Origin of the sequence: Micromonospora maris AB-18-032, assembly GCF_000204155.1 — a bacterium.
In the GTDB taxonomy this organism is placed as follows: domain Bacteria; phylum Actinomycetota; class Actinomycetes; order Mycobacteriales; family Micromonosporaceae; genus Micromonospora; species Micromonospora gifhornensis.
Genome location: NC_015434.1, coordinates 5,526,991 through 5,641,815, shown reverse-complemented (window position 1 = coordinate 5,641,815; position 114,825 = coordinate 5,526,991). Strand labels below are relative to the sequence as shown.

Annotated in this window: 101 protein-coding genes, 1 tRNA gene and 1 pseudogene (1 of these 103 only partly in view); 62 read left to right on the top strand and 41 right to left on the bottom strand. The window is 71.2% G+C overall.

The features are described 5' to 3' along the window. The first annotated feature begins 63 nt into the window (after positions 1–63). The 4 genes from VAB18032_RS24905 to VAB18032_RS24890 are packed head-to-tail and all read left to right on the top strand — an operon-like array spanning position 64 to position 5,809. Entirely contained in the window at positions 64–894 is an 831-nt protein-coding gene (locus tag VAB18032_RS24905) for a patatin-like phospholipase family protein (protein WP_013735699.1), read from the top strand. Next, positions 894–1,910: a 1-acyl-sn-glycerol-3-phosphate acyltransferase gene (locus VAB18032_RS24900; RefSeq protein ID WP_013735698.1), complete on the top strand. Its 1,017-nt coding sequence runs from the start codon at positions 894–896 to the stop codon at positions 1,908–1,910. The genes VAB18032_RS24905 and VAB18032_RS24900 overlap by 1 nt, the downstream gene beginning before the upstream one ends. Positions 1,911–1,919: 9 nt before the next feature. Continuing rightward, positions 1,920–2,240 carry a divalent-cation tolerance protein CutA gene (gene cutA, locus VAB18032_RS24895; protein WP_013735697.1) on the top strand — a complete coding sequence of 107 codons (321 nt, stop codon included), beginning with the start codon at positions 1,920–1,922 and terminating at the stop codon, positions 2,238–2,240. Positions 2,241–2,287: 47 nt separating this feature from the next. Further along, entirely contained in the window at positions 2,288–5,809 is a 3,522-nt protein-coding gene (locus tag VAB18032_RS24890; RefSeq protein WP_043721808.1) for an SCO7613 C-terminal domain-containing membrane protein, read from the top strand. Positions 5,810–5,822: 13 nt separating this feature from the next. Here the strand turns inward: VAB18032_RS24890 and VAB18032_RS24885 are convergent, their stop codons facing one another. Continuing rightward, positions 5,823–6,593 (bottom strand): hypothetical protein, encoded by a 771-nt coding sequence (locus tag VAB18032_RS24885; protein ID WP_013735695.1) that lies wholly within the window; start codon positions 6,591–6,593, stop codon positions 5,823–5,825. 116 nt (positions 6,594–6,709) lie between these two features. Here VAB18032_RS24885 and VAB18032_RS24880 point away from each other — a divergent pair, with 116 nt between their 5' ends. Together VAB18032_RS24880 and VAB18032_RS24875 are read left to right on the top strand one after the other, a co-directional pair. Then, positions 6,710–7,003: a 4a-hydroxytetrahydrobiopterin dehydratase gene (locus VAB18032_RS24880; protein ID WP_013735694.1), complete on the top strand. Its 294-nt coding sequence runs from the start codon at positions 6,710–6,712 to the stop codon at positions 7,001–7,003. Next, positions 7,000–8,148, top strand: coding sequence for an FHA domain-containing protein (locus VAB18032_RS24875; RefSeq protein WP_013735693.1), 1,149 nt, complete (start codon positions 7,000–7,002; stop codon positions 8,146–8,148). The genes VAB18032_RS24880 and VAB18032_RS24875 overlap by 4 nt, the downstream gene beginning before the upstream one ends. A 63-nt stretch (positions 8,149–8,211) precedes the next feature. Here the strand turns inward: VAB18032_RS24875 and rocD are convergent, their stop codons facing one another. The 4 genes from rocD to VAB18032_RS24855 all read right to left on the bottom strand — a co-directional run bounded on the left by rocD (position 8,212) and on the right by VAB18032_RS24855 (position 12,583). Then, positions 8,212–9,426, bottom strand: a complete 1,215-nt coding sequence (gene rocD / locus VAB18032_RS24870; RefSeq protein WP_013735692.1) for an ornithine--oxo-acid transaminase — start codon at positions 9,424–9,426, stop codon at positions 8,212–8,214. After that, a complete protein-coding gene (gene ddaH, locus VAB18032_RS24865) occupies positions 9,423–10,238 on the bottom strand; it encodes a dimethylargininase (protein ID WP_013735691.1) in 816 nt (271 codons plus the stop codon). The genes rocD and ddaH overlap by 4 nt, the downstream gene beginning before the upstream one ends. A 444-nt stretch (positions 10,239–10,682) precedes the next feature. Continuing rightward, positions 10,683–11,702 carry a DUF308 domain-containing protein gene (locus tag VAB18032_RS33035; RefSeq protein WP_013735690.1) on the bottom strand — a complete coding sequence of 340 codons (1,020 nt, stop codon included), beginning with the start codon at positions 11,700–11,702 and terminating at the stop codon, positions 10,683–10,685. A gap of 188 nt (positions 11,703–11,890) precedes the next feature. Further along, complete coding sequence (locus VAB18032_RS24855; RefSeq protein WP_013735689.1) at positions 11,891–12,583, bottom strand: SDR family NAD(P)-dependent oxidoreductase; 693 nt, start codon at positions 12,581–12,583, stop codon at positions 11,891–11,893. Positions 12,584–12,772: 189 nt separating this feature from the next. Here VAB18032_RS24855 and VAB18032_RS24850 point away from each other — a divergent pair, with 189 nt between their 5' ends. After that, a complete protein-coding gene (locus VAB18032_RS24850; RefSeq protein WP_043725673.1) occupies positions 12,773–13,579 on the top strand; it encodes an Fpg/Nei family DNA glycosylase in 807 nt (268 codons plus the stop codon). A gap of 53 nt (positions 13,580–13,632) precedes the next feature. Here the strand turns inward: VAB18032_RS24850 and VAB18032_RS24845 are convergent, their stop codons facing one another. The 3 genes from VAB18032_RS24845 to VAB18032_RS24835 all read right to left on the bottom strand — a co-directional run bounded on the left by VAB18032_RS24845 (position 13,633) and on the right by VAB18032_RS24835 (position 17,132). Further along, on the bottom strand, positions 13,633–14,502 hold the full coding sequence (locus VAB18032_RS24845; RefSeq protein ID WP_013735687.1) for an aminoglycoside phosphotransferase family protein: 870 nt from the start codon (positions 14,500–14,502) through the stop codon (positions 13,633–13,635). A 91-nt stretch (positions 14,503–14,593) separates the two neighbouring features. Beyond that, entirely contained in the window at positions 14,594–15,964 is a 1,371-nt protein-coding gene (locus VAB18032_RS24840) for an FAD-dependent oxidoreductase (protein WP_043721803.1), read from the bottom strand. Positions 15,965–15,977: 13 nt separating this feature from the next. Beyond that, positions 15,978–17,132: a carboxylate-amine ligase gene (locus VAB18032_RS24835; protein ID WP_013735685.1), complete on the bottom strand. Its 1,155-nt coding sequence runs from the start codon at positions 17,130–17,132 to the stop codon at positions 15,978–15,980. A gap of 220 nt (positions 17,133–17,352) precedes the next feature. Here VAB18032_RS24835 and VAB18032_RS24830 point away from each other — a divergent pair, with 220 nt between their 5' ends. Together VAB18032_RS24830 and VAB18032_RS24825 are read left to right on the top strand one after the other, a co-directional pair. After that, complete coding sequence (locus VAB18032_RS24830) at positions 17,353–18,807, top strand: carbohydrate-binding protein (RefSeq protein ID WP_013735684.1); 1,455 nt, start codon at positions 17,353–17,355, stop codon at positions 18,805–18,807. A gap of 152 nt (positions 18,808–18,959) precedes the next feature. Continuing rightward, a complete protein-coding gene (locus VAB18032_RS24825; protein WP_013735683.1) occupies positions 18,960–20,363 on the top strand; it encodes a chitinase in 1,404 nt (467 codons plus the stop codon). Positions 20,364–20,535: 172 nt separating this feature from the next. On the opposite strand, the gene VAB18032_RS24820 is transcribed toward VAB18032_RS24825, so the two are convergent. Further along, positions 20,536–21,195, bottom strand: coding sequence for a DedA family protein (locus VAB18032_RS24820; protein WP_013735682.1), 660 nt, complete (start codon positions 21,193–21,195; stop codon positions 20,536–20,538). A 79-nt stretch (positions 21,196–21,274) separates the two neighbouring features. After that, on the bottom strand, positions 21,275–21,865 hold the full coding sequence (locus tag VAB18032_RS24815) for a DUF1349 domain-containing protein (protein ID WP_126711142.1): 591 nt from the start codon (positions 21,863–21,865) through the stop codon (positions 21,275–21,277). Positions 21,866–21,927: 62 nt separating this feature from the next. Between VAB18032_RS24815 and VAB18032_RS24810 the strand changes: the two genes are divergently transcribed. After that, a complete protein-coding gene (locus VAB18032_RS24810; RefSeq protein WP_013735680.1) occupies positions 21,928–23,580 on the top strand; it encodes an alpha-amylase family protein in 1,653 nt (550 codons plus the stop codon). A gap of 101 nt (positions 23,581–23,681) precedes the next feature. After that, a complete protein-coding gene (gene fabG, locus VAB18032_RS24805; RefSeq protein ID WP_013735679.1) occupies positions 23,682–24,440 on the top strand; it encodes a 3-oxoacyl-ACP reductase FabG in 759 nt (252 codons plus the stop codon). A 61-nt stretch (positions 24,441–24,501) separates the two neighbouring features. On the opposite strand, the gene VAB18032_RS24800 is transcribed toward fabG, so the two are convergent. Continuing rightward, positions 24,502–24,909, bottom strand: a complete 408-nt coding sequence (locus VAB18032_RS24800) for a hypothetical protein (protein ID WP_013735678.1) — start codon at positions 24,907–24,909, stop codon at positions 24,502–24,504. Then, positions 24,902–25,288, bottom strand: coding sequence for a hypothetical protein (locus VAB18032_RS24795; protein WP_013735677.1), 387 nt, complete (start codon positions 25,286–25,288; stop codon positions 24,902–24,904). The genes VAB18032_RS24800 and VAB18032_RS24795 overlap by 8 nt, the downstream gene beginning before the upstream one ends. 142 nt (positions 25,289–25,430) lie before the next feature. On the opposite strand from VAB18032_RS24795, the gene VAB18032_RS24790 reads away from it, so the two are divergent. After that, positions 25,431–26,336 (top strand): Gfo/Idh/MocA family protein, encoded by a 906-nt coding sequence (locus VAB18032_RS24790; RefSeq protein ID WP_013735676.1) that lies wholly within the window; start codon positions 25,431–25,433, stop codon positions 26,334–26,336. Here the strand turns inward: VAB18032_RS24790 and VAB18032_RS24785 are convergent, their stop codons facing one another. Then, on the bottom strand, positions 26,337–26,534 hold the full coding sequence (locus VAB18032_RS24785; RefSeq protein WP_013735675.1) for a DUF2795 domain-containing protein: 198 nt from the start codon (positions 26,532–26,534) through the stop codon (positions 26,337–26,339). Positions 26,535–26,620: 86 nt separating this feature from the next. Between VAB18032_RS24785 and VAB18032_RS24780 the strand changes: the two genes are divergently transcribed. Continuing rightward, positions 26,621–27,877, top strand: a complete 1,257-nt coding sequence (locus VAB18032_RS24780; RefSeq protein ID WP_013735674.1) for an erythromycin esterase family protein — start codon at positions 26,621–26,623, stop codon at positions 27,875–27,877. A gap of 73 nt (positions 27,878–27,950) precedes the next feature. On the opposite strand, the gene VAB18032_RS24775 is transcribed toward VAB18032_RS24780, so the two are convergent. After that, a complete protein-coding gene (locus VAB18032_RS24775; RefSeq protein ID WP_013735673.1) occupies positions 27,951–30,191 on the bottom strand; it encodes an MMPL family transporter in 2,241 nt (746 codons plus the stop codon). Between the two features lie 36 nt (positions 30,192–30,227). Next, on the bottom strand, positions 30,228–30,776 hold the full coding sequence (locus VAB18032_RS24770) for a TetR/AcrR family transcriptional regulator (protein ID WP_043725659.1): 549 nt from the start codon (positions 30,774–30,776) through the stop codon (positions 30,228–30,230). Positions 30,777–30,903: 127 nt separating this feature from the next. Between VAB18032_RS24770 and VAB18032_RS24765 the strand changes: the two genes are divergently transcribed. Together VAB18032_RS24765 and VAB18032_RS24760 are read left to right on the top strand one after the other, a co-directional pair. Continuing rightward, a complete protein-coding gene (locus VAB18032_RS24765; protein ID WP_013735671.1) occupies positions 30,904–31,674 on the top strand; it encodes an isocitrate lyase/PEP mutase family protein in 771 nt (256 codons plus the stop codon). A 69-nt stretch (positions 31,675–31,743) separates the two neighbouring features. Further along, the gene (locus tag VAB18032_RS24760; RefSeq protein ID WP_013735670.1) at positions 31,744–32,709 is read left to right on the top strand and encodes a DNA polymerase domain-containing protein; all 966 of its coding nucleotides are present in this window, start codon (positions 31,744–31,746) and stop codon (positions 32,707–32,709) included. A 137-nt stretch (positions 32,710–32,846) separates the two neighbouring features. Here the strand turns inward: VAB18032_RS24760 and VAB18032_RS24755 are convergent, their stop codons facing one another. Next, entirely contained in the window at positions 32,847–33,383 is a 537-nt protein-coding gene (locus tag VAB18032_RS24755) for a DoxX family membrane protein (RefSeq protein WP_232510911.1), read from the bottom strand. 252 nt (positions 33,384–33,635) lie between these two features. Between VAB18032_RS24755 and VAB18032_RS24750 the strand changes: the two genes are divergently transcribed. Further along, entirely contained in the window at positions 33,636–34,133 is a 498-nt protein-coding gene (locus tag VAB18032_RS24750) for a YcxB family protein (RefSeq protein WP_013735668.1), read from the top strand. A 40-nt stretch (positions 34,134–34,173) separates the two neighbouring features. Then, entirely contained in the window at positions 34,174–35,556 is a 1,383-nt protein-coding gene (locus tag VAB18032_RS24745) for a serine/threonine-protein kinase (RefSeq protein ID WP_013735667.1), read from the top strand. Between the two features lies 1 nt (position 35,557). On the opposite strand, the gene VAB18032_RS24740 is transcribed toward VAB18032_RS24745, so the two are convergent. From VAB18032_RS24740 to VAB18032_RS24715, 6 genes are all read right to left on the bottom strand, one after another. Then, entirely contained in the window at positions 35,558–36,571 is a 1,014-nt protein-coding gene (locus VAB18032_RS24740; RefSeq protein WP_013735666.1) for a hypothetical protein, read from the bottom strand. Positions 36,572–36,668: 97 nt separating this feature from the next. Continuing rightward, on the bottom strand, positions 36,669–37,232 hold the full coding sequence (locus VAB18032_RS24735) for an RNA polymerase sigma factor (RefSeq protein ID WP_013735665.1): 564 nt from the start codon (positions 37,230–37,232) through the stop codon (positions 36,669–36,671). A 156-nt stretch (positions 37,233–37,388) separates the two neighbouring features. Continuing rightward, positions 37,389–37,463: transfer RNA gene (locus tag VAB18032_RS24730), tRNA-Arg, on the bottom strand. A gap of 145 nt (positions 37,464–37,608) precedes the next feature. Beyond that, positions 37,609–38,301, bottom strand: coding sequence for a winged helix-turn-helix domain-containing protein (locus tag VAB18032_RS24725; protein ID WP_043721798.1), 693 nt, complete (start codon positions 38,299–38,301; stop codon positions 37,609–37,611). 203 nt (positions 38,302–38,504) lie between these two features. Beyond that, positions 38,505–39,161, bottom strand: a complete 657-nt coding sequence (locus VAB18032_RS24720; RefSeq protein ID WP_013735663.1) for a DUF305 domain-containing protein — start codon at positions 39,159–39,161, stop codon at positions 38,505–38,507. A gap of 1 nt (position 39,162) precedes the next feature. Then, entirely contained in the window at positions 39,163–39,969 is an 807-nt protein-coding gene (locus tag VAB18032_RS24715; RefSeq protein WP_013735662.1) for a thioredoxin-like domain-containing protein, read from the bottom strand. A gap of 100 nt (positions 39,970–40,069) precedes the next feature. Between VAB18032_RS24715 and argS the strand changes: the two genes are divergently transcribed. From argS to prfA, 10 genes are all read left to right on the top strand, one after another. Beyond that, the gene (gene argS, locus VAB18032_RS24710) at positions 40,070–41,734 is read left to right on the top strand and encodes an arginine--tRNA ligase (RefSeq protein ID WP_013735661.1); all 1,665 of its coding nucleotides are present in this window, start codon (positions 40,070–40,072) and stop codon (positions 41,732–41,734) included. A 7-nt stretch (positions 41,735–41,741) separates the two neighbouring features. After that, positions 41,742–43,127 carry a diaminopimelate decarboxylase gene (gene lysA, locus VAB18032_RS24705; RefSeq protein ID WP_013735660.1) on the top strand — a complete coding sequence of 462 codons (1,386 nt, stop codon included), beginning with the start codon at positions 41,742–41,744 and terminating at the stop codon, positions 43,125–43,127. An 8-nt stretch (positions 43,128–43,135) separates the two neighbouring features. Next, positions 43,136–44,437, top strand: coding sequence for a homoserine dehydrogenase (locus VAB18032_RS24700; RefSeq protein WP_013735659.1), 1,302 nt, complete (start codon positions 43,136–43,138; stop codon positions 44,435–44,437). 203 nt (positions 44,438–44,640) lie between these two features. Next, positions 44,641–45,690 (top strand): threonine synthase, encoded by a 1,050-nt coding sequence (thrC, locus tag VAB18032_RS24695; RefSeq protein WP_013735658.1) that lies wholly within the window; start codon positions 44,641–44,643, stop codon positions 45,688–45,690. A gap of 302 nt (positions 45,691–45,992) precedes the next feature. Continuing rightward, complete coding sequence (locus tag VAB18032_RS24685; RefSeq protein ID WP_013735656.1) at positions 45,993–49,286, top strand: efflux RND transporter permease subunit; 3,294 nt, start codon at positions 45,993–45,995, stop codon at positions 49,284–49,286. Positions 49,287–49,490: 204 nt separating this feature from the next. Beyond that, the gene (locus VAB18032_RS24680; RefSeq protein ID WP_043725652.1) at positions 49,491–50,735 is read left to right on the top strand and encodes an MFS transporter; all 1,245 of its coding nucleotides are present in this window, start codon (positions 49,491–49,493) and stop codon (positions 50,733–50,735) included. A 168-nt stretch (positions 50,736–50,903) separates the two neighbouring features. After that, complete coding sequence (gene thrB, locus VAB18032_RS24675) at positions 50,904–51,857, top strand: homoserine kinase (protein ID WP_013735654.1); 954 nt, start codon at positions 50,904–50,906, stop codon at positions 51,855–51,857. A 295-nt stretch (positions 51,858–52,152) separates the two neighbouring features. Then, positions 52,153–54,195, top strand: a complete 2,043-nt coding sequence (gene rho, locus VAB18032_RS24670; RefSeq protein ID WP_013735653.1) for a transcription termination factor Rho — start codon at positions 52,153–52,155, stop codon at positions 54,193–54,195. A 537-nt stretch (positions 54,196–54,732) separates the two neighbouring features. Next, complete coding sequence (gene rpmE, locus VAB18032_RS24665) at positions 54,733–54,957, top strand: 50S ribosomal protein L31 (RefSeq protein WP_013735652.1); 225 nt, start codon at positions 54,733–54,735, stop codon at positions 54,955–54,957. 94 nt (positions 54,958–55,051) lie between these two features. Beyond that, positions 55,052–56,140: a peptide chain release factor 1 gene (prfA, locus tag VAB18032_RS24660; protein ID WP_013735651.1), complete on the top strand. Its 1,089-nt coding sequence runs from the start codon at positions 55,052–55,054 to the stop codon at positions 56,138–56,140. 24 nt (positions 56,141–56,164) lie between these two features. Here prfA and VAB18032_RS24655 read toward each other — a convergent pair whose 3' ends face one another. Beyond that, positions 56,165–57,715 (bottom strand): GGDEF domain-containing protein, encoded by a 1,551-nt coding sequence (locus VAB18032_RS24655; RefSeq protein ID WP_013735650.1) that lies wholly within the window; start codon positions 57,713–57,715, stop codon positions 56,165–56,167. Between the two features lie 70 nt (positions 57,716–57,785). Here VAB18032_RS24655 and prmC point away from each other — a divergent pair, with 70 nt between their 5' ends. From prmC to VAB18032_RS24635, 4 genes are all read left to right on the top strand, one after another. After that, positions 57,786–58,739 (top strand): peptide chain release factor N(5)-glutamine methyltransferase, encoded by a 954-nt coding sequence (gene prmC / locus VAB18032_RS24650; RefSeq protein ID WP_169804623.1) that lies wholly within the window; start codon positions 57,786–57,788, stop codon positions 58,737–58,739. Next, positions 58,739–59,383 carry an L-threonylcarbamoyladenylate synthase gene (locus tag VAB18032_RS24645; RefSeq protein ID WP_013735648.1) on the top strand — a complete coding sequence of 215 codons (645 nt, stop codon included), beginning with the start codon at positions 58,739–58,741 and terminating at the stop codon, positions 59,381–59,383. The genes prmC and VAB18032_RS24645 overlap by 1 nt, the downstream gene beginning before the upstream one ends. Then, on the top strand, positions 59,384–59,995 hold the full coding sequence (locus VAB18032_RS24640) for an arsenate reductase/protein-tyrosine-phosphatase family protein (protein WP_013735647.1): 612 nt from the start codon (positions 59,384–59,386) through the stop codon (positions 59,993–59,995). It abuts the gene before it with no gap. Between the two features lie 95 nt (positions 59,996–60,090). Further along, entirely contained in the window at positions 60,091–62,202 is a 2,112-nt protein-coding gene (locus VAB18032_RS24635; RefSeq protein ID WP_013735646.1) for a transglycosylase domain-containing protein, read from the top strand. A 64-nt stretch (positions 62,203–62,266) separates the two neighbouring features. Here the strand turns inward: VAB18032_RS24635 and VAB18032_RS24630 are convergent, their stop codons facing one another. Beyond that, positions 62,267–63,724, bottom strand: a complete 1,458-nt coding sequence (locus tag VAB18032_RS24630) for an SDR family oxidoreductase (RefSeq protein ID WP_013735645.1) — start codon at positions 63,722–63,724, stop codon at positions 62,267–62,269. 35 nt (positions 63,725–63,759) lie between these two features. Here VAB18032_RS24630 and VAB18032_RS24625 point away from each other — a divergent pair, with 35 nt between their 5' ends. The 14 genes from VAB18032_RS24625 to VAB18032_RS24560 all read left to right on the top strand — a co-directional run bounded on the left by VAB18032_RS24625 (position 63,760) and on the right by VAB18032_RS24560 (position 76,270). Beyond that, positions 63,760–65,046, top strand: coding sequence for a serine hydroxymethyltransferase (locus VAB18032_RS24625; protein ID WP_013735644.1), 1,287 nt, complete (start codon positions 63,760–63,762; stop codon positions 65,044–65,046). Then, positions 65,043–65,513: a hypothetical protein gene (locus VAB18032_RS24620; protein WP_013735643.1), complete on the top strand. Its 471-nt coding sequence runs from the start codon at positions 65,043–65,045 to the stop codon at positions 65,511–65,513. Before VAB18032_RS24625 ends, VAB18032_RS24620 begins: the two co-directional genes overlap by 4 nt. A gap of 167 nt (positions 65,514–65,680) precedes the next feature. Then, positions 65,681–65,902 (top strand): hypothetical protein, encoded by a 222-nt coding sequence (locus VAB18032_RS24615; protein ID WP_013735642.1) that lies wholly within the window; start codon positions 65,681–65,683, stop codon positions 65,900–65,902. Then, entirely contained in the window at positions 65,903–66,724 is an 822-nt protein-coding gene (atpB, locus tag VAB18032_RS24610) for a F0F1 ATP synthase subunit A (protein WP_081476197.1), read from the top strand. 95 nt (positions 66,725–66,819) lie between these two features. Continuing rightward, positions 66,820–67,041, top strand: coding sequence for an ATP synthase F0 subunit C (gene atpE / locus VAB18032_RS24605; RefSeq protein ID WP_013735640.1), 222 nt, complete (start codon positions 66,820–66,822; stop codon positions 67,039–67,041). A 31-nt stretch (positions 67,042–67,072) separates the two neighbouring features. After that, the gene (locus VAB18032_RS24600; protein WP_013735639.1) at positions 67,073–67,603 is read left to right on the top strand and encodes a F0F1 ATP synthase subunit B; all 531 of its coding nucleotides are present in this window, start codon (positions 67,073–67,075) and stop codon (positions 67,601–67,603) included. Beyond that, positions 67,603–68,424 (top strand): F0F1 ATP synthase subunit delta, encoded by an 822-nt coding sequence (locus VAB18032_RS24595; RefSeq protein ID WP_013735638.1) that lies wholly within the window; start codon positions 67,603–67,605, stop codon positions 68,422–68,424. The genes VAB18032_RS24600 and VAB18032_RS24595 overlap by 1 nt, the downstream gene beginning before the upstream one ends. 93 nt (positions 68,425–68,517) lie before the next feature. Continuing rightward, complete coding sequence (gene atpA / locus VAB18032_RS24590; protein WP_013735637.1) at positions 68,518–70,164, top strand: F0F1 ATP synthase subunit alpha; 1,647 nt, start codon at positions 68,518–68,520, stop codon at positions 70,162–70,164. Positions 70,165–70,173: 9 nt separating this feature from the next. Next, on the top strand, positions 70,174–71,112 hold the full coding sequence (locus VAB18032_RS24585; protein ID WP_043721794.1) for a F0F1 ATP synthase subunit gamma: 939 nt from the start codon (positions 70,174–70,176) through the stop codon (positions 71,110–71,112). Beyond that, positions 71,112–72,548: a F0F1 ATP synthase subunit beta gene (atpD, locus tag VAB18032_RS24580; RefSeq protein ID WP_013735635.1), complete on the top strand. Its 1,437-nt coding sequence runs from the start codon at positions 71,112–71,114 to the stop codon at positions 72,546–72,548. The genes VAB18032_RS24585 and atpD overlap by 1 nt, the downstream gene beginning before the upstream one ends. A 228-nt stretch (positions 72,549–72,776) precedes the next feature. Next, complete coding sequence (locus tag VAB18032_RS24575) at positions 72,777–73,931, top strand: LCP family protein (RefSeq protein ID WP_013735634.1); 1,155 nt, start codon at positions 72,777–72,779, stop codon at positions 73,929–73,931. A gap of 87 nt (positions 73,932–74,018) precedes the next feature. Further along, positions 74,019–74,303: a F0F1 ATP synthase subunit epsilon gene (locus VAB18032_RS24570; RefSeq protein ID WP_013735633.1), complete on the top strand. Its 285-nt coding sequence runs from the start codon at positions 74,019–74,021 to the stop codon at positions 74,301–74,303. A gap of 12 nt (positions 74,304–74,315) precedes the next feature. Beyond that, positions 74,316–74,774 carry a DUF2550 domain-containing protein gene (locus VAB18032_RS24565; protein WP_013735632.1) on the top strand — a complete coding sequence of 153 codons (459 nt, stop codon included), beginning with the start codon at positions 74,316–74,318 and terminating at the stop codon, positions 74,772–74,774. A gap of 911 nt (positions 74,775–75,685) precedes the next feature. After that, a complete protein-coding gene (locus VAB18032_RS24560; RefSeq protein ID WP_013735631.1) occupies positions 75,686–76,270 on the top strand; it encodes a hypothetical protein in 585 nt (194 codons plus the stop codon). A gap of 361 nt (positions 76,271–76,631) precedes the next feature. Here the strand turns inward: VAB18032_RS24560 and VAB18032_RS24555 are convergent, their stop codons facing one another. Further along, on the bottom strand, positions 76,632–77,558 hold the full coding sequence (locus tag VAB18032_RS24555) for an alpha/beta hydrolase (protein ID WP_013735630.1): 927 nt from the start codon (positions 77,556–77,558) through the stop codon (positions 76,632–76,634). Continuing rightward, positions 77,555–77,896 carry a hypothetical protein gene (locus VAB18032_RS24550; protein WP_013735629.1) on the bottom strand — a complete coding sequence of 114 codons (342 nt, stop codon included), beginning with the start codon at positions 77,894–77,896 and terminating at the stop codon, positions 77,555–77,557. Before VAB18032_RS24550 ends, VAB18032_RS24555 begins: the two co-directional genes overlap by 4 nt. Positions 77,897–77,970: 74 nt before the next feature. Here VAB18032_RS24550 and VAB18032_RS24545 point away from each other — a divergent pair, with 74 nt between their 5' ends. Further along, the gene (locus VAB18032_RS24545) at positions 77,971–78,558 is read left to right on the top strand and encodes a helix-turn-helix domain-containing protein (protein ID WP_013735628.1); all 588 of its coding nucleotides are present in this window, start codon (positions 77,971–77,973) and stop codon (positions 78,556–78,558) included. Here VAB18032_RS24545 and VAB18032_RS24540 read toward each other — a convergent pair. Both VAB18032_RS24540 and VAB18032_RS24535 read right to left on the bottom strand, forming a co-directional pair. Beyond that, a complete protein-coding gene (locus VAB18032_RS24540; protein WP_043721791.1) occupies positions 78,510–78,944 on the bottom strand; it encodes a VOC family protein in 435 nt (144 codons plus the stop codon). The genes VAB18032_RS24545 and VAB18032_RS24540 overlap by 49 nt on opposite strands. Next, a complete protein-coding gene (locus tag VAB18032_RS24535) occupies positions 78,920–79,492 on the bottom strand; it encodes a cob(I)yrinic acid a,c-diamide adenosyltransferase (RefSeq protein WP_013735626.1) in 573 nt (190 codons plus the stop codon). The genes VAB18032_RS24540 and VAB18032_RS24535 overlap by 25 nt, the downstream gene beginning before the upstream one ends. Here VAB18032_RS24535 and murA point away from each other — a divergent pair. Then, positions 79,491–80,933 carry a UDP-N-acetylglucosamine 1-carboxyvinyltransferase gene (gene murA, locus VAB18032_RS24530; protein WP_013735625.1) on the top strand — a complete coding sequence of 481 codons (1,443 nt, stop codon included), beginning with the start codon at positions 79,491–79,493 and terminating at the stop codon, positions 80,931–80,933. The genes VAB18032_RS24535 and murA overlap by 2 nt on opposite strands. Positions 80,934–81,007: 74 nt before the next feature. After that, positions 81,008–81,856 (top strand): 3-hydroxyacyl-CoA dehydrogenase family protein, encoded by an 849-nt coding sequence (locus VAB18032_RS24525; protein ID WP_013735624.1) that lies wholly within the window; start codon positions 81,008–81,010, stop codon positions 81,854–81,856. Positions 81,857–81,877: 21 nt separating this feature from the next. Here the strand turns inward: VAB18032_RS24525 and VAB18032_RS24520 are convergent, their stop codons facing one another. The 5 genes from VAB18032_RS24520 to VAB18032_RS24500 form a co-directional block, all read right to left on the bottom strand. Beyond that, positions 81,878–82,726, bottom strand: a complete 849-nt coding sequence (locus tag VAB18032_RS24520) for an ABC transporter permease (RefSeq protein ID WP_013735623.1) — start codon at positions 82,724–82,726, stop codon at positions 81,878–81,880. Further along, positions 82,723–83,571, bottom strand: coding sequence for an ABC transporter ATP-binding protein (locus VAB18032_RS24515; RefSeq protein WP_013735622.1), 849 nt, complete (start codon positions 83,569–83,571; stop codon positions 82,723–82,725). The genes VAB18032_RS24520 and VAB18032_RS24515 overlap by 4 nt, the downstream gene beginning before the upstream one ends. A gap of 125 nt (positions 83,572–83,696) precedes the next feature. Further along, on the bottom strand, positions 83,697–83,996 hold the full coding sequence (locus VAB18032_RS24510; RefSeq protein WP_013735621.1) for a DUF1540 domain-containing protein: 300 nt from the start codon (positions 83,994–83,996) through the stop codon (positions 83,697–83,699). 81 nt (positions 83,997–84,077) lie between these two features. After that, positions 84,078–85,001 carry a polysaccharide deacetylase family protein gene (locus VAB18032_RS24505; RefSeq protein WP_232510856.1) on the bottom strand — a complete coding sequence of 308 codons (924 nt, stop codon included), beginning with the start codon at positions 84,999–85,001 and terminating at the stop codon, positions 84,078–84,080. Positions 85,002–85,104: 103 nt separating this feature from the next. Continuing rightward, a complete protein-coding gene (locus VAB18032_RS24500; RefSeq protein ID WP_043725642.1) occupies positions 85,105–85,725 on the bottom strand; it encodes a DUF4126 domain-containing protein in 621 nt (206 codons plus the stop codon). 71 nt (positions 85,726–85,796) lie between these two features. Between VAB18032_RS24500 and nucS the strand changes: the two genes are divergently transcribed. Further along, positions 85,797–86,456, top strand: coding sequence for an endonuclease NucS (gene nucS / locus VAB18032_RS24495; protein WP_013735618.1), 660 nt, complete (start codon positions 85,797–85,799; stop codon positions 86,454–86,456). A gap of 45 nt (positions 86,457–86,501) precedes the next feature. On the opposite strand, the gene VAB18032_RS24490 is transcribed toward nucS, so the two are convergent. Beyond that, a complete protein-coding gene (locus VAB18032_RS24490; RefSeq protein WP_013735617.1) occupies positions 86,502–88,004 on the bottom strand; it encodes an aldehyde dehydrogenase family protein in 1,503 nt (500 codons plus the stop codon). Between the two features lie 217 nt (positions 88,005–88,221). Here VAB18032_RS24490 and VAB18032_RS24485 point away from each other — a divergent pair, with 217 nt between their 5' ends. From VAB18032_RS24485 to VAB18032_RS24465, 5 genes are all read left to right on the top strand, one after another. After that, positions 88,222–88,632: an FHA domain-containing protein gene (locus tag VAB18032_RS24485; protein ID WP_013735615.1), complete on the top strand. Its 411-nt coding sequence runs from the start codon at positions 88,222–88,224 to the stop codon at positions 88,630–88,632. 32 nt (positions 88,633–88,664) lie between these two features. After that, the gene (locus tag VAB18032_RS24480; protein ID WP_013735614.1) at positions 88,665–89,723 is read left to right on the top strand and encodes an alpha/beta fold hydrolase; all 1,059 of its coding nucleotides are present in this window, start codon (positions 88,665–88,667) and stop codon (positions 89,721–89,723) included. A gap of 86 nt (positions 89,724–89,809) precedes the next feature. After that, complete coding sequence (locus tag VAB18032_RS24475; RefSeq protein WP_013735613.1) at positions 89,810–91,438, top strand: 3-hydroxyacyl-CoA dehydrogenase family protein; 1,629 nt, start codon at positions 89,810–89,812, stop codon at positions 91,436–91,438. A 107-nt stretch (positions 91,439–91,545) separates the two neighbouring features. Beyond that, entirely contained in the window at positions 91,546–91,872 is a 327-nt protein-coding gene (locus tag VAB18032_RS24470; RefSeq protein WP_013735612.1) for a hypothetical protein, read from the top strand. 65 nt (positions 91,873–91,937) lie between these two features. Next, positions 91,938–92,747: an alpha/beta hydrolase gene (locus VAB18032_RS24465; protein WP_013735611.1), complete on the top strand. Its 810-nt coding sequence runs from the start codon at positions 91,938–91,940 to the stop codon at positions 92,745–92,747. Positions 92,748–92,790: 43 nt separating this feature from the next. On the opposite strand, the gene VAB18032_RS24460 is transcribed toward VAB18032_RS24465, so the two are convergent. The 3 genes from VAB18032_RS24460 to VAB18032_RS24450 form a co-directional block, all read right to left on the bottom strand. Next, on the bottom strand, positions 92,791–94,068 hold the full coding sequence (locus VAB18032_RS24460; protein ID WP_013735610.1) for an AI-2E family transporter: 1,278 nt from the start codon (positions 94,066–94,068) through the stop codon (positions 92,791–92,793). Positions 94,069–94,169: 101 nt separating this feature from the next. After that, positions 94,170–94,352, bottom strand: a complete 183-nt coding sequence (locus tag VAB18032_RS24455) for a DUF397 domain-containing protein (protein WP_013735609.1) — start codon at positions 94,350–94,352, stop codon at positions 94,170–94,172. Next, positions 94,343–95,143 carry a helix-turn-helix domain-containing protein gene (locus tag VAB18032_RS24450; RefSeq protein ID WP_013735608.1) on the bottom strand — a complete coding sequence of 267 codons (801 nt, stop codon included), beginning with the start codon at positions 95,141–95,143 and terminating at the stop codon, positions 94,343–94,345. The genes VAB18032_RS24455 and VAB18032_RS24450 overlap by 10 nt, the downstream gene beginning before the upstream one ends. 409 nt (positions 95,144–95,552) lie before the next feature. Here VAB18032_RS24450 and VAB18032_RS24445 point away from each other — a divergent pair, with 409 nt between their 5' ends. Continuing rightward, on the top strand, positions 95,553–95,888 hold the full coding sequence (locus tag VAB18032_RS24445) for a hypothetical protein (RefSeq protein WP_043725627.1): 336 nt from the start codon (positions 95,553–95,555) through the stop codon (positions 95,886–95,888). A 52-nt stretch (positions 95,889–95,940) separates the two neighbouring features. On the opposite strand, the gene VAB18032_RS24440 is transcribed toward VAB18032_RS24445, so the two are convergent. The 3 genes from VAB18032_RS24440 to mce all read right to left on the bottom strand — a co-directional run bounded on the left by VAB18032_RS24440 (position 95,941) and on the right by mce (position 100,700). Continuing rightward, on the bottom strand, positions 95,941–98,211 hold the full coding sequence (locus tag VAB18032_RS24440; protein ID WP_013735606.1) for a hypothetical protein: 2,271 nt from the start codon (positions 98,209–98,211) through the stop codon (positions 95,941–95,943). A gap of 171 nt (positions 98,212–98,382) precedes the next feature. Beyond that, entirely contained in the window at positions 98,383–99,651 is a 1,269-nt protein-coding gene (locus tag VAB18032_RS24435) for a DivIVA domain-containing protein (RefSeq protein ID WP_013735605.1), read from the bottom strand. 566 nt (positions 99,652–100,217) lie between these two features. Beyond that, the gene (mce, locus tag VAB18032_RS24430; RefSeq protein ID WP_013735604.1) at positions 100,218–100,700 is read right to left on the bottom strand and encodes a methylmalonyl-CoA epimerase; all 483 of its coding nucleotides are present in this window, start codon (positions 100,698–100,700) and stop codon (positions 100,218–100,220) included. Positions 100,701–100,763: 63 nt separating this feature from the next. Between mce and VAB18032_RS24425 the strand changes: the two genes are divergently transcribed. From VAB18032_RS24425 to VAB18032_RS24400, 6 genes and pseudogenes are all read left to right on the top strand, one after another. Then, positions 100,764–101,963 carry an acetyl-CoA C-acetyltransferase gene (locus VAB18032_RS24425; RefSeq protein ID WP_013735603.1) on the top strand — a complete coding sequence of 400 codons (1,200 nt, stop codon included), beginning with the start codon at positions 100,764–100,766 and terminating at the stop codon, positions 101,961–101,963. A gap of 62 nt (positions 101,964–102,025) precedes the next feature. Then, positions 102,026–102,961, top strand: coding sequence for a methylmalonyl Co-A mutase-associated GTPase MeaB (gene meaB / locus VAB18032_RS24420; RefSeq protein ID WP_013735602.1), 936 nt, complete (start codon positions 102,026–102,028; stop codon positions 102,959–102,961). Positions 102,962–103,308: 347 nt separating this feature from the next. After that, the gene (locus VAB18032_RS24415; protein ID WP_086011301.1) at positions 103,309–103,713 is read left to right on the top strand and encodes an Asp23/Gls24 family envelope stress response protein; all 405 of its coding nucleotides are present in this window, start codon (positions 103,309–103,311) and stop codon (positions 103,711–103,713) included. A 99-nt stretch (positions 103,714–103,812) separates the two neighbouring features. Further along, positions 103,813–105,501, top strand: coding sequence for a coenzyme B12-dependent isobutyryl-CoA mutase large subunit (gene icmA / locus VAB18032_RS24410; protein WP_013735600.1), 1,689 nt, complete (start codon positions 103,813–103,815; stop codon positions 105,499–105,501). 100 nt (positions 105,502–105,601) lie between these two features. Continuing rightward, positions 105,602–106,507: a tetratricopeptide repeat protein gene (locus VAB18032_RS24405; RefSeq protein WP_013735599.1), complete on the top strand. Its 906-nt coding sequence runs from the start codon at positions 105,602–105,604 to the stop codon at positions 106,505–106,507. 181 nt (positions 106,508–106,688) lie between these two features. Beyond that, a pseudogene (locus tag VAB18032_RS24400) lies at positions 106,689–107,679 on the top strand (arginase family protein); the annotation flags it as partial. Between the two features lie 893 nt (positions 107,680–108,572). On the opposite strand, the gene VAB18032_RS24395 reads toward VAB18032_RS24400, so the two are convergent. Next, a complete protein-coding gene (locus VAB18032_RS24395; protein WP_013735597.1) occupies positions 108,573–110,522 on the bottom strand; it encodes a penicillin-binding transpeptidase domain-containing protein in 1,950 nt (649 codons plus the stop codon). 290 nt (positions 110,523–110,812) lie between these two features. Between VAB18032_RS24395 and VAB18032_RS24390 the strand changes: the two genes are divergently transcribed. Continuing rightward, positions 110,813–114,825: the 5' portion of an NAD-glutamate dehydrogenase gene (locus tag VAB18032_RS24390; RefSeq protein WP_013735596.1), read on the top strand. It continues 1,042 nt past the right edge of the window; only the first 4,013 of its 5,055 coding nucleotides appear in the window; its start codon is at positions 110,813–110,815; the stop codon falls past the right edge of the window.

The window sequence follows — 114,825 nt, the reverse complement described above, 5'->3', positions numbered from 1 at the left end:
ACCGGCACCGGCTTCCGTACCAGGGTGAACGGGGTGCGGTCCGGGCGTGCCAGGATGAACGGCATGGCACGGGGACCGGTGGCGTTCGTGCTCGGCGGCGGGGGTGTGCTGGGCGCGGTCGAGGTGGGCATGTTGCGGGCGCTGTTCCGGGCGCGGATTCGGCCGGACCTGGTGCTGGGTACGTCGATCGGCGCGGTCAACGGTGCCCTGGTCGCCGCCGACCCGTCCGAGGCGGTCACCGACCGGCTGGTTCGGCTCTGGGCCTCGCCGGAGGCCAGCGAGGTGTACGGCGACTCGGTCGCCCGACAGCTGCGACGCTTCGCCGCCCGTACCCATCTGCACTCGCCCCGACCGTTGCGCAAGCTGCTGGAGAACGAACTGGGCGCGGAGACCACCTTCGCCGACCTGTTGGTGCCCTTCCGCTGCTGTGCGGCGAACATCGAGCGGGCCGCCGAGCACTGGTTCGTCAGCGGCCCCGTGGTGCCCGCCGTGCTCGCGTCGGCCTCGGTGCCCGGGTTGCTGCCGCCGGCACGCATCGGGGACCAGCACTACGTCGACGGCGGGATCGTCAACTCGATCCCGATCGGCGAGGCGGTCGCGGCCGGGGCCACCCGCATCTTCGTACTCCAGGTGGGCCGGATCGAGCGGGCGCTGACCCCGCCCCGGCGGCCCTGGGAGATCGCCCAGGTCGCGTTCGAAATCGCCCGCCGGCACCGGTTCGCCCGGGAGATGGCCGCCCTGCCCGACGGGGTGGAGGTGCACGTGCTGCCGACCGGCGGCCTGGAGCCGCGCGACGACACCCCGTGGGCGTACCGGGACATGGCGGCGGTCGGCCGGCGGATCAGCCGCGCGTACGCGGCGTCCCGGCACTACCTGGCGAACCTGGAGCGCTGATGCCGCTTCCGCCCAGGTGGCTGCGCCGGCTGTTGCTGGCGCCCGGTGCGGTGCTGCTGGCCGTGCTGCTGGTGATCACGGTGCCGTTCTGGGCCCTGCTCGCGCTGGCCGTCTCGCCGTTCGTGCCCGGGCGGCTACGCCCGCTGCGACTGCTCTGGATCGGCTGCTTCTACCTGCTCTGGGACGCGGCGGCGCTGGTCTGCCTGTTCGCGCTCTGGGTGGCCAGCGGGTTCGGCGCCCGGGTGAACTCGCCCGCCTTCCAACGCGCCCACTACGTGCTGGCGGGCTGGTTCCTGCGGGTGTTCTTCTGGCAGGCCCGGTGGGCGCTGCGGCTGAGCATCGAGGTGGTCGGCACCGACCCGGACACCGCCCTGCCGGGCCGTCCCGAACTGGTCGTCAGCCGGCACGCCGGGCCAGGTGACTCGTTCATCCTGATCCACGCCCTGGTGAACTGGTTCCAGCGGGAGCCACGCATCGTCCTCAAGGACACCCTGCAGTGGGATCCGGCGATCGACGTGCTGCTCAACCGGCTGCCGAGCCGTTTCATCGCGCCCGGACAGGACGGTCGGGGGACGATCAGCGAACAGGTCGGCCATCTGGCCACCGGGCTGGATGACGACGACGCCTTCGTGATCTTTCCCGAGGGCGGCAACTTCACCCCGAGGCGTCGACTGCGGGCCATCGAACGGCTGCGGGACCGGGGACACCACCGGATGGCGGTGAAGGCGGAGGCCATGCGGCACGTGCTCGCCCCGCAGCCCGGTGGGCTGTTGGCGGCGCTGGATGCCGCGCCGGACGCGGGGGTCATCTTCGTGGCGCACACCGGGCTGGACAAGATGCTCACCGTCGCCGACGTGTGGCGGGAACTGCCGATGGACAAGCAGTTGGTGATGCGCTTCTGGTCGGTGCCGCCGGAGGAGATCCCGGCCGGGCGGCAACAGCGAATCGACTGGTTGTACGACTGGTGGAGTCGGATAGACGCGTGGATCGCCGCCAATCGCGACGGTGCCGCGTAGGGTTCGTGAATGGACCAGATCAGCGTGGTGACGACGGTGGTCGACGCGCGTTCGGTCGCGGACCTGCTGGCCGCCGCTGCGGTGGCCGGACGGCAGGCGGCCTGCGCACAGGTGGGCGGTCAGGTGGAGAGCACGTACTGGTGGCGGGGCGGGGTGGAGACCAGCACCGAATGGTCGGTGCAGTTCAAGACCGCACCGGACCGGGTCAGCGCCCTGGTGGAGCAGATTCGCGCCAGCCATCCGTACGAGGTGCCGGAGATTCTGGTCAGTCAGGTGTACTGCGGTCACCCTGAGTACGCCGCCTGGGTGTTCGAGCACACCCGTCCCTGAGTATCCGGACTCTGGTGCGGCTGGCCGCGCGGGTCAAGGATGACTGCGTGACTGGCTACCCCTGCCCGGCGTGTGGTGCGCCGGCGAACCTCGCCTCGGGCTGCTCCGGATGCGGCCGGCCGCCGTACCCGGCCGCCGCCGAGGTGATCCGACTCGACCGTGAGATCGTCGAACTCGGCGCTGCGACGCGACAGGCGCGGGCGACGTACGAAGGGTTGGCCGGTCGGCTCCTGACGGCGCAGCGACGCCGCGCCGAGTTGGCCGCCGCGATCCGCACCGAGTTCCCGACGCCGACCCCTGCGGGCAGCCTGGCCGGGGCGGTGCCGCCCGCTGCGAAACCGGTCGCGGTGCCGGCCGGGCCGGGCGGGGCGCTGCCGGCCGGGCCGGGCGGGATGCCGCCGGTCGGGCCAGGTGGGGCGGGGTCGGGCGGGTGGCCTGGCATGACGCCGGTCGACCCGGCGGCGCGGCCGGGTGGGGCGGAGGCCTCGACCCGTACCGTGCAGGGGTTGCTGTTCGTCCTGGGTGGACTGCTGCTGGGCACCGCGGCGACGGTGTTCACGGCGGTGGCCTGGGCGTCGGTGGGCGTCACCGGCCGGGCGCTGATCCTGCTGGCGCTCACCCTGCTGCTGCTCGCCGTGCCGCTTGTGGCGCGCTGGCGCGGGCTGCGGGGCACCGCCGAGACGTTCGCCGCCGTCGGGCTCTTGCTGGTGGTGCTCGACGGGTACGCCGCCTGGTCGGTGGACCTGTTCGGGGTGACCGCCTGGCCGGGCAGCCTGTACGCGGCAGTGGTCGCGGCCGTCAGCGCCGCCCTGGCCGCCGGGTACGCCCGGCTCAGCCGGCTGACCGTGCCGTGGTTCGCCGCACTGCTGGCCGGGCAGCCGGTGCTGCCGCTGGCCGTCGCCGAGGCCCGGCTCGGGCCGGGCGGGCTGGCGGTGGTCTTCGTCGGGGTGGCGCTGGCCGACCTGGCGGTGCTTGTCGCGCTGCGGCGGCCGAGGGACGTCGCGGGCGAGGGGGCCACGACGACCTCGGCGGTACGGATCGCCGGCCAGGTGACCGCCGGTGCCGGGTACGCCGTGGCGCTGCTGCTCGCCGCGGGCTGTGCGTTGGTGCCGCTGCTCGTCGGCCGGGCCGGCGGGATGGCGGTGCTGGCCGGCGTACCGATGCTGCTGGTGGCGCTGGCCCTGCTCGGTGCGGCGCTGCTGCTCGGCGGTGCGGTTGCGCGGGCGGTGACGGCCGGTGCGCTGGTGCCGGTGCTCGCCCTGGCGCTGATCCGCCCGGTCGGGGAGCTGCGCGGGTCGGTGGTGCTGGTGGCGGCGGCCCTGGTGGTGGCGCTGCTGGCCGGTGCGGTACGCCTGCTTCCCGCTGGCTGGCAGCCCGGTCCCCGGATCGGTGCCGTGCTGGTGGCCGCCGCCACGGCGACGCTCACCACGTTGTGGGCGGTGGTGCTGGCGGGCGCGACGGTGGGCCGCTCGTTGCCGCCGTGGCGGGGGGCCACGGCCGGGCCGGACTACCCCTGGGGCTGGCAGTTGCCTGTCGCGTTGGCGTTGACCGTGGCGACGCTGGCCTGGCTGCTGCCCCGGGTGGCCCAGCCGGCGATCGCGGTGATCGGCGTCGCCGCCACGACGCTCGCCCTGCCGGCGGCCTGGGCCGCACCGTGGCCGGTCGTGGTCGCTGTCGACCTGCTGGTCGCGGTGGCGCTGCTGGCGGTGTCGGTGGCCCGCCCGGTGGGCCGGGCGACGGTGCTGGCCTCGGCACTGGCCGGCGCCGTGCTGCTCGGGCACGGGCTGCTGGTCGGCCTGGCCGGCCCGGCGGGGGCCGGTGCGGCGTGCACGGTGGTGCTGGTCGCCGGCCTCGGCGTGGCCGCGGTGGGTCGCCGGGGCGGGCCCGAGCAACGTGTGGTGGCCGGGTTCGCGCTGCTCGCGGCGGTGCTCGTGGTGCCGGCCGGTGCGGCGGTCGCGCTGATCGGCGCCGGTGCACCGCCCTGGTGGCAGTCCCGGGCGGCACTGGCCGCCCTCGTACTGCCGGCGGTCGCGCTGGTCGCCCTCCGGACACACTGGACCGACCTGCGGGCGTACGCCTCGACCGGGTTCGCCGTGGCGGCGACCCTGACCGGGCTCGTGTCGGTCGCCGTACCTGGTGACGAACCGTTGACCCTCTACGCGGCCGGTACGGCGCTGCTTGTCGCGCTGGCCGGGTTCCGGTCCCGTCCCGCGGTGGCGTTGTCGGTGGCGGGTGTCGGGCTGGCCGCCGTGGCGGTGCTGGCCGCTGTCCCGGTGGCGCTGACCGCGCTGGTGACCCCGTACGGTCCACCGCCCGCCATCTGGTCCGGCGCACCGGCGGCCCGGTCGGTGGTGGGCGCGGTGCCGGTGGGAGTGGCCCTGTCGGTGCTGGCTCTGGCGGCGGTACTGGCGACCTGGCCGACCGGTCGGGCCGGCGGCAGGTGGCGTCTGGCGGCGGCGGTGCTGCCATTCGTGGCGCTGGCCGGGCCGGTGCTGCTGGTGGCCGCCCGGGCACCCTGGCCGGTGGTGCCGACCGCAGCGCTGTTCGGCGGCGTCGCCCTGCTGCTGGTCATCGCGGTGCGGCCGGTGGACGCCCCGTTCGTGGCGGTCGGCGTGCCGGTGGGGCTGGTGCTGATCGGGGCGGGACTGCTCAACCTCCAGGCCACCCGGGCCGGGACGCTCGCCGGGCTGGGTCTGCTGGTGGTGGCGGCGACCGTGGCGGGGGTGGCCGCCCGGCGGCATCTGGTGCGGCTGGCCGGCTGGCTGGTCGCGGTCGCGGCGGCGACCGGTCTCGCCATCACCGCCTCGCTGGCCGCCGGGCAGCCACTGCGGGTGGCGGCCTTCGCGGTGCTCGGCGTGGCCGCCGTCGCACTCGCCCTGGCCGCGATCGTTTCCGGTATCTCGGCGCTGTCGGGTCGGGTGCTGGACGCGGCCGCGCAGGCGGTGGCGCTGGTCGGGATCCTGCTCACCATCGGTGCGGCTCGGCACGCCGCCACGGTCTGCGTGCTCTGGGCCGTCGCGGTCGGGCTGCGGCTGCTGCGCCGGGGCGAGTCGACCGCGCGGCGGTGGGTCTTCGCCGCGATCTCCGCCGGCAACGTCCTGCTCGCAGTCTGGCTGCTGCTGGGGTCCGGTGGGGTGACGGTGCTGGAGGCGTACACCGTGCCGTTCGCGGTGTTGGCGCTCGGCGCGGGCACGGTGGTGTTGCGTACCCGACCGGGGTTGACCAGCTGGCTCGCGCTCGGCCCCGGTCTGGCCGCGGTGCTGTTGCCCAGCCTGGCCGCCGTGCTGTTCGGCGCGGACCCGCAACCGTGGCGGCGGTTGCTGCTCGGCGCGGCCGCGCTCGCCGTGACGCTGCTCGGGGCGATCCGACGCTGGCAGGCGCCGGTGGTGCTCGGTGGGTCGACGCTGGCCGTGCTCGCCGTGCACGAGCTGGTACGCAGCTGGGACCTGCTGCCCCGGTGGGCCTACCTGGGCACCGCAGGACTGGCCCTGATCGCCCTCGCCACCACCTACGAGCGCCGTCGCCGCGACCTGCTCCGCCTCCGCGCCACGGTCAGCCGCATGAGCTGAGTGGGCGGCAGGGTCAGTTGAGTTGGGAGAGGTGCTCGGTCAGGTCCTTCGGGGCGTCCATCACCTCAGCGGCGGCGGGCGGAGTGATATCCGGCGTGGCGCCGAAATCGCCGAAGGCGACCGTTACGGCGCCGAGGCTCATGTCGACGTCGCTCAGGCGCAGGGTCAGTTCGATCAGTCGCCCCTCGGCATCAATCTGCGCTTTGAAGGGCAGCGACCGGAGCGTTTCGGCCGTCGATTCCGGCAGCTCGGTCAGCGCGACGGACGAGGTGTGGGTGAGGTCGAGCGTGCCCGAAAAGTGTCCGGGCGCCTCGCGTCGTACCTCGACGATCTGTCCCACAAGCTTGCCAATCTCTCCCGGATCGCCATTCGGCATGATGTCCAGGCCGATGGTCGTCAGGACATCCGCTGAGGGCATCCGCAGCCAGCGGCCATCCCACAGGTCATCGAAGCGAAGGAACGCGCTGTCGTTCACGGCGGTCATCGCCCATCGGGTCACCTTGCCGTCGGCGGTCACCTCGGCGGTGACGGCGAAGTCGCCGGCCGCGGGGTCCACCACTGCGGTGGCGGTGAAGAGCAGCGACAGACTGGTCCTGCCCATGGTCATCGTCGAGGTGGTCTGTCTGGTCAGCTCGGCTGCGGCGACCAGTACCGCGCGTGGGTCGGGCGGCAGGCTGGTGACCGTCGCAGCCGGAGGTGCCGGCGCAGCGGGAGCACAACCGGACAGGCAGAGGGGCACCAGCGCGAGTGCCGTACACACGGTCGCCAGCGTGCGGTTGCGCATGATGTGTCTCCATGTCCGGCCGGCGACCATCGTCTGATCCGGCGGTCAGTGTAGGGGTGAGGGCCGGCGGAGTTGTTGGTCGACGCCGTGCTGGCGGTCAACGGTAGGGTCTGGCCATGGCAGAGGTGCTCACCGCTGAGGCGGTACGAGACGAGCTGGGTGGGCTGGCAGGGTGGTCACAGGACCCGGCCGGGATCACCCGTACCGTGGAGCTGGCCAGCTTTCCGGACGCCATCGGGCTGGTCGACCGGGTCGCCGCCACGGCCGAGGAGCTGGATCACCACCCGGACATCGACATCCGCTGGCGCACCGTGACCTTCCGCTGCGTGACCCACTCGGCGGGCGGCGTCACCCGGCGGGACATCGAGCTGGCTCGGCGGATCGACGAGATCGTGGGAGGCACCCGATGAGGTTCGAGATCAGCAAGGTGCTGGACGCCATCGAGGGGCGGGTCTGCACCGATCCGCAGTTGGCCCGCGCGGTGGTCGACCTGGCCGAGATCATCCGTTACCAGGACCTCGACGGCGGACGTCCGGCCAGCACGTTGCGCCTCGGCATGGTCATCGACGCGCTGGCGCGCAGCCTGGAGGAGGACAACGTCCCGGTCTACGCGGTGGTGCACCGGGGGGTGCTCTCCGACGCCGACCTGACCTCCAACGAGCGGATGGTGGTCCGCCGCTGGGCCGACGACGGCCTGGTCGAGGTGCTCGACAACCCCGGGGACCGGATGCTGGAGGTGGCCGACCTGCTCGGCCTGCCGGTGCTCAGCCGGGTGCGCTTCGACGGCCTGCGCGGGCGGTTCCCCTGGCTGGTCGAGCAGCCCGGTCGGGTGCTCGCCCCGGTGCCGGGTGCCGGCGGACCGGTGTTCATCGCCCACGTCGGTGGCGGTCACACACCGGTGGCCGGGCCGCCCTCGCCGGCTGCGGCGCAGCTGCTCGCCCGCGAATGGCGCTGCTCGGAGTCGGGCTGCAACCTGTTCGGGGGAGGTGGCGGCGGTGGCGCCTTCGCCGACCTGGCCCGGGTGGACCGGGCGCCGACCGGTCAGCCGCCACCGTCGCTGCGCAACGGCGTGCCGACCTGCCCCCGGCACGGCAGCCGGCTGCGCGACGCCGGCCCCCGGCCGCGCAGCGAGGTCCTCGCGGTGCGCGTCGGTGGCCTGATCCGGCGTCGATTCGCGCTCACCGAGGATCAGCCGGTGCTGGTCGGCCGGGCCCCGGAGGGCAGCGGCGGCATCATGCTCGGGCAGTGGCTCAACGACGAGGCCCGCCGCTGGATCAGCCGCAGCCACCTGCGGTTGGAGCTGCGTGGCAGCGACGTGATGGTCACCGACGTGAGCACCAACGGCTCCGGCATCCGGCCGGCCGGGTCGCTGGCCGACGCGGACCGCATCCCGCTGGCCCCGCAACAGTCCCGGGTGCTGGCCGGCGGCGACATGGTGGAGCTGTACCCGGGGGTGCAGATCGGCCGGCCGGCCGACCTGCCGTCGGGTGCGCCGTACAACCCCGACTCGGTGATGTCCGAGGCCCCGACGATGGCGATGCGCCTGCCCCGCTGAACCCGACGCCGTGACGCGGGTGGGCGCCCGGGACCTGGCGCCCACCCGCGTCGGTACGGCTGCTCAGCCGGCCAGTACCGCCGCCAGCTGTGCGACCGCGTGGTCGATCTCCTCGGCGGTGATCGTCAGCGGCGGGGCGAGCCGGATCGTCGAGCCGTGGGTGTCCTTGGCCAGCACGCCACGCTCCATCAGGCGCTCGCACGCCTCCCGGCCGCTCATCAGCGCCGGGTCGATGTCCAGTCCGGCCCACAGACCCCGACCGCGTACGGCGACCAGGCCCTTGCCGATCAGGGCGTGCAGCCCGGCGTGCAGCCGCTCGCCCAACTCGGTCGAGCGGCGCTGGAACTCGCCGGTGGCCAGCAACCGGACCACCTCGGTGGCCACCGCGCAGGCGAGCGGGTTGCCGCCGAAGGTGGAGCCGTGCTGGCCGGGCCGCAGCACGCCCAGCACGTCGGCGTCGGCCGCCACCGCGGAGACCGGCACGATGCCGCCGCCGAGCGCCTTGCCCAGCAGGTACATGTCCGGTACGACGCCCTCCTGCTCGCAGGCGAACGTGGCCCCGGTACGCCCCAGACCCGACTGGATCTCGTCGGCGATGAACAGCACGTTGCGCTCGGTGCAGAGCTGGCGCACCCCCGGCAGGTAGCCGGCCGGCGGCACCACCACACCCTGCTCGCCCTGGATCGGCTCCAGCAGCACCGCGACAGTGGTCTCGTCGACCGCCTCGGCCAACGCGGTCAGGTCGCCGTACGGGACGATCCTGAAGCCCGGGGTGTACGGCCCGAAGTCCGCGCGGGCGTCGTCGTCGGTGGAGAAGCTCACGATGGTGGTCGTACGCCCGTGGAAGTTGCCCTCCGCGACCACGATGGTGGCCTGACCGGCGGGTACGCCCTTGACCTGGTAGCCCCACTTGCGGGCCACCTTGATGCCGGTCTCCACCGCCTCGGCCCCGGTGTTCATCGGCAGCACCAGGTCCTTGCCGCACAACGCGGCCAGCTCCCGGCAGAAGTCGGCGAACTGGTCGTGGATGAACGCCCGGCTGGTCAACGTCAGCTTGTCGAGCTGGGCGTGCGCGGCGGCGATCAACGCCGGGTGACGGTGGCCGAAGTTCAGCGCGGAGTAGCCGGCCAGGCAGTCCAGGTAGCGCCGACCGTCCACGTCGGTGACCCAGGCACCCTCGGCGGAGGAGATCACCACCGGCAGCGGGTGGTAGTTGTGCGCGGTGTGGCGCTCCGCGTCCTGCACCGCGGCGGGGGTCCGCAGCATGTCCTCGATCATCGGCTTGCCTTTCCCTGACGGAGTCGCAACGTGCAGCACTTCGGGCCACCGCCGGCCTTACGCAGCTCGGACAGGTCGACGCCGATGGTCTGGTAGCCCCGCTCACGCAGCTTCGCGGCCAGGTCGGTGGCCTGCTCGGGCAGCACCACGTGCCGGCCGTCGCTCACCGCGTTGAGGCCGAGCACCTCGGCGTCGGCCATGGTGGCGTGCACCGCGTCCGGGAAGAGTCGACGCAGCACGGCCTGGCTGCCGGGGGAGAACGCCTCCGGCAGGTACGCCACGGTCCGCTCGTCGAGCACGGTCAACGCGGTGTCCAGGTGGTAGAAGCGTGGGTCGACCAACTGCATGGTGATCACCGGGTAGCCGAAGACCTCCTGCAACTGGGCGTGCGAGGCGTGTGCGGTACGGAATCCGGTGCCGGCGAGCAGGTGGTCGCCGGCCAGCAGGATGTCGCCCTCGCCCTCGTTGACGTGCTTCGGGTCGTACATCTCGAAGCCGGCTTGCTCGAACCAGGCACGGTAGGCGGGGGCCTCGTCGGCGCGCTGCGGGTCGCGGAACTGCACCGCCATCGCCTTACCGTCGATCACGGTGCCGCCGTTGGCGGCGAAGACCATGTCCGGCAGACCCGGCACCGGAGTGACCTCCTCAACGGTGTGCCCCAGGTCCCGGTACACCTGACGCAGCCGCTCCCACTGCCGGACGGCGAGATCGGTGTCGACGGGGGCGGTCGGGTCCATCCACGGGTTGATCGCGTAGTCGACGGCGAAGTACGTCGGCCGGCACATCAGGAAGTGCTGGCGGGTGGCGTCCATCGTCATTGTCCTGCTCCCAGGGTCTCCGCGCGCCCTGACCACCGGCGGCCCACGGGCTGGCGCGTGGCTCAACCGTATGCGCCCCCGACCCGCATAATCCACCGCAGACCCTTGCAGAAGGCAGCAGATCGTTGCGTCTGAAGACCTGACGACGGCTGATCATTGCGCCGACTACGTGATCGACTTCCCTGCCCGATGTCCGCGCGCTCGGCGGCGCCGCCGTTTCGGCGTTGTGGGGTGTCGGGTGGGTGGGAGACCGCCGTTTCGGCGAAACGGTGGCTGGGAGTGGCGGGATGGGCTGCGGACACACGTCAGGGGCGGCGAATGGCCGCCCCTGACGACATGTGTGTGCCCGGCTGGTGAACCACCAGAACTGGTCGGGCTCGCGGCCGGTTCCTCACCGGCCGGGCGCCGGTGAACCACCGGCGCGGCGAAATGTGCCCCCTAGAACCGATCCACAAACTGTGAATCAAGCCACTCACGCAGCCGGGTCACCGTGTCACCGTCGGTGTTCGGCCAGTCGTACTGCCCGGTCATCGCCAGCACGCCGAGCACCACCGCGCCGAGGCCGAAGGCGATCCCGAGCAGGGCGTCGGGCTTGCCGGCGACGTGCCGCCGCCGAGTGGCGATCAGGCCGAGCACGGCGAACACCGCGCCGAGGGCACCGATGCCGATGCCGTACCCGGCAAGTGTCCCGGTGAGTACGAACAGCAGGCCGGCGACCCCGACGATCAGGCCGAGGGTGGCCAGCAGGCTGGGCCGCGGTCGCCGACCGGCAACCACCTGCGCCTCGTCCGCCGACTCCCGGCCACCGGTGCGCTCGACGCTGCCGTCCCGCTCACCGTCGAGCGGGTCACGCTCCGGGGCACGCTCCAGATCGTCGGCGCGGGTCCGGTCGGTCACGCCGCTGCCGGCGATCACACCGGTGGCGGTCGCGCCGTTCCGGGCGGTCGCTTCGGTGGGGGTGGTCGTGCTGGTGGGGGTAGCGGCGGTGTCGTTTCGGGTGGTCGTGCTGGTGGGGCTGGTGCGGCCGGTGGGCGGTACGGGGGTGGTGGCGCGGGCTCGGCGGGAGCCGTCGACGCCGGACCGGGCCGTGGCGGCTCGGGCAGCGGCCCGCTCGGTGGCCGGCCGATCGGTGCTGTCCACGGGGGCAGCTCCAGCGACGCCGCCGGTGGCAGCTCGGTCGGACGCCCGCTCGGCGGTTCCTGACCGGTCGGCGGCGGCCGGGTTGGCTGCCCGGGTGGCGGCTGTGTCGGCTGGGCGAGCGGCGGCCGGGTTGGTTGGGCGCTCGGCGGTTGCCGGGTTGGTTGGGCGCTCGGTGGTGGGGGCCGCTGAGCTGCTGCGGTAGGCCCCATCGTTGCGGTCGGTGGGCCGGGTGTCGGTGGCGACCGTGGCACCGCGTTCGGCATCCTCGTCGAGGGTCGTCGCCGGTTCCGCCCGGCGGGACAGCGAAGGAAATCTCATGGCTTCACCTCCTGATCATGCGTGGCAGGCCCCCACCCCCCGACCACCCCACGCGCCAACACCCCCACACGTACCCAGCGACTCTTCAGGCAACACGCACTCGCGGCAGATCTTGGTACGAAACGGCCCTTCTGAGGGCGCTTTCGTACCAAGATCTGCCGCGAGAGAGGGGGTGGGGAGAGCAGCGTTCAGCGGCGGGGGCGGGTGAAGGGGGAGAGGGCGGAGGTGAGCAGGGCCATGCGGCGAGGGCGGGAGACGAGCACCGGGCGGTCGCGTACGCACCGCACGAGGACCTCGACCGCCTGGTCGACCGAGATCATCATCGGCCGTACCGGTCCCTTTGCCATTTTGGTGTCCACGAAGCCGAACCGGACGGTGGTCACGCTCACGCCCTGTCCGCGCAGCGCCGCCGACAGCCCCATCAGGTACGACGACAACCCGGCCTTCGAGCCGGCGTAGCCGGGTGCGTCCCGGGAGACCAGCCGGTCGGCGAGGCTGGACAGCCCGATGAGGTGGCCGTCGCCGGCCGCCGCCATCCGCGGTACGACCGTGGACGCCGTGCGTACCGCGCCCATCAGGTTGACCTCGAAGGTCCGGGTCTGCGCGTCCAGGTCGGCCAGGTCGACGGGCTCGCCGATGCCGGCGGCGTACACGCAGAGGTCCACCCCGCCCAGCTCGTCGATCGCCTTGCCGAGCACCCCGGGATAGTCCGGCGCGGTCACGTCGACGGTGTGATGGGTGTACGTGGGGACGGCGATGGGGTTGTCCCGGCGGGACAGCCCGGCGACCCGCCAGCCGTCAGCCAGCAGTCGACGGGTGAACGCCAACCCGATCCCGTCGCTGTTGCCGACCACCACCGCGCGCCGCACCCGATCCGTCATGACCCACCGTCCTTCTTCGCACCGGCGTGGCATCGCCGTCTCCGGCGTCCCGAGGCGCAATTGAACCAGACGTTCGGGCATGATCCTTACCGACGAGTAGCGGCAGAGCACCTCCTTCGATTGCGGCCGTCAACGACATGCCCCTCCTGTCCGGTGAGTCGGGGGAGGGGCTGGCTACGCTTGGTGGTCGTGCCAGAGGGACACACGATTCATCGCCTGGCGGCTCGGCACGCCGAGTTGTTCGTCGGGGACAAGGTGCTCGCCACCAGCCCGCAGGGCCGGTTCGCCGAGGGTGCCGCGTTGCTCTCCGGGTCCGTCCTGGAGCAGACCAAGGCGTACGGCAAGCACCTGTTGCACCACTACGCCGGTGAGCGGATCCTGCACGTGCACCTCGGCCTGTACGGCAAGGTCACCGACGGTCACGGTGAGCCGCCGGAGCCGGTGGGGCAGATCCGGCTGCGGCTGGCCACCGACCGGCACTGGCTCGACCTGCGCGGCCCGACCGCCTGCGAACTGCTCACGCCACCCGAGGCGGCGGCACTGCGGGCCCGCCTCGGCCCCGATCCGCTGCGCGCCGACGCCGACCCGCAGCGGGCGTACGCCCGGATCTCCCGCAGTTCGACGCCGCTGGCGGCGCTGTTACTGGATCAGTCGGTGGTGGCCGGCACCGGGTTGATCTTCGTGACCGAGGCGCTGTTCCGCGCCGGGCTGTCGCCGACCCTGCCCGGCCGGGAGCTGACCCGCGCCGGCTGGGACGCGCTCTGGGTCGACCTGGTGGAGCTGATGACGCTCGCCGTCGGTACCGGTCGGATCGACACCGTCCGCGCCGAGCACCTGCCCGAGGCGATGGGGCGCCCGGCCCGCGTCGACCGGCACGGCGGTGAGGTGTACGTCTACCGCCGCCCCGACCAGCCGTGCCACGTCTGCGCCACCCCGATCAGCCGAGGCACCATCGCCGCCCGCAACCTCTACTGGTGCCCCACCTGCCAGATGTAAGGAAGGGCACCTTGTTAACGCCTGCTGCATAGCAGGGGACCCCTGTTAACGCCTCATTCGAGCCAGCGGACCACCTCGACGTGGTCGGTGAAGACCTGGCCGCCGTCGATGCTCCAGGCCATCGTCTGGCCGATCGTCCAACCGCGTACCCGCTCACGGTCCAGACCCAGTTCGGCGCTGAGCCTGTCCAGTCGGCGGCGCACGGCCGCCCGCGAATGGCCCAGTTCCGTGCCGCGCACCATCGGCACCACCGAGAACTCCCGTTCGCCGACCAGCGGCTTCGGGTCGATCACCAGCCATGGTTCGCGCTCGGCCCGCAACACGTTGGCGGCGTGCAGGTCCTGGTTGACCAGTACCTGCTCGCCCTGGCTGCCAGCCAGCCCGGCGAGCAGGTCGAGACTGGCGTCGAGCAGCCGCCGCTCGTACGGCCGTCCGGCGCGCTCCCACGTGATCGGCAGCCGGGCCGTCCAGCCGGCGGCTGCCTGCGCCAACGACATGAACGGCTGACCGGCCGGCACCCAGAGGCGGGGGAGCAGCGCCACCACGGCGTCTAGCGCTTCGTCGAGCGGTAGCGCGTGCAGCGGGGTTCCGGGGTGACAGCGTTCCACCAGCAGGGCCCGCAACTCGGGGGCGTGGGCGAGCAGCCGGATGGCGCGGTCGCCGTTCCAGCGGCGTAGCGCGGTCGCCTCGTGCTCGCTCTCCGCGTCGGGAAACTGCAACTTGAGCACTGCCCGGGTGCCGTCGGGCAGGTCCACCGGCACCGCCAGCGAAGCGAAGGCGTACCCGAAGGGCGGCCCGACCCGCAGCGACCAGCGCCGGGCACAGGCGGCCAACCGGCCCGGTAGTCCGGCCAACCATTCCGGGCCGCCCGGCACGCCGTGCAACCAGGTCAACCCGTCGGGAATCCGCAGCGCGCCGGTCACTGGTCCATCCTGGCCGATCCCGACCTGCCGTCACACCCCGACCAGCCCGCGACCGGCCACCGGCGCCAGGCGGTAGCCGCACAAGAAACGCTCAGCGGGCGAGCGCGTCGACCGCCTTGCGGGCGGCGACCAGCACCGGGTCCCAGGCCGGGGAGTACGGCGGGGCGTAGCCGAGATCCAGGGCGGTCATGTCGTCCACCGTCATCCGGTTCCACAACGCCACGGCCAGTGTGTCGATCCGCTTCGCCGCCTCGGACCAGCCGACGATCTGCGCCCCGAGCAGCCGGCCACTGGGCCGTTCGGCGATCAGCTTGACCGTCATCGGGCGGGCGCCCGGGTAGTAGCCGGCCCGGTTGGTCGACTCGGCGATCACCGAGACGAACTCGAAGCCGGCGGCCAGCGCGTCCCGCTCGCGCAGCCCGGTACGCCCCACCTCCAGGTCGCAGACCTTGGTCACGGCGGTGCCGATCACCCCGGCGAAGGTGGCGTACCCGCCGCCGATGTTGATGCCGGCGACCCGGCCCTGCTTGTTCGCATGGGTGCCGAGCGGCACGTGCACCGGCATCCCGCTGACCCGGTGCAGCGTCTCCACGCAGTCCCCGCCGGCCCACACCCCGGGCACCCCGGCGACCCGCATCTGACGGTCCACCCGCAGGCCACCGGTCGGACCGATGGGCAGGCCGGCGGCCTCGGCGAGCGCGGTGTTCGGGCGTACGCCGAGCCCGAGGACGACCACGTCGGCCGGGATCGAACCCGCGTCGGTCCGTACGGCGTCGACCCGACCGTCGTGCTCGGACAGCCCGGTGACCTGCACCCCGGTACGGATGTCCACGCCCAACCCGCGCATCGCGTCGGTGACCAGCCGGGCCATGTCCGGGTCGACGGTGGACATCGGCTGTTCGGCCCGCTCGACCAGGGTGACGGACAGGCCGCGCAGCACCAACGCCTCGGCCATCTCCACCCCGATGTAGCCGCCGCCGACCACCACCGCCCGCTTCGGCGGCGGGTCGGCGTCCAACCAGCTGCGCAGCGCCGATCCGTCGTCGAGCGTCTGCACCCCGAACACCCCGGCGACGTCGGTCCGCGCCCAGTCCGGCGTGGTCGGCACGGCTCCGGTGGCGTACATCAGGATGTCGAAGGGTTCGCGGATCTCGCGGCCGCCCGTCAGGTCCACCGCGGTCACCTCGCGGCGGTCCAGGTCGATCGCGACGACCTCGTGCCGCAGGCGTACGTCGATGCCGAACTTCTCCCGGTGCGTCGTCGGATCCCGGGCGATCAGCTGATCGCGGTCGGGCACCAGACCACTGATCCAGTACGGGATCCCACACGCCGAGTACGACGTGAAGTGTCCCCGCTCGAACGCGACGATCTCCAGGTCGTCCCGACCCCGGCTGCGCCGGGCCTGCGCGGCTGCCGCCATCCCGGCGGCGTCGCCGCCGATGACGATCATTCGTTCCGCCACGGCAACCCTCCTGTCAGGCCGAGGGCTCGCCCCGGGTCTGTCGCGCCACCTGCGCCACCACATCCTGCAACCGTCCGGTACGGGCGTACGCCATTCGCTGCCGCGCCGCGCCGGTGCCGTGCTCGCGCAACCCTTCCAGCAGCCCGGTCACCTCGGCATGGTCGCCGTGCCGTTCCAGGGCCGGGCCGAGCCGCCCGATGAGTTGGTGCAGCAGGTCCCAGGCCGGTCGCAGTTCGCCGTTTGTCGGATCGACCGCCGAACCCTCCAGCCCGTCGTGGGCGGCTCGCCAGTGCGCGCCGACCAGCAGATGATGGTCGGTGGGCAGGGGCGGCCGGCCGGCGGCGATGTCGTCCAACGAGGTCGCCACCAGACCGCGGACCAGGGCGGCGACCAGCACCGCGTCGTCCACCGTCGGGCAGACGTCACCGATGCGCAGCTCCACCGTCGGGTACTTGGCCGACAGGCGGGCGTACCAGTAGAGCATCCCCTCGTCGAGCATCACGCCGCTGGAGATCAGCTGACGGATCAGCCGTCGGTAGTGCTCGTGCGAGGCCAGGTACGGCGTCGGCGCCACCGACGGCCACCGTTCCCACTCGATCGACCGCCAGCTGGCGTAGCCGGTGTCCTCGCCCCGGCTGAACGGCGAGTTGACGGTGATCGCGTGCAGGATCGGCAGCCAGGGGCGTACGTGGTTGAGCACCTGCACGCCGGTGTCGGGGTCGGGCACCCCGACGTGCACGTGCATCCCGTTGTTGCCCGGCCCGGGGACGAGCAGGCGGTACCGCTCCACCATCCGGTCGAAGCGGGGCTTGTCGACCACCGGCGGCACGGGACCGTCGACCGGTCCGGTGCCGATCGCGAGCAGCTGTGCCCCGGCCCGCTCGGCGGCGTCGGCGAGGGCGGCGCGCAGCAGGCCGAGAGAATGCCGGATCGAGGAGAGCTCCACCCCGGGTGGGCTGCCGATCTCGATCTGGCTGGTCTGGAACTCGCGCTCCACCTGCCCGCGCAACTCCGGCGGCACCTGCTCCATCACCTCGTCGACGGCGGGCACCGCCGCCCCGGTCTCCGGGTCGACGAGCAGGAACTCCTCCTCGACGCCCACCGTGAGCAGGTCGTTCTGTTCCGCCGCAGGGTGCGGAGCCACCGCAGGCTGCCTGGCCATCGCCATCACCGTCCCGCCTCAGCCGGGCGGTCGGGTCCGCACCGGGTCGCGGCGGCAATTACCCGCAGTACCGGTTGCCGGAAACGCCGTGCGCGCGTGGCGCACGACTCGTCCGGTCCTGGTGCGGTCGGCCGGGCCGACAGATCGACATTGACAACTGTCCGGGCGGGACGTACAACTCCCTGAGAGAGCGCTCTCTCACCCGTCCCCGTAGAGAGGCAACGCCATGACACCTACCCCGGCGGCCGCTGCCGCCCCGCCCGCCAGACGCCGGCTGCCACTGGCGTTGGCCGTACTCGTCACCGCCACCACCGGCCTGGCCGGGCTCACCGCGACCGCCGACGCCGCTGTGCCGCCGACCCCGTCCGGCTGGAGTCTGGTCTGGAGCGACGACTTCACCGGCGCCGCCGGCACGCTCCCGTCCGGCAGCAACTGGATCATCGACACCGGCACCAGCTACCCGGGCGGCCCGCCGAACTGGGGCACCGGCGAGATCCAGACGTACACCAACAGCACCGCGAACGTCAGCCACGACGGTGCCGGCAACCTGCGGATCACTCCGTTGCGCGACGGCGCCGGCAACTGGACCTCGGCCCGCATCGAGACCGTGCGCAGCAACTTCAAGGCCCCCGCCGGTGGGGTGCTGGCCATCGAGGGCCGCATCCAGATGCCAAACGTCACAGGTGCCGCCGCTTCCGGCTACTGGCCGGCGTTCTGGGCGCTCGGCTCGCCGTACCGGGGCAACTACCAGAACTGGCCGGGCATCGGCGAGTTCGACGTGATGGAGAACGTCAACGGGCTCAACACGGTGTGGGGCGTGCTGCACTGCGGCGTCGCGCCCGGCGGGCCGTGCGACGAGTTCAACGGCATCGGCGCGTCCCGGGCCTGCCCGGGCAGCACCTGCCAGTCGGCGTTCCACACCTACCGCTTCGAGTGGGACGCCTCGATCAGCCCGCAGCAGCTGCGCTGGTACGTCGACGGGCAGCTCTACCACACGGTCAGCCAGAGCCGCGTCGGTGAGCCGTACTGGTCGCAGATGACCAGCCACGCCGGCTACTTCCTGCTGCTCAACGTCGCGATGGGCGGGGCCTTCCCGAACGGGGTGGCCGGCAGCGCCACGCCCACCTCGGCGACCGTGCCGGGCCGGCCGATGCTCGTCGACTACGTGGCCGTCTACACCCGAGGTGGCGGCAGCAACCCGCCGCCGACCACTCCGCCGCCGACCACTCCGCCGCCGACCACTCCGCCGCCGACGACTCCGCCGCCGAGTGGCGTGCGCGACGCGTACGCGACAATCCAGGCCGAGTCGTTCAACGCCCAGAACGGCGTGCTCGTGGAGGCCTGCTCCGAGGGCGGACAGAACATCGCCGCGCTGCGCAACGGCGACTGGGTCCGCTACGACAACGTCGAGTTCGGCTCCAGCGGGCCGCGTGACTTCGTGGCCCGGGTCGCCTCCGGCGCGGCGAGCGGGGTCAGTGGCCTGGTCGAGGTGCGGCTGGACAGCCCGACCGGTACGCCGATCGGCAGCTTCGCCATCGCCAACACCGGCGGCTGGCAGAGCTGGCGGTCGGTGCCGGGCAACGTGTCGTCGGTGACCGGGCGACGCACCGTGTACCTCACCTTCAGCAGCGGCCAGCCCAACGACTTCGTCAACGTCAACTGGTTCCACTTCCGTCGCTGAGGTGTAAGGAAGGGCCCCCTGTTAACGCCTCCGGTAGAGCAGGGGGCCCTTGTTAACAACCCTGCGCCAGCTCTGGACATAAATAGTTAAGACTCTTAATAATGAGCACCAGGTCGACGTCGATGGATGTCTTTTCCGGTCGGGAGGCAGGCATGAAACGGTCCAGAGCCCTGGTGTTGTCGGTGGTCGGTGCGTTGGCGGCGGCCCTGGGGGCGGTGTGGCTCGCCCCGGCCGCGTACGCCGCCTCGGTCACGGCGAGCTTCGTCAAGACGTCCGACTGGGGGACCGGCTGGGAGGGCAAGTACACGATCACCAACGGCGGCACCGCCACCGTGAACGGCTGGAACCTCGGCTTCGACCTGCCCGCCGGCACCACGGTCGGCACCTACTGGGACGCGCTGCTGACCTCCAGTGGCCAGCGGTACACCTTCACCAACCGATCGTGGAACGGCACCATCGCCCCCGGTGCGTCGGTCTCCTTCGGCTTTTTGGGCAGCGGCTCCGGCGTACCGTCGAACTGCCGTCTGAACGGCGCGGCCTGCGCCGGCGGGACCACCCCGACCACGCCACCGCCCACCACGCCGCCTCCGACGACCCCACCGCCGACGACCCCGCCTCCGACCACGCCGCCGCCGACGAGTCCGCCGCCGGTGACCGGGCTGCCGAAGCACATCCTGACCGGCTACTGGCACAACTTCGACAACCCGGCGGTCGAGCTGCGACTGCGTGACGTGCCCGCCGAGTACGACCTGGTCGCGGTCGCCTTCGCGGACGCCACCGGCACGCCCGGCGCGGTCGGCTTCGCCATCGACCCGGGCCTGTCCGCCTCGCTGGGCGGCTACACCGACGCCGACTTCTCCGCCGACGTGCGCACCCTGCAGAGCCGGGGCAAGAAGGTGATCATCTCGGTCGGCGGGGAGACCGGCCGGGTGGTGGTCAACAGCTCGGCGTCCGCGGTGGCCTTCGCCGACAGCGTGTACGCGCTGATCCAGCGGTACGGCTTCGACGGTGTCGACATCGACCTGGAGAACGGCCTCGACCCGACCTACATGGCGCAGGCGTTGCGCTCGTTGCGGGCCAAGGTGGGCAGCTCACTGATCATCGCGATGGCGCCGCAGACCATCGACATGCAGAACCCGGCCACCAGCTACTTCAAGCTCGCGCTGGACATCAGGGACATCCTGACCGTGGTGAACACCCAGTTCTACAACTCCGGGGCGATGCTCGGCTGCGACAACAACGCCGCGTACGCCCAGGGGACGGTCAACTTCATCGTCGCGCTGGCCTGCATCCAGTTGGAGGCGGGACTGCGGCCCGACCAGGTCGGGCTCGGCCTGCCGGCCGGTCCCGGGGCGGCCGGTGGTGGCATAGTCACGCCCAGCGTGGTCAACGCCGCCCTGGACTGCCTGACCCGCGGCACGAACTGCGGCAGCTTCCGCCCCCCGCGTACCTACCCCGCCCTCCGCGGTGCCATGACCTGGTCCATCAACTGGGACGTCACCCACAACACCTCCTTCGCCCGCACCGTCTCCCCCCACCTCCGCACCCTCCCCTAACCACCCCACCCGCTCCCCACCCGCCCCCTCGACCTCCGCCCCGCTCCCCGCGATCTTGCACTTTCGGTCGCTGCTATGGGACTTAAGTCCGGCATGCCCCGACAAGAAGTGCAAGATCGCGGGGAGCGGGGGTGGGCAGGGGCGGGGGTGGGGAGGGGAGGGGAGGAGGGGTTTAGGGGTGGGTGGGGGTGCGGGGGTGGGTGCGGCGGCGGTGTTTTTTGAGGGCCCAGGTGGCGAGCATGAGGGCCAGGATGGCCAGGATGCCGTAGTCGAACCAGGAGCTGTAGCGGTCAATCTGGTTCCAGCGGGTGCCGAGGGCGTAACCGAGGCCGATGAAGAGGCCGTTCCAGAGGGCGCTGCCCAGCGTGGTGAGGGTGACGAACTCGACCAGCGGCATGCGGTTCGCGCCGGCCGGGATCGAGACCAGGCTGCGGACCACCGGGGCCATCCGGCCGAAGAAGACGGCCCAGCGACCGTACCGCTCGAACCACCGGTCGGCCTTCTCCAGGTCGTCCAGGTCCACCAGGGGTAGCCGGTCGAGCCAGCGTTTGAGTCGGTCCTCACCGACGGCGGCGCCGAGCCAGTACAGCACCAGCGCGCCGAGCACCGAGCCGACGGTTGCCGCGACGGTCACCACCACCACGTTGAACCGGCCCTCACCGGCGAGGTAGCCGGCCAGCGCCAGGACGATCTCGCTGGGGATCGGCGGGATGATGCTCTCCAGGGCGACCAGCAGGGCGACACCCAGCGGGCCGGCCGCCTCGATCACCCCGGCCACCCAGCCGGTCAGCCCGCCGACCTGGCTGGGGTCGACATCCTGGGCGAGCGCCATGGTGCTGCCTCCACGGGTAGTCGGCGTGCCGACGTTCCTACCCGCTGGCACGCCGGTGAACACCAGGCGGCAGCGTCCCTCACTCCGGTGGGTGCAGCGTCGCGTCGGCCGGGCCCTGTCGCCAGCCACTGAAGCGGACGGTCAGGCCACCTCGGCTGGGCGAGCAGCAGTACGGCCCGGCGGCTGCCGGTGCGTCCCCGTCCAGCGGGGCGAGCCGGACCAGTTGCCATGGCTCGCCGGCCGGCCGGGCTCGTACGATCAGTGCGTCAGCGACCCGGCTGACCCGTACGGTCACCTCCCGGCCCGCCCACTGCGGCACCGGGGCCACCGACCAGTCGGAGAACTCGTTTGTCACCACCGCGCCGATCTGTGGTTGGCCATCGCTGATTTCCACACCGGTCTTCACCCAGTTCCGGTCGTCCACCCGCACCAGCACCCCGGCCTGGTCGAACTGTTCGGCGTAGTCGAGCCGGAAGTCCACCTCCACCGCGCTGCCGACCGGGAAGTCCACGAGCAGGGCCGGCGCGTAGTCGTGCACGAACCCGTAGCCGGTGTGGCGCCACAGGTCGCTATCCGCCTGCGGCTCCACGCTCAAGCCGCCGTCGGCGTCCTCGACCGCCCGCACCGGCTGTTGGTGCCAATTGCCGCTGGACCACTCGATGCTCTGCACCACGGCACCGTAACGGTTCGCCCGGGTTTGCCATCGCCGCGCCCCGGAGAAGGTACGGGGACATGTCTGACAGGTGGTACTCGGAGGCGGTCGTGTACTGCCTCGACATCGACACGTTCGCCGATTCCGACGGCGACGGGGTGGGTGACTTCCAGGGGCTGATCGGTCGACTCGACTATCTCGCCCGGCTCGGGGTCACCTGCCTCTGGCTCAACCCCATCCATCCCTCACCCAACGAGGACGACGGGTACGACGCGACCGACTTCTACAACGTCGACCCACGACTCGGCACGCTCGGTGACTTTGCCGAACTGCTGCACCAGGCGAGCAACCGGGGCATCCGGGTGATCATCGACCTGGTGGTCAACCACACCTCGAACCAGCATCCGTGGTTCATCTCCGCACGGTCGTCGCCGGACTCGCCGTACCGTGACTGGTACATCTGGTCCGAGCACGAACCGGCGGACCGGCACCAGGGCATGGTCTTCCCCGGCGAGCAGCACGAGACCTGGACCTACGACCGTACCGCCAAGGCCTGGTACTACCACCGCTTCTACAAGTTCCAGCCCGACCTGAACATCGAGAACCCGCAGGTACGGGCGGAGATCAAGAAGATCACCTCGTTCTGGCTCCAGCTCGGTGTCTCCGGCTTCCGGATGGACGCGGTGCCGTTCATCATCGAGCGCACCGAGCCCGGCAATCCGAACTCGCCCAAGGACTTCGACTTCCTCACCGACCTGCGCCAGCACGTGCAGTGGCGGCGCGGCGACGCGGTCCTGCTGGCCGAGGCGAACGTCGAGCCGGATCAGCTGCCGGCGTTCTTCGGTGACGGCAGCGGCTCGGGCAACCGCATCCACATGCTCTTCGACTTCATGCTCAACGGTCGGTTGATGCTCGCCCTGGCGCGGGAGGACCCGGAGGTGATCATCGAGGCGCTGCGGGACACCCCGAAGCTGCCCACCGGTGGGCAGTGGGCGACCTTCCTGCGCAACCACGACGAGATCGACCTGTCCCGGCTCACCGCCGACCAGCGCAACGACGTGCTGGCGAAGTTCGGGCCGGACGAGAACATGCAGCTCTACGGCCGGGGCATCCGCCGTCGGCTGGCCCCCATGCTCGGCAACGACCGTCGGCACATCGAGTTGGCGTACTCGTTGCAGTTCTCGCTGCGCGGCACCCCGGTGTTGCGCTACGGCGAGGAGATCGGGATGGGGGAGGACCTGACGTTGGAGGGGCGCGACGCGATCCGTACCCCGATGCAGTGGTCCTATCAGGAGAATGCCGGCTTCTCCACCGCCGAGCCGGAGAAGCTGATCCGCCCGGTGATCGACAAGGGGGAGTACGGCTACCAGCACGTCAACGTCACCGCCCAGCGCAAGGACCCGCGTTCGCTGCTGGGCTGGTTCGAGCGGATGATCCGTACGCTGCGGGAGGCACCGGAGACCGGTTCGGGCAGCACCAGCCACATCGACGTACCGATGCCCCCGGGTGTGCTGGCGCACCGCGCCGACGGGCCCACCGGGACGATGGTCTTCCTGCACAACCTCGGCACCGAAGATGTCGAGGTCGACCTGAGCATCCTGGCCGACGAGGCGGAGTTGCCGATCGACGTGCTCAGCGACCGCAACTACCCCGAGGTCGGCAAGCTCGACCGGCTCAAGCTCGCCGGGCACGGCTACCGGTGGATCCGGCTGCGCCTGGGTCACGAACGCTAGGCACGGCCCGGCCCGCGTCGGCTCTTTCGTCGCGGGCCCGGCTGCGGCGTACGACTGCGTTACGCTCCTTCGATCGAGCCACAAGTTACCGGGAGGTAATCATGTCGGAGGAGCCCCGCGTCGCCATCGTGACCGGAGCCGCGCGCGGCATCGGCGCGGCGACCGCCCGCCGGTTGGCGGCCGACGGCCTGGCCGTCGCCGTGGTCGACATCGAGGAGTCGGCGACGAAGGAAACCGTGGACGCGATCGGCTCGGCCGGGGGCCGGGCGCTCGGCGTCGGCGCCGACGTGTCGGACCGGGCCCAGGTGGAGGCCGCCGTCGAGCGGGTCGTCGCCGAGTTGGGCGCCCCGACCGTGCTTGTCAACAACGCCGGTGTGCTCCGGGACAACCTGCTGTTCAAGATGACCGACGCCGACTGGGACACCGTCCTGGGCGTACACCTGCGGGGTGCCTTCCTGTTCAGCCAGGCCGCGCAGAAGCACATGGTCGAGGCGAAGTGGGGTCGGATCGTCAACCTCTCCAGCACCTCCGCGCTGGGCAACCGGGGGCAGGCGAACTACGCGGCGGCCAAGGCCGGCATGCAGGGCTTCACCAAGACCCTCGCCATCGAGTTGGGGCCGTTCGGGGTGACCGTCAACGCGGTCGCGCCGGGCTTCATCGTCACCGACATGACCGCCGCCACCGCCGCCCGCATGAAGATCGACTTCGAGGCGATGCAGAAGCACGCCGAGGCGGAGATCCCGGTCCGGCGGGTCGGCCGGCCCGAGGACGTGGCCCACACCATCTCGTTCCTGGCCAGCGAGGGCGCGTCCTTCGTCTCCGGCCAGGTCATCTACGTCGCCGGCGGCCCCCGGGACTGACCCCGGCGGCTGTTAAGAAGGGTCCCTTCCTATGCATCAGGCGTTAAGAAGGGGCCCCTCCTTACCGGGTCCGGTAGAGCCAGGCGAGGCCGAGGACGGGCAGCAGCAGCGGAATGTAGCCGTAGCCGCTGCCGAAGCCGGACCAGACCGTCTCGTCCGGGAACAGGTCGGGCCGTACCAGGCTGAACGCGCCCACGCCCACCACGCCGACCAGTTCGACGGCGCAGCAGGCCAGCGCGACGCGACGACCGGCGTGTCCGGCCCGGGCCAGACCGACCGCCGCCACGATGTAGACCACCGCGGCGAGCGCGGAGAGCAGGTACGCCAGCGGCGCCTCGTCGAGCCGGGTGACGATCTGCAGGGTGGCGCGACTGGTGGCGGCGATGGCGAAGATCAGGTAGACCGCGATCAGCAGCCGGCCGGGACCGGTGTTGGTCCGCACCGGCTGTTCGGTACGCGTCTCAGCCACCGAGCACCTCCCAGGTCTGCTGGAGTCGTACCACGACCACCGGGGTGACCAGGCAGATCGCGCAGACGATCGCCGAGCCCCAGCGGGTCGGCTCCATCCTGGCCAGCACCCCGGCCAGGGGCGGCAGGCAGACGAGCGTCACCAGGTAACCGAAGAAGGCCCCCGGTTCACCCGGCTGGTCGCCCCCGGCGAGCGCCACACCGGCCAGCACCGCCAGGGCGAGCAGCGCCAGTTCGAGTACGCCCAGGCCGATCAGCTGAATCCGGTCCGGTGCCCGGTGCCGCAGCGTGGCGATCAGCGCCCACACGGCGACCAGCAGCGACAACACGATGGCGGCGACGGCCACTACGCCGTCGACCGGTGACCCGGCGGCGTTCATCCGACTCGTCCGGTGCTGGTTCCGATCACCGGCCCACTCTACTAACCCGCGTAGTAAGACCAGCCGGCACGGCGGGCGTACGGTCGGTGTGCCGCAGCGGCAGCGGTTAGCGTGGGCGCAGACGAGGCTGGAGGTACGGGTGATGCGGTTCGGGTTGTTCGGTACGGGTCACTGGGCGGCCCAGACGCACGGGGCGGCACTTGACGCACACCCGAGGGCGGAACTGGTCGGTGTGTGGGGCCGCAACCGGGACCGGGCCGCCGCGCTGGCCACCCGCTACGGCGTACCGGCGTACGACGAGGTCGACGCGTTGATCGAGGCGTGTGAGGCGGTCGCCGTCGCGCTGCCCCCGGACGTGCAGGCGGAGATCGCCGTACGGGCCGCCACCGCCGGGCGTCACCTGCTGCTGGACAAGCCGCTCGCGTTGACCGTCGCCGACGCCGATCGGGTGGTCGACGCGGCGGCCGACTCGGGCGTGGCGTCGGTGGTCTTCTTCACCGCTCGGTACCAGCCGGAGGTGGCCGGCTTCGTCGCCGCAGCGGCGGCCGCCGGTGGCTGGCAGACGGCGAACGTGATCCGGTTCGCCTCGATCTTCCAGCCCGGCAGTCCGTACGCCCAGTCGCCCTGGCGGCGCGAGCGCGGCGCGCTGTGGGACATCGGCCCGCACGCGCTGGCGATCCTGCTGCCGGTGCTGGGCCGGGTGACCCGGGTGGCCGCCGGCGACGGGCCGGGCGGCCTGGTGCACCTGCTGCTGACCCACGACGGCGGTGCCACCAGCAGCGTGTCGCTCACCCTGGACGCCCCGCCGGCGGCGGTGGCCGCGGAGTTCACCTTCTACGGGGACAACGGCGTCGAGACCCTGCCGTCCGGCGGCGCGAGTTCGGCGACCGCCTTCGGGGTGGCGATCGACCAACTGCTCGCGGAGGTCGACGCCGGCACCCGCGATCACCGATGCGACGTACGCTTCGGCCGCGAGGTGGTGAGTGTGCTCGCCGCCGCCGAGACCGCCCGTGCCCAGGGCACCGTCATCGACCTGCCGGTCCGCTGATCAATGGCCCCACGGGGCGGGCAGGGCGTCGGACAACTCTGCGGCGGAGCCGATCTGCTCCACCGGCAGGGCCCGTACGGCCTGCAACTGCTCGGTGCTCGCGCCGTTCTCCTGGCACCAGCGGATCAGGTCCTCGCGGGAGACGGGATAGTCCAGCCCTGCGAGATAATCCGGCAGGGCACCACCGCGGTCGGTCATGACCTCCGCTCTACCCACCCAACCGGGTCGGCACACCACCGGAAGGCCCTCGCGTTTGCCCGTCCGGGTGCCGGGTAGCCGCAGGCATGCTGGTACAGCGGCTCGGTGCGCCGAGCGACCTCGACCCGTTGCTGGAGCGAGCCCGGGACGCTCGGGTGGTGATGATCGGGGAGGCGACGCACGGCAGCCACGACTACTACCGCATCCGGGAACAGCTCACCCGGCGGTTGATCGCCGAGTGCGGGTTCGACTTCGTCGCGGTGGAGGGTGACTGGCCGGACTGCGACCGGGTGCACCGCAGTGTCATCGGCGCGGCGGGTGGCGCGGTCGAGCCGCAGGTCGCGTTGGAGCGCTTCGAACGCTGGCCGACCTGGATGTGGGCCAACGCCGAGGTGGCCCGGTTCTGCAGTTGGCTGCGGGCGTGGAACGTGGAGCGGGCCGAGGCGTCCCGGGTCGGCTTTCACGGCCTGGACGTCTACAGCCTGTGGGAGTCGATGCAGGCGATCTTCGACTATCTGGGCGAGGAGGACCCGGCGTCGCTGGAGGCGGCGCAGGACGCGTACCGGTGCTTCGAGCCGTACGGCAAGCGGGTCGAGGAGTACGGCATGGCCAGCCGGTTCGTCTCGGCCCGCTGCGAGCAGGAGGTGGTGCGGCTGTTGGCGCGTACCCGGCAACTCGCCGCCGCCGACGGCGCGGACGCCTTCTCGGCCTGGCAGAACGCGGAGGTGGTGGCCGGCGCGGAGCGCTACTACCGGGAGATGGTCGCCGGTGGTCCGGGATCGTGGAACGTGCGCGACAGCCACATGGCCGACACGCTGGATCGGCTGCTGGAACGCTACGGGCCGGACGCCCGGGGGGTGGTCTGGGCGCACAACACGCACATCGGTGACGCGCGGGCTACCGACATGGCCGCCGACGGGATGCTCAACATCGGCCAGTTGGCGCGGGAACGGCACGGTGCCGACGAGGTGGTGCTGATCGGTTTCGGCAGTTGGCGGGGATCGGTGATCGCGGCGCCGAGGTGGGGCTCGCCCGCCGAGGCGATGGTCGTACCGCCGGCCCGGGTCGGCTCGGTGGAGGACCTGCTGCACCAGCTCATGCCGAAGCGGGCGGTGCTGGTCTTCGGCGGCCCGGACCAGCCGGGCTGGGTCACCGAGCCGCTCGACCACCGGGCGATCGGCGTGGTCTACGACCCGTCCTTCGAGTCGTGGGGCAACTACGTGCCGACCCGCCTGGGACAGCGGTACGACGCGTTCATCTGGTGCGACGAGACGACGGCGCTGCATCCGCTGCCCGCGCTCACCACGCCCGGCGAGATGGAGACGTACCCGGCGGGCGTGTGACGGCCTGCCGGGTACGCGCTGGCGTTAACAGGGGCCCCCTGCTATGCACGAGGCGTTAACAGGGGGCCCTTCCTTACACCGTTGCCTTGTTGTCGAGGGTGGCGCGCAGCTTCTCGCCCTCGATGTCGACGTTCGGCAGCCCCCGGTCCAGCCAGCGCGGCAGCCACCAGGCAGCCTTGTCGAGCAGGGACATCACCGCCGGGACGATGGTCATCCGGACCACGAAGGCGTCGATCGCCACGCCGACGGCCAGCGCGAAGCCCATCGACTTGATCACCGGGTCGTCGAGGAAGACGAAGCCGCCGAAGACCGAGGTCATGATCAGCGCGGCGGCGGTGACCACCCGGGCACCGTGGCCCATCCCGTTGATGGTGGCCTGCTGGGCGGTGTCACCGTGCACGAAGTCCTCCCGCATCCGGGAGACCAGGAAGACCTCGTAGTCCATGGCCAGGCCGAACAGGATGCCGATGAGCAGGATCGGCAGGAAGCTGATCAGCGGGCCCGGGGTGTCCAGGCCGACCAGGTCGGCCAGGTGACCCTGCTGGAACACCGCCACCGTGAGACCGAAGGTGGCGGCCACGGTGAGCAGGAAGCCCAGCGCCGCCTTGACCGGCACCAGCAGCGAGCGGAACACCAGCATGAGCAGCAGGATCGACAACCCGACCACCAGGCCCAGGTAGACCGGCATCGCGTCGGAGAGCTTCTCCGAGATGTCGATGCCGACCGCGGTCACGCCGGTCAGCAGGACGTCGGCGCCCGGCACGTCGGCGACGGCGGCCCGGATGTCGTGCACCATCGTCTCGGTGGCCGGGTCGGTCGGGCCGGTCTGCGGGATGACCCCGAGCAGCGCCGTCTTGCCGTCCGGGCTCAGCTGCGGCGGTGCCACCGCCAGCACGTTCTCGGTGCCCTGGACGAGGTTTGTCACCTGCGGGATGGCCGCGGTGGTGGCCTGCGCGTCGTCGCCGGCCACGACCACCGCGAGGCGGCCGGTGAAGCCGGGACCGAAGCCCTCGGTGATCAGGTCGTTGGAGACCCGGGCGGGGGTACCGGCCGGGGCGGTACCGGCGTCCGGCAGGGCCAGCCGCATGTCCGACGCGGGCAGCGCGAGCAACCCGAGACCGATGACGCCGACCAGGATCACCGGAATGCGGAACCGGGTGATCAGCCGGGCCCAGCGGAACCCGAAGGCCGAGCGGTCCTCGCCGGCCAGGGTGGCCGCCTCCGGTGCCGCGTGGTCGGTGGAGGCGCTGCCGGCGCCGTCGGCGATGCGGGAACTGTCCTCGGTCGTCACCGCGACGGAGGAACGCAGCCGCCGGGGCAGCACCCGGCCACCGGCGAAGCCCAGCAGGGCCGGCTGGAGCGTGATCGCCACCAGCACCGCGACGGTCACCGTGCCGGCGGCGGCCAGACCCATGACGGTCAGGAACGGGATGTTCACCACGGCCAGGCCGGCCAGGGCGATGACCACGGTGGCACCGGCGAAGACCACCGCCGAACCGGCGGTGCCGACCGCGCGACCGACCGCCTCGTCGGCGGGTAGCCCGTCGAGCAGGTTCTGTCGGTAACGGGAGGTGATGAACAGCGAGTAGTCGATGCCGACGGCCAGGCCGAGCATCAGCGCCAGGATCGGTGCGGTGCTGGTCAGTTCGACCACGCTGCTGAGCGCGAACAGGCCGGCCATGCCGACACCGACGCCGATCAGCGCGTTGAGCATGGTCATGCCGGCGGCCACCAACGAGCCGAAGGTGATGATCAGGACGACGAGGGCCACCGCCACACCGATCGCCTCGGTGGAGCCGACCTCGGGCTCGGCGTTGAGCACCTCACCACCGGGGGCGACCTGCCAGCCCTCGGCCTGCGCCTGGGTGCCCACCTTTTCGTAGGCGTCGCGTTGTTCGTCGGTCACCGTGTCCACGCCGCCGCTGAACTGCACCTGGATCAGCGCGTACTGGCCGTCGGGGGAGACGGCGCCGACCTGGAACGGGTTCACCGCGCCGACCACGCCGGGCACGGCGGTGGCCTCCTCGGTGACCTTCTGGACGACCGCCTGACCCTCGGGCGTGCCGAGTTGGCCGGGGTTGGGGGCCTTGACGGCGATCGTGCCGGTCGCGCCGGCGGCTGCCGGGAACTGCTCGGCGAGCAGGTCGATGGCGCGCTGGGACTCGGTGCCGGGCATGGAGAAGTTGCTGGCCGTCGGGCCGCGCAGGGTCGCTGCGGCCAGGCCGAGCGCGACGAGTACGACGAGCCAGATCGCGGCGACGAGTCGCCGCCGGCGCATCGAGCCCCGGCCGAGCCGGTAGAGCAGGGTCGCCATGAGGTCCTTTCCCTCAATCGTGGATGGTGGGACGGGTCAGCGGGCGGGCTCCAACGCCCGCCGCAGCAACGCCAGCAGGGCGTCGCGCAGTTCGTCGTCGGGTACGTCGGCGAACTCGCCGCAGGTCTCGGCGATGCCGGCGACCAGCACGAACGCGGCGACCCGGGCCGAGGGACGCTCGGACCGGGCGGCGAGCGCGTCGAGCAGCCGTTCGGAGATCTGCTGGATGTGGGTGAAGCCGGGCTGTTGCAGCAGGTTCGGGAATTCGCCACGGAGCAGCGCGATCTCGGCGCGGAAGCGGACCGCCAGGTCCACGAAACCCTCGGCGGCGGCCCGCTGGGCCCCCTCCGGGTCCGACTGGGCCACGATCCGTTCGTCGAGCGTCCGCAGCGCCTCGATCGCCGGGGCCATCAGCTCGGTGAGGATGGCTTCCTTGTTGGCGAAGTGGTAGAGCACGGCCGCCTTGGAACAGCCCACCTCGCTGGCGATGTCCTGCAAGGAGGTGCCCCGGTAACCGGTGACGCCGAACCGTCGCGCCGCGGCGGCCAGGATCTCGTCGTGGGTCTGCGGGGCGGGGCGAGCCATGGCCACCAGCATGCCTGACCGATCGGTCAGGGGCTGACCGAACGGTCAGATTCGTGGTGTTCGCCACAGGCCACCGTCGGTGGATTGGATCTGCGCCGATACGTCCGGGCTGCCGAGAATCACCACCATGACCAACACTCCGGCGGTCCGGGCGGCCGCCCTTCGTGCCCTGCATCGGCCCGGCGACCCGCTGGTGCTGCCGAACGCCTGGGACGTCGGTTCGGCCCGCGCGGTGGTCGAGGCCGGCTTCGGCGCGGTCGCCACCGCCAGCGCGGCCGTCTCCCAGTCACTCGGGTACGCCGACGGCGAGGGCACTCCGTTGGGGGAGATGTTCGCTGCCGTGTCGCGGATCACCCGCGCGGTGACCGTGCCGGTCACCGCCGATCTGGAGCGGGGGTACGGGCTACCCCCGGTCGAGCTGGTCCAGCGGCTGCTCGACGCCGGGGCCGTCGGGCTGAACCTGGAGGACTCCGCACCGAACGACGGTGCGCTTGTCGACCCGCAGGAGCAGGCCGAACTGCTGGCCGGGGTACGGGCCGCAGCCGACGCCGCCGGGGTGCCGATCGTGATCAACGCGCGGACGGACGTCTTCCTCCGCAAGCACGGCGAGCCGGCCGGACGACTCGACGAGGCGATCCGTCGAGCCCGGCGCTACCTGGCGGCCGGCGCGGACTGCGTCTACCCGATCATGCTCGCCGACCCCACCGAGCTGCGTACCTTCGTCGAGGCGGTGGCGGCACCGGTGAACGTGCTGGCCCGCCCGGCGGCACCGGCACCGGCCGAGCTGGCCGCCCTCGGCGTGGCCCGGATCAGCTACGGTCCCGGCCTGTACGCGGCCACCCACGCGCACACCGCCCGGCTGCTCGCCTCGATCGCCGGCGGCGGCGGGCTCGCCTGAGCGACACGCCGGCCGGCGACGGGTGGCGTTGCGGTTGACCGGCGGGCATCGAGCCGCGATGGTGGTCGGGTGAGCGGGGCAGCCGACGAGACCCGGGACGGGGTGCCGCTGACCAACCTGGACCAGGCGTTGTTCGACGGGTCCGGCGCGGTCAAGCGGGACCTGGTCGACTACCTCGACGCGATGGCCGACCGGATCGTGCCGCAGCTGCGGAACCGGCCGTTGTCGGTGGTCCGGGTACGCCCGGGGCAGCCCCCGTTCATGCAGAAGAACCTGCCCCGATACACCCCGGACTGGGTACGGCGGGTGCCGATCTGGGCCGAGGCGTCCCGGCGGGAGATCGCGTACGCGCTCTGCGACGACCGCCGCACCCTGCTCTGGTTCGCCAACCAGCGGGCGGTCGAGTACCACCCCACCCTGGCCACGGCCGACGACCTGAGCCGCCCCACCCATCTGGTTCTCGATCTCGACCCGCCGGAGGGCGACAGCTTCGCGGTCGGGGTGGCCGCGGCCCTGCTGGTCCGGCAGGCGCTCACCGATGCCGGGCTGGCCGGCGCGGTGAAGACCAGCGGCGCCAAGGGCATGCACGTCTTCGTCCCGGTCGCCCCCGGCCCGGACGCCGAGCAGTTGGCCGCCGCCACCCGGGCGCTGGCCGCCCGGGCGCAACTGTTGGATCCGGCGCTGGCCACCACCGCCTTCATCCGCGAGGACCGCGACGGCAAGGTCTTCATCGACCCCACCCGCACCGGCGGCGCGACAGTGGTCTCCGTCTACAGTCCACGGCTGCGTCCCGGCGTACCGGTCTCCTTCCCGGTGCCCTGGGCGGAGGTGGAGTCGGTGACGCCGGCGGACTTCACCATCCGTACCGTCCCGGGTCTGCTGGCCCAGGGCGATCCCTGGGCGGACCTGATGCCGCCACCGCAGTCCCTCCCCGCCGACCTGATCGAGGAAGGGCGGGCCATTCCGGTGCCCCGGGTGCAGGCCATGCACGAGGGCCGCCGCCGCGCCCGCGCCCGCCGCGCCGAGGCCGACTGAACCGCCGCGCGCCGCGCTCGCCGCGTGCAAGCCCACTGAGCCGGCACGTCGGCCGGTGCCCGCCGCGCCGAAAGCCTGCGGACATGGCGGTGCGCCGGACCGTGGGTACGGTCCGGCGCACCGGGGGTCGAGCAAGGTCAGAGCATCCAGCGGTTGCGCTGCACGAAGGGCAGCTGCGCCCAGCGCCGGCCGAGACCCCAGGTGTGTCCGGCGTACGCGGCGGCCAGGACGACAAGCACCACGGCGTACATCAGGTGGGAGTCGACAACCGGGTTGGTCGAACCGGTCGGGTCGCCGGCGGCGTTGAACCGGGCCAGCGGGAAGTCGGCCAGCCACATCAGCGCCATCATCAGGCTGCCCGAGGCGGCCGCGATGCGCAGGCCGACGCCGGCGAGCAGAGCGACACCGATGGCGGCCAGACCGACCATGAACAGCAGGTTCGCCCACCAGGCGCCCGCGATCGAGTGAGCGATCGACTGGAACGGCCCGACGTCGACGTTGGCCAGGAAGCCCTTGGTCGGGGAGCCGCCGTTGATCCAGGCCCGCTCGGTCGGGGTCGAGTAGCCGAGGCCGAACATCTTGTCCAGGAAGGCCCAGCCGAAGATCAGGCCGGTGGCGACCCGCAGCACGGCCAGGGCGCGGGCGGCGGTGGTGGTCAACATCGAGCCGGGCATCTCCGCCCGCTCAAGGGGCCGCTCGATCGAACGCTGGGTGTTGTGGTGGATGGTCATCGTTGCCTCCGGTGTCTGTTTCCGTCACCACTACTGTCGCCCCGGAGGCGGCGCCGCCGCGCGGGCCGGAACACCCCAAGCCACCGGGACCAAGGTCCCGACCTGAGGGGGTACGTTCAGCCCCGGCTCCGTACCGCCGTGGTGGCGGTAGGCGGCCAGCGGAGCGCCGAACCTGCGCGCCGGTAAGGTTCTGGCGTGCACATCCGGTTCGACGTCCCCGCGGATCCCGCCTATCCGGGCCGGGTGGCCGCTGCGCTCAGCGGTGACCGGCTACGCAGGTACGGCTACGCAGGCGCGGTGCTCACGGCGGTCGGGACGATCGGGTTCGTCGCCTCGCGGGGGACATCCTGGGGTGAGCTGATCTCGCCGTTCTGGGTGACGATGGCCGTGGGTGGCCTGCTGGCGATGCTGTACTGGCCGTGGTTGCAGTTGCGGGCTCGACGCCGCTCCAGCGGCTACGCCGTGGACGGCAGCTACGACATCACCGATGAGCAGATCCTGATGCGCAGCGGTACGGAGTCCGGGGGCATCGCCTGGGACGGCGTCGCTCGGGTGAAGGGCACCCCGGATTTCTGGATCGTGTACGTCGGCGGGATGCCGGCGACAGTGATTCCCCGCTGGCTGATGTCCGCCGCGGACGCCGAGACGTTGCGCGCCTTCATGACCGAACGCGGGCTGCTTCAGGCGCGGTGAGCCACCGGTCCGGCCTTGACGGGTTGGTACGGTGCGGGCTGTGCAGCCCACCCGGATCGGCTCCTACCGCATCGAGCGGCTGCTGGGGGTCGGCTCTTTCGCCACGGTCTGGCTCGGGTACGACGAGTCGCTCGACGCGCGTGTCGCGATCAAGGTGCTGGCCGAGAACTGGAGTCACGACCTGCGGGTACGCGAACGGTTCCGGCAGGAGGCTCGACTGCTGTGGCGGCTTGACCACGAGCGGCTGGTCAGCGTGCACGCGGTGGGCGAGCTGGACGACGGTCGGCCGTACGCGGTGCTGGCCTGGGCGGACGGCGGTAGCCTGCGCGACCGCCTCGCGGACGGACCGTTGCCGGCAGCGCAGAGTGTCCGGCTGCTGCGCGAGGTGGCCGCGGGTGTGGCGGTGCTCCACGACAGCGACGTCGTGCACCGGGACATCACCCCGGGCAACGTGCTGTTCCGGACCCGCGCCACCGGCGAGGAACAGGTGCTCATCGCGGATCTCGGCCTGGCCAAGGCGCTCGCGGCCGCGTCCGGTCTGACCGCCCGGGCCGGTACCCCCGGCTACATGGCGCCGGAACAGGACGATCCGCTGGCGATCGTCGACGCCCGTGCCGACGTCTACGGCCTCGGCCGTCTCGGTGTCACGCTGCTGGCCGTGCCCCGGGAGGGGCAGCCGACGGCAACGACGTTCCGGTTGCGGCCGGAGGTGCCCGCGGCGGTCGCGGCGGTGTTGCGTACCGCGACCGCTGCGGTCCCGGCCGATCGGTACCCGGACGCGGCGGCTTTCGGCACAGCGCTCGACAAGGCGCTCGCGGCGCCGTCGAAGGTGGCGGAGCCGGACGTTCCCACGCCGCCCCGGCGTCGCCTGGCGATGGTGAGCGCGCTGGCCGCCGTCGCCTGTCTCACGCTCGCGGGCACCGTCGGCGGGGCGGCCTGGGCGTGGTCTCAGCGGGGTCCGCAGACCGGCACGGACACCAGTGGGCGGGTCAGCGTCACCCTGCCGGACGGTTGGCGGGTCGCCGGTTCCGGCTGGTCAGGGCAGCGCAACGCCGCCGGCGGACTGGAGCCGGCGATGCTGATCTCGCCCGACCCGGACCGCTGGGCGTCGGACCCGGGCGTGCCGGGTGCGTTCGTCGGGGCGTCCGCTGCGCTGGCAGCCGAGACCACCCCGCGCCGGCTCGTCACCGATCGGGAACACGCCCAGTGTGTGGCGTCGGGGGTGCGGACCACCCGCCAGGCGGGCATCGACTGGACGGTGGCGTCGTTCACCGGCTGCTCTTCCGGCAAACCGGAGGTCATCGAGGCCGCTGGGCTCACCCCGGACGGCGGCAGGCTGGTGTATGTGCAGGTCGCGCCCCCGGCAGGCGGCGGGACGAGCTTCGTCGACTCGCTGCTCGCCGGGGTGCGCGTGACCGGGTGACTCAGGGCAGCGGCACCGGGATTCGGACCTGCTTGCCACCGAGGCGGCCCCACTCGATCTCGACCTGGCCGGAGTCGGGGATGTCGAAGACGAGGTACTGGCGGTCAGTGGCCCCGGCGGCGACGTTCGTGGTGCCGCCCAGCTCGGGGTAGTCGCCGAGCCGGTCGCCGTCGACGATCAGGTGGACGTCACCGCCGCTGCCGGTGGCGATGAAGCAGCCGCTGCGGTCGGCCGGCCCGGTGACCGCGAGCCCGAGGTGAAGCTTGAGCCGACCGGCCTCGGCCTGCTTGGTGGTGTGCGACCGGCCGCCCTCGTCGAAGCCCACCCAGTGGGCCAGGTACGCCTTCTCCACCTCGACCGTCAGCGGACAGCCGCTGTTGCCGGTGAGCACGGTGCCCGGCGAGGCCACGGTGATCGCCTTCGGGTATTCCGGCGTCGGCAGGTCGCCGATCAGTGGCAGACGCTCCTGCCGGTGACCGGCCGGGCCGAACACCAGCGAGGCACCCTCCAACGTTGCCCCGGCGGGCAGTTCGAAGGCGTACCACCCGGTGGCGGTCGCACCGGGAGCGATCACGTCGGTCGCCGGGCTGCCCGAGGAGTCGAGCGGGACCAGTTCGTCGTCGGCGAGCGCCAGAAAGACGCCGTCCTGGACGAGGAAGGTGGTGAAGTTGAGCTGGTTGGCGACCTTCACCGCGAGGTACGCGTAATGGGCATCGCCGTACTCGGGGGTGCCGGTCGTGTCGCCGTAGCTGCGCGGGGTCTGCGGGGACACCTCCACCCCGGTCACGGTGATCTCGGCGTTCAGGTACGAGATCGACCGGGGGGTGAAGCCCGCCAGCGGGGCGGGCGCATCCGGCGTCGGCGACGGCTCGGGCTCGGCATCGAGGTTGGTCGCGGCTTGTTGACCGTCGAGCGGGGCGACAGGCTCCTCGGTGGCGCATCCGGCCGCGAGCACCGGGATGGCCACCGCCAGAGCGATGGCCTGGGAGAGACGCCGGAGGGGTCGGCGAGGCATGCGGTCATCTCCTTGGGTCAGTGGATCTTCATAGTGTTGGTCCTCTGCCGTGTCGGGATTGTTCGGGCTACCCGCTGTGACCTGGCCCTCAGCATGATCAGGAGTCGTTGGAGCGCGGCCCGGCGTCGGTGAGTCGGGCGCGCAGCCGGCGTCGCCCCTCGTGAATGCGGGACTTCACGGTGCCTTCGGGCAACCCCAGTAGTTGGGCGACCTCGCGGTAGCTCAGCCCCATCACGTCCCGCAGCGCGACCGGCTCCGCGAGGTCGGTGCCGATGGCGTCGAGCCCCTCCAACAGGTCCAACCGGGTACCGGCGATCACGCTGGTACGAGCGGGGTCGGCCCGCTCCGGGGGCAGCGCACGTGCGGTCTCGACCATCCACCGACGTCGCAGCGCGTGATAGGTCGAGCGGGATCGGTTGGCTGCGACCCGGTAGAGCCAGGTCCGGAAGGACGACCGCCCGTCGAACGACCCGATGCCGGTGGCCAGCGCGAGCAGCGTGTCCTGGCAGGCTTCCTCGGCATCCTCCCGGTTGGGTAGGAACCGCCCGCAGAGCCGCAGCACCTCCGGCCGCACCTGGGCGAGCAGCGCCTCCAGCGCGTCCCGGTCTCCGCCGGCGGCGGCTCGCGCCGTCCGTTCGACCGCATCATGATCATCTGGCATCAGGGCAGTGTATGAGCCGCTGTTGAGCAGGGCGAACGCCCTCTGAAGAGTCGACGTGCAGGCGCTGTGGTCGCAGACACGACCAGGCCGGAGAGACGACTAAGGCCGCTGATCGGGCTTCCCCGGAGTCAGCGGCCTTCGTGTGCTTGTCACATCTGGTGCCCCCGGCAGGATTCGAACCTGCGCCCCCGCCTCCGGAGGGCGGTGCTCTATCCCCTGAGCTACGGGGGCTCAGCGACTGGAGAAGACTAGCAAACTCCTCCTGGGATCGCCGAATCGGTACACCCGGCCGTCGGCGGCGTGGCTGGCGGTCGGTTGTCCACGCGTGTCGAGACCGACCCGACCTTCGGGCCGCCCTGGTCGGTCGAGGTTCGGGTCAGGCGGCCGCGGTGCGGCCGCAGCTCGGCAGCGGGTGCGGCACGATGCGCCGGGGCAGCCGGCGGGGCCATTCGTTGCGTGCCCAGGAGCCGTCCACGATCAGGTGTACGGTCCGCTGCTCGGCGCCGCTGAGCCGCAGGACGAAGTCCCGGGGCAGCGCCGGGTCGAGCGTCGGTGTGGTGATCATGAACCGGACCCGTCCCCGGGACGAGACGGCGGAGATCACATCGGCGGCCGGCATGGTGCCCCGCAGCCGCACCCGGCCGAGCCAGTAGACCTCGGCGAGGTGCTCCTGGGCAGCCCGGGTGATCGCCGGGTACTCGCTGCGCACCCAGCGCTCGACCGCGCCGACGCAGAGGCCGCAGGCCCGCTCGCGGGGCTCGCGGGGACCCAACCCCCAGGCCCGCAGGTACGCCCCGACCGCACCGTTCTCCATGGTCAGCCCGAAGTGCTGCTGGATGAGGGCCTGCAGGCTCTGTCGGGTCCACAGCTCCTCGTCGAGGCCGAACTCGTCGGGGTGGACGCCCCGCAGGGTGTCGATGAGTTCCAGCTCCTGTTCGCGGCTGAGCGATCCCGGCTCACCCTGCCGCTGTCCGCGACGGACGGCTGCCACCGTCCCGTCACCGCCGATGGTGTGGCGCCGGCACCAGCTGGTGACGGAACGCCGTGCGTCTCTGAGTGCAACCCCCACGTCCTGGACAACGAGCGCACTTCTCTCTAAGTAACCCCTAGAGGGAAAATCGGTCGTATGCCACCAAGCCATGACGGAGGGCCTGATACCGGGTGCCTTGCGGCGGAGGTGTCGACCGGGGTCGACGTTCACCAGCTGGAAAAACGGTGCCGCCCCGCTCGACGTCGAGCGGGGCGGCACCGGTCAGGCGCGGGTGACAGGGGTCAGCCGACGCCCTGCTGGAGCTTCCGCAACTCGTTGATCTCCTTCTGCTGCCCCTGCTTCATCGACTGGGCCATCCGGACCACCTCGGGGCGGTCAGTGGCGTCGAGCACCCCGTCGGCCATGTGCACGCCGCCGATGTGGTGCTTGATCATCAGGTCGAGGAAGAGGCGGTCGACCTCGGCGCCCTGGGCCTCGTGCAGGCTGGCGATCTCCTCGCGGGTGGCCATGCCGGGCATCAGGCCGTTGGCGTCCACCGTGACCCCGTCGGGCATCCACTCCATGGCCGGCCGGGAGCCGGTCGGCAGCAGGTCCCACTCCTGCAGCCAGCGCTGCATGTGACCGATCTGGGCCTGCTGGGTCAGGGCGATGTCGTACCCGATCTGCCGCACCGCCGGATCCTGGCCCTTGGCGTACGCGACCATGGCCATCTCCACCGCCTGGGCGTGGTGGCGGGACATGTCCCGCGCGAACCCGGCCTCGGCCGACGTCTCGCCCGGCGTGCGCCCGGCATAGAGCGTGGCGGCCGTCCAGCCGATGCCGAGCAGCAGCAACGCCGTCATGGCCAGGGTAAGGTAGCGCAGCATCGGGGACCCCGGCCGTGGCTCGGCCGAGGCGGCCCGCTCCTCGACCGCCGTCTCCTGCACCGCGCTGGGCATGTCAGCCGCCCATCGACGGCTGGAGGTCACGCGGCTCCGTGCCGGTGCCGGTGGTGTAGTTGCCGGCCGAGCAGGTGGCACCCGGCTCGACCGTGGCGTTCTGCGCCAGCGTGGTGGCGAACTCCTTGATCCGCGGGTCGTCCGCGTTGTCGACCTTGAGCTGGTAGCCCCACGCCTGGATCGAGACCGGCTTGTCGAGGCCCTCGTACGGGCTCATCATCATGAAGTCGTTGCCGCGGACCACGTCGGCCAGCTTCTCCACGTCGGCGGCGGGCAGGTCGGGGCGGTAGGTGAGCCAGATCGCACCGTGCTCCATGCTGTGCAGGGCGTGCTCGGCGGCGATCGGCGCGTCGTAGACGTCACCGAGGCAGCGCTGCCAGGTGTTGTTGTGCGGGCCGCCGACCGGCGGGCTCTGCGCGTACTCCTGCTTGCCGGACCGGTGTTCCGAGTTGGAGATGGCCTCCGGGTCGGTCTCGCGGAAGTTGACGATGCCCTCGATCTGCGCCGCCTTCTCCTCCCAGGTCTGGGCACCCCGGATGGCCGCCCAGGCGCCGTACCCGATGATCGACGTGGCGAGCACGCCGACGGCGACGAAGAGGGCGATCGGGCCCCAGGAGCGGCCCTGGCTGACCTTGACGGGGGTGATTGGCTTGCGTGGTCCCTTACCGCCCCCACCAGCACGTTTGGGTGTCGCCGGCTTGGTGGAAGCGGCCTTGGTGTCGGCGGCCGGCCGGCCCGCCGCCGGCTTCTTGCCGGTGCTGACCACGGTCGGGCGCCGCTGCGGGCCGCCCGGGGTGCTGATGCTCATCGGTCCTCGTCAGGTCGGTCGGTCAGGGGATCCGGCGGCCCAGCCCCCGATGCCGGGTCGCCGCCGCGGAGGCCGAGTCTACCCCCGATAACATGGTTCGGTGACTCCCGCAGAACTCGCCGAAGCTGTCCTAGCCGCCGCTCACGCCGTCTTTGCCGACCGAGGCCTGGACCGCTCGGCGCTGCCGGAGCAGACGACGGTCGAGCGACCGCGTAATCCCGATCACGGCGACTACGCCTCGACGCTGGCGCTGCAGCTGAGCAAGAAGGTGGGCGTACCGCCGCGCGAGCTGGCCGGCGACCTGGCCGCCAAACTCGGCAGCACGCCGGGGATCAAGTCGGTGGAGATCGCCGGTCCGGGCTTCCTGAACATCCGGCTCGACGCCGCCGCCGCGGGCCAGCTGGCCCGCACGATCGTGACCGCGGGCGAGGAGTACGGCCGGGGTGACGTGCTCGCCGGCCTGAAGATCAACCTTGAGTTCGTCTCGGCCAACCCGACCGGCCCGGTGCACATCGGCGGGGTCCGGTGGGCGGCGGTCGGCGACGCGTTGAGCCGGTTGCTGCGCGCCGCCGGCGCGGACGTCGGCACGGAGTACTACTTCAACGACGCCGGCTCCCAGATCGACAGGTTCGCCCGCTCGCTGCTCGCCGCGGCCAAGGGGGAGCCCGCCCCGGAGGACGGCTACGGCGGGGCGTACATCGCCGAGATCGCCAACGAGGTGACCGCCCGTCGGCCGGAGGTGCTGTCGCTGGACGAGGACGCCGCCCAGGAGGTCTTCCGGGTCGAGGGCGTCGAGCTGATGTTCGCCGAGATCAAGTCCTCACTGCGGGACTTCGGGGTGGAGTTCGACACCTACTTCAACGAGAAGGACCTGCACGACCGGGGTGAGCTGGAGCACGCCCTGAACCGGCTGCGGGAGCAGGGGCACATCTTCGAGGCCGACGGCGCCACCTGGCTGCGTACCACCGACTTCGGTGACGACAAGGACCGGGTGCTGCGCAAGTCCAACGGCGAGTGGACGTACTTCGCCGCGGACTGCGCCTACTACCTGGACAAGCGCGAGCGTGGCTTCGACCGGGTCGTGATCATGCTCGGCGCGGACCACCACGGCTACATCGGCCGGATGAAGGCGATGTCCGCCTGCTTCGGCGACGACCCGGCGCAGAACCTGGAGATCCTCATCGGCCAGCTGGTCAACCTGGTCCGCGACGGCGCGCCGGTGCGGATGAGCAAGCGCGCCGGCACAGTGATCACGCTGGAGGACCTGGTCGACGCGATCGGCGTGGACGCCTCCCGGTACGCCCTGGCCCGCTACTCCAGCGACTCCCCGATCGACATCGACATCGAGCTGTGGACCCGGGCCACCCGCGACAACCCGGTCTACTACGTGCAGTATGTGGCCGCCCGGACGGCCAGTGTCGGGCGTAACGCCGCCGAGGTCGGGCTGACCCGGGGCGACGTCGACGCGTTCCGGCCCGAGCTGCTCGACCACGACAAGGAGAACGAGCTGCTCAAGGCGCTCGCCGAGTTCCCCGCCGTGGTCGCCGCCGCCGCCGAGCTGCGCGAGCCGCACCGGGTGGCCCGCTACCTGGAGGACCTGGCCGGGGCGTACCACCGGTTCTACGACAACTGCCGGATCCTGCCGCGCGGTGACGAGGAGGTCACCGACCTGCACCGGGCCCGGCTCTGGCTCAACGACGCCACCCGGGTGGTCATCGCCAACGGCCTGCGCCTGCTGGGCGTCTCGGCCCCGGAGAGGATGTAATCGCTACATGCGTGCTCATGAGGCCGGTGCGCTGCACGGCGACATCGGCAACCGGGGGCCGGCCTGGCTGCGTCCCCCGGCCGACGTCAACGCCCTGATGCCGCAACTGTGGCCACGCAACACGGTACGCGGTGACGACGGCGACCTGGTCGTCGCGGGCCTGCGGGTACGCGACATCGCGGCCGAGTTCGGCACCCCGGTCTACGTACTCGACGAGGGCGACCTGCGCTCGCGCTGCCGGGACTTCCGGGCGGCCTTCCCCACCGAGGACGTCTACTACGCCGGCAAGGCGTTCCTCTGCCGGGCAGTGGTCCGGATGATCGCCGAGGAGGGCATGTTCCTCGACGTGTGCAGCGGTGGTGAGCTGGCCGTGGCGCTGGCCGCGGGGATGCCGCCGGAGCGGATCGGCTTCCACGGCAACAACAAGTCCGAGGCGGAACTGCGGCGGGCGCTGGACGCGGGCGTCGGCCGGATCATCGTCGACTCGTTCGCCGAGATCGACCGGTTGACCGCGCTGGCCCGGGAGCGGGCGGTCCGCCCGAGGGTGCTGATCCGGGTCACCGTCGGTGTCGAGGCACACACCCACGAGTTCATCGCCACCGCCCACGAGGACCAGAAGTTCGGCTTCTCCCTCGCCGGCGGCGCGGCCATCGCCGCCGCCCTGCGGATCCTCGACGAGGGCGTGCTGGAGCTGCGCGGGCTGCACTCGCACATCGGCTCGCAGATCTTCGACACCAGCGGGTTCGAGGTCTCCGCCCGTCGGGTGCTCGCCCTTCAGGCGCAGATCCGCGACGCCCGTGGGGTGGAGTTGCCCGAGTTGGATCTCGGTGGCGGTTTCGGCATCGCGTACACCAGCCAGGACGACCCGGCCGCCCCGCACGACCTGGCCAAGCGGCTGCGCAAGATCGTCGACTCGGAGTGTGCGGCGGAGCAGTTGGCCGTACCGCACCTGTCGATCGAGCCGGGCCGGGCGATCGTCGGCCCGGCCGTGTTCACGCTCTACGAGGTGGGCACGGTCAAGGACGTCGATGGCATCCGGACGTACGTCAGCGTCGACGGCGGGATGAGCGACAACATCCGCACCGCCCTCTACGACGCCTCGTACTCGGCCACCCTGGCCAGTCGGGCGAGCACCGCCGAGCCGATGCTCGCCCGCGTGGTGGGAAAGCATTGTGAGTCCGGGGATATCGTGGTGAAGGATGAATTCCTGCCCGCGGACGTGCAGCCCGGAGATCTTGTCGCGGTGCCTGGCACAGGTGCCTACTGCCGCAGCATGGCCAGCAATTACAACCACGTACCCCGACCCCCCGTGGTCGCGGTACGCGACGGCCAGGCCCGGCTGATCGTCCGGCGGGAGACCGAAGCTGACCTGCTCGCCTTGGATGTGGGATGAAACAACCTGTGCGCCTGGCCCTGCTCGGCTGTGGCACCGTCGGTGCCGAGGTGGTCCGGCTGCTGCACGAGCAGTCCGCTGACCTCGCCGCCCGGATCGGTGCCCCGCTGGAGATCGCCGGCATTGCCGTACGCCGGATCGGTCGTGACCGAGGTGAGCTGCCGGTCGACCCGGCGCTGTTCACCACGGACGCGCTCGGTCTGATCAAGCGCGACGACGTCGACGTGGTGGTCGAGGTGGTCGGCGGCATCGAGCCGGCGCGCAGTTGGCTGGTGGAGGCGCTGCGGGCCGGCAAGAGCGTGGTCACCGCCAACAAGGCCCTGCTCGCCGAGGACGGCGGTGCGCTGCACGACGCGGCGGTCGAGGGCGGCGGTGACCTCTACTACGAGGCGTCCGTGGCCGGTGCGATCCCGCTGCTGCGCCCGCTGCGCGAGTCGCTGCACGGGGACCGGATCACCCAGGTCACCGGCATCGTCAACGGCACCACCAACTTCATCCTCTCCGCCATGCACGCCACCGGCGCCGGCTTCGCCGAGGCGCTGGAGGAGGCGACCGCGCTGGGGTACGCCGAGGCCGACCCGACCGCCGACGTGGAGGGCTTCGACGCGGCGGCCAAGGCCGCCATCCTCGCCTCGCTGGCCTTCCACACCCGGGTCGGCGCGGCCGACGTGCACCGGGAGGGCATCACCGAGGTCACCGCCGCCGACGTGGCCAGCGCCAAGGCGATGGGCTGCACCATCAAGCTGCTCTGCATCGCGGCCCGGAGCACCGACGCGCAGGGCCAGGAGTCGGTCAACGTCCGGGTGCACCCGGCACTGATCCCGCTGACCCACCCGCTGGCCAGCGTCGGTGACGCGTTCAACGCGGTCTTCGTGGAGGCCGACGCGGCCGGTCAGCTGATGTTCTACGGGCGGGGTGCCGGTGGCGCGCCGACCGCCAGCGCGGTGCTCGGTGACGTGGTGGCGGTGTCCCGCAACCGACTCGCCGGGGTCCGTTCGGCAAGCGAGTCCTCGTACGCGGCGCTGCCGGTGCGACCGATGGGGGAGGCGCTCACCCGCTACCACATCAGCCTCGACGTGGCCGACCGTCCGGGCGTACTGGAGGCGGTGGCCGGGGTGTTCGCCCGGCACGAGGTCTCCCTCGCCACCGTGCGGCAGGGCCCGGCGGGCGGTGGCAACGGCGACGCGGTACTGGTGATCGTGACCCACGTGGCACCGGACGCGGCGCTCGCTGCCACCGTCGACGAGCTGCGCGGTCTGGAGATCGTCCGGTCGGTGACGAGCGTGCTGCGGGTCGAGGGCGGCTTCTGAGCACGCGGCTCGCGATGGCGACCTGACCCGACCTGACCTGGCCGTACGGCCGCTGCCGGGTGGTCGGGTCGGGCTGGTTGACTGGTGGGGTGGCCTGCGTGTCCCGCCAGGTGGGTGGGCGTGGGTGCGCCGACAGGAGGTCGGCACGGCCGCGCGAGGCTGGTAGTGGCCGACACGGCAGACTTTGAGACGAGGAGAACGACATGTGGCGGGGCCTGATCGACGCCTACCGGGACCGACTGCCGGTCACCGACGCCACGCCGGTTGTCACGCTGCACGAGGGGAACACCCCGCTGCTGCCCGCGCCGGTGCTCTCCGCCCGGCTCGGTTGTGACGTCTACCTCAAGGTGGAGGGCGCGAACCCGACCGGCTCGTTCAAGGACCGTGGCATGACGATGGCCGTCTCCAAGGCGGTCGAGGCCGGCAACAAGGCGATCATCTGCGCCTCCACCGGCAACACCAGCGCCTCCGCCGCCGCGTACGCGGCCCGTGCCGGGGTGACCTGCGCGGTGCTGGTGCCGCAGGGCAAGATCGCGTTGGGCAAGCTGGCCCAGGCGCTCGTGCACGGCGCGAAGCTGCTCCAGGTCACCGGCAACTTCGACGACTGCCTGGCGCTGGCCGCCAAGCTCGCCCAGGACTACCCGGTGGCGCTTGTCAACTCGGTAAACATCGACCGGCTGCACGGCCAGAAGACGGCGGCGTTCGAGATCGTCGAGGCGCTCGGCGACGCGCCGGACATCCACTGCCTGCCGGTCGGCAACGCCGGCAACATCTCCGCGTACTGGATGGGCTACACGGAGGACGTCGCGGCCGGCAACGCCACCCGCACCCCCCGGATGTACGGCTTCCAGGCCGCCGGTGCCGCGCCGATCGTCACCGGCCAGGTGGTGCCCGAGCCGTCGACCATCGCCACCGCCATCCGGATCGGCAACCCGGCCAGCTGGACGAAGGCCCTGGACGCCCGGGACGCCTCCGGCGGCCTGATCGACGCGGTCACCGACCGGGACATCCTCGCCGCGTACCGGCTGCTGGCCCGGGAGGTCGGTGTCTTCGTCGAGCTGGGCAGCGCGGCCAGCGTGGCGGGTCTGCTCCAGCAGGCCGCCGCCGGCCGGGTGCCGGCCGGCTCCACAGTCGTCTGCACGGTCACCGGCCACGGCCTCAAGGACCCGGAGTGGGCCATCTCCACCGCCCCCTCCCCGGTCACCATCGCCAACGACCCCCTGGCCGCCGCCCGCTCCCTAGACCTCGCCTGACCCCCGCCCTCCCGGCTCTCCCCACCCCCACCCCGCCCGCCGCGTTGATCAAGAAGTTGGCGTCGTGGCCGGCGGCGTTCCCGACGCAAGCCTCTTGATCAACTGCTCAGGTGGGGCGTGGTGAAGGGGCCGGGTCCAGGCTGGCGGCCGGTGTTCACCCGGCGTTGCTCGACGGCGACGAGGTGTATCGGGATCTGGTGACATCGTTGCGAATCGGTACCGCCCCGGAAATCGACGGACGGATCGGGTCGGGCACACTGCTCGTGCCCCACGACCGTCTCCCCCAGGAGTGAGTCACGCCGATGTCGCTGCTCGCCAGATTCAGCCTCGCCAACCGGGGGCTGGTAGCCCTCATCGCGGTGGTGACCACGGCGTTCGGTGCGTACGCCGTGCCGTCGCTGAAGCAGCAACTCCTGCCCTCGCTGGAGTTTCCCGCCGCCTTCATCGTCGCCTCGTACCCCGGTGCCGCGCCCGAGGTCGTCGAGTCCCAGGTCACCGAGCCGATCGAGAACAGCCTGCGGGGCATCCCCGCGTTGGACACGGTCACCTCCACCTCCCGCGAGGGCCTGACCACCATCACCGTCCAGTACGAGTTCGGTACCGACCTGGACGACGTGGTCAGCAAGATGCAGACCGCGCTGAACCGCACCCGGCTGCCCGACGGCGTCGACCCGCAGGTCTTCGCGGGCAGCACCGACGACCTGCCGGCGGTGGTGCTGGCCGCGTCCGGCGGCGGTGACGAGCGGGAACTCGCGTCGAAGCTGCGGGACGTCGTGGTGCCCGAGTTGGCGGCGATCGAGGGCGTACGTGGCGTCGAGTTGACAGGGGTCCGCGACGAACTGGTGGTGATCACGCCGGATCCGGCGAAGCTGGCGAAGGCGAAGGTGCAGCCGACCGCGATCACCACCGCGTTGAAGGCCAACGGGGTGGCGGTACCGGCCGGTGCCGTGCTGGACGGCGAGCGCAGCCTTCCGGTGCAGGTCGGTGCCCCGCTGACCACGTTGGACGAGTTGCGGGACGTGATCGTCGCCCCGCCGGTCAAGAAGGCCGGTCCGGTCCGGCTCGGTGACGTCGCCACGGTCGAGGAGCAGCTGACGCCACCCACCGCGATCACCCGTACCAACGGCCGGGAGAGCCTGGGCATCGCGGTCACCGCCGACCCGGACGGCAACGCGGTCCAGATCTCGCACGCGGTCGCCGACCGGCTCGACGACCTGCGCGGTGCGACCGGGGCCGAGCTGACCGTGGTGCTGGACCAGGCGCCGTTCGTGGAGAAGTCGATCAAGACGCTGAGCACCGAGGGCCTGCTGGGTCTGATCATGGCCGTGGTGGTCATCCTGGTGTTCCTGCTGTCGATCCGGTCCACGATCGTCACCGCGGTCTCCATCCCGCTGTCGGTGGTGGTCGCGCTGCTCGCCCTCTGGATCGGCGACTACTCGCTCAACCTGCTCACCCTCGGCGCGCTGACGGTGGCGGTCGGCCGGGTGGTGGACGACTCGATCGTGGTGCTGGAGAACATCAAACGGCATCTGACGTACGGCGAACCGAAGCGGGAGGCGATCCTCACCGCTGTCCGCGAGGTGGCCGGGGCGGTCACCGCGTCCACCCTCACCACGGTCGCCGTCTTCGCCCCGATCGCCCTGGTCGGCGGCTTCGTCGGGCAGCTGTTCGCGCCGTTCGCGATCACGGTCACCGTGGCGCTGCTCGCCTCGTTGCTGGTGTCGCTGACGGTGATCCCGGTGCTGGCGTACTGGTTCCTCAAGCCGGTTGCCGGTGCCGACGGCGAGGCGATCCGACGGGCCGCCGAGGAGCGCGAGCTGCGCAGCCCGTTGCAGCGGGCGTACCTGCCGGTGATCCGGTTCGCCACCGGCCGGCGGGCGTACCGCTGGGCCACGTTGGCCGTGGGCGTGCTCGTGCTCTTCGGCACCTTCGGTCTGGCCCGGCAGTTGGAGAGCAACTTCCTCGACGACTCCGGTCAGGACACCCTCAACATCCGGCAGGAGTTGCCGGTGGGCACCGGGCTGGCCGGCACCGACGCCGCCGCCCGCCGCGTCGAGGCGGTGCTGGCGGACACCCCGGGCGTCGAGTCGTACCAGGTCACCGCCGGGGGTGGGGACAGCCCGTGGACCGGCAGTGCCGGCAACAACGTGGCCAACTACGCGCTGCGGCTCGACGGCGAGACCGACGCCAAGGCCATGCGTGGCATCCTGCGCGACCGGTTCACCTCGCTCGGTGCGACGGCCGGCGAGATCACCTTCCCGGCCGGTCAGGGCGGCGCGTCCGCCAACGAACTGGCGGTCATCGTGCGCGCCGCCGACCAGGAGACGCTGGCCACCGCCGCCGAGCAGGCCCGGGTGGCACTGGCCGGCATCTCCGGCGTCGAGGACGTCTCGACCACCCTCGCCCAGCAGGTGCCCCGGGTGGACGTCGCGGTCGACCGGGTCGCGGCCAGCCGGGCCGGGCTCACCGAGGCGGCGGTCGGCCAACTGGTGGCGCAGTCGTTCCGGGGCACGCCGGTGGGGCAGGTGACCATTGAGGGCGGCAGCCGGGACGTGGTGCTGCGCCTGTCGGCGAAGCCGCCGCTGACGGTGGACGAGCTGAAGGCACTGCCGGTCGGCCCGGTCAAGCTCGGCGACATCGCCGAGGTCACCGAGACCGAAGGGCCGCAGCAGGTACGCCGGATCGACGGCGAGCGCAGCGTCTCGGTGACCGGTACGGTGACCGGCTCCGATCTCGGCGCGATCAGCACGGAGTTGCAGCAGCGGCTCGACGCGATCGACGTACCGGGGGCCACGTTGACCCTGGGCGGTGTCAGCGCCGAGCAGCGGGAGACCTTCGCCGATCTGGGCCTGGCCGTGCTGGCCGCGATCGCGATCGTGTTCCTGATCATGATGGCCACGTTCCGTAGCGTGGTGCAGGCGTTGATCCTGCTGGTCTCCATCCCGTTCGCGGCCACCGGGGCGGTCGCCCTGCTGCTGGCCACCGGGACGGCGTTGAGCGTGCCGGCGCTGATCGGCGTACTCATGCTTGTCGGCATCGTGGTGACAAACGCGATCGTGCTGCTCGACCTAATGAACCAGTACCGGGCGCAGGGGATGGGCGTACGGGAGGCGGTCGTCGAGGGTGGACGGCACCGGTTGCGCCCGATCCTGATGACCGCCATCGCCACCATCTTCGCGTTGACGCCGATGGCCTTCGGGCTCACCGGCGAGGGTGGCTTCATCTCCCGGCCGCTGGCGATCGTGGTGATCGGCGGACTGCTCAGCTCCACCCTGCTCACGCTGATCCTGGTGCCCACCCTCTACGCGATGGTGGAGGACACTAAGCAGTCGGTGCGCAGTTGGCGGGCGGGTCGTTCCGGTGGCGCCTCCGACTCCGGTCCAGCCGTGTCGGACACCGACGCGACGAAGCCGGACGGCGAGCAGTCGCCCACCACCGAACGCGCCACGCAGGGGCCGGCGGCGACCGACAAGCGCCCGGCGCAGAGCCGTCCGGTGCCGGCGGCGCCGTCCGGCGCGCTGGTGGACGGCACCGACCAGTTCGAGGTGCTCCGGCTGCCCAAGAGCCGCAACTCACCCTTCCCACCCGCGGAGTAACGGCCCGACAGCACCAGGCCCGACGCCCCCCGGCAACCGCTGGGGGCGTCGGCGTCCTGCGGCCCGTGCGTACCTCTGAACCCGTGCGTACCTTCGACCCCGGCCGTATCTCGGCGGTGGTCCTGGTTACGCGATCGTGGCGTATCTCCGTCGATGTCCGCGCCGCGACTCAGTCGGCGACGCCTGCCAGGTATGGTCCGCCTCGTGACGTCCACCCTCTCGGTCCTCACTCGCAACCGGAACTTTCGCAATCTGTTCCTGGCCGAGTTGGTGGTCTTCGGTGCCGACTGGTTCGTGATGGTGCCGTTGCTCGTCCTGCTGCCGAAGCTGACCGGTAGTGGCGTGTGGGGCGCGCTGGTGCTGGCTGTGGACACCGGCATCGTGGCGTTGCTGCTGCCGTACACCGGGACCATCGCCGACCGGTTCGACCGCCGCAAGATCATGATCATCTCGAACGGTGCCGCGCTCGTCGGTGTGCTGCTCCTGCTCGGCGTACGCAGCGCCGGTACGGCCTGGCTGGCGATGCTGGGCATCGGCGTGGTCGCGGTGGCCAAGGCGTTCTACTCCCCGGCCGCACAGGCCGCCCTGCCCAACGTCCTCGAACCGGAGGAGTTGGCCGCGGGTAACGCGGTGGCCGGATCGGCCTGGGGCACCATGACCATCGTCGGCGCCTCACTCGGCGGTGTGCTCGCCGCCGCCACCGGCCCGTACGTCTGCTTCTGGGTGGCCGCGGTCGGCCTGGTGATCGCCGCGGTCCTGGCCGGGCGCATCCGCCGGCCGTTGCAGGCACCCCGCGACAAGAACGCGCCGGTGCCGCAGACCTGGACGGCGATCCGCGAGGCACTGGGCTACATCGGGCACCGCCCACGGGTGCTGGCCCTGGTCACGGTGAAGTCGGCGGTCGGGCTGGGCAATGGCGTCCTGACCGTCTTTCCCCTGCTGGCCGGGCTGTACGGGGTCGGCCCGCTGGGCGCCGGCCTGCTGTTCGCGGTACGCGGCGCGGGCGCGCTGGTCGGCCCGATCCTGATGCGTCGGGTGCTGACCAACCGGGCCTGGCTGCTGCCGGGGCTGGCACTGTCCATGTCGGCGTACGGGCTGGCCTACCTGGGCACCTCCGTGGTGTCCTGGTTCCCGTTGGTGCTGATCCTGGTCTTCGTGGCGCACTTCGCCGGTGGCAGCAACTGGGTGATGTCCAACTTCGCGTTGCAGGGCGAGGTGCCCGACCGGTTGCGCGGCCGGGTCTTCGCCACCGACATGATGCTGGCGACCCTGGCCATCTCGGTCAGCCAACTCGTGGTCGCCTCCGTCATCGACGTGGTGGACGAACGGGTCGTGCTGGCCAGCTGCGGCCTGGTCACGTTGACCTACGCGATCGGCTGGCGGCTGGCCACCCGACGGCTCTCGCTGGCCGCACCGGAACCGACCGTCGCCGAGACCGGCACCCGGTAGACCCACGCGGCACCCGTCCGCCACCGCGAGTCGGTGGGAGGCGCCTGCGAGTCGGTGGAAGACCAGTGCGCTTCGGCCGGCGTAGAGCCTTCGAGCAAGTGTGTACGGGCGCGAGGTGCGTCTCAGGGGTCGGGCATCCGCGCCGAACCGCGCTGGTCGAGCCCTAGCATGGGCGGCGTGCCGACCACATTCGCCGCCGGCCCGGTCCGGGTCCGGGTCCCCGCCACCAGCGCGAACCTGGGGCCCGGCTTCGACGCGCTGGGGCTCGCCCTCGCGCTCCACGACGACGTGGCCGCCGAGGTGACCACGAACGGCGTGACCGTCTCCGTGGCCGGTGAGGGCGCCGGTGACCTGCCGTGCGACGACAGCCACCTGGTGGTACGCGCGATGCGGGCGGCCTTCGACGAACTCGGCGGGCAGCCGTGCGGGTTGGCGGTGGAGTGCGTGAACCGGATCCCGCAGGCCCGCGGGCTCGGCTCCTCCTCGGCCGCCATCGTCGCCGGGGTGCTGCTGGCCCGAGCCCTGGTGACCGACGGGGCCCAGCGACTCGACGACGACGCCGCGCTGCGGTTGGCCGCCCGGATCGAGGGCCATCCCGACAACGTGGCGCCCTGCCTGCTCGGCGGGTTCACCCTGGCCTGGACGGAGCCCTCCGGCGCGCGGGCCGTGTCGTTGCCGGTGGCCGAGGGCGTACGCCCCACGGTGCTGGTGCCCACCGAGCGTGGCCTGACCGCCTCCGCCCGGGCGGCGCTGCCGGCGACCGTGCCGCACAGCGACGCCGCGCTCAACGCCGGCCGGGCGGCCTTGCTGGTGCACGCGTTGACCACGCAGCCGGATCTGTTGCTGCCGGCCACCGTCGACCGACTGCACCAGGATTACCGGGCGGCCTCGATGCCCGGTACGGCCACCGTGGTCCAAGCGTTGCGTGCGGCCGATGTGCCGGCCGTGGTCAGTGGGGCGGGACCGACCGTGCTCGCCCTGTCTGACCTGCCCGAAGGGTTCGAGGCGGGAACAGATTGGCAGATTCTGCGGTTGCCGGTAGACGTGCGCGGGGCACAGGTCGAGCAAGGTAGACTCGGACACGCGGAGCGGGACCCTGTTGCCGCAGGTCGCAAGAGTTGATTACGCTCTAGACTTAGCACAGCCGCGAAGCATGCGATCTCCTGCGGGTCGGCGCACCCCCGAAGCTTTCGGCGGTAAGCCCGTCACCCCTGCCTAGGCCACGCCGCACCGCAGTCTTCACTGGTCGCCGCAGACGGCGAAGCCCCGCTCACCGCTTTCCTGGTGGGTCGGGCGACCGACCGGCTGCTGTGTCACAGACTCCCGCGAAGCGTCATGCGAGGCGGGTGCACCGAGGCCGCCCGGCCACCTGTAGTTCGATTCCGGGCAGTCCCGGCCTATCGAGGGAAGGAATCCATTGAGCGACACCACCGACGTGACGTCGGATGTTTCCAACGTCGCTGGCGATGCCACCACCGCTGCTCCTGCCCGCCGCCGGCGCAGCGGCACCGGCTTGTCGGCGATGCTGCTGCCGGAGCTCCAGAGCCTGGCTGCGTCGCTCGGCATCTCGGGGACGGCTCGCATGCGCAAAGGCGAGTTGATCAGCGCGATCACCGAGCGGCAGGGCAGCGCCGCGGGCGCCCCTCGACCACGGGCCGAGGTCGCGGCGGCCGCTGCGCCCGCTCGCGAAGAGGTCCACGCCGAGGTACGCGAGACGGGTGAGCGGCCGGAGGCCGGGCGCCGCGCCGCCGAGCAGCCAGCGGCGAGCGTGGAGACCGAGGGCCGTACCCGGACCCGGCGCACGCGGGCCACCGCCGTGGCGGAACCGCGTGCCGAGGAGGCCGCCGCCGAGACCGGCGAGCGGAGCGAGGGCCGGACCAGCCGCGCTGCCGAGCGTGGCGGTGAGCGTGCTGCGGAGCGTGCCGAGCGTACGGCCGATCGCAGCGGAGAGCGTGCGGAGCGCGGTGAGCGTGCCGCCGAGCGCGGCGATCGTGCCGAGCGCGGTGACCGTGCCGAGCGTGCGGAGCGCGGTGACCGTGCCGAGCGCGGTGAGCGTGCCGAGCGTGGCGCCGAGCGCGGTGAGCGTGCCGAGCGCGGTGAGCGTACGGAGCGCGGAGACCGTGGTGAGCGTGCCGCCGAACGCGGCGAGCGCGGGGACCGTGGCGAGCGCGGGCAGCGTACCGAGCGGGACAACAACACCGACGACGATGACGAGAACGGCGGCCGGCGCAGTCGGCGTAGTCGCTTCCGGGACCGTCGGCGGGGCCGTAACGAGCGCGGTGAGTCCGGCGGCGAGGGCGGCGGCCGTGAGCCGCAGGTCGGCGAGGACGACGTGCTCGTGCCGGTGGCCGGCATCGTCGACGTGCTCGACAACTACGCCTTCGTCCGGACCACCGGCTACCTGGCCGGCCCGAACGACGTGTACGTGTCGATGTCCCAGATCAAGAAGTACGGCCTGCGGCGCGGTGACGCGATCACCGGTGCGGTGCGGGCAGCCCGGGACGGCGAGCAGCGTCGCGACAAGTACAACCCCCTGGTCCGGCTGGACACCATCAACGGGATGGAGCCGGACGAGGCCAAGCGGCGGCCGGAGTTCTACAAGCTCACCCCGCTCTACCCGCAGGAGCGACTGCGGCTGGAGACCGAGCCGCACATCCTGACCACCCGGGTCATCGACCTGGTCATGCCGATCGGCAAGGGGCAGCGGGCGCTCATCGTCTCGCCGCCGAAGGCCGGTAAGACCATGGTGCTGCAGGCGATCGCGAACGCGATCACGCACAACAACCCGGAGTGCCACCTGATGGTGGTGCTGGTCGACGAGCGGCCCGAAGAGGTCACCGACATGCAGCGTTCGGTGAAGGGCGAGGTCATCGCGGCCACGTTCGACCGTCCGCCGCAGGACCACACCACGGTCGCCGAGCTGGCGATCGAGCGGGCCAAGCGCCTGGTCGAGCTGGGCCACGACGTGGTCGTACTGCTCGACTCGGTGACCCGGCTCGGTCGGTCGTACAACCTGGCGGCGCCGGCCAGCGGCCGGATCATGTCGGGTGGTATCGACTCCACCGCGCTGTACCCGCCGAAGCGCTTCCTCGGCGCGGCCCGCAACATCGAGAACGGCGGCTCGCTGACCATCCTCGCCACCGCGCTGGTGGAGACCGGTTCGATGGCGGACACGGTCATCTTCGAGGAGTTCAAGGGCACCGGTAACGCGGAACTGAAGCTGGACCGGAAGATCGCCGACAAGCGGACGTTCCCGGCCGTGGACGTCAGCGCCTCCGGCACCCGCAAGGAGGAGATCCTGCTCGCGCCGGAGGAACTGGCCATCGTGCACAAGCTCCGCAAGGTGCTGCACTCGCTGGACTCGCAGGCGTCGCTCGACCTCCTGCTGGACCGGCTCAAGCAGTCCCGCACGAACATCGAGTTCCTGATGCAGATCGCGAAGTCGACGCCGGGGGAGTAGTTCCACCGACGAAGATCGACGGAAGGGGCGCGGCCGATCGGCCGCGCCCCTTCCGTGTAGCCACCCCGGTCCTCGTCGGCACCCCGGTCGCGCGAGCAGGGCGTCTCCGCACGCCGCTCGTACACCTGGGTCCTGCCCCTTTGCTCTGCTTCACCCCACGCACCGAAAACCGGTCGAAAACGATGCGTCGGTTGAAGCAGAGCAAAGGGGCCAAGGAGGTGGGTATCTATCTCCGCCGAGCGGTGCGCGCGGCTGAGGGGCCGGCGGAGGGGGTGGAGCAGCCGGGGGTGGAGTCGCCGGAATCGAGCCGGTGGGATGGATGCGGCGGGTGGAGGAATGCTGCGGGCGGGGGGCGGGAATGCGTACGGATGGCCTGATGTTGCTACCGGCGACCAGCTGGCGTGGCCCGATTCCGGGGCCCGCCGAGGGCCATGGCAGACTGGTCAATCGGCCACCGGTTCCGGTTCACGCCCCTTGATCGGCGCGCAGCGGCGCGCCAGGGCGACCCGGCGACCACGACGAGAGGACCGAGGCGACATGAAGCAGAACATCCACCCGGAGTACGTGACCACCGAGGTCACCTGCTCCTGCGGCAACACCTTCAGCACCCGCAGCACCGCCAAGGGCGGCTCGATCCACGTCGAGACCTGCAGCGCCTGCCACCCGTTCTACACCGGCAAGCAGCGCGTCCTGGACACCGCTGGTCGGGTCGCGAAGTTCCAGCAGAAGTACGCCAAGGTTCAGGCCAAGAAGGCCAAGTAGCTCCTGGTCCGACGCCCGCGTCCGGTTCTCGCCGGACGCGGGCGTCGTCCGTCTGTTCCCGCCTGCCGCCACCGTCGAAGGAGCGATGCCCCGCATGAGCAGCGAGCGCCTGGCCCGGCTCCTCGACGAGTACGCCGAGCTGGAGAAGCGGCTGGCCGACCCGGCCATCCACGCCGACCAGGGCACCGCCCGGCGGGTCGGCCGGCGGTACGCCGAGCTGGTCCCGCTGCACAAGGCCGCCGCGGAGCTGGAACAGGCCCGGGCGGATCTGGCCGCGGCGCGGGAGCTGGCCGCCGAGGACCCGTCCTTCGCGGCCGAGGCCGAGACGCTCGCCGCGGAGCTGCCCGCGCTGGAGGAACGGCTGGCCGAGCTGCTGATCCCGCGCGATCCGCACGACGCCAAGGACGTCATCGTCGAGATCAAGGCCGGCGAGGGCGGCGAGGAGTCGGCCCTGTTCGCCGGCGATCTGCTGCGGATGTACACCCGGTACGCCGAGCGACGCGGCTGGCTCACCGAGGTGATCGACGCCCAGGACTCCGACCTCGGTGGGGTCAAGGACGTCTCGCTGGCCATCAAGACCAAGGGTGTTCCCGAGGGCGGCAACGGCGTGTGGTCCCGGCTCAAGTGGGAGGGCGGCGTCCACCGGGTGCAGCGGGTGCCGGTCACCGAGTCGCAGGGCCGCATCCACACAAGTGCCGCCGGGGTGCTGGTGCTGCCGGAGGCCGAGGAGGTCGACGTCACCATCGACCCCAACGAGCTGCGGATCGACGTGTTCCGCTCGTCCGGGCCCGGCGGCCAGTCGGTGAACACCACCGACTCGGCGGTACGCATCACCCACCTGCCCACCGGCATCGTGGTGTCCTGCCAGAACGAGAAGTCCCAGTTGCAGAACCGGGAACAGGCGATGCGGATCCTGCGGGCCCGGTTGCTCGCCGCCGCCCAGGAGCAGGCCGACGCGGCCGCCTCGGACGCGCGTAAGGCCCAGGTGCGCACGGTCGACCGGTCGGAGCGCATCCGCACCTACAACTTCCCGCAGAACCGGATCACCGATCACCGAATCGGTTACACGGCGTACAACCTCGACCTGGCGCTCGCCGGCGAACTCGACGGCGTGCTGGACGCGCTCAGCGAGGCCGACCGGGCCGCCCGGCTGGCCGGCGATCCGGAACTCGCCCGCCGCTGAGCCTGCTCAGGCTGCCCAGCCCACTCAGGCGCTGCGGGGGCGATCCTTGGCCCGCAGCATCTCCCGGTCGGCCGCCTCGAAGGCGGCGCCGAGGGCGTCCCGCTGCCCCGGACCACCCGGAGCGACCTCGGAGAACCCGATGCTGACCCCGACCGGGGTGCCGGGCACCAGCGACTCCCAGTCCTCGGTGCGGATGGCGGCGTCGATGCGCCGGGCCACCTCGGCGGCCTCGGTCATCCCGGCGCCCGGCAGCACCACCACGAACTCGTCGCCGCCGTAGCGGGCCACGAAGTCACCCCGACGCATCACCCGGTTGATCACCCCGGCGATCCGCTGGAGGACCAGGTCCCCCGAGTGGTGCCCGTGTCGGGTGTTGACGGCCTTGAAGCCGTCCAGGTCGCAGACGCCGATCACCACCCGCTCGCCCCGGGCGACCACTGCCGCGATGTAGCGCTCCAGCCGGCGGCGGTTCGGCAGCCCGGTCAGCGGGTCGGTGAGCGCCTCACCCTCGAAACGGGCCGCCTCGCGGCGCATCTCCTCATGGTCGATGCGGGCCGCGATGCCGTCGATGTAGACGTCGCGGAGCCGGTCGTGACGCTGGGCGGCGAGTCGGAAGGCCAACCGGTCGGCCCGGTGCGCGCCCGCGTGGTCTCCGGCCCGACCCAGCGCGATGCTGCGCAGCCGGGCCGGCTCGGCGGCACCGAGGGTTTCGGCGCTGACCTGCACGCTGCCCAACCGGGTGACCGCCTCGATCGGGCGGCCGTCGGCGATGGCCAGGCAGACCTGGCCGAGTTGGCGCATGTCGCGGGCGCGGGCGCTGTCCGCCCCGTGCCCGAGCAGCCGGGCCGGGTCGGCGCCGCGGACGGTCTCGACGACGTCGCCCAGGGCGGCTCGCCGGGCCCCGGCGTAGCCGTAGGCGGCGAGGCTGCTGGGGCGCAGCCGGTCGGCGGTGCCGGTGGCGATGAACCGGTCGAGGTCGGTGGCGATGTCCCGCAGCACCCGCAGGCAGCCGTCACCGTCGCCGGTGTGGTCGAGGGCCACCGCGTTGCGCAGCCGGATGCCCGGGGCGGCGAACGTTTCCTCCGGGATGCCGGCGGCGTTACCGAGTTGCCGGGCCCGTTCGATCGCACCGAGGGCGTAGCCGTGGAAGCTCAGGTAGGAGTAGGCCATGGCCAGGTCGTGCCAGCCCCAGGCGGTGTCCCGATCCGGGTCGTCCACCGCCCCCAACGCGCGGGCGGAGCGCACCAGGTGGGTGACGCAGCGGTCCAGCGCGCCCTGGTGGTGTGCGGCGAGCGCGGCCAGCGCGTTGAGGTGCCCGTGCAGGTAGGGCTCGGCGAGATCGCGTACCGCGGCGGACGCCTCTTCGATGGCCCGGGTGTACTCGGCCGTGCGGCCCAGGTTGATCAGCGCGGAGAGGCGCTGCACCAGCGCATCGGCACGGGCGTGGGGAGCGCTTGTGGTACGCAGCACCTGCTCCAGGATCGCGTACGCCTCTGTGGAGCGGCTCACCTCTTGGAGCGCCCGCGCCTTTTTCAGGGCGTCAACCTGGTCGTCGACCCGGTCGAGCCAGCCCACCCGCGACCTCCTGTCGGTGCGCCGCTGCACCTGCTTTTGCACGTGCACCGCGACGATTCATGATTATGGCGTGACCACCGAGCCGCAATACCCGTCCGAAGGTACGAGACGACACCGCCCGTCTCCGCTGGTGGCCGTCGCGGCCCGGGAGCTGCTCGCCGCCGGGGTGACCTCGGCCCGGGTGGAGGCGGAGCTGCTGGCCGCGTACGTGCTCGGGGTGCCGCGGGGCCGGTTGGCCATCGCCGACGGTTTCACCGACGAGCAACTGGATCGTTACCGAGCGCTTGTGGATCGGCGGGCACGGCGGGAGCCGCTGCAGCACCTCACCGGTAACGCGGCCTTCCGGCATCTGGAGCTGGCGGTCGGACCGGGTGTCTTCGTCCCGCGCCCGGAGACCGAACTGCTCGCCGGCTGGGGGATCGAACAGGCCCGTCGGGCGGCCCGACCCCGGCCGTTGGTGGTCGACCTGTGCAGCGGGTCCGGGGCGATCGCGCTGTCGGTGGCCCAGGAGGTGCCGGACGCCCGGGTGGTCGCGGTCGAGCGCTCGTCGGCCGCGCTGGCCTGGCTGCGGCGCAACGCCGCCGACCGGGCTGCGGCGGGGGACCGGGCGATCGAGGTGGTCGAGGCGGACGTCACCGACCCCGACCTGCTGGCCGGGCTGGTCGGTCAGGTCGACGTGCTGCTGTGCAACCCGCCGTACGTGCCGCAGGCGGTGGCCGTACCGCCGGAGGTGGCCGGGCACGACCCGGCGGAGGCGGTGTTCGGTGGGGCGGACGGCCTGACCGTCATCCGTCCGGTGATCGAGCGGGCGGCGACGCTGCTGCGGCCGGGCGGTCAGCTCGGCGTGGAACACGACGACACGCACGGCGCGGCGGTGCCCGAGCTGCTTGCCGAGGACGGTCGCTACACCGCGATCAGCGCGCACCGGGATCTTGCCGGGCGGGCCCGGTTCGCCACCGCGTCCCGCCGTGCGGACCACCCGGCAGCCGGTCCGGCCGGCACGTGGCAGACTGACTCCTCGTGATGCTCTACGACTGCCGGTCAATGGCCGACCGGGACCGCGGCATCGCTGCGGCCATCGAGGCGGTCCGCAACGGCGAGTTGGTGGTCCTGCCGACCGACACGGTCTACGGGATCGGCGCGGACGCCTTCACCCCGTACGCGGTCAGGGCCCTGCTGGACGCCAAGGATGCCCCGCACTCGCCGCCGCCGGTGCTGATCGGTTCCCGGCACACCCTCGACGGCCTGGTCTTTTCGCTGCCGACCGCGGCGCGAGACCTGGTGGAGGCGTTCTGGCCGGGCGCGTTGACGATTCTGGTGCAGCACTCGGCGAGTCTGCGCTGGGATCTCGGCGACGACAGCGGGGTGGTGGCGGTACGGATGCCGCTGCATCCGGTGGCGCTGGAGGTGCTGCGCGAGACGGGCCCGATGGCGGTCGCGTCGGCGAACAAGTTCGGCCAGCAGCCCGCGCTCACCGCCGACGAGGCGCGTGACCAGCTCGGGTACTCGGTGCGGGCGTACCTGGAGGCGGGACCGGCCGTGGATCCGGTGCCCAGCACGATCGTGGATCTCACCGGTGACGTGCCGGTGCTCGTCCGGGAGGGCGGCATCGGGCTGGCCAAGCTGCGCGAAGTGGTTCCGGAGCTGCGCGAGAGTCAGGTGGCGTAGATGCCCCCGTTCACCGTCCTGCACGTCTGCATGGGCAACATCTGCCGCTCGCCGATGGCGGAGCGGCTGCTCGTCGTCGCCGTACGGGAGCGGTTGGTCCGGCGCGACGTCGACCCGGCCCGCGCCGACGAGGTGCTGCACAGTCACAGTGCCGGCACGGGCGGCTGGCACGCCGGTGAGGAGATGAATCCGCCGGCCGCGCGGCAGGTGGTCAACCGGGGCGGCAGCACCGCCGGGTTCGCCGCCCGCAAGCTGCGCTCGGATCACATCGACGCGGCGGATCTGGTGTTGACCGCCACCGCCGACCAGCAGGAGTACGTGGTGGCGCTGCGTCCGGACGCCGCGTCGCGCACCTTCGTGCTTGGCGAGTTCGGCCGGATGCTGGCGACACTGGATCCGGCGACCTTGCCGGCCGCCGAGGCGACGCCGGAGGCGGTGCACGCCCGTGGGGTGGCGCTTGTCGAGGCGGCACACGCGGCCCGTCAGGGCAGCGCGTTGCTGCCCGGCGACGACCTCGACGATCCGTGGGGCCGTGGTGACCAGTGCTTCACCCGGGTGGCGGACGAGATCGAGGAGACCGTTCAGCCGCTCGCGGCGGCATTGCTGCCCTGATCGGTGAATTTCCTCCGTATTCGGGGGAAAGGGCGGCGTACGGGGTGAAAAGCGCCATTCTGAGAGGGTCCTGACGGCTCCTGCGGGGAGAGCTGATGACCCGGGCGTTGCTGCCGAAAGTGTTTACCGTCCTGTTGGCCGGCGCGCTGGCCGGTCTGGCGCTGGCGGTGGCGGCGCTGCCCGCCGCGCTGGTGTACGGCATCGGTCTCTCGGCGCTCTCCGCGCCGTACGCGGACCTGCCCAACACGCTGCGTACGCCGCCGACCGCCCAGCGGTCCAACCTGTACGCCAACGACGGCACCACGCTGATCACCTCCTTCTACCAGGAGGACCGGGTGGACGTGCCGCTGGACGAGGTGGCGCCGGTGATGCGCCAGGCGATCATCGCCGCCGAGGACGCCCGTTTCCACGAGCACAGCGGGGTCGACCTGCGCGGCATCCTGCGGGCCTTCACCGTCAACCGGCGCGACGGCACCACCCGGCAGGGCGCCTCCACGCTGACCATGCAGTACGTCCGCAACGTGCTGAGCAACGATCCCCGGCTCAGCGAGGCGCAGCGGGCCGCCGCCACCGAGGTGAGCACCGCCCGCAAGATCCAGGAGATCCGGTACGCGCTCGCCCTGGAACGGGAACTCACCAAGGACCAGATCCTGACCCGGTACCTCAACATCGCCTACTTCGGTGCCGGCGCGTACGGCATCGCCGCCGCCAGCAAGCGCTACTTCTCGGTCTCGCCGGCCGAGTTGACGCTGGCGCAGGCCGCGCTGCTGGCCGGGTTGGTGCGTTCGCCGCACACCGACGACCCGATCCACGGCGACGCGGACAGCGCGACGGCCCGCCGGGGGTACGTCCTGGACCGGCTTGTCGAGTCCGGCCAGGTCCCGCCCGACGTGGCACAGCGCGCCCAGGCCGAGCCGTTGAACCTGCGCCCGAGCGAGACCCCGAACGACTGCACGGCGGTGCCCGAGGGTCACAACGACTGGGGTTTCTTCTGTGACTGGTTCACCCGCTGGTGGAACGACCAGCGGGCGTTCGGCAGCACCGTCGACGAGCGGCAGCGCACCCTGCGCCGGGGCGGCTTCACCATCGTCTCCACCCTCGACCCGGCGGTGCAGCGCTCCACCACCGAGCAGGTGCGCCGGGTCTACTCGGCGCAGGCCCGGTACGCGATGCCGACCGCGGTCGTCCAGCCGGGCTCCGGGCGGGTGCTGGCCTTGTCGGTGAACCGGACCTACAGCGTGGCGGCGAACCCGTCCGGGCAGAAGAACCACCCGAACACCGTCAACCAGCTCGTCGCCGGCGGCGGCACGATCGTCGGCTACCAGGGCGGCTCCACGTTCAAGCTCTTCACGCTGTTGGCCGCGCTGGAGGCCGGGCTGCCGTTGAACACCGTGTTCGACGCGCCGGACCGGATCCTCACCAGGTACCAGATCAGCGGCGAGACCAGCTGCGGCGGGTACTGGTGCCCGGAGAACGCCAGCGCGGCGATGAGCGGCGAGCATGACATGTGGACCGCCTTCGGGCAGTCGGTCAACACCTACTTCGCCTGGCTGACCGAGCAGGTCGGTGCCGACCGGGTGGTGGAGATGGCCGAACGGCTCGGCATCGTGCTGCGGGCCCAGGACGACGCCCAGTTGGCCCGGCACGGGGCACGTGACTGGGGGCCGTTCACGCTCGGCGTGGCCGCCACCACCCCGCTGGACCTGGCCGGGGCGTACGCCACGGTGGCGGCGGAGGGGATCTGGTGCGCCCCCACCCCGATCACCTTGATCACCGACGCCACCGGACGGCGGGTCGGCGCCGGGCAACCGGACTGCCGGCAGGTGCTCGACGTGGACGTGTCCCGCGCGGCGGTGGACGCGGCCCGCTGCCCGGTCGGTGACCAGTCGATGTACCACACCTGCGACGGCGGCACGGCCACCCGACTGCGTGGCCAGCTCAATCGGCCGGTGGGCGGCAAGACCGGCAGCTCCGAGCGGTACGCCACGGAGACGGTGGTCGCGTTCACCCCCCAGTTGGCGGTCGCCGCGATGGCGGCCAACCCGGACGATCCCCAGGACGCGGTGGGTCACGCGGTGCAGCGGGCGATGGTGGACTCGGTGGGGGAGATCCTCGCCTTCGCCCTGCGGGACCAGCCGGTCCGCGATTTCGTGCCGCCCAGCGACACGACGGCCTGGCGGGTCACCGGCGAACGCACCGGCAACTGAGCCTGAGCCTGACTGTTAAGAAGGGGCCCCTGCTCTACAGAAGGCGATAAGAAGGGGCCCTTCCTTACCGCTCGGCGCGGCCGGTGATGTTGCGGGCCATACCGCCGAAGACCAGGGCGTGGAACGGTGCCACCGCAGCCCAGTAGGCGTGCCCGACCAGACCGTGCGGCAGGAAGACGGCGCGCTGCCGGTAGCGGACGCCACCGTCGTCGCCGCGTTGCACCCGCAGTTCCAGCCAGGCCCGGCCGGGTAGCCGCATCTCGGCGCGCAGCCGCAGCAACTCGCCCGGCACGATCTCCTCGACCCGCCAAAAGTCCAGCGCCTCGCCCACCCGCAGCTGGTGCGGGTGGCGTCGACCCCGGCGCAGTCCCACCCCGCCGACCAGCTTGTCCAGCCAGCCGCGTACCGACCAGGCCAGCGGGAACGAGTACCAGCCGTGCTCGCCACCGACGCCTTCGATGACCTGCCACAGCGCCTCCGGTGAGGCGGCCACCGGCCGTTCCCGTACGTCGGTGTAGGCGGTGCCGCCGCTCCAGTCGGGGTCGCTGGGCAACGGCTCGGCAGGTGCGTTCGGTCCGGCTGCCGTGGACCAGCAGGTCTCCACCTGGGCGTCGCGGACCTTGGCCAGGGCCAGTTCGACGGCCTCGTCGAAGCCGGTCAACCCGCCCGGCGGGTCCGGCAGGTACGCCGCGATGTCGTGCTCGTGCGCGACGGCCTCGTGGATCAGGCTGGCCACCAGCGGCCGGGCCAGCGCGTTGGGTACCGGGGTGACCAGCCCGACCCAGTACGACGAGAGCGTCGGAGTCAGCGGGCGGACCGGCAGCAGCAGCCGGCGGGGCAGCCCGGCGACCCGGGCGTAGCGCTGCATCATCTCGCCGAAGGTGAGCACGTCGGGGCCGGCGATGTCGAAGCCCCGGTTGACCTCGGCCGGCAGGCTCGCGCAGCCGACCAGGTAGTGCAGCACGTCGCGGACCGCGATCGGCTGGATCCGGTTGGCCACCCAGCGGGGGGTGACCATCACCGGCAGCCGCTCGGTCAGGTAGCGCAGCATCTCGAACGACGCCGACCCGGAGCCGATGATCACCGCGGCCCGCAGCACCACCGTCGGCACCCCGCTGGCCTGCAGGATCCGCCCCACCTCGCTGCGCGAGCGCAGGTGCGCCGAGGTGGCCGGGTCGTCCGCCGCCGGCTCCGGACCGCCCAGATAGACGATCCGGCGTACGCCGGCAGTCCGGGCCGCGGTGGCGAAGTTCGTGGCGGCCTGCCGGTCGGTGGCCTCGAAACCGGCCTGCCCGAGCGAGTGCACGAGGTAGTACGCCACGTCGACACCGTCGAACGCCGCAGGCAGGGTCTCCGGCCGACTCAGGTCCGCCTCGGCGATCTCGACCTGCCCGGCCCAGGGCACGTCACGCAGCCGTCCGGCCCGTCGGGCCAGGCAGCGCACGTCGTACCCCTGTGCCAGCAGGCGGGGCGCCAGACGTCCGCCGATGTAACCTGTCGCGCCGGTGACCAGGCATCTCACGGCTTCCAGTCTGCGGCCCAATAGACTCTTGCGCTGTGGAGACCGCGACAGGCACCTTCTGGGGGCCGGATTTCGAGCAACTGAGCACCAGCGATCCCGAGATCGCGGAGGTGGTGCTCGGCGAACTCGACCGGCTGCGTACCGGCCTGCAACTGATCGCCAGTGAGAACCTCACCTCGTCGGCGGTGCTGGCCGCGCTGGGCTCCACGCTGACCAACAAGTACGCCGAGGGTTATCCGGGACGGCGTTACTACGGTGGTTGCGCCCAGGTGGACCGGGCCGAGGAGATCGGCATCGCCCGGGCGAAGGACCTCTTCGGCGCCGAGCACGCCAACCTCCAGCCGCACTCGGGGGCGAGCGCCAACCTGGCCGCGTACGCCGCGCTGGTGCAGCCGGGGGACACGGTGCTGGCGATGGAGTTGCCGCACGGTGGGCACCTGACCCACGGCAGCCGGGTCAACTTCTCCGGCAAGTGGTTCCAACCGGTCGGCTACACCGTCCGGCGGGACACCGAGCTGATCGACTACGACGAGGTACGCGACCTCGCCCTGACCCACCGGCCCAAGATGATCATCTGTGGCGCGACGGCGTACCCCCGACTGATCGACTTCGCGCTGTTCCGGGAGATCGCCGACGAGGTCGGGGCGTACCTGATGGTGGACGCGGCGCACTTCATCGGGCTGGTCGCCGGGCAGGCCGTGCCCTCACCGGTGCCGTACGCCGACGTGGTCTGCGCCACCACGCACAAGGTGCTGCGTGGACCGCGCGGCGGCATGATCCTCTGTCGGGAGTCGCTGGCCGAGCGGATCGACAAGGCGGTCTTCCCGTTCACCCAGGGCGGCCCGCTGATGCACGCCGTCGCGGCCAAGGCGGTCGCCCTGCACGAGGCGGCCCAGCCGGAGTACCGGCGCTACGCCGCCCAGGTGGTGGCAAACGCTCAGGCGCTGGCCGACGGGCTGGCCGCCGAGGGCATGCGCCCGGTCTCCGGCGGCACCGACACCCACCTGGCGCTGATCGACCTCCAGGAGACCGGGGTGACCGGGGCCGAGGCCGAGGCGCGGTGCGACGCGGCGACCATCACGCTGAACAAGAACGCCATTCCGTACGACCCGCACAAGCCGATGGTCGCCTCCGGTATCCGGGTGGGCACCCCGTGCGTCACCACCCAGGGCATGACCGAACCACAGATGCGGCAGGTAGCGGAGTTGATTGCCCGAGCGGTACGCGCTGATCCGTCGGCTCCGGGCGGGGCGGACGTACTGGCCGGGGTCGCCGCCGACGTGGCCGAGCTGGTCGCCGATCACCCGGCGTACGCCCGATGACCGCGCCGCGTGCCGGTGAGCCCGGCCTGTCGACGACCGCGCCGCGGGCGGGGGAGCCGGGTGCGATCCGGGCCCGGCTGCCGCACCTGCGCCTGCCGCTGCTCGCCTGCGCCGCGCTGGCGGTGGTCGCGGTGCCCGTCGCGGCCTGGCTGCGCGGGCCGACCAGCGCGGCCGGAGTGGCCGCCGGCATCGCCCTGGTGATCGTCAGCTATCTGATCTCCAGCTTCTCGGTGGCCTGGGCCGACGCGGTGCACCCGAAGCTGATCATGTCAGTGGGCTTGATCACGTACGCCACGAAGATCGTGATTCTGGGCGTGGCGATGGCGGCGGTCGCGGCCACCGGTTGGCCCGGACTGCCGGATATGGGCGTGGCCATCATCGCGGCCGTGGTGGTATGGACCGGGGCTCACCTGACCTGGGCGCTGCGCACCCCGCTGCCCACCGTGGACCGTTCGGTCGACCACTGACCGTACGGTTGGTTCTCTCCGGGCGTTTCGTGGTCCTGTTCCGGTGGCCGGACAGGAGTACTCTTACCCGAGGCTCGACCCGCCGGCTCCCAACGCCCGCACGCTGCTCGCAGTGTGGGGGGTGCCGCACACTCGTGAAACTCCCGGCTGATAGTGTTCGCCACGTCATGGCCGACAACCCTCACCGCAAAAGCTCCGACGAACACTCGTCGGAAGGCGCAGCCGGATCCGTCGTTGGTTACCTGCTCGCCGGCATCGTGGTGTGGGGATTCCTCGGCTGGTTGGCGGGGGAATTCCTCGGACTGCCGACCGGCATCGGGATCGCCGTTGGCATGATGCTCGGCGCAGCCGGAGCGATCTACCTGATCATGAAGAGGCTCAGTGCCTGAGTGCCGGCACGCGCGGGTCTGTCGAGTGCGGAGGATGACACGGTGAGCGGACAGCTTGTCGCCGCAGAGGGCCTTCCCTGGCCCCCCAGCGTCGGAGACTTCTACCCGCCGGATCTCGCCGGTCCGTGGGTCACGAAGTTCACGCTGATGATCTGGCTGGCCGTCGGGCTTCTGATCATCTTCTTCATGGCCACCTACCGGAACCCGAAGCTCGTGCCGAGCAAGGGTCAGTGGATGGCCGAGTCCGTCTACGGCCTGGTCCGGGACAACATCGCCCGCGAGCAGATGGGCAAGGACGGCATCCGGTTCGCGCCCTACTTCACGGTGTTGTTCTGCTTCATCGTGGTGACCAACCTCTTCGGCATCGTCCCTGGGTTGCAGATCTCGCCGAACTCGCACATCGCCTTCCCGATCGTGCTCGCTGTGATCACCTACGTGATGTACCTCTACATCGGCGTCCGTAAGCACGGTCTGGGTAGCTACCTCAAGCAGACCCTGATCATCCCGGGCGTGCCGTGGCCGATGCACTTCCTGCTGATCCCGATCGAGTTCCTGCAGAACTTCATCAACCGGCCGGTCACCCTGGCAGTGCGACTCTTCGCCAACATGTTCGCCGGCCACCTGATCCTGCTGGTGTTCACCGTCGGCGGCTTCGTGATGCTCGCCTCGGACAACCTGTTCATCCAGGTCTCGTCGATCGCCGCCTTCCTGATGGCCATCCTGATGGCCTTCTTCGAGGTGCTGGTCGCGCTGTTGCAGGCATACGTCTTCGTCACCCTGACCGCCAACTACATCGGCAGCTCGCTCGCCGACGAGCACTGACCACAGACTTCGGCGGGCCGCCCGGCCCGACCAGAGCTTCCGGTACGACCGCGTACGCGTGAGGGATCACGCGTCTACTAGGAGGAATACCAGCAATGGACGTTATTGCCGCCATCGAGGGCAGCGTCAACACCATCGGTTACGGTCTCGCCGCCATCGGCCCCGGCATCGGTGTCGCCCTGGTCTTCGCGGCCTACATCCAGGCCAGCGCCCGCCAGCCGGAGTCCGCCGGCTACAACCGCACCTGGCTGGTCCTGGGCTTCGCGCTGGTCGAGGCGCTCGCCCTGTTCGGCCTGGTGCTCGCGTTCGCAGTCTGACACCTCGCCCGACGCGACCCGGAGGTCTGACATGAATCTCGCCGCTGAAGGCGTGGAGCACCACCCGCTCGTGCCGATCTGGCAGGAGCTTGTCGTCGGGTCGATCGCGTTCGCCCTGCTCTGCTTCGTCCTGATGAAGTTCGTGCTGCCGCGCATGGAGACGATGTACCAGGCGCGGGTCGACGCGATCGAGGGCGGCCTCAAGCGTGCCGAGGCTGCTCAGGCCGAGGCGAACCAGCTGCTGGAGCAGTACCGGGCCCAGCTCGCCGAGGTGCGTACCGAGGCGGCGCAGATCCGGGACGACGCCCGCGCCGACGCCGAGTCGATCCGTACCGAAATCCTGGCCAAGGCCCGGGAAGAGTCGGACCGGATCATCGCCGCCGGCCGGGAGTCGCTGGCCGTGGAGCGGCAGACCATCGTGCGCGAGCTGCGCGCTGAGGTCGGCGGCCTCGCGGTCGACCTGGCCAGCCGGATCGTGGGCGAGTCGCTCGCTGACGAGGCCCGACGCAAGGGCACCGTCGAGCGGTTCCTCACCGACCTCGAGAGCGCGGGGGCCCGCTGATGCAGGCCGCCAGCCGGGAGTCCTACGCCACCGCCCTGGCGCGGTTGGAGGAGTACATCTCCCGCGCCGAGCCGTCGGCGGTCGCCGCCACCGGTGCCGAACTGCTCGCCGTGGCGGACCTGCTGCGGCGGGAGGTTCGGCTGCGCCGGGCACTGTCCGACCCGGCCCGTGCCGGTGCGGATCGGACCGGGCTGCTGACCTCGGTGCTCTCCGGCAAGGTCGGCGCGGACACGCTCGACCTGCTCGGCACGCTTGTCGCCGGCCGGTGGTCGGCGCCGTCGGAGCTGCTCGACGGTGCCGAGCGCCTCGGCGTGCAGGCCCTGCTGGGCAGTGCCGACCGGGCCGACGAACTGGGCGAGGTCGAGGACGAGCTGTTCCGCTTCGGCCAGGTGGTCGCCGCGGACCCGCAGCTGTCCAACGCCCTGTCCGACCCGAACGCGCCGGTGGCGCAACGGGCCGAGCTGGTCGGGATGCTCCTGACGGGCAAGGCCCGCCCGGCGACGGTGCGACTGGTCGAGGCGGCCCTGGCCGGCTTCGGCGGCCGGTCGTTCTCCACCGCGCTGTCCCGGCTGGTGGAGTTGGCGGCGGAACGGCGGGACCGGCAGGTCGCGTACGTGACCGTCGCGGCACCCCTCAGCGAGGACGAGGAACGTCGGCTGAGTGACCGGCTCGCGGCCATCTACGGTCGCGCGGTCGCCGTGAAGCTTACGGTTGACCCGGCGATCCTCGGTGGAGCGAGCGTCCGGGTGGGTTCGGACCTGTACGACGGGACGATCCTGCGCCGCCTCAACGAGACCCGTAACGCGCTCGCGAAGCGCTGACCAGCACCCCGCGAAGCGCCCGGAAACGACAGTCGACCCGAGGACCGGTCGGTACTAGGTATCCCGGGCCCCTGATACTTAAGGAAGCAGAGGATGGCCGAGCTGACCATCTCGACGGAGGAGATCCGCGGCGCGCTTGAGCGCTACGTCTCCTCCTACTCGCCCGACGTCTCCCGTGAGGAGGTCGGCACCGTCGCCGACACCGGCGACGGCATCGCCCACGTCGAGGGCCTGCCCTCGACCATGACCAACGAGCTGCTGGAGTTCGAGGACGGCACGCTCGGCGTGGCGCTGAACCTCGACGTCCGGGAGATCGGTGTCGTCGTCCTCGGCGACTACTCCGGGCTTGAGGAGGGGCAGCGCGTCAAGCGCACCGGCCGGGTGCTGTCCGTGCCGGTCGGCGACGCCTTCCTCGGCCGCGTGGTCAACGCGCTCGGCCAGCCGATCGACGGCCTCGGCGAGATCGCCGACGAGGGCTACCGCGAGTTGGAGCTCCAGGCTCCGAACGTGATGGCCCGGCAGTCCGTCTTCGAGCCGATGCAGACCGGCATCAAGGCCATCGACGCGATGACCCCGATCGGTCGGGGCCAGCGGCAGCTGATCATCGGCGACCGGAAGACCGGCAAGACCACGGTCGCCCTGGACACCATCCTCAACCAGCGCGAGAACTGGGCCACCGGCGACCCGAAGAAGCAGGTCCGCTGCATCTACGTCGCCATCGGCCAGAAGGCCTCCACCATCGCCTCCATCAAGGGGCAGCTGGAGGAGGCGGGCGCGATGGAGTACACCACCATCGTCGCCTCCCCGGCGTCCGACCCGGCGGGCTTCAAGTACCTCGCTCCGTACACCGGCTCGTCCATCGGGCAGCACTGGATGTACGGCGGCAAGCACGTTCTGATCGTCTTCGACGACCTGAGCAAGCAGGCCGAGGCGTACCGGGCCGTGTCGCTGCTGCTGCGTCGCCCGCCGGGCCGTGAGGCGTACCCGGGTGACGTCTTCTACCTGCACTCGCGGCTGCTGGAGCGCTGCGCGAAGCTCTCCGACGAGATGGGCGGCGGCTCGATGACCGGCCTGCCGATCATCGAGACGAAGGCCAACGACATCTCGGCCTTCATCCCGACCAACGTCATCTCGATCACCGACGGCCAGATCTTCCTGGAGACCGACCTGTTCAACCAGGGCGTCCGGCCGGCCATCAACGTCGGTACCTCGGTCTCCCGGGTCGGTGGCGCCGCGCAGATGAAGCCGATGAAGAAGGTCTCCGGTTCGCTGCGGCTGAACCTCGCCCAGTTCCGTGAGCTGGAGGCCTTCGCGGCCTTCGCCTCGGACCTGGACAAGGCCTCCCGCGCTCAGCTGGACCGTGGTGCCCGTCTGGTCGAGCTGCTCAAGCAGCCGAACTACTCGCCGTACCCGGTGCAGGACGAGGTCGTCTCGGTCTGGGCCGGTACCGAGGGCAAGCTGGACGACATCCCGGTCGGTGACGTGCGGCGCTTCGAGACCCAGTTCCTGGAGTACCTGCGGCGCAAGCACAACGCCACGCTCCAGGCGATCGCCGACAACAAGTGGGACGACGAGATCATCGCCGCCCTCGACGCTGCGGTGACGGAGTTCAAGAAGGGCTTCCTCGGCCGCGAGGACGAGCGCACGGTCAACGAGGCGCCGGCGGAGCCGCTGGAGGGCGAGTCCGAGCACGAGACGGTCACCCGCTACAGCGGCGGTGCTCCGGCCGAGAAGCGTTAGGGTCGGGCCATGGCGGCGCAGGTACGTGTTCTTCGTCAACGCATTCGCTCGGCGAAGGGGATGAAGAAGATCACCAAGGCGATGGAGCTCGTGGCGACGAGCCGGATCGCCAAGGCCCAGGCCCGGGTGGAGGCGTCCCTGCCGTACGCCCGCGCCATCACCGGCGTGCTCACGGCGCTGGCGTCCAACGCGCGGATCGACCACCCGATGCTGACCCCGCGCGAGCGGGTGCGGCGGGCGGGCGTGCTGCTGGTAACCGCCGACCGGGGTCTGGCCGGCGGTTACAGCTCCAACGCCATCCGGACGGCGGAGTCGCTGATCGCCCGGTTGCAGGCCGACGGCAAGGAGCCGGTGCTCTACGTCATCGGTCGCAAGGGTGTCTCGTTCTACCGCTTCCGCAACCGGCCGATCGAGGCCAACTGGACGGGCTTCTCGGAGCAGCCGTCCTTCGCCGACGCCCGCGAGGTCGGTGAGACGCTGATCAAGGCGTTCGTCGCCGGTGCGGACGACGAGGACGGCGGCCCGGGTCCCGACGGCGTACGCGGGGTGGACGAGTTGCACATCGTCTACACCGAGTTCAAGTCGTTGATGACCCAGAACCCGGTCACCCGGATCATCGGCCCGCTCCAGGTCGAGGAGCGGCCCCGCTCGGAGGCGGCGCCCGGCGTACTGCCGGACTACGACTTCGAACCGGACCCGGAGGCACTGCTCGACGCGTTGCTGCCGAAGTACATCAACACGCGGATCTACGCGGCGTTGCTGGAGTCGGCGGCCAGCGAGTCGGCGGCCCGTCGGCGGGCGATGAAGAGTGCCACCGACAACGCCGAAGAGATGATCGACAAGTACACGCGTGAGATGAACTCGGCCCGCCAGGCCGGGATCACCCAGGAGATCAGTGAGATCGTCGGCGGCGCTAACGCGCTGGCCGCGTCGGGAAGTGAAGTGTGATGACTGCCCCAGTAGAGACCAAGACGGCCACCGGTCGCGTGGTCCGGGTCATTGGCCCGGTCGTCGACGCCGAGTTCCCGCGCGACGCCATGCCGGACCTGTTCAACGCCCTGCACGTGAACGTGACCCTCTCCGGCGGCGAGAAGACGCTGACCCTGGAGGTCGCCCAGCACCTGGGTGACAACCTGGTCCGCGCGATCTCGATGCAGCCCACCGACGGTCTGGTCCGGGGTGCCGAGGTGAGCGACACCGGCTTCCCGATCCGGGTGCCGGTCGGCGACGCGGTCAAGGGCCACGTCTTCAACGCGATCGGCGAGTGCCTCAACCTCACCGAGGGCGAGACCATCCAGGCTGACGACCACTGGGGCATCCACCGCAAGGCCCCGGCCTTCGCGGACCTGGAGCCGAAGACCGAGATGCTGGAGACCGGCATCAAGGTCATCGACCTGCTCGCCCCGTACGTCAAGGGTGGCAAGATCGGCCTGTTCGGCGGTGCCGGCGTGGGCAAGACGGTGCTCATCCAGGAGATGATCACCCGAGTTGCCCGTAACTTCGGTGGTACCTCGGTCTTCGCCGGCGTGGGTGAGCGCACCCGTGAGGGCAACGACCTCATCCACGAGATGACCGACTCCGGCGTCATCGACAAGACCGCGCTGGTCTACGGCCAGATGGACGAGCCGCCGGGCACCCGGCTGCGGGTCGCTCTGTCCGCGCTGACCATGGCAGAGTACTTCCGGGACGTGAAGAAGCAGGAGGTGCTGCTCTTCATCGACAACATCTTCCGCTTCACCCAGGCCGGCTCCGAGGTCTCCACCCTGCTGGGCCGGATGCCCAGCGCGGTGGGTTACCAGCCGACCCTGGCCGACGAGATGGGCGAGCTCCAGGAGCGGATCACCTCCGTCCGGGGCCAGGCCATCACCTCGATGCAGGCGATCTACGTGCCGGCGGACGACTACACCGACCCCGCCCCGGCGACCACCTTCGCCCACCTGGACGCGACCACCAACCTTGAGCGGTCGATCTCCGACAAGGGCATCTACCCGGCGGTGGACCCGCTGGCGTCCTCGTCGCGGATCCTCGCGCCCGAGTTCGTCGGCCAGGAGCACTTCCAGGTGGCCAGCGAGGTCAAGCGGATCCTCCAGCGGTACAAGGACCTGCAGGACATCATCGCCATCCTCGGCATCGAGGAGCTCTCCGAGGAAGACAAGATCACGGTCCAGCGGGCCCGGCGGATCGAGCGCTTCCTGTCGCAGAACACCTACGCGGCGGAGCAGTTCACCGGCGTGCCGGGCTCGACGGTCCCGATCAAGGAGACCATCGAGGCGTTCCGGAAGATCAGCGAGGGCGAGTACGACCACTTCCCCGAGCAGGCGTTCTTCATGTGCGGTGGGCTCGACGACCTGGAGAAGAAGGCCGCCGAGCTGATGAAGGGCTGACCCTTCGGTCAGATCGCATGAACGAGACAGGCCGTCCCGGTTAACCCCGGGGCGGCCTTTCGTTCATCTTTGGCACGTACCATCGCCGCTGCCCGGTTTTCCGTGGTCGGCGATCACGACCTCCGCGAGATACCGTCTACTCCACGCTCATGCGCCGATGAGCGGTGACTGTGTTCAACCATTCGGATGTGCGGACCCGTATCCCCTGCGGGGACGCGACGAACGGAGATGCTCGTGGGTAAGGCCGGCAGACGCGGCAAGCGTGGTGGGCGACCGTCGATCTGGCGCGGTGTCCCGGTCTGGGCCAGGTTCTGCACCATCTTCGGCGTGGTGCTGATGATGCTCAGTGGCACGTCCCTTGTGGGTGCCGAGGCGTTGATGGCCCGCTACGAGGGTGCCATCGGCAAGGCCGACCTCTTCGGCGACCAGGCGGCCGGTGCCAGCGAACGCAAGAGCGACATCAAGGGGCCGCTCAACATCCTGCTGGTCGGCATCGACCCGCGAAACGACAGGACCGCACCGCTGGCCGATGCGATCATGGTCCTGCACGTGCCGAAGGAACTGGACCGGGCGTACCTCTTCTCGCTGCCCCGCGACCTCTACGTCGAGATCCCGGCGTACCCCAAGGCGGGCTTCAACGGCAGCACGTCCAAGCTGAACGACGCGATGTCCTTCGGCAGCCGGGTGCCCGGAGGCGGCAAGCCGGATGCGGCGCGTGGCTTCGAACTGCTCGCCACCACCGTGCAGAACGTGACCGGGATCAAGCGCTTCGACGCCGGAGCGATCATCAACTTCTCCGGCTTCCAGAAGATCGTCGACGCCATGGGCGGCGTCACCATGAACATCGAGCGGGAGGTCCGCTCCGAGCACCGCGAGCCGAACGGCAAGCACCGTAAGGGCAACCCCAACGGCGAGGGCTACATCGGGCCGCAGGCGGTCTACCCGAAGGGCAAGCAGCACCTGAGCGGCTGGCAGGCGCTGGACTACGTCCGTCAGCGGTACCCGGAGAACGGCGTGCCGGACGGCGACTACGGCCGGCAGCGGCACCAGCAGCAGTTCGTCAAGGCGATGGCCGGCCAGGCGTTCAGCGCCGACGTGGTGACCAACCCGGTCAAGCTGGACCGGGTGCTGCGGGCGGCCGGTGAGTCGCTGATCTTCAGCGGTCGGGGGCACAGCGTGGTCGACTTCGCGTTGGCGCTCAAGGACATCCGGCCCGGCAACATCCAGATGATCAAGCTGCCGGGTGGAGGCATCTTCAACAACAGGGGTGGCTACGTCGGCGAGCGTTTCGAGCCCGAGGTGGACGACTTCTTCGTCGCGCTGGAGCGTGAACTGCTCGATCCGTTCCTGCTCGAACATCCCAAGCTGGTCAACAAGGGCTGAGGAGTGGTGCAGCTCTCGGTACCCGCGTGAAGAACAACTCCGGGACGCTACTAGACTTTCCCCAATCCGCCTCAGCAAGGAGACAGCGTGGCAGAGCAGCTCAACGTCCAGCTCGTGGCCGTAGAGGAGAAGGTCTGGTCCGGCAAGGCCGAGATGGTCATGGCCCGGACGACCGAAGGTGAGCTGGGTGTGCTGCCGGGGCACGCGCCTCTGCTCGGCCAGCTCGCCGAGCCCGGCCAGGTACGCATCAAGCTCCCCGGTGGCGAGCAGGTCGCCTACGAGGTGTCCGGCGGCTTCCTCTCCGTGAGCGGGCAGGGCGTCACCGTGCTCGCCGAGAGCGCCACCCCGGCCTCCGCCGCTTCGGGTAACTGAGCCGACCCGCCGATGGAGATCGTGGAAGGGATCGGAATCGGCTTCGCCGTGATTGTCGGCGCGATTCTGTTCCTCTTCATCCGGCGGGCAGTGGTCACCAGAAGCGGAGGCATCATCCGGCTCAGCGTCCGGACCTCCACCATGCTCGACGGCCGCGGCTGGTCGCCCGGCTTCGGCAGGTTCGTCGGCGACGAACTCCGCTGGTACCGGATGGTCAGTTTCGCAGTACGCCCCAAGCGGGTGCTCTCCCGCGACGGGCTGAGCGTGGAGCGACGGCGGTTGCCGGAGGGCCAGGAACGACTGGCCATGCCGGCGGACTGGGTCATTCTCCGCTGTACGAGTCGACACGCTCCGGTCGAGATCGCCATGGCACGATCCACCCTCACCGGATTCCTTTCCTGGCTCGAGGCCGCTCCTCCGGGGGCGGTCTCGCCACGTCTGGCCCCTCAGCAGGACTGGCCCGCCGCCTGACCTGGACTGCCTGAAGGGCCGTCGGGCGCAGTCTGGCCACGGGGTGGACTTAGCCTGTTTGTTCTGGCTACCTGTGGACGGTGTGCCGCGTTTGGCCCGTCGGCAGGCCGGCTCGTCGCCTGACCTCGATCGACCGCCCGCGCGGCCGTCAGCTGTCGTGCTGTCCTGGCCTTGGGTCGTCTTGGCCTTGGGCTGTCTTGGCCTTGGGCTGTCTTGGCCTTGAGTCGTCTTGGCGTCGGGTCGTCCTGGCCTTGGACTGTCCTGGCGTTGGGCTGTCCGGACCTCGGGCGGGATTTGTTTGTTACTTTGCCCGTCTTGGGGTGTTTGGCGCTGAAGTTGGCGCAGCGATGGCCGTGGGGGTGTGCCCGGCGCGCGATGATCGACACCGTTACGGCGAGATGGCGGTATCCCACCGCGCTGGACCCCGCCGTTTCGGCGAAACGGTGCGTGCCCGCCGTCGCCGCCGCGGGCGGTGCGTGGTATGTCCCGGTCTGGCGTGCGGGCGTCCGGGGAGTGATGGCGGCCAGCGGGTCGTTGGACGTACCTGACCGGCTGACGAAGGCTGCGGTGCCGAGCGGATGGCTCCGTGAGTGGCCGACCTCCGGGAGGTGGATGGTCAGCCCTCGGGAATGGTGGTGGCCGGCGGGTCGTTGTGCATGTCTGACCGGCCGATGAAGGCCCCCCGGAGCAGGCCAGATGGCTTCGTGGTTGGCCCGGCCCCCGGGAATGATGGTGGGTGGTCGGTCGTTGTACATGGTCCCGGCGCCGCGAAGGTGTCCCCCCGGGGCCCCGCGATGGGTCCCGGCCCCGCGTGTGAGCCGGTGAACCTTCCCCCCTTTTTTGAGCGCCTGACGGCGTTTGCATGCACCTGTCCCCCGTGGTGTGTGTCTACCCCCGAATGGAGCTTGGTGATGAACTCGATCTTCCGTAAGAGCGTGCTGGGTGTTGCTGGTCTGGCTTTCGCCGGTGGTGTGTTCGCCGGTCCGGTGGCGGCTCACGCGGATGCCGCTCCGGTGAGGACCACCCCCGTCGTGGTGCAGGCTGAGAAGCCGGATGCGGGCAAGTTGATTCCGCATGGTGTGCAGGGTGCGCAGTCGCGTATCGATCTGAACGGTGAGCAGGTGGCGAACACGAAGGCGATCATCGCGGCGACGAAGAAGGCTGGTATGGATGAGCGTGCCGCGGTCGTGTCGATCGCTACCGCGTTGCAGGAGTCGAAGTTGGAGAACCTGGGCCACCTGGGTGACCGGAACGACCATGACTCGCAGGGCTTGTTCCAGCAGCGTCCGTCCAGTGGTTGGGGCACGGTGGAGCAGATCACCGACCCCGAGTACTCCACGACCGCCTTCCTGAAGGGTCTGAAGCAGGTTGATGGTTGGCAGGACATGCCGTTGACCAAGGCCGCGCAGACGGTGCAGGTGTCGGCGTACCCGGATCACTACGCCCAGTGGGAGCAGCAGGCTGCTGACCTGGTCGCCAAGTACTGGAACAGCTGACCCGTACCCCTGTGGTGAGAACCAACGCCGACTGGCCGGACCCCGTACTCCGGGGGCCGGCCAGTTCGGCGTCTGACGGCCTGTGCGTGCCGTGCAGGCCCGGTGTAGTCACGTGCGGGTCTCGGCGAGGATGGGGCCACGTCTGCGTGGGACAAGTGGCGGAGCCGCCTGGGCGTGGCGCCCTCCAGACCGCCACCGCCACCGCCACCGCCACCGCCCACCCGCCCTACCGTTGCACGCCTCGTTGATCACGACCGGAACAGCTGGCCGAAGAACCAGGCCAACACCGGAACGGCTGACCGGTAGACCAACACGGAAAGCCGGCACCCGAGAGCGGGTGCCGGCTTTCGGCGTCTTCACATCAGGTCAGCTCAACGACACGGGCGCGGAGCCAGTCGACGACCGCGCCGGTGACGGCGGGATCGACCGGGTTGCGAATCTCCCGGCGGTACGCCCCCAGCGACGGCGGGCCGGGCTGGTGTCGCAGCACGTGGGTGACGTCCGGCAGGAGCCGGGTCTGCACCGGCCCGCCGGCGTGCTCGGCGATGAGCGTCAGGTCGGCCGGGTCGACCTGGAGGTCCTTGCTGCCGGTGACGGCGAGGATCGGCGCGTTGATGCGGGCGAGGTCGGGCCGTGGGTCGTACCGCAGGAACTCCCGCATCCACTTCGCGTTGATCCGCTGCCCGCCGATCCGTGTCACGTCGGCGGTGGTGGCCAGGATCTTCTCGTGGTTGCGGGACACCCTGGCCACCAGGTTCAGACGCATGAGCCGCAGTAGCAGGCGTACCGGGGCGGGCAGGGTGGGCAGGATCTGGGCTGTCTGCCAGCGCAGCACCTCGGCACCGAGCCGGGCACTGCTGGAGAGCAGGACCAGCCCGGCGGTGGTCACGCCACGCGCGGCGAGCGTGGTGGCGGTCAGTGCTCCCTCGCTGTGCCCGACCAGGAACAGCGCCCGGCTGTCCACGCTCGCGTCGGCGTCGAGTGCGGCGAGGGCCGCCTGGGCGTCGTCGACGTTGTCGTGGAACCCGGTGGGCCAGAACCCGCCGGAGCTCTCGCCGATCCCGCGCCGGTCGTACCGCAGCGTGGCGATGCCTGCGGCGGCCAACGCGGCGGCCAGGTCCCGTTGGATGCCGATGCGCATCCGGCGGTGGTCGCCGTCGCGGTTCAGCGGCCCGGAACCGGGCAGCAGCAGTGCGGTGGGGTGGGGCCCCGGACCGTCCGGCAGGGTGAGGGTGCCGACCAGGCGGTGACCGGCGGAGTGGAACGTCAGTTCCCGGTCGGTGCTCACCGGCGTACCGCCTCCGCCACGGCAGTTGCGTCGTCGGCACCGATGACCAGGGCGTCGTACCGCTGGCCGGTCAGGGTGATGCGCACGGCCGGTTGGTTGGCGCGGACGCTGACGAACTCCTTGCCGGCCCGGCCGCGCCAGGTGCCGACCTTGCGGGCGCCGGGCAGGCCGAGGCCGGGTGCCCGGATGCCTCGGGGGGCGCGCAGGCCGTCGGGCTGTACGGTGACGGCGGTTACGGCGGAGCGCGGAACGGTGACGTCGCCCCGGAGCGCCCACAGCTTCTCGGCGGGGGTGAGCCGGATGCGGATCGAGTCGGGGGTGAGGTCGATGGTGGCCATCGGCGCTCCTTCATGCTCGCTATAATCTCGTCAGCGAGAACATTATCAGAGGCGAGAACGATGGGGAGGCGCGTGTGGCCCTCGACACTGCTGAGCTGCTGCTTCATCCGGTACGGATGCGGATCGTCCAGGCATTTCTGGGCGGCCGGACGCTGACTACCACGGACCTGCGCGCCGAACTGGCGGACGTGGCCCCGGCGACGCTGTACCGGCAGGTCGCCACCCTCACCGGTCACGGGGTCCTGCGGTCGGTCGGGGAGCGGCGCATCCGGGGTGCGATCGAGCGCAGCTACCAGTTGGACGAGGCGGCGGCTGCGGTGGACGCCGACACGATCCGCGGGATGACCCCGGAACAGCACCGGCGGGCCTTCCTCACCTTCATCGCCGGGCTCCTCGCCGACTTCGACAGCTACCTCGACAGCGGTGGTGGTGACCTGGCCCGTGACCTGGCCGGCTATCGGCAGAACGCCTTCTACGCCACCGACGCCGAGCTGGTCGAGTTCATCACCCGGATGCGTGAGCTGTTCGCCGAGTACGCGGCGCTCGGGCCGGGGCCGGGCCGGACACGGCGGTTGTTCACCACCGTCCTGCTCCCGGCCGACCCGGTGACCGCTCAGGACGACGGAGATGCGCCGTCGGAGGCCACCAGTTCCACCTCGTAACCCTGCCCGTCGGACAGGTACGCGGCGTAGGTGTCGGCGCCACCGGCGTACGGGTGGCGGTCGGGGAAGAGCAGTTCCCAGCCGTACGCCGGGGCCTGCTCGACAAGCCGGTCCACCGCGGCGGGTGGACCGGCGTGAAAGGCCAGGTGGTTCAGGCCGGGCGCGAGCCGGTCGTGGCGTCGACCGGAGAGCGCGGGCGACTGCTCAAGGACGAGGTACGTCGGGCCGAGCCGCCAGGAGTGGCCGGCCGGCCACTGCTGGAACGGTGTCCAACCCAGTTTCCCGAGCAGCCAGCCCCAGCTGTGCATTGCTGCGCCCAGGTCGGGTACCCAGACCTCCACGTGGTGCAGGGCACCGAGCGTCACCGGCCTCCGCCGGGGACCCATAGCACGTCTCCGTCCGGATTTGCCGCTCTTGACAGGATAAAGAGCAGATCCGACAGCCGGTTGAGATACTTTGCCGGGAGGTGGCTGGTCCGGTCGGGGTCGTGTGCGACGAGCGCCCACGCCGACCGCTCGGCGCGCCGGGCGATCGTCCGCGCCACGTGCAGCAGTGCCGCGCCCGCGGTGCCGCCGGGGAGGATGAAGGAGTCGAGGTTGCTCAGGCGCGCGTTGTACTCGTCGCACCAGCCCTCAAGGCGCTCGACGTACCCCTCGGTGACCCGCAGCGGCGGATACTTGGGGTCCGGTTCGACCGGGGTGGACAGATCGGCGCCCACGTCGAACAGGTCGTTCTGGATCTGCCCGAGCACCGGGCGCAGGGCGTCGTCGAGCTGTCCCAGGGCCAGTGCCACGCCGATGGCCGCATTGCACTCGTCGACATCGGCGTACGCGCAGATCCGCGGGTCTGTCTTCGACACCTGCTCGTTGTTGCTCAACCTGGTCATGCCGGCGTCGCCGGCCTTGGTGTAGATGCGCGTGAGGTGGACGGCCATGACGCACAGCCTACGGATACCGGACCTGACCATCCCGACCCGCCCGCAGCCGGGTACGGGCTGGTCCGCCGGGGTGGGACCGGGTGACGCGGGTGACCCGGCGATATCCGACGTCGATGTCATCCGGGTCAACGGGGCGGCCCGACTCGCCGGCACGGTGCACGTGGTCGGTGCGAAGAACTCGGCGTTGAAGCTGATGGCCGCCGCGTTGCTCGCGCCCGGCCGAAGCGTGATCACCAACGTGCCGCGGATCACCGACATCGCCATCATGGGGGAGGTGCTGCGCCGGCTCGGCTGCGACGTGCGGTTCGACGTGGACGACCCGGTGGACCCGATGGTCGCGGTCGGCGGGGCGCCGCGCTCCCGTTCGGTGACCATCGACGTGCCGGAGCAGCCGGGGGTCGAGGCCGACTACGACCTGGTGCGTCGGCTCCGCGCGTCGATCTGCGTGCTCGGCCCGCTGCTGGCGCGGCGAGGTTACGTGCGGGTGGCGCATCCGGGCGGCGACGCGATCGGTTCGCGTGGGCTGGACATGCACATCTCCGGACTGACCCGGATGGGTGCCGACATCTCCGGTGAGCACGGCTTCGTGATCGCCTCGGCGCCGCAGGGACTGCACGGCGCGGAGATCACGCTGGAGTTTCCCAGTGTCGGGGCGACCGAGAACCTCGTCATGGCGGCGGTGCTGGCCGACGGCACCACGGTGATCGACAACGCGGCCCGCGAACCCGAGATCGTGGACATCTGCACCATGCTCATCCGGATGGGCGCGCTGATCGAGGGCGAGGGCACGTCCACCATCACGGTGGTCGGCGTACCCCGGTTGCAGCCGGTGCGGCACGCGACGGTGGGGGACCGGATCGTCGCCGGCACCTGGGCCTTCGGGGCCGCGATGACCCGCGGCGACGTCACCGTGACCGGCCTCGACCCGAGCTACCTGGAGATCGCGCTGGACAAGGTGGTCGCGGCCGGCGGCCTGGTCGAGACCCGGGCGAACGCCTTCCGGGTACGGATGGAGGAGCGGCCCCGGGCGGTGGACGTGGTGACCCTGCCCTATCCGGGCTTCGCCACCGACCTGCTGCCGATGGCGATCGGCCTGGCCGCGCTCAGCGACGGCGCCTCGCTGATCACCGAGAACATCTTCGACGGCCGGTTCATGTTCGCCAACGAGATGATGCGTCTCGGCGCGGACATCAAGACCGACGGGCACCACGCGGTCGTACGCGGCCGCGAGCGGCTCTCCGGCGCCCCGGTACGCGCCACCGACATCCGTGCCGGCGCGGGACTGATCATCGCCGGGCTCTGTGCCGACGGGGTGACCGAGGTGTCCCACGTGCACCACGTGGACCGGGGCTATCCCGACTTCGTGGCCGACCTGCGGGCGCTCGGCATCGAGGTCGAGCGGGCCACCGCGCCGGAGGAACCGGAACTGACCATCTGAGCCGCCTTAGCCGTCGTTCAGGCTCGCCGACTAGGGTGCAGACAGACACTCGAATCGCAGCGAGGGAGCAACAGATGGCGGGTCGACTCGCGGTCGTCGGTGCCGGGCTGATGGGCTCGGGCATCGCCCAGGTGGCGGCGCAGGCAGGCTGGCAGGTGACACTGCGGGATCTGGACGACGCGGCGACGCAGCGCGGCGTGGACGGCATCCGCAAGTCGCTGACCCGGTTCGCGGAGAAGGGGAAGATCTCCGCCGACGAGGTCGAGGCGACGCTCGGCCGGATCACCCCGACCACCGACCTGGAGGCGGCGGCGGACGCGGACATCGTCGTCGAGGCGGTCTTCGAGCAGTTGGAGATCAAGCACGAGGTGTTCCGCGCGCTCGACCGGATCTGCAAATCGGACGCGATCCTGGCCACCAACACCTCGGCCATCCCGGTGACCCAGATCGCGGCGGTCACCGAGCGTCCCGAGGCGGTCGTCGGCACCCACTTCTTCTCGCCGGTGCCGATGATGAAGCTCTGCGAACTGGTCCGTGGCTACAAGACCAGCGACGCGACCCTGGAGGCGGTCAAGTCCTTCGCCGAGGAGATCGGCAAGACCGTGGTGGTGGTCAACCGGGACATCGCCGGCTTCGTCACCACCCGACTCATCTGCGCCCTGGCCATGGAGGCGGTCCGGCTGGTCGAGGCCGGGGTCATCTCCGCCGAGGACCTGGACACCGCCTGCAAGCTCGGCTTCGGCCACGCCATGGGGCCGCTCGCCACCGTCGACCTGACCGGTGTCGACGTGCTGCTCAACGCGACCCGCAACATCTACACCGACACCGCCGATGAGAAGTTCTTCCCGCCGGAACTGCTCCAGCGCATGGCCACCGCCGGGGACCTGGGCCGCAAGTCCGGCCAGGGCTTCTACTCGTACTGAGGGTGCCCTTCCTTGCACCCGTCAGCCGTCGCGGCGGGTGGTCCAGCGGAAGGTGGTCAGGCAGAGCACCAGGCCGATCACGCACCACAGGCCCAGCACCAGCGCGACCCGGGTCAGCTCGAAGGACCCGCCCGGCTCGTTGGCGCCGAAGCTCTCCGGCAGGAAGACCGCGCGCAACCCCTGGCACATCCACTTGAGCGGGAAGATGGCCGCCACCTGCTGCATCCAGGTCGGCAGGTTGGTGAAGACGAAGAACACCCCGGAGATGAACTGGAGCACCAGGGCGATCGGAGTGACCACCGCCGAGCCGCTGCGCGCGGTACGGGCCAGCGACGAGATGGCGATGCCGCACAGGGTGCAGGCGGTGATGCCCAGCGCGCTGACCCAACCGAAGGTGAGCCACGCCGAGGCGGTGCTCGGCAGATCCAGGTCGAACAGGGCCACCGAGACGCCGAGCAGCAGCGCGGTCATCACCACGCCGGTCACCAGCACCATGATCACCTTGCCGGCGAACCAGACCCACTTCGGCATCGGCGTGCCCCGGTAGCGCTTGAGCACGCCCCGGTCCCGCTCGATGGGGATCCAGATGCCGAGGTTCTGGAAGCTGACAGTCATCAGACCGGTCGCGATCATGCCGGTGATGAAGTACTGCGTGTAGCTCACCCCGTTGCCGAGATCGCCGTCGAAGATCGACGCGAAGATCAGCACCATGATGATCGGGAAACCGAGCGTGAAGACCACGGACTCCCGGCTGCGCAGGAACTGCCGGATCTCCATCCGTCCCTGACGCAGGGCGAGACTGGCCGGCCCCGGCCGGCGGGCGGGCGCGGCGGCGGCGACCGGGGCCGCCGGCTTCGTCGTGGTGGTCATCGGTGTCCGATCATCCGCAGGTAGATGTCTTCGAGGGTGGGCCGGGTGACGGTCAGACCGGGCACCTCGCCGCCGAATCGCGCGGCCAACTCCGCCACCAGCGCCGTCGGCGTCGCGCTCTGCGCGCTCTCCAGGGTGCCTTCCGGCGTACGCCAGGAGACCGTGGCCAGGGCCTCCTGCCGGTTGCCCAGGCTGGTGGGTGGGGCCACCTCGACCAGTCGGCCGCCGGTGATGACGCCGACCCGGTCGGCGAGCGCTTCGGCCTCGTCGAGATAGTGCGTGGTGAGCACGATCGTGGTGCCGGCCGCGGCGAGGTCGCGGATCAGCTCCCAGAACTCGCGGCGGGCCTCCGGGTCGAAACCGGTGGTCGGCTCGTCGAGGAAGAGCAGTTCGGGGCGGCCGATGATGCCCAGCGCGACGTCCAGGCGGCGTTTCTGCCCGCCGGAGAGGGTGTGCGTACGAGCGCGGGCCTTGCCGGCCAGGCCGACGCGGGCGATCACCTTGTCCGGGTCGTCGGCGTCGGGGTAGAAGGCGGCGAAATGGCGTACCACCTCGGCGACGGTCAGCTCGTCGAATTCACCGGTGCCCTGGAGCACGATGCCGACCCGGGCCCGCCACTGCGGGGAGGCTGCGGTCGGGTCGACGCCGAGCACCCGCACCTCACCGGCGTCGCGGTGCCGGTAGCCTTCGAGGATTTCCACGGTGGTGCTCTTGCCGGCACCGTTCGGCCCCAGCAGGGCGAACACCTCGCCCCGGTGAACGTCCAGGTCCAACCCGGCCACCGCGACATTGTCGCCGTACGCCTTGCGCAGTCCCCGGACGTGGATCGCCACGTCGTCACTCATGACGTCAAGTGTGCGACCTGCACCGGTAGCTCAGCTGCCGCGGGGGTGGTGGTTCCCGCCACGCCGGTGTTAATAAGGGCCCCTTCCTCTACCTGAGGCGTTAACAAGGGGCCCTTCCTTACCGCTCAGCGGCGGGTGTAGGTCATGCAGTCGGCCATGTCGGCGTCGGGGCCGACCCGGATCGCGGGTGCCTGGCACTCCAACTGTTCGTTGTGTTGGCAGTCGGCTCGCTTGCAGGCGCCCACCTGCGCCTTCTGGCCGTCCGCGCCGGCCCGGATGGTCGGCATCTCGATGAACGTGTGGCAGTGGGCGTGGTCCATGCTGCCGATCGTGATGGCGAAGGCGTGGCAGTCGTTTGTGTGGTTGTACGCACAGGCGGCCACCACGCACTCCTGGACGCGCGGCATTTCCAAGGCTGCGGTCATCGCGACCTCCTCTAGGTATTTGCCTGATTTTAGGCATCTGGGGGATCTGCGCGGCCCGGTTCGCGGGATCCGGCCACCGCCCTAGCCCGTGGCGAGCACCTCGGAGAGCAGGGCCGGTTCGAGACCTCGTTCGGCGAGACCCGCCAGGATGTGCGGCAGCGCCTCGTCGGTCATCGGCGCGTTGGCCTCGGTCACGTGCAGGACGATCACCGAGCCGGGGCGTACCTGGTCCAGCACGGCCCGCACGATCGGCTGCCAGGCCGTGGCGAACGGGTCCCCGCTGACCACGTCGCCGTCGACGACGGTGAGGCCGAGCGGGGCGAGTGCGGTAAGCGCCGCACGGTCGTGGCAGAGCCCGGGGAACCGGAAGTACCGGGTCTGTCGACCGCCGTATGCGCTGACGAGATCGAAGGTACGGGCGACGTCGGCGGTCATCTTCCGGGGGGCGATGCGGGGCAGTCCGTAGCAGTCCGCGGTGAAGGCATGGTGCCCGTAGGTGTGGTTGGCCAACTCGAACCTCGGGTTGGCGGCCAGCCGCCGGGTCACGTCCGGGTACTGCTCCACCCACATGCCGGTGAGGAAGAAGGTGGCCGGGACACCGTCGCGCTCCAACCGGTCGATGATCTTCAGATTGGCGTACGACGTGCCGGCACCGCCGCGCATCTGCCGTCGCATCGCGTCGGTCATGTCCGCGTCGAAGGTCAGCGCCACCTTGTTGCCCCGGCGTGGGCCGTGGTCGACCACCGGAGGCAGCGCGTCGGTCCGAGTCGCGCCGGGCAGCGTCCCGGCCGGCGGGGTGGGCGACATGCTCGACGGTGTCGCCGACACCTCGGGCCGGTCACCGGCACCCACCTCCGTCTCGACGAACCTCGCGCCCGAGGACTGCGGCCCGAGGTCGGCGCCGTCGGGCTGGCGCAGCGGGTTCAGGACGGCCAGCAGGGTGAGGGCACCGGCGACGGCGGCGAGCGTCGCCACGAGCGGAACGCGGGAAGTCTTCACGGACACCGGAGGATGATGTCAACCGCGCCCGGCGGCCGACATCATCCGGCCCGGCAGCGCCGGGGGCGGGTCGGAGGGGCAGCGCGTACGCTCAGGTCGGCCGCCCAGGTCAGACGCGGAAGCCGGCCTCGCGGGCGGCCCGGCGTTCCCGGCGGCGCTCCGCTCGACGGCGCAGGAACCAGGGCAGGAAGAGCGCGAGGGCGACCAGGAACACCAGCACCAGCACCGGCAGGATGATCGCGACGAGGGACATCACCACGCTTGTGGCGTCCTCGGCGGTGCTCGCCACCGGGGCACCGACGCCCGCCGTGGCCGCGTTGATGACCGGCCGGGCGGCGGACTTGAGCAGGTGGATGCCAAGGGCGATGATCACCCCGGCCAGCACCGGCAACCACTGACCCCCACTGGCGAAGAAGCTGTCGGGATCGCTGACCGTCACCGTCTCGGCGGCCGAGCCGGCACCGAAGGCCAGGCCGCCCGCCGTCGGCCGGACCACCGTCTGCACCACGTCGTTGACGTGGTCCACCACCGGCACCTTGTCCGCGACGACCTCGACGACCAGCAGCGCGGCGAGGATCGCGAGCACCCAACCGTTACCCAGCCACTGCCAGCCGCCGGGCAGGTCGATCACGCTGGTGTAGCGGGCCAGCCCGCCCATCAGCAGCAGCGGGATGTACGCGTTCAACCCCGCCGAGGCGGCCAGTCCGGTACCGGTGAGCAATTCGAGCACCATCTCAGCATCGCACCGGCACGCCAGTGGCGCTCGGCGGCGATCCGCGGTGCCTCCGCTACCCTCGTCGGGTGCGGTTGGTGATTGCGAAGTGCTCGGTGGACTATGTCGGACGGCTCTCGGCCCACCTGCCGCCGGCCACCCGGCTGCTGATGGTCAAGGCGGACGGATCGGTCTCGATCCACGCCGACGACCGGGCCTACAAGCCCTTGAACTGGATGAGCCCGCCCTGCCGGCTGGAGGAGGCTCCCGGCGTGTGGCGGGTGGTCAACAAGGCCGGGGAGGAGTTGCGGATCACCCTGGAGGAGGTCTTCCAGGACACCTCCTACGAGCTGGGCGTCGACCCGGGGCTGCGTAAGGACGGTGTCGAGGCGCACCTGCAGGAGTTGCTGGCCGCCAACCCGGAGACCCTGGGCGAGGGCTTCACGCTGATCCGTCGGGAGTACATGACCGCGATCGGCCCGGTGGACCTGCTCTGCCGGGACGCCAACGGCGGCACCGTCGCCGTCGAGGTCAAGCGGCGCGGCGAGATCGACGGGGTGGAGCAGCTCACCCGCTACCTCGAACTGCTCAACCGGGATCCGCTGCTCGCCCCGGTGGCCGGGGTCTTCGCCGCACAGGAGATCAAGCCGCAGGCCCGGGTGCTCGCCACGGACCGGGGGATCCGCTGCGTCGCGGTGAACTACGACCGGCTGCGCGGCATCGAACGCGACGAGCTGACCCTCTTCTAGGGCTGCCGGTTTCCGGGGCTTCCGGGCGTACAGGGCTTCCCGCTGCTAGGGCTTTCGGGCGTACAGCAGCTTCACCGCTTTGACCAGGCGGTCGACGTCGGCCTGGGTCCGCTCGAAGGTGGTGGACGGCAGCAGCGAGCGGGCCCGCCGGCGGGTGATCGCCTTGGCCCGGCCGAACTCCCGCAGCCCGTCCTCGCCGTGGATGCGGCCGAAGCCCGACTCGCCGACTCCGCCGAACGGCAGGGTGGACATCCCGGCGAAGGTCAGCGTCGAGTTGATCGAGGCCATGCCGGAGCGCAGGCGACGGGCGATCGCCACCGCCCGTCGCTCGCCGAAGACCGAACCCCCGAGACCGTACGGCAGGGCGTTGGCCCGGGCGAGCGCCTCGTCGGCGTCGCGGACCCGGTTGATGGTCACGGTGGGCCCGAAGGTCTCCTCGCGTACGGCGAGCGAGTCCTCCGGCACGTCCACCAGCACCGTCGGATGGGCGTACGGCGGCTGGACCGAATCCGGGCCGCCCAGTGCGGCGCGTCCGCCCCGGGCCAGCGCGTCGGTGATGTGCCGGCGGATGACGTCGAGCTGGCTCGGCATGGTGATCGGCCCGACGTCCGCGCCGTCGGCGCCGACGGTCAGCCGGCCGGCGCGTTCGACCACCTTCGCCACGAAGGCGTCGAAGACCGGCTCCACCGCGTAGACCCGCTCGATGCCGATGCAGGTCTGCCCGGCGTTGGTCATCGCGCCCCAGACGCACGCCTCGGCGGCGGCGTCCAGGTCGGCGTCGACGTCCACGATCATCGCGTCCTTGCCGCCGGCCTCCAGCAGCACCGGGGTCAGGGTCTCGGCGCAGGCCGCCATGACCTTCTTCGCGGTCGCCGTGGAGCCGGTGAAGGCCACCTTGTCGACCCCGCTGCGGCACAGCGCGGCACCGATGTCGCCGAGCCCGTGGACGGCGGTGAAGACGGGCTGCTCCGGTACCACCTCGGCGAAGGTGTCGACCAGCCACTGCCCGACGAGCGGCGTGTACTCGCTGGGCTTGAAGACCACCGCGTTGCCGGCGGCCATCGCGTACGCGGCGGAGCCGATCGGGGTGAAGACCGGATAGTTCCAGGGGCCGATCACGCCGATCACGCCGTGCGGCTGGTACTCCAGGTGGGCGGAGAACTCCGCCAGGACGAGCCGGGACCGGACCTTGCGGGGGCCGAGCACCCGGCGGGCGTTACGGGCCGCCCAGTCGACGTGTTCCACCGCGGTGACGATCTCGACGATCGCGTCGGCGACCGGCTTGCCACCCTCGACGTGCACCAGCTCCGCCAGTTGCTCCATCCGTTGGGCGAGCAGTTGTCGCCAACGCAGCAGCCGGTCGCGTCGTGCGTCGAAGCCGAGCCCGGCCCACCAGCGGCCGGCCGCACGGGCCCGCTCGACGGCCTGCTCGACGGCGGCGACGGTGGCGAGCGGAAGCCGTCCGGCCTCGTCACCTGTTGCCGGGCTGGTCGAGACCAGGTGATCGCCCTCGATCACGGGGGTGCCGGGCAGATGCACAGCCGTCATGGCCGGAAGTCTAAACCTGAAACCTACTCATCGGTAGGGCGCGCGTACGGGTGGCGCGCCACGGCACCGGCCGGGCGAACGGGCGGTCTTCGTGGAAGTGGCGAACGGAAGGTGGCTTGCTGGTTACTGCTCGATGGCCGGATGGGCGGTGGAGGTGACCGGTAGGTGATGGCAGGCTGGGCCGGGGATGGCGCAGAGCGTGGAGGTCTGACGGTCCATGGAGCAACATCCGCAACTGCTGCCGATGCTGACGGTGGCCGCCGGCCCGATGCGCGGGCTCAGTTTCCGGCTGCGTGCTCAGCCGATGGTGATCGGCCGGGACACGGCGGCGGACATCGTCGTGCACGATCCGCACATGAGTCGTCGACACGCGGAGATCCGGCTGGCCGGTGACGGGGTTTCCCTGCTGGATCTCGGCTCCACCAACGGCACCTGGGTCAACGGGCTGCGCACCACCGGGCCGGTCTGCCTCACCGACGGCGACATGATCCTGATCGGCCGTACCGAGCTGCGTTTCTTCGACCCCGCACTGGCCCGGACCGACCCGGTGGGCCTGAGCTTCGGCGTGCCCCGGCAGGAACGGCGCACCACGCTGGTGCTGCCCACCGGTGGGGTCCGGGCACATTGACGGGTGCGGCGCGGCTTGCCAGCATCGCGCGAATGAAGACCGAGCACCGCAGGGTGAGCGCGAACGGAATCTCCCAGGCCGTCCGGGTGGCCGGCCCCGCCACGGGGGTGCCGGTGCTGCTGATCCACGGCAACTGCTCCTCGGCGGCCTTCTGGGAGCCACTGATCCGGCGGCTACCGGAGACGCTGCGGGTCGTCGCGCCGGATCTGCGTGGGTACGGCGACACGCAGACCGCGCCGGTGGACGCCGGGCGGGGCCTCGCGGACTTCGCCGACGACGTGGCCGCCCTGCTCGCCGAGCCGAGCATCTTCGCCGACGGGGCCCGACCGGTGGTGGTCGGCCACTCGCTCGGCGGGGGAGTGGCGATGCGCCTGCTGGTGGACCACCCCGACCGGGTGAGTGGGCTGCTGCTGGCCGCACCGGTGTCGCCGTACGGCTTCGGTGGCACCCGCGACCTGGCCGGTACGCCGACCACCCCGGATTTCGCCGGCACCGGCGGTGGCACGGCCAACGGCGACTTCGTGGCGCGGTTGGCGGCCGGTGAACGCGACGCGTCGGCACCCGCCAGCCCGCGCAGCGTGCTGCGCTCGGCGTACGTGGCCGACCCGGCCTCGCTCGGCGACGACGAGGAACTGCTGCTCGACAGCCTGCTCTCCACCGCCACGGGCACTGACAACTATCCCGGCGACGCCGTGCCGTCGCCACACTGGCCGGGATTCGCGCCGGGACGCCGGGGCACCCTCAACGCCCTGGCGCCCGCACACTTCCGGATCGCCGACGAGTTGGTGGCGGTCACGCCCAAACCGCCGGTGACCTGGATCCGGGGCGACGCCGACGTGATCGTCTCGGACGCCTCCCTGTTCGACCTGGCCCGGCTCGGCGCACTGGGTGTGCTGCCCGGCTGGCCCGGGCCGCAGGAGTGCCCGCCGCAGCCGATGGTGGGCCAGACCCGCGCCGTCCTCGACCGGTACGCCGCAGCGGGCGGCAGCTACCGGGAGGTGACGCTGCCCGGCTGCGGGCACAGCCCGCACCTTGAGCGACCGGCGGAGTTCGTCGCGGAACTCCTCGCCCTCTGCCCCCGCGCCTGCTGACCGTCCGTAGCGTGGGAGACTCGCGCCGATAGCCTTAGCGGCCGTTAACTACCCGGCCGCGCGGAGCGACAGGGGAGGCCCGGGTCATGGCGCGCGAGTTCACCAGGGTGGGCGTGGTGGGGCTGGGCACCATGGGTGCCGGCATCGTCGAGGTGTTCGCCCGCAACGGCGTCGACGTCGTCGCCGTGGAGGTCTCCGACGCCGCCCTGGAGCGTGGCCGGGCCAACCTGACCGGCTCGACCGACCGGGCGGTGGCGCGGGGCAAGCTCGCCGAGGCCGACCGGGACGCCCTGCTCGGCCGGGTCACCTTCGCCGTCGGGCTGGACGCGCTGCACTCGGTGGACCTGGTGATCGAGGCGGTTCCCGAGCGACTCGACATCAAGCAGCGGCTCTTCGCCGACCTGGACCGGGTGTGCAAGCCGGAGGCCATCCTCGCCACCAACACCTCGTCGTTGAGCGTCACCGAGATCGCGGTGGCGACCACCCGGCCCGACCAGGTGATCGGCATGCACTTCTTCAACCCCGCGCCGGTGATGAAGCTGGTCGAGGTCGTGCGTACGGTGGTCACCTCGGCCGACGTGGTGGCCGACGTGGAGGCGCTCTGCGTACGCCTCGGCAAGGTCGACGTGACGATCACCGACCGGGCCGGGTTCATCGCCAACGCGCTGCTGTTCGGATACCTCAACCACGCGATCGGCATGTTCGAGGCCCGCTACGCCACCCGCGAGGACATCGACGCCGCGATGAAGCTCGGCTGCGGTCTGCCGATGGGTCCGTTGGCCCTGCTGGACCTGATCGGCCTGGACACCGCGTACGAGATCCTCGACACCATGTACCGGCGCGGTGGGCGCGATCGTCGGCATTCCCCGGTGCCGCTGCTGCGGCAGATGGTGACCGCAGGGCTGCTCGGTCGCAAGTCCGGCCGGGGTTTCTACACCTACGAGCGGGCCGGTTCCGGCAAGCTCGTACCGGACGAGTTGACGCCGACGGCCCCGACGTCGACCGACGGCGCGCGAGCCGTCACCACGGTCGGGGTGGTCGGCTCGGGCACCTTGGCCGCCGGCCTCGTGGAGACCTTCACCGCCGCCGGGTACCAGGTCGTCCCGGTCGACCCTGCGGGGGAGTTGCCGCGGTTGGCCGACGTCGACCTGGTGGTCGAGGCGACGGCCGACGACCTTGACGGGACGAAGGCGCTCCTCGCCGGCCTGGGCGAGGTCTGCAAGCCGGGCGTGGTGCTGGCCACCACCACCTCCGCGCTGCCGGTGATCGACCTGGCGATGGCCAGCGGACGCCCGGCCGACGTGGTGGGCCTGCACTTCGCCAACCCGGCCACCCCGCTGGTGGAGATCGTCCGGACGATCCGTACGTCGGCGGAGGCCACCGCCACCGCCCGCGCGGTCGTCGCCGCCCTCGGCAGGACCGGGGTGGTCTGCGCGGACCGGGCCGGGTTCATCGTCAACGCGCTGCTGTTCCCGTACCTCAACGACGCGGTGCGGATGCTGGAGGCCGACTACTCCACCACCGACGACATCGACAACGCCATGAAGCTGGGCTGCGGCTACCCGACCGGCCCGTTCGAACTGCTCGACACCGTCGGGCTGGACGTGGCGCTGGCTGTCCAGCGGGCGCTGTACCGCGAACTGCGTGAGCCCGGTCTCGCCCCGGCACCCCTGCTGGAGCAGCTGGTAACCGCCGACCGCCCCTTCCGGAGGTAAGGAAGGGCACCCTGTTAACGCCTCCGGTAGAGCAGGGGCCCCTTGTTAACACCAGTGGTGTCACCTCAGGGCAAGGCTGCCGCCAGCACGGTCGTACGCTGGATGACGTGAGCCCCCGTCGTAACCGTCCCCGCCGCGACGACGTCGAGCGCCTGGACACCGAGCGGGCCCGACAGGGCGTCGCCTCGGTGCAGCAGTGGCGCGACGGCGACTGGCAGGTACGCGGGATCAGCGGCGGTTCGTCGGTCAAGACGTACCGTTGCCCCGGTTGTGACCAGGAGATCCGGCCTGGGGTGGCGCATCTGGTCGCCTGGCCCGCCGACGGTCGGGGCGACCTCACCGACCGGCGGCACTGGCACAGCGGGTGCTGGCGGGCCCGCGACCGCCGGGCACCTGTCATCCAGCGCGGACGCAGCGCACCCCGGCACGGCTGAGGCCGGCGGGGCGATCTTTGTCACCTCGGGCAGCAGGGTGGGCGGCGACGCGGGAGGATGACAGGGTGAGTGCACCGATCCGCGCATCGTCGATCCTGCCCGGTCGACGGGAAGACATCGAGCTGCACACCGCGGACGGGCTGCGCCTGGTCGGTGAGCTGGCGCTCCCGGTCGACCGGCCACCGGCAGCCACCCTGGTCTGCCTGCACCCGCTGCCCACCCACGGCGGGATGATGGACAGCCACGTGTTCCGCAAGGCGGCCTGGCGACTGCCCGCCCTGGCCGACCTGGCGGTGCTGCGGTTCAACACGCGCGGCACCAGCAGCGTGCGCGGCACCAGCGAGGGGACGTTCGACTCGGCCGTCGGCGAGCGCTACGACGTGGCCGCCGCCATCGAGTACGCCGAGTTCCACGAGCTGCCCGACATCTGGCTGCTCGGCTGGTCGTTCGGCACCGACCTGGCCCTGAAGTACGGCTGCGACCCGGCGGTGACCGGCGCGATCCTGCTCTCGCCGCCGCTGCGCTTCTCCGAGTCGGCCGACCTGACCCCGTGGGTCGAGTCCGGCAAACCGCTTACCGCGTTGGTGCCGGAGTTCGACGACTACCTTCGCCCCGAGCAGGCCCGTGAGCGGTTCGCGGCGATCCCGCAGGCCGAGGTGGTCGGGGTGCCGGGAGCGAAGCACCTCTGGGTCGGTGACGCCGAGACCGTGCTCGACGAGGTGGTCCGGCGGGTCAACCCGGCCGTGCCCGTACCACTGCCGACCACCTGGGACGGCCCGATGGAGACCGGTGACGCCAGTGCGTACGCCGACCGCACGGTGGCCGCCTTCGCCGACACCCCGGTAGCGGGCCCACCACAACGCCAGGCCGACTGAGGCGGCTGGCCTCGGGGCAGCGCCCGGCCGAGGGCTGGCCGGGTCAACGGGCGTCCTGGCGGGGGAGTACCACCTCGCGCAGGATCAGTTGGGTGGCGGCCACGGTCGGGATGGCGATGAGCGCCCCGATCACCCCCAGCAGGGACACCCCGAGCAGCGCCGCGACCAGCGCGGCGACCTCGTTGACGTGCACCGACCTGCGCATGATCTTGGGGTAGATGAGATAGTTCTCGATCTGCTGGTACACCACGAAGAAGACCACGCAGGCGATCCCGACGGACGGATCGGTGGCGAAGCCGACCAGGCTGACGATCACCGCGCCGAGCGTCGCGCCGATCTGCGGGATCAGGTCGGTCACCGCGACGACGACCGCCAGCGCGAACGGGTACGGCAGGCCGACGATCAGCGCGAACACGAACGTGGTCACGCCGGCCAGCACCGCGATGGACAGCGCACCGACCATGTACGCGCCGACCTTGGTCAGGATCTCGTCGCCGATGAGCTGCACCCGCTCGCGGCGGGAACGCGGCACCAGCGCGTAACCGAGTTCGCGCATCCGGTCGAAGTAGACCAGGAAGTAGATGGTCAGCACCAGCACCGTCAGCACCCGGAAGACCGTGCCGAAGACCAGCTGGGCACCGCCGAGCACCCCGCCCAGCGCCCGGCCGACCACGTCCGCGTTGGCCGCCTCCTGGGCCCGGCGCATCAGGTCGAACCGCACCACGAGATCGTTGACGGCCTCGTTGCGCCGCAACGTGTCCAGATAACTCGGTAGCTGATCGAGGAACTGCCCGGACTGGGTCACGATCGGCGGTACCAGGGCCAGCACACCGGCGGCGAGCAGCGCCAGCACCGTCAGCGTCACCGCAGCCACGGCCAGCCCGCGCGGCAACCCCCAGGCGCACAGCCGGACCACCGCCGGGTGCAGGCCCACCGCGAGGAACAGCGCGATGACCACCAGGACCAGGATCCCCGCCGCGTTGCGCAACCCCAGATAGACGGCGTACGCGGACAGCACGCCGAGCGCACCGGTGAAGCCGACGAGGAAGCTGTTGCGCCGCAGCGGACGCCCCGGAATACCGAACCGACCGGCGTCCCCGCCCGCGCTGCCCGGTGCCGGAGCGGCTGGCTGCTCAGGTGGTGTCCCCGTGGATGCTGGCGGCTGCGGCTGCGGTGCTGCCGCCGTGGGTTCTGCGGCCTGCCGCTGTGGGCCGTCCTGCTGGTCTGGCCTGGACTGCTGTGGGCCGTCCCGCTGGTTCGGCTTGGACTGCTCCGGGCCGGGCTGCTCCGGGCCGGAGCGATGCGGGCCGTCGTGCGCCATCCGGTCTCCCCGTTCACGCTCCGACGAGCATGCGTCGGTCGTCGATGCCGGCTCGTCCGGGCCGGCGGTTGCCGGGCCGCGACCCGGTGGTCGAGGTGGGGTTACCGCCGCTTGACCTGGCCGACGAAGGTCTGCCAGGTCTGCGGGGTGAAGGCGAGGACCGGCCCCTGCCGGTCCTTGCTGTCGCGGACCGCCACCACGTCGGGCAGGTTGTCGGCCACCTCGACACAGTCGGTGTTCCCGCTGCGGGTGGCGGTGCGCCAGGTCGCGCCGGTCAGATCCATGACTTCGCCACTTCCTTGAGAAGTTCGATCGACTGCTGGCGGGACAGCGCGTCATTGCGCACCGTCTCCCACCGTGCCAACAGGGTAGCCACATCGGACTCACCGTCGGTGGGTCGGGCGGTCAGCTGCGCCTCCTGGCTCGCCACCCAGCCTCCTTCCGCACCCCGGGCCAGCGAGAACGGCCCGGACAACCCGATGTGCAGCCCGACGCTGAGCGGGATGACGTGGATGCTGACGTTCGGCCGCTCGGCGCTGGCGATCAGATGCTCGACCTGGTGGACCATGAGCGCGTGGAAGCGCTCCTCCCGGCGGTGCAGGACGGCCTCGTCGATGACCGCGATGAGCTGCGGTGGATCCGGTCGGGTCAGGATGGCCTGCCGGTCCATCCGGGCGGCGACCCGCTTGTCCACCTCCTCGTCGCTGAGCAGGTCGTCGCAACGGATCACCGCGCGGGCATACCCCTCGGTCTGCAACAACGCCGGGATCAGCGTGGGCTGGAAGATCCGCAGCTGACTGGCCAGGCGTTCGGCGTCCAGCCAGGGCAGGAACCAGGACGGCTGCCCCTCGCGCTCGGCGATCCGCAGCAGCGCCACCAGCAGCCCGCCGGAACGCAGCACCTCGTCGGCGCGGGCCAGCAACTGCCGGTCGTACGGTCGGCTGCCGGTCTCCACGGCGGACACCATCGACGGGGAGTAGTGCACCAGCTTGCCGAACTCCTCCTGGCTCAACCCGGCGGCGGTGCGCAGCCGGCGTAACTGGGATCGGATCAGGTCGGCGCTCGATTCCTCCACAGTGCCTCCACAATCGCGTACCGAGAATCGCTCATCAGTTGCCGGTGGTGCGGTGGTTGCGCAGGCCCGTCACGACCCCGCTCGATGACTTCCGACAGTAGTGCTCCGGTCAGCAGACTGTCAGCCATGCCGGACACGCTCGTTGCCAGCAGGGCGCGGGCGGGCCCTGGCCGGGTCGCCCCGACACCCCCGGTGGGCACCCAGGGCCGCCCACCCATTCCCCCGGGTGGGCGGCCCCTCCTCAATCGCTTTGGGTACGTTTGTTGTCGCTGAAGCAGCAAGAAACGTACCCGAACCTGCCCTCACGGAGGTCGACGTGCGTGTTCGCTGCTACCAGCGCCCCAAGCTCCTGGGGCTGGCGATGGTGGGTGGCCTCGTGTTGGCGGCGTCGGGCAACCGGGAAGCGGCTGTGATCAGCACCCGGCTGCCGGCCCCGGGCCGTGGCCCCCGCCCCGAGCGGCCCCGCGCGACCGGCGGCGACCCGCCACACACCCCGCTGCGACCGATGTGGTGCTGTCGCGCCGACGGCCAGCCCTGGCCCTGCGCACAGGCCCGGCTCCTGCTGCGGGCGGAGTACGACGAGAACCCGGTCGGCCTGTCGATCTATCTGGCCGGCCTGATGTACGAGGCGATGCGCGACCTCTACCGACTCAACCCGTACGACGGGCCGGAGCCCGCCGCACTATTCGACCGCTTCCTCGCCTGGGGCCCACGCCGCCGCCCACCGTCCGAGCAGTCCTCCTGACCACCGCCCAGCGCCACCCGTTTGACCGGGTGGCTCGCCGTCCGGCGTGGCGTCAGTCGGAGGTGATCTTGCTGGGTTTGGCGCTGCGCTCGTCGGTGGTCGGCTTGCTGGGGCGCTTGCCGCCCTCGCCGGTGCTGGTGATCTTCGTCGGGGTGGCGCCCCGACCGCCGGTGCCCGGCACTGCGGCAACCGTGGGTTCGCCGTCCACGCCCGCGCTGGCCGTGCCGCCGTCGACGGTGGCCGGCTCGACCGCCGGCTTCGCCGTGGGCGAATCGTCCACGGTGGTCACCGGCTCGGCGGCCGGCTTCGTCACCGGGCCCGCGCCATCGGCGGCCGGTGTCATCGAGCCTGCGCCGTCGGCGGTCGGATCGCCGCCGTCGGCCGCGACGCCGGCCGTCTCCAGAGCAGGTCGGTGGCCGTTGACCGGCGCGTCGGCGGGCACGGCGACCGGGGTGCCGTTGGCGGGAGAACCGCCGTTGACCGAAGGGCCGTCCACCGTACGGGCGACGGTGGCGGCCGACGGCGCGGCAGCGGGCGAGGACGAGCCGGCCGGGGCCGGTGACGTCGGGCCGTCCGGAGTCGTGGCCGCCTCCAGCCGCAGTTCCAGCAGCTTGCGCTGCAACTCGTCGGACTCCTGCCGGGACTTCCAGGTCTCCTGACGCAGGTCGGCGAGCTGCTGCTGAGCCTTGGCGATCTCCAGCATCACCTGGGCGAGCTGCTGCCGGCCCGCCGCAGCCTCCTGCTGCGTCGCGGCGAGATGCTGCTGGGTGGTGGCCAGGTGCTGCTGGGTGGTGGCCGCGTACTCCTCGAACTGCCGGCGGGAGGAGGCGACGTACTCGTCGGCCTCGCGTCGGGCGGTGGTGGCGAACTCCTCGGCCTCGCGCCGGGTGTCGGTGGCGTACTCCTCGGCGGCGCGGCGCTGCTCGGCCGTGTCGGCCTCGGCCTGCCGTACCAGCTCACCGGCCTGTTCCTCGGCCCGGGCGCGGACGGCGGCGGCGTCCTGCTCGGCGGCCTGGCGGATCTGGTCCGCCCCCTGCTCGATCTCGTTCTTGCGCGCGGTGTACTCCGACTCCAGCTCCGCGCGGCGCGTCTCGAAGCCGGACTCCAACTCGGCGGTACGGGTGCGGATCTGCTCCTCAAGCTTGGCGGTACGAGCGCTGAGCCGCTGCTCCAACTCGACCGTGCGGGCCTGGTGCTGCCGATCCAACTCGTCGCGACGGCTGGTGAACTCGCTTTCGGCGGCAGCCTTGCGCTGCGCCAGTTCGCGGTCCGCCGCCTCGCGTCGGCCGTTTACCTCCTTCTCCACCCCGGCCCGCCAGGCACCCAGTTCCTGCTGCGCCTGGGCGCGCGTGTGCTGGACGTACGCCTCGGTCTCGTTGCGCATGCGCTGTGCGTACGCCTCGGTTTCGGCGCGGGTGCGCTTGGCCGCCTCGGTGGCCTGGGTGGTCAGCCGCTCGGCCTCCTGGCGGGCCTTGTTGCGGGCGGCCCGGCCGGCCTCGGCGGCGTCGTCGATGATCTGCTTGGCTTCCTGGCTGGCCTTGGCGTGGGTGGCCCGCCCGGCCTCGGTGGCCTGGTCGACCAGGCGCTTGGCCTCCTGCTGGGCCTTGGTGTGCACCTCCTTGGCCGCCTCGCGCAGTTGGGTCGCCTCCTGCTGGGCGGTGGCGTGCGCCTCGCGGGCCGCCTCGCGCAGCTTGGTCGCCTCCTGCTGGGCCCGCTGGTGGATCTCCTTGGCGGCGTCCCGTAGCTGCGTGGCCTCCTGCTCGGCCTTGGCCAACGCCTCCTGCGCGCTCTTGCGCAGCCGGGCGGCCTCCTCCTTGGCCGCCTTGCTGGCCGCCTCGGACTCGGCCCGGCGAGCCGCGGCCTGCCGTTCCTCCTCGGCCCGGCGGGCGGCCAGGGCGATCTCGAAGTCCTTGAGCGCCTCGGCGGCCTCGGCCCGCGCCTCGTCGATGATGTGCTCGGCGGCGGCCCGACGGGCCTCGATCTCCTCGTTCGCGACGGCGAGGATGTCCTCGGCCTGCTCCTCGGCCAGCGCCAGGATCTGCTCGACGCGCGGCCCGAGATGCCGGAACGCGGCCCGGTCGACCACGGCGGCCTGCTTGCGCACCGCAGCCAGATCGCGCTGGAGCACCTCGACCTGACCGGCCAACTTGTGGATCTGGGCGAAGGCCTGCTCCCGCTCGGCCTCCAGCGCCGCGATCTCGTGCTCGGCACGAGCGACGTACTTCTCGACCTGTCGTTTGTCGTACCCCCGCAGGGCGGACTCGAAGCTGGGCTCCGTGGTCACGTCCCCGCCGAGAGCGAACAGTTCCTCGCCGTGCGACATGCACCCATCCTCACACGCATCGGGCCCTCCTGGGGCGATACGGACGCCCCTGTTGGGAGCTACTTCACCCACGCAGGTGGGTCGTGCTCTCTGTTCTGAAGGCAGGGCGACGCGGGGTGTCGCCGGTCACCCGGTGTCACCCCGCGTCGTTGATCATGCCCCGGTGTCGTGTCAGCTGGACGTGTCCGCGGCCACCTTCTTCTCGGCGTCGTCCGCCGGCTTGGCCGTGGCCGCCGGCTTCTCGGCCGGGGCGGCGTTGTTGGGGACACCCGGGACGATGCCGGCCAGGCCGGAGAGCATCTGCCCGAGCTGCGAGGTGACCGCGTCCTTCTGCCGGGTGAGGTCCTCGACCTCCCGGCGCGCCGCCTGGGTGGTCAGCTCGGCCTCGGTGCGGGCCTCGCTGAGCAGACGCTGGGACTCGGCACGGGCCTCGTTGAGTGTACGGTCGGCGAGCGCCTTGGCCTTCTCGATGGTCTCGGTCGCGTTGCGCTCCGACTCCACCCGCCGCGCCTCGGCGCGCTGCTCGATCTCCTTGGCGCGCTCCTGCGCGGCGCGGGCCCGCTGCTCGGCCTCGCCGACCAGCTTCTGGGTCTGCGCGACCTGGGCGGCGTGCCGCTCCGACTCCTCGCGCTCGGCCTTCTCCCGCCGCTCGGCGAGCTGGAGCTCCAGGGCCTGGAGGTCCTTGTCGCGCTTGTCGCGGGCGTCGGTCAGCAGCTTGGTCGCCTCGGCACGCTTCTCCTCGGCCTCGCGGGCGGCCTTGGCCCGCTGCTGAGTGATCTCGCGCTCAGCGGTGGCGCGCAGGGTGGCGACCTCCCGCTCGACTGTCGACTTCAGCTCGGCCACCTCGTGGGCGGTCACCGTGCGTAGCTGCTTGGTCTCGCGCTCGGCGTCGGCACGCAGTGTGTCGGCCTCCCGGCGAGCCTGGACCCGGACCTCGGCGGCCTCCCGCTCGGCGGCGGTACGGAGGTTGCCGGCCTCCCGCTCGGCGGTGGCCTTCATCGCCGCCGCCTCGGCCCGCGCCTTGTCGGTGATCTCCCGCGCCTCCAGGCGGGCGGCGGAGAGGATGCCCTCCGACTCGCGCTTGGCCTCGTTGCGGTGGTCGTTGGCCTGCTCCTCGGCGAGCCGGAGGATCTGCTCGACCCGGGTGCCGAGGCCGGACAGCGTGGGGCGGCTGTTCTCCTCAAGCTGCTTGCTGGTGTCGGTGAGCTTCTGCTCCAAGGCGGTGAGCCGCTGCTCGGACTGGCGGAGCCGGCGCTGGGCGTCGTTGAGCGCCTGCTCGGCGTCGGCGCGGTCCTTGTTGGCCTGGCTCAGCGCGGCGTTCAGCCGGCCGATGAAGTCATCGACCTGACCGGTGTTGTATCCGCGCAGGCCAACCGTGAAATCTGGCTGCGAGTTCGCGTTATCGAAGAACGCGAGAGGGGAGGACTGCTGCTGGGGCATTGGGACATACTGGCAGACCCCCCGGGGTGCTTCGCAAGAGCGGGCCGCCCTTTGCCGTCCTCTTTACATGGTCAACTCGTAGGGTCACCGGAACCCCGCGTCGACGGGCGATCTTGCCAGTTCGGGGAGGAGCCCGACGGTACGCAGCGTGACGTGAAAATGGCATCGAAGTCATCCGCCCACTGCTTTTCTTTCCGGGCGCTGCGCTCCGTGCGAATGGTCGCCGGGCCGGGACGGGGAAACCATTGCGCGTTCACCGAAAGGCCGTCGACGGCTCGTCCGTCAGGCCAGCGTCCGCAGCCCCAGTCGATCACCTCACGCCCGTCGATGAATGGGCTGCGGGGAGTGGGGGTCACTCGATCCGGGATCGAGTGGCATTGAGTGGGGTGTGAGGCCACTCGATCCCGGATCGAGCGCGATCTTGCCTGCGCCGGCCTGGGTGGCCCGCCTTTGCGTCTGGGCGGCCCGCCTGTCGGGTGGAACTGATCCCGCGCGCTGGCCCGGCCTGCGGATGTCGGCGCGGCCGGTCGCTCGGTTCCGGCGGGCTGGACCACGGGGGATGGGGGTCAGGTGGTGGTGGAGTGGGGGGCGGGTTCGACGAGTTCGACCAGGACGCCGCCGGCGTCCTTGGGGTGGATGAAGTTGATCCGCGAGCCTGCGGTGCCTCGCCGGGGGGTTTCGTACAGCAGCCGCAGGCCGCGTTCGCGTAGCGCCGCGCAGGCCGCGTCGACGTCCGTCACGGTGTACGCCACCTGCTGCACGCCCGGACCGTTGCGGTCGAGGAACTTCGCGATTGTCGACTCGGGGGTCAGCGGGGCGAGCAGTTGCAGGCAGCCACCCTCCGTGGTCGGCCCGACCGCCAGCATCGCCTCCCGTACGCCCTGCTCGGTGTTCGTCTCGGTGTGTACGCATCGCATGCCGAACGTCCGGGTGTAGAAGTCGATCGCGGCGTCGAGGTCGGCCACGGCGATCCCGACATGGTCGATGCGTCGGAGGCCGATGTCTGTGACATAGTCGGCAGCGGGCTCGACGGGGGAGTTCTCAGGCATGACGCTAGTCTGACCGAACAATCGTTAAGGCGTACGGTCGGCACCCCCCCCTCGGAGGCAGGTATGGCTTCGGTGATCGTCAGCGGCGCGCGGACCCCGATGGGGCGCCTGCTGGGCAACCTCAAGGACCTACCGGCGACGAAGTTGGGTGGCATCGCCATCTCGGCGGCCCTGGAGCGGGCCGGCGTCGCGCCCGACCAGGTGCAGTACGTGATCATGGGTCAGGTGCTCCAGGCCGGTGCCGGGCAGATGCCGGCCCGCCAGGCGGCCGTGGAGGCGGGCATCCCGATGTCCGTGCCGGCGCTGAGCATCAACAAGGTCTGCCTCTCCGGCCTGGACGCGATCGCCCTGGCCGACCAGCTGATCCGGGCCGGCGAGTTCGACGTCGTGGTGGCCGGCGGCATGGAGTCGATGACCAACGCCCCGCACCTGCTGCTCGGCCAGCGCGGTGGTTACAAGTACGGCGACGTGACGCTCAAGGACCACATGGCGCTCGACGGGCTGACCGACGCCTGGGACTGCTGCGCCATGGGGGAGTCCACCGAGCGGCACGGCAGCACGCGCGGCATCACCCGGCAGGAGCAGGACGAGTTCGCTGCGGCCAGCCACCAGCGCGCCGCCGCCGCCCAGAAGAACGGCCACTTCGCCGACGAGATCACTCCGGTGGTCATTCCGCAGCGCAAGGGTGACCCGCTGGTGATCAGCGAGGACGAGGGCATCCGCCCGGACACCACCGCCGAGTCCCTGGCGAAGCTGCGCCCGGCGTTCGCGAAGGACGGCACCATCACCGCGGGCAGCTCGTCGCCGATCTCCGACGGCGCCGCCGCGGTGGTCGTGATGAGCAAGGCGAAGGCCAAGGAACTGGGCCTGACCTGGCTGGCGGAGATCGGGGCGCACGGCAACGTCGCCGGCCCCGACAACTCCCTGCACTCGCAGCCGTCCAACGCGATCCAGCACGCCCTGCGCAAGGGCGGGCTGACCGTCTCCGATCTCGACCTGATCGAGATCAACGAGGCGTTCGCGCAGGTCGGCATCCAGTCCATCCGTGACCTCGGCGTCAGCGCGGACAAGGTCAACGTCAACGGCGGCGCGATCGCGCTGGGCCACCCGATCGGCATGTCCGGCGCCCGCCTGGTGCTCACCCTCGCGCTGGAGCTCAAGCGGCGCGGCGGCGGTACGGGCGCGGCAGCGCTCTGCGGTGGCGGCGGCCAGGGCGATGCGTTGATCATCCACGTCCCCAACCCGGCCGAGACCTCTTCGTGAGTGACGTGAACGGCAGTGTTCCTGCTGCGGCCACGCCGGTGCGCCGTAGTCGGGACGTACCGATGCTTGTCGATCGGGCTCGGGCGGGTGACCATCGCGCGGTGGCCCGGTTGATCACGCTTGTCGAGTCGGGCGACGAGACGCTGCCGGCGATCGCGGCGGCGCTTGCGCCGTACGCCGGTCAGGCCCAGGTCGTGGGCCTGACCGGTTCGCCCGGGGTGGGCAAGTCGACCACCACCAACGAGCTGGTACGCGCCCTGCGGGCCCGGGGTCGCCGGGTCGGTGTGCTCGCCATCGACCCGTCCAGCCCGTTCACCGGTGGGGCGATTCTCGGTGACCGGGTGCGGATGCAGGATCACGCCACCGACCCGGGTGTCTACATCCGGTCGATGTCCAGCCGTGGGCATCTCGGCGGCCTGTCGGCGGCGACCCCTCAGGCGGTACGTGTGCTGGAGGGGGCCGGCTGCGACGTGGTGCTGGTGGAGACCGTCGGGGTCGGGCAGGCCGAGGTCGAGGTGGCCTCGCTTGCCGACACCACGTTGGTGCTGCTCGCGCCGGGGATGGGTGACGCGATCCAGGCGGTGAAGGCCGGCATCCTGGAGATCGCCGACGTCTTCGTGGTCAACAAGGCCGATCGGGACGGTGCCGACGCGACGGTCCGCGACATCCAGGGCATGATCGCCCTCGGTGAGCGCGGGCCGGGCGAGTGGCGTCCGCAGGTGGTACGTGCGGTGGCCGTCCGGGGCGAGGGCGTCGACGACATCGCCGCGGCGATCGACAAGCACCGGGGCTGGCTGGTCGAGCACGACGAGCTGCGCCGCCGCCGGGAGGCGCGGGCCGCCGCCGAGATCGAGGCCATCGCGCTGGGCGTGCTCCGCGCCCGGATCGGCTCCCTGCGTGACGGTACGCAACTGCCGGCGCTGGCCGCCGAGGTGGCCGCCGGCGCCACCGACCCCTACGCCGCCGCCAACACCCTCCTCACCCAACTCACCCGCTAGCCCTCCACAACCCCACCCCGCCCCGGGCACCGCCGAAACCCCCGCCACCCCCTCCCCCGCCCCTGGCACCCGCCACCCCGCCACCCCCGCCCCTGGCACCTGGCGCCGTCGATCATGCACTTGTTGTCTCGGCATATGGCGCAAAGGGGACCTTTCGGCGACCAGAAGTGCAAGATCGCGGGTGCGGGTGCGGGTGCGGGTGCGGGTGCGGGTGCGGGTGCGGGTGCGGGTGCGGGTGCGGGTGCGGGTGCGGGTGTGGGGTGTGGTGTCCAGTGCGGAGGGAGGGGGGCGGTTAGGCTCGCAGCGGCTCGCGGTGGGCGGGTGGTGGATGCGTGCGGGGAGTGAGCGTGGATCACGAGATGACGCAGGAGTTGCCGATGACGCCGGATGCGGTGGCGGGTGGTCGTACGGACATCTCGGACGAGGTGGTGGAGAAGATCGCGGTGGCCGCCGCGAAGTCGGTGCCGGGTGTGGTCGAGTTGGGCGGGGATATCGCCCGGTTTTTCAACGCGGTGCTCGACCGGGTGGGGCTCGACCAGGTGGGTGACGCCCGCCGGGGCTGCTCGGCCCACGTCACAAATGGTGCGGCCGTGGTCAACCTGGTCATCGTGACCGACGCGGGGCATCCGGTGCCCGAGGTGACCACGGCGGTGCGGGCCGCGGTGACCCAGGCGATCGAGGCGTACGGGCTGCGGGTCGACGAGATCAACATCCGGGTGGACGACGTGGCCATCGGGGGTCCGGCGAGCTGAGGGCACCGTTACCGTCCGGTACGAACTTCCTTATCGATCGTTCAGGAAGAGTTCTACACTCGACGTGCAGTCTTCAAGGACTCGAGGAGGAGCCCGGAGATGAACGCCGACGAGATCGCTGCCGGACGGGCCCGCTGGCAGGCCCGCTACGACGCCGCGCGCAAGCGGGACGCGGACTTCACCACACTCTCCGGGATTCCCGTCGAGCCGGTCTACGGTCCGCCGGAGGGTGTCGCGTACCCGGGGTTCGACCGGATCGGTTGGCCGGGCGAGTTCCCGTACACCCGGGGGTTGTATCCGACCGGCTATCGGGGTCGGACCTGGACCATCCGGCAGTTCGCCGGGTTCGGTAACGCCCGGCAGACCAACGAGCGCTACAAGATGATCCTCGGCGCCGGTGGCGGTGGTCTGTCGGTCGCCTTCGACATGCCCACCCTGATGGGCCGCGACTCCGACGACCCGCAGTCGCTCGGCGAGGTCGGCCACTGCGGGGTGGCGGTGGACAGCGCCACCGACATGGAGGTGCTCTTCGACGGCATCGACCTGGCCGCGGTCACCACCAGCATGACGATCTCCGGGCCGGCGGTGCCGGTGTTCTGCATGTACCTGGTCGCCGCCGAGCGGCAGGGCGCCGATCTGTCCACACTCGACGGCACGTTGCAGACCGACATCTTCAAGGAGTACATCGCGCAGAAGGAGTGGCTGTTCGACCCCGAGCCGCACCTGCGCCTGATCGGCGACCTGATGGAGTACTGCGCGACCGAGATCCCGCGCTACAAGCCGCTGTCGGTCTCCGGCTACCACATCCGCGAGGCCGGCTCGACCGCCGCGCAGGAGTTGGCGTACACCCTCGCCGACGGTTTCGGCTACGTCGAACTGGGCCTCTCGCGCGGGCTGGACGTCAACGTCTTCGCCCCCGGGCTGAGCTTCTTCTTCGACTCACACGTCGACTTCTTCGAGGAGATCGCCAAGTTCCGCGCCGCCCGCCGGATCTGGGCCCGCTGGCTGCGCGACGTGTACGGCGCGACCAGCGAGAAGGCCCTCTGGCTGCGATTCCACACGCAGACCGCCGGGGTGTCACTGACCGCCCAACAACCGGTCAACAACGTGGTACGCACTGCCGTGGAAGCCCTTGCCGCGGTGCTCGGCGGCACCAACTCGCTGCACACCAACGCGCTGGACGAGACGCTTGCCCTGCCCACCGACGAATCCGCCGAGATCGCCCTGCGTACCCAGCAGGTGCTGATGGAGGAGACCGGCGTGACGAACGTGGCCGACCCGCTCGGCGGATCGTGGTACGTCGAGGCGCTCACCGACCGGATCGAGGCCGAGGCGGAGGAGATCTTCGCCCGGATCAAGCAGCTCGGTGGCGAGGGTCCGCACGCCATCGGCCCGATGACCTCCGGCATCCTGCGCGGCATCGAGGACGGCTGGTTCACCGGGCACATCGCCGAGTCGGCGTTCGTCTACCAGCAGGCGCTGGAGAAGGGCGACAAGAAGATCGTCGGCGTCAACTGCCACACCGGCACGATCGCCAAGGACCTGGAGATCCTACGCATTTCGCACGAGGTGGAGGTGGAGCAGCGCCGGGCGCTGGCCGAACGCAAGACCGGCCGGGACGACGCGGCGGTGCGCGCCGCGGTGGACAAGATGGTGGCGGTCAGCCGTACCGGGGAGAACATGATCCCCGCGATGCTCGACGCCGTACGCGCCGAAGCCACGCTGGGCGAGATCTGTGACGCGCTGCGGGCGGAATGGGGCGTTTACCGCGAGCCTGCCCGGTTCTGACCCGGGCTCGAAAAGAGCGGCTGGGCAGGGGTGACAGTGGCAACTGTCTCCGGCCACGGTTGATCTGAGTTCCGCGCCTCGCGTGCGAGACTAGGTAACCATGAGCGACCCACGGATCACCTCGTCGATCTTTACCCGCGGCGCGGTCGACCTCAGCGCGCTGCGCACCCCCGCCCCCAGTCCCGCCCCGGCCCAGGCCGGTCCCCCCGCCGCCGCACCCGGCGGTTCCGTCGGTGGGGCCGCCGTCATCGACGTGACCGAGGCGAACATCCAGTCCGCAGTGCTCGAACGTTCGCTCACCACACCCGTCGTGGTCTTCTTCGGGGCCGCCGGCTATCCGGAGAGCGACCAGTTCGCGCCGGTGCTGGAGCGGCTGGCCGCCGAGGGGGGCGGCACGTGGCTCCTGGCCCGGGTCGACGTGCAGCAGCAGCCCCGGCTCGCGCAGATGTTCCAGCTCCAGGCGCTGCCGACCACGTACGCGATCGTCGGTGGCCGGCCGGTCGACGCCTTCCCGGGCGTGGTGCCCGAGCCGCAGCTGCGCCAGTGGCTCCAGGCGGTCCTGAAGGCCGGCGGCGTCTCCGTGGCCGAGCCGGAGGACCCCCGACTCGACGCGGCCGACGACGCCCTGATGGACGGCGACCTGGACGCCGCCGAGCAGGCGTACCGCAAGATCCTGGCCGAGACCCCGAACGACGCTGCGGCGGAGGCGGGCCTGGCCCAGGTCGGTCTCGCCCGCCGGGTGTCCGGCGCCGACCCGCAGACCGCGCTGGCCGCCGCCACGGCCAACCCCGACGACGTCGACGCCCAACTGCTGGCCGCCGACATCGAGGTGCTCAGCGGCCAGGCCGAGCAGGCGTACCAGCGCCTCGTCGGGCTGGTCCGGCGCACCGCCGGTGAAGATCGGGAAAAGGTACGCCAACACCTCGTCGGCCTGTTCACCATCGCCGGCCCGGAAGACCCGACGGTCGCCTCGGCCCGTCGCGCCCTGGCCAGCGCCCTGTTCTGACCCTCCAGCCACCGCCAGCGCGGGCCGGCGTACCGCCGGCCCGCCCCGACACCCACAAGGACGGGAGCCCAGGTGAGCGCGAGGAGTGAGCTTGCGAGCCCCGCAGTCGCGAGCGGGAGGTGGGTTCGGTGAGCGCGAGGAGTGAGCTTGCGAGCCCCGCAGTCGCGGACGACAGCGGCCCATGATGCGCCGGATCGCCGTCCTCGATGCGCCGAGCAACCTCGGCCTGCGCCCACCCACGCTCACCTCGGTCCCGGGCTGCGGCAAGGCACCCGGCGCGCTACGTGACCAGGGTCTGCTGCCCCGGCTGCGGGCCCGCGACGCCGGCTGCCTGACCTCGCCGCGCTACGACGCCGGTGACTGGCGACCGGGCGACGGGGTGTGCCACGCGCGAGAGATCGCCGACTACTCGGCGGCGTTGGCCGATCGGGTCGGCGCGATCATCGATCGGGGCGAGTTCCCACTGGTCCTCGGCGGCGACTGTTCGATCCTGCTCGGTTCGGCACTGGCCATGCACCGCCTCGGCGAGGAGGTCGGCGGCCGGATCGGCCTGATTTACGTGGACGGCCACTCCGACTTCCGGCACCCCGGCAACGCCTCCTATGTCGGGGCGGCGGCCGGTGAGAGCCTCGCCCTGGTCACCGGGCGGGGGCAGGCCGACCTGGCGGCCATCGAAGGGCGACGCCCCTATTTTCGCGACATCGACGTGGTGGTGCTCGGCATCCGGGCTCAGGACGAGTATCGGCTCGACCTGCAGGCCGCGGGGATCGTCACCCGTCCGGTGCCGGCGCTACGTGCCGAGGGGGCGGCGCGGACCGCCCAGTGGGCGCACGAGCAACTGGCCGACTGCGCCGGCTACTGGGTGCACGTCGACGTGGACGTACTCGACCCGGCCGTGATGCCGGCGGTCGACGCCCCCGACGCGGGCGGCATCGCCTTCGCCGAGTTGGAGATCCTGCTCGCCGGTCTGGTCGACACACCGCACTGCCTCGGCGTCGAGCTGACCGTCTTCGACCCGGACTACGACCGGGACGGCGCGTACGCCGCCGAGATCGTCAACACCGTGGTGGCGGGCCTGCGCCCGGTCACCGCGCCCGCGCCGCCGCTGACCCGGCCAGGCATCGGCCGGACGGACCGGACGGCACCCGCTCCCCGTCGGACCACCGAGCGCACGCCGGGCCGTGCCGACCGTGCGGACCTGAGCGCCGTCCCGGACCAGGCTGCTCGTGGCGACCTGAGCATTCGCCCGGACCAGGCCGCTCGTGGGGATCTGGTCGAACACGCGGATCCGAACGACCGTGCGGATCCGGACGATCGCGGGGATCTGGTCGCCCTTGGGGACCTGGATGGGCGCGCCCATCTCGCCGACGGTGCGGATCTGGCCGACGGTGGGGACCTGGGTGACCGTGCGGAGCAGGCCGTACGTGCGGCGGGCACTGTCGCTGTGCCGGATCCACGCGACACCGACTTCTCCGCCGGCCCGGGGTCCCTGCGTCGGCCGGCGGCGGAGGAGGGGTCGGCTGGCCCGGGCTCCTTGCGCCGGTCAGCGGTGGACGACCAGGCCGGGCCGGGTGCGGACGGTCTGCGCCCGGTGGCCGCCGAACCGACTGATGATCCGCGTGGGGCCGGTGGTCTGCGCCTGGTGCCCGCCGATTCGATAGGTGATCTGCGTGCGGCCGGTGGTCTACGCCCGGTCGTCGCTGAGCCGCCTGCCGCCCTCGCCAGCCCGACCGACTCGGATGCCCCGGCCGACGGACCCGCGTGACCCGGTTGCCTGGCCGACTCGGATGCCCCGGCCGACAGGCCCGGCTGACCCGGTTGTCTTGGCTGATCGGGATGCCTCGGCGGATGGGCCCGGCTGACCCGGTCGTCTTGGCTGATCGTCCCGGCCGACGGCCGGGGTGACCCGGCCGAGCCGGATGAGATCGGTGGCGGGGTCGGTCGGGGCGGTGACCCCGATGATCGACTCCGTTACGGCGGAATGGCGGTGATCCGGGTGCTTTGATCACGCCTCTCCGCCGAAACGGAGTCGATCATGGATGCCCGCGCGGAAGGCGGGTGGGGGTCAGGGTAGGGCGCGTAGGAAGCGTTCGGCGATGGGGGCGGCGGTGCCGCTGCCGGAGCCGCCCTTCTCGACGAAGACGGCGAAGGCGATGTCGCCCTGCCAGCCGACGAACCAGGCGTGCGTGTTCTTCGGGTTGTTGTCGTACTCGGCGGTGCCGGTCTTGCCGTGCACCGGCTCGCCCGGTACGTCCTTCAGGGCCGTGCCGGTGCCGTCGGTGATCACTGCCCGCATCATCTCGCGGACGGCCGTGACCGCCTCGGGCTTCAGCTCCGGGCCGGGCTCACCGGCCGGCTCCGGTGCCGGGTCGAGGACCAGCTTCGGTGCAGTGAAGGCCCCCTTGGCCACCGCCGCGGTCGCCGCCGCCATGGCCAGCGGGCTGACCACCGTGGTGCCCTGCCCGATCGCGGCGGCGGCCTGCTCGGTGGCACCCCCGCCGGCCGACACCTTTCCGGTGAACGCGTCGAGGCCCACCTGCCACTGACCTTCCAGGCCGAGACTCCGGCCGGTGGCGGCGAGCCCGTCGGCACCGAGTTGCGGGGCCAGGGCGGCGAAGGCGGTGTTGCAGGACTTGGCGAAGTTGGTGCGGAACGGCACCTCGCCGAGCTCGAAGTTGTTGGAGTTCTTGAACGAGCGGCCGTCGACGACGAGGGTCTTCGGGCAGTCCACGTCGGTGTCCGGGGTGACCGCGTCGCGTTCCACCAGGCCGAGTGCGCTGACCATCTTGAACGTGGAGCCCGGCGGCACCTGCGCGGTGAAGGCCAGGTTCTCCCCGGCGGCGCCGGGGCCGTTGGCGGCGGCGAGGACCGCGCCGTCGCTGATGCGTACGGCGACCAGGGCGGAGCGGCGTCGCTCACCCCGTAGCGCCTGGTCGGCTGCCTTCTGGGTGGCGACGTCGAGGGTCGTCTTGACGGGCTTGCCGGGCTGCGGCTCGCGCTGGAACACCTCGGTGCCGGTCGGCTCCAGCGTCCCGTCCTGCTTCGGCCGCTTGATGATCACGGTGAACCCGGGTGCGCCGCGGAGATGGTCGTCCCAACGGCCCTGCAACCCGCCGTGGCCGACCAGGTCGCCGGGGGCGTATCGGTCGGGGTGCTTGGCCAGGTCCTCGGCGTGCGCGGGGTCGACGGTGCCGAGCACCGCCCGGGCGAATTCCCGGGTCGGCGCGAGGTCGAGCTTGTCGCTCTGGAACTTCGTCCCGGGCAGGTCGTAGATCCGCGACCGGATCTGCCGGTACGCCTCGTCGCGCAGGGTGACCACCTCGACGAACGCGTCCGGTTTCGCCTCGTCCAGGCGTTTGGGCAGATCCGACAGGTCCACCGGTGGGGTGATCGCCGGGCGGATCGCGCGGAAGGCGGCGTCCAGCTCGCGGGTCATGGCCTTGACGTCGGTGACCTCGCTGGGTTGCAGCCCGACCCGGACCACGTCGCGCGGGGCCACGATCGGCTCGCCGGCGGCGTCGAGCACGGTGGCCCGGGGGGCCCGCACCCGTTGGAGTCCCAGCCGGTCACCCCGGGTGAGCTTCTCCTGGACGATCTGCGGCTCCCAGATCACCTGCCAATGGTCGTCGCGGCCCTGGGTGAGTCGCACCGGACGGTCGTACGCCCAGCTCGTCTCGTCCGGCAGGGTCCATTCCAACCGCACCGTCGCGGTGGCGGTGCTCTGCACCACCGTCGGGTCGCCCTGCCGGGTCAGCGTGAGCGGGGCGTCGACCAACTCGCCGGAGAGCTCCCGGATCTCCTGGGCGACGGTGGCGGCGGGCACCTTCGCCCCGGTCGGGTCGACGAAGCCGATCGTGTTCAGCTCACCGGTACGCCACCCCTTGAGGAAGGCGTCGACGGTGCGTTCCGGGCCGTCCTCGCCGGAGCAGGCGACCAGGCCTGCCGAGGCGACGAGACCGGCGACCACGGCGGCGAGACGTGACCAATTGTGGCGATGTCGGTGCGAGCGGTGCATCAGCGCTGGTTCCTCCTGGTCAGGCTGCCCTGCACGGTAGTACGTCCGGGCCGCCCGCACTGACCCGGTCGGCCGGGGTTTGGCGAAAAGACAGGCCGGTGACGATGTGATGAACAACATGAGCTGGGGTACTCCTGACCCGGCCGAACCTCGTACCGCAACGGGTGAAAGGACGACCGTCCGAGATCCGGAAGGCCGGTCATAGGTCCGCCGACGGATGAACCGGTCGGTCGGCCTAGGCTTGGCGGAAGAGTGACCCACAACGCGGTGGGTCGAGGGGAGTGGCACCGATGGACCGGCGTCCGGCGATCAAACCGGGACCCGACCTCCGGCAGGCTGACACCAGCCGGGACGACAGCTTCGACACGGTAACCGACGGAGACGGCTACGGCCGGCTCGATTCAGGAGCGACCGGCATGACCGGTTCGAGCATCGACACCCTCTACGATCTGGGTCTGCCACCAGAGGCGTTGGCAGGCGACGTGGAGGACAACGAGCTCGACGAGCCGGTACCCAACGCCGAGCGACTGGTGGCGCAGGCGGTCGCACTGGCCGGCGACGACCATGACGCGGCGACCCTGGTGGGGCGTTTCTGGCGGTTCGCGCCGGACGAGGAGCTGATCGGCTTCACCGCCGAGGAGATGCTCGAAGCCGCCCGAGACCACCGGGAGTTGGCCGAGCAGCGGGTACCTGGCGAGTTGAAGCTGCGGATCCACTCACCCGACGCAGAGCAGCATCACAGCGTCATCGAGATCGTCACCGACGACATGCCGTTCCTGGTCGACTCGGTGACCGCGCTGCTCAACAGCCATCACCTGGACGTGCACCTGCTGGTGCACCCGCTTGTCGTGGTGCGCCGCGAGCCGCTGGGCCGGCTGATCGAGGTGGCCGCCGACGTGGAACCGGACGACGCGATCGCCGGTGACCTGGTCGAGAGCTGGATGCACATCGAGATCGACCCGGTCCGCGACCCGGCGGAACGGGACAAGCTGCGCCGCGAGTTGCAGCGGGTGCTGACCGATGTGCGGGAGGCCGTCGAGGACTGGCCGAAGATGCGCCAGCAGGCCCTCTCCCTCGCCGACGACCTGGCCGCCGCGCGGACCAGCGACAACCGGCCACCGGTGCCGGAGAAGGACATCACCGACTCGGTGGAGTTGCTGCGCTGGCTGGCGCACGACCACTTCACCTTCCTGGGTTACCGGGAGTACCGGCTGGTGTCGGACTCGGACAAGGGCGGGCCGGCTCTGGAGGCGGTGCTCGGCACCGGGCTGGGCATTCTGCGACAGGATTCGCCGGAGGCGCGGGCGCTGTCGTCGATGACCCCGGAGGCGCACGAGAAGGTCGCCGAGAAGCGCCTGCTGATCATCACGAAGGCGAACTCGCGAGCCACGGTGCACCGCTCGGCGTACCTGGACTACATCGGTTTCAAGGTCTTCGACGACAACGGCGAGGTGGTGGGCGAGCGGCGGTTCCTGGGCCTGTTCTCCACCGCCGCGTACCGGACCAGCGTGCAGGAGCTGCCGGTGGTCCGCCGTAAGGTCGCCGAGGTGCTGGACCGCTCCGGCCTGAGCCAGCGCAGCCACTCCGGCAAGGATCTGCTCCAGATCCTGGAGACGTACCCGCGCGACGAGCTGTTCCAGATCAAGACCGACGACCTGTACCACGCGGTGATCGGCGTGCTGCGGATGGCCGGTCGCCGGCAGCTGCGGGTGTTCCTGCGCCGGGACGCGTACGGGCGGTTCATCTCCTGCCTGATCTACCTGCCCCGGGACCGGTTCACCACGCAGAACCGGCTGCGCATGCAGGACATCCTGCTGCGCGAGCTCAACGGTGTCGGGGTGGACTACACCACCCGGGTCACCGAGTCGATGCTGGCTCGGGTGCACTTCATCGTGCGTACCGATCCGGGCAACCCGCCCGGGGAGATCGACGCCGACCTGCTCGCCGAGGAGTTGGCCGACGCCACCCGGCTGTGGGACGACGACTACCGGCTGGTGCTGGAGCGCAAGCTCGGTGACGAGCAGGCCAAGCAGTTGTTCGTCAGGTACGCCGACGCGTTCCCGGAGGGCTACAAGGACGGGCACACGCCGTACGAGGCGATGAAGGATCTGGCGAAGCTGGAGCTGCTGGAGGAGCCCGGCCAGCTGGAGATGCACCTGTTCCGCAAGCAGCCGTTGCCGCGCGCGGTCGCCCGGGGAGCGGACGTCGACGAGTCGATGGACGTCCGGTTCAAGGTCTACCGGTACGGCGAGCCGATGATGCTCTCGGCGGTGCTGCCGGTGCTGCACTCCCTCGGCGTACGGGTGGTCGACGAGCACCCGTACGAGGTGGAACGCGTCGACGGGCGGATCTGGCTGTACGACTTCGGGCTGCGACTGCCCGAGGGGCACCAGGACCTGGCCGAGGTACGCCCGCACGTGGAGAACGCCTTCGCGGCGGCGTGGCGGGGCGAGGCCGAGGTGGACGGCTTCAACGAGCTGGTGCTGCACGCCGGGCTCACCTGGCGGCAGGTCGTGGTGCTGCGCGCGTACGCGAAGTACCTGCGGCAGACCGGCACCGTCTTCTCCCAGGACTACATGGAGTCGACGTTCATCGCGTACCCGCACCTGGCTCGGCTGCTGGTGCAGCTGTTCGAGACGCGGTTCGAGCCGGGCACGCTCACCACCGAGCAGCGTGAGCAGCGCAGCGCGGAGCTGGTCGCCGAGCTGGGCACCGCCCTGGACGACGTGGCAAGCCTCGACCAGGACCGGATCCTGCGGGCCTATCTGACGCTGATCCAGGCCACCCTGCGGACCAGCTTCTACCAGAAGCCGGGCAGCGGACGCCCGAAGGCGTACGTGGCGTTCAAGCTGGACCCGCAGGCGATCCCGGACCTGCCCGCGCCTCGGCCGAAGTTCGAGGTCTTCGTGTACTCGCCGCGCTTCGAGGGCGTGCACCTGCGGTACGGCCCGGTGGCCCGTGGTGGTCTGCGCTGGTCGGACCGGCGGGAGGACTTCCGTACCGAGGTGCTCGGCCTGGTCAAGGCGCAGATGGTGAAGAACGCCGTGATCGTGCCGGTGGGTGCCAAGGGCGGCTTCGTGCTCAAGCAGAAGCCGGGCGACCGGGACGAGGCGGTGGCCTGTTACAAGGAGTTCGTCGGCGCGCTGCTCGACGTCACCGACAACATCGTGGCCGGTGAGATCGTGCCGCCCGACGACGTGGTCCGGCACGACGGCGACGACCCGTACATGGTGGTGGCGGCCGACAAGGGCACGGCGACCTTCTCCGACATCGCCAACGAGGTCTCCGTCGCGCACAAGTTCTGGCTGGGTGACGCCTTCGCCTCCGGTGGCTCGGCCGGGTACGACCACAAGAAGATGGGCATCACCGCCCGGGGCGCCTGGGAGTCGGTCAAGCGGCACTTCCGCGAGATGGGCCACGACACCCAGAGCCAGGACTTCACAGTGGTCGGTGTGGGCGACATGTCCGGTGACGTGTTCGGCAACGGCATGCTGCTGTCGGAGCACATCCGGCTGGTGGCCGCCTTCGACCACCGGCACATCTTCCTGGACCCGGATCCGGACGCGGCGTCGTCGTACGTCGAGCGCAGGCGGCTGTTCGAGCTGTCCCGTTCGACCTGGGAGGACTACAACGCCGAGCTGATCTCGGCCGGCGGTGGGGTCTACTCGCGTACGGCGAAGTCGGTGCCGATCACGCCGCAGGTGCGCGCGGTGCTCGGGCTGGACGACGACGTCGAGCAGATGAGCCCGCAGGAGCTGATGAAGGCGATCCTCACCGCACCGGTGGATCTGTTCTGGAACGGCGGCATCGGCACCTACGTCAAGGCGTCCACGCAGAGCAACGCCGAGGTGGGCGACAAGTCCAACGACGCCATCCGGGTCAACGGCAAGGACCTGCGCTGCCGGGTGGTCGGCGAGGGCGGCAACCTGGGCTTCACCCAGCACGGCCGGATCGAGTACGCCCAGACGGGCGGTCGGATCTACACCGACTTCATCGACAACGCGGCCGGGGTGGACTGCTCCGACCACGAGGTGAACATCAAGATCCTGCTGAACACCGCGGTCGCCGACGGCGAACTGACCGTCCCCGAGCGGGACGAACTGCTCGCCGCGATGACCGACGAGGTCGCCGAGTTGGTGTTGCGGGACAACTACGACCAGGCCCGGGCGATCAACAACTCGCAGGCGCAGGCCGCCTCGCTGTTGCCGGTGCACCGCCGGATGATCACCGAGCTGGAGCGGTCCGGCACGTTGAACCGGGCCCTGGAGGCGCTGCCGTCGGACGAGGAACTGGCGGTACGCAC

Bases quoted from the DNA above. Each gene is read 5' to 3' on its own strand.
- VAB18032_RS24715 (WP_013735662.1), bottom strand. From the start codon at position 39,969: ATGAGCATCAGCACCCCGGGCGGCCCGCAGCGGCGCCCGACCGTGGTC.
- VAB18032_RS24875 (WP_013735693.1), top strand. From the start codon at position 7,000: ATGAGGTTCGAGATCAGCAAGGTGCTGGACGCCATCGAGGGGCGGGTC.
- VAB18032_RS24485 (WP_013735615.1), top strand. From the start codon at position 88,222: ATGGAGCAACATCCGCAACTGCTGCCGATGCTGACGGTGGCCGCCGGC.
- VAB18032_RS24780 (WP_013735674.1), top strand. From the start codon at position 26,621: ATGCTGGTACAGCGGCTCGGTGCGCCGAGCGACCTCGACCCGTTGCTG.
- VAB18032_RS24825 (WP_013735683.1), top strand. From the start codon at position 18,960: ATGAAACGGTCCAGAGCCCTGGTGTTGTCGGTGGTCGGTGCGTTGGCG.
- VAB18032_RS24830 (WP_013735684.1), top strand. From the start codon at position 17,353: ATGACACCTACCCCGGCGGCCGCTGCCGCCCCGCCCGCCAGACGCCGG.
- thrC (WP_013735658.1), top strand. From the start codon at position 44,641: ATGTGGCGGGGCCTGATCGACGCCTACCGGGACCGACTGCCGGTCACC.
- VAB18032_RS24720 (WP_013735663.1), bottom strand. From the start codon at position 39,161: ATGCCCAGCGCGGTGCAGGAGACGGCGGTCGAGGAGCGGGCCGCCTCG.
- VAB18032_RS24620 (WP_013735643.1), top strand. From the start codon at position 65,043: ATGACCGCGCCGCGTGCCGGTGAGCCCGGCCTGTCGACGACCGCGCCG.
- VAB18032_RS24425 (WP_013735603.1), top strand. From the start codon at position 100,764: ATGGCTTCGGTGATCGTCAGCGGCGCGCGGACCCCGATGGGGCGCCTG.
- VAB18032_RS24795 (WP_013735677.1), bottom strand. From the start codon at position 25,288: ATGAACGCCGCCGGGTCACCGGTCGACGGCGTAGTGGCCGTCGCCGCC.
- VAB18032_RS24755 (WP_232510911.1), bottom strand. From the start codon at position 33,383: ATGCCCGGCTCGATGTTGACCACCACCGCCGCCCGCGCCCTGGCCGTG.
- VAB18032_RS24685 (WP_013735656.1), top strand. From the start codon at position 45,993: ATGTCGCTGCTCGCCAGATTCAGCCTCGCCAACCGGGGGCTGGTAGCC.
- VAB18032_RS24635 (WP_013735646.1), top strand. From the start codon at position 60,091: ATGACCCGGGCGTTGCTGCCGAAAGTGTTTACCGTCCTGTTGGCCGGC.
- VAB18032_RS24880 (WP_013735694.1), top strand. From the start codon at position 6,710: ATGGCAGAGGTGCTCACCGCTGAGGCGGTACGAGACGAGCTGGGTGGG.
- VAB18032_RS24475 (WP_013735613.1), top strand. From the start codon at position 89,810: ATGGCGCGCGAGTTCACCAGGGTGGGCGTGGTGGGGCTGGGCACCATG.
- mce (WP_013735604.1), bottom strand. From the start codon at position 100,700: ATGCCTGAGAACTCCCCCGTCGAGCCCGCTGCCGACTATGTCACAGAC.
- VAB18032_RS24515 (WP_013735622.1), bottom strand. From the start codon at position 83,571: ATGAGTGACGACGTGGCGATCCACGTCCGGGGACTGCGCAAGGCGTAC.
- icmA (WP_013735600.1), top strand. From the start codon at position 103,813: ATGAACGCCGACGAGATCGCTGCCGGACGGGCCCGCTGGCAGGCCCGC.
- VAB18032_RS24790 (WP_013735676.1), top strand. From the start codon at position 25,431: ATGCGGTTCGGGTTGTTCGGTACGGGTCACTGGGCGGCCCAGACGCAC.
- lysA (WP_013735660.1), top strand. From the start codon at position 41,742: ATGCGTGCTCATGAGGCCGGTGCGCTGCACGGCGACATCGGCAACCGG.
- atpA (WP_013735637.1), top strand. From the start codon at position 68,518: ATGGCCGAGCTGACCATCTCGACGGAGGAGATCCGCGGCGCGCTTGAG.
- VAB18032_RS24600 (WP_013735639.1), top strand. From the start codon at position 67,073: ATGAATCTCGCCGCTGAAGGCGTGGAGCACCACCCGCTCGTGCCGATC.
- VAB18032_RS24645 (WP_013735648.1), top strand. From the start codon at position 58,739: ATGCTCTACGACTGCCGGTCAATGGCCGACCGGGACCGCGGCATCGCT.
- atpE (WP_013735640.1), top strand. From the start codon at position 66,820: ATGGACGTTATTGCCGCCATCGAGGGCAGCGTCAACACCATCGGTTAC.
- rocD (WP_013735692.1), bottom strand. From the start codon at position 9,426: ATGATCGAGGACATGCTGCGGACCCCCGCCGCGGTGCAGGACGCGGAG.
- thrB (WP_013735654.1), top strand. From the start codon at position 50,904: ATGGGCGGCGTGCCGACCACATTCGCCGCCGGCCCGGTCCGGGTCCGG.
- fabG (WP_013735679.1), top strand. From the start codon at position 23,682: ATGTCGGAGGAGCCCCGCGTCGCCATCGTGACCGGAGCCGCGCGCGGC.
- VAB18032_RS24615 (WP_013735642.1), top strand. From the start codon at position 65,681: ATGGCCGACAACCCTCACCGCAAAAGCTCCGACGAACACTCGTCGGAA.
- prfA (WP_013735651.1), top strand. From the start codon at position 55,052: ATGAGCAGCGAGCGCCTGGCCCGGCTCCTCGACGAGTACGCCGAGCTG.
- VAB18032_RS24640 (WP_013735647.1), top strand. From the start codon at position 59,384: ATGCCCCCGTTCACCGTCCTGCACGTCTGCATGGGCAACATCTGCCGC.
- VAB18032_RS33035 (WP_013735690.1), bottom strand. From the start codon at position 11,702: ATGAGATTTCCTTCGCTGTCCCGCCGGGCGGAACCGGCGACGACCCTC.
- VAB18032_RS24740 (WP_013735666.1), bottom strand. From the start codon at position 36,571: ATGCCTCGCCGACCCCTCCGGCGTCTCTCCCAGGCCATCGCTCTGGCG.
- VAB18032_RS24595 (WP_013735638.1), top strand. From the start codon at position 67,603: ATGCAGGCCGCCAGCCGGGAGTCCTACGCCACCGCCCTGGCGCGGTTG.
- VAB18032_RS24560 (WP_013735631.1), top strand. From the start codon at position 75,686: ATGAACTCGATCTTCCGTAAGAGCGTGCTGGGTGTTGCTGGTCTGGCT.
- VAB18032_RS24395 (WP_013735597.1), bottom strand. From the start codon at position 110,522: ATGCACCGCTCGCACCGACATCGCCACAATTGGTCACGTCTCGCCGCC.
- cutA (WP_013735697.1), top strand. From the start codon at position 1,920: ATGGACCAGATCAGCGTGGTGACGACGGTGGTCGACGCGCGTTCGGTC.
- atpD (WP_013735635.1), top strand. From the start codon at position 71,112: ATGACTGCCCCAGTAGAGACCAAGACGGCCACCGGTCGCGTGGTCCGG.
- VAB18032_RS24905 (WP_013735699.1), top strand. From the start codon at position 64: ATGGCACGGGGACCGGTGGCGTTCGTGCTCGGCGGCGGGGGTGTGCTG.
- VAB18032_RS24480 (WP_013735614.1), top strand. From the start codon at position 88,665: ATGAAGACCGAGCACCGCAGGGTGAGCGCGAACGGAATCTCCCAGGCC.
- VAB18032_RS24490 (WP_013735617.1), bottom strand. From the start codon at position 88,004: ATGACGGCTGTGCATCTGCCCGGCACCCCCGTGATCGAGGGCGATCAC.
- VAB18032_RS24585 (WP_043721794.1), top strand. From the start codon at position 70,174: ATGGCGGCGCAGGTACGTGTTCTTCGTCAACGCATTCGCTCGGCGAAG.
- VAB18032_RS24735 (WP_013735665.1), bottom strand. From the start codon at position 37,232: ATGCCAGATGATCATGATGCGGTCGAACGGACGGCGCGAGCCGCCGCC.
- ddaH (WP_013735691.1), bottom strand. From the start codon at position 10,238: ATGGACGCCACCCGCCAGCACTTCCTGATGTGCCGGCCGACGTACTTC.
- VAB18032_RS24460 (WP_013735610.1), bottom strand. From the start codon at position 94,068: ATGGCGCACGACGGCCCGCATCGCTCCGGCCCGGAGCAGCCCGGCCCG.
- VAB18032_RS24770 (WP_043725659.1), bottom strand. From the start codon at position 30,776: ATGGCTCGCCCCGCCCCGCAGACCCACGACGAGATCCTGGCCGCCGCG.
- VAB18032_RS24575 (WP_013735634.1), top strand. From the start codon at position 72,777: ATGCTCGTGGGTAAGGCCGGCAGACGCGGCAAGCGTGGTGGGCGACCG.
- VAB18032_RS24535 (WP_013735626.1), bottom strand. From the start codon at position 79,492: ATGGCCGTCCACCTCACGCGCATCTACACCAAGGCCGGCGACGCCGGC.
- VAB18032_RS24540 (WP_043721791.1), bottom strand. From the start codon at position 78,944: ATGGGTCCCCGGCGGAGGCCGGTGACGCTCGGTGCCCTGCACCACGTG.
- rpmE (WP_013735652.1), top strand. From the start codon at position 54,733: ATGAAGCAGAACATCCACCCGGAGTACGTGACCACCGAGGTCACCTGC.
- meaB (WP_013735602.1), top strand. From the start codon at position 102,026: ATGCTTGTCGATCGGGCTCGGGCGGGTGACCATCGCGCGGTGGCCCGG.
- VAB18032_RS24405 (WP_013735599.1), top strand. From the start codon at position 105,602: ATGAGCGACCCACGGATCACCTCGTCGATCTTTACCCGCGGCGCGGTC.
- VAB18032_RS24565 (WP_013735632.1), top strand. From the start codon at position 74,316: ATGGAGATCGTGGAAGGGATCGGAATCGGCTTCGCCGTGATTGTCGGC.
- VAB18032_RS24775 (WP_013735673.1), bottom strand. From the start codon at position 30,191: ATGGCGACCCTGCTCTACCGGCTCGGCCGGGGCTCGATGCGCCGGCGG.
- murA (WP_013735625.1), top strand. From the start codon at position 79,491: ATGACGCACAGCCTACGGATACCGGACCTGACCATCCCGACCCGCCCG.
- VAB18032_RS24855 (WP_013735689.1), bottom strand. From the start codon at position 12,583: ATGACGGATCGGGTGCGGCGCGCGGTGGTGGTCGGCAACAGCGACGGG.
- VAB18032_RS24435 (WP_013735605.1), bottom strand. From the start codon at position 99,651: ATGCCCCAGCAGCAGTCCTCCCCTCTCGCGTTCTTCGATAACGCGAAC.
- VAB18032_RS24525 (WP_013735624.1), top strand. From the start codon at position 81,008: ATGGCGGGTCGACTCGCGGTCGTCGGTGCCGGGCTGATGGGCTCGGGC.
- VAB18032_RS24765 (WP_013735671.1), top strand. From the start codon at position 30,904: ATGACCAACACTCCGGCGGTCCGGGCGGCCGCCCTTCGTGCCCTGCAT.
- VAB18032_RS24810 (WP_013735680.1), top strand. From the start codon at position 21,928: ATGTCTGACAGGTGGTACTCGGAGGCGGTCGTGTACTGCCTCGACATC.
- VAB18032_RS24455 (WP_013735609.1), bottom strand. From the start codon at position 94,352: ATGGATCTGACCGGCGCGACCTGGCGCACCGCCACCCGCAGCGGGAAC.
- VAB18032_RS24440 (WP_013735606.1), bottom strand. From the start codon at position 98,211: ATGTCGCACGGCGAGGAACTGTTCGCTCTCGGCGGGGACGTGACCACG.
- VAB18032_RS24520 (WP_013735623.1), bottom strand. From the start codon at position 82,726: ATGACCACCACGACGAAGCCGGCGGCCCCGGTCGCCGCCGCCGCGCCC.
- VAB18032_RS24900 (WP_013735698.1), top strand. From the start codon at position 894: ATGCCGCTTCCGCCCAGGTGGCTGCGCCGGCTGTTGCTGGCGCCCGGT.
- VAB18032_RS24820 (WP_013735682.1), bottom strand. From the start codon at position 21,195: ATGGCGCTCGCCCAGGATGTCGACCCCAGCCAGGTCGGCGGGCTGACC.
- VAB18032_RS24785 (WP_013735675.1), bottom strand. From the start codon at position 26,534: ATGACCGACCGCGGTGGTGCCCTGCCGGATTATCTCGCAGGGCTGGAC.
- VAB18032_RS24835 (WP_013735685.1), bottom strand. From the start codon at position 17,132: ATGGCGATGGCCAGGCAGCCTGCGGTGGCTCCGCACCCTGCGGCGGAA.
- VAB18032_RS24510 (WP_013735621.1), bottom strand. From the start codon at position 83,996: ATGACCGCAGCCTTGGAAATGCCGCGCGTCCAGGAGTGCGTGGTGGCC.
- VAB18032_RS24550 (WP_013735629.1), bottom strand. From the start codon at position 77,896: ATGGCCACCATCGACCTCACCCCCGACTCGATCCGCATCCGGCTCACC.
- VAB18032_RS24885 (WP_013735695.1), bottom strand. From the start codon at position 6,593: ATGCGCAACCGCACGCTGGCGACCGTGTGTACGGCACTCGCGCTGGTG.